This window comes from Waltera acetigignens (assembly GCF_025567015.1).
Lineage (GTDB): Bacteria > Bacillota > Clostridia > Lachnospirales > Lachnospiraceae > Acetatifactor > Acetatifactor acetigignens.
Genome location: NZ_JAOQJO010000001.1, coordinates 257,224 through 372,566 on the forward strand (window position 1 = coordinate 257,224; position 115,343 = coordinate 372,566).

General features: G+C 47.8%; 98 protein-coding genes (2 of these 98 only partly in view). 79 read left to right on the plus strand and 19 right to left on the minus strand.

Annotated elements, in window-relative coordinates:
• The 5 genes in view from yidC to OCV96_RS01255 are tightly spaced (at most 41 nt apart) and all read left to right on the plus strand, a layout consistent with a single transcriptional unit that may run on beyond the window.
• Positions 1-1,244 carry the 3' portion of a membrane protein insertase YidC gene (gene yidC, locus OCV96_RS01235; protein WP_227063295.1) on the plus strand. The gene continues 853 nt to the left of window position 1, outside the view, so only the last 1,244 of its 2,097 coding nucleotides appear in the window; its start codon lies off the left edge, out of view; its stop codon occupies positions 1,242-1,244.
• Between the two features lie 41 nt (positions 1,245-1,285).
• A complete protein-coding gene (locus OCV96_RS01240; RefSeq protein WP_022313335.1) occupies positions 1,286-1,567 on the plus strand; it encodes a hypothetical protein in 282 nt (93 codons plus the stop codon).
• Positions 1,568-1,573: 6 nt separating this feature from the next.
• Complete coding sequence (locus OCV96_RS01245; protein WP_262593280.1) at positions 1,574-3,241, plus strand: LTA synthase family protein; 1,668 nt, start codon at positions 1,574-1,576, stop codon at positions 3,239-3,241.
• Positions 3,242-3,275: 34 nt separating this feature from the next.
• On the plus strand, positions 3,276-4,958 hold the full coding sequence (locus OCV96_RS01250; protein ID WP_262593281.1) for an alkaline phosphatase family protein: 1,683 nt from the start codon (positions 3,276-3,278) through the stop codon (positions 4,956-4,958).
• Complete coding sequence (locus OCV96_RS01255) at positions 4,955-6,619, plus strand: sulfatase-like hydrolase/transferase (RefSeq protein ID WP_262593282.1); 1,665 nt, start codon at positions 4,955-4,957, stop codon at positions 6,617-6,619. The genes OCV96_RS01250 and OCV96_RS01255 overlap by 4 nt, the downstream gene beginning before the upstream one ends.
• Here OCV96_RS01255 and lepB read toward each other — a convergent pair.
• Positions 6,594-7,091 carry a signal peptidase I gene (gene lepB / locus OCV96_RS01260; RefSeq protein ID WP_262593283.1) on the minus strand — a complete coding sequence of 166 codons (498 nt, stop codon included), beginning with the start codon at positions 7,089-7,091 and terminating at the stop codon, positions 6,594-6,596. The genes OCV96_RS01255 and lepB overlap by 26 nt on opposite strands.
• A gap of 122 nt (positions 7,092-7,213) precedes the next feature.
• Here lepB and OCV96_RS01265 point away from each other — a divergent pair, with 122 nt between their 5' ends.
• The 14 genes from OCV96_RS01265 (at position 7,214) to OCV96_RS01330 (ending at position 21,196) form a co-directional block, all read left to right on the plus strand.
• Positions 7,214-7,834: a flavodoxin family protein gene (locus OCV96_RS01265; protein WP_022313339.1), complete on the plus strand. Its 621-nt coding sequence runs from the start codon at positions 7,214-7,216 to the stop codon at positions 7,832-7,834.
• 15 nt (positions 7,835-7,849) lie between these two features.
• Positions 7,850-8,395 carry an RNase H family protein gene (locus tag OCV96_RS01270; RefSeq protein WP_022313340.1) on the plus strand — a complete coding sequence of 182 codons (546 nt, stop codon included), beginning with the start codon at positions 7,850-7,852 and terminating at the stop codon, positions 8,393-8,395.
• A gap of 69 nt (positions 8,396-8,464) precedes the next feature.
• Positions 8,465-9,178 (plus strand): pseudouridine synthase, encoded by a 714-nt coding sequence (locus OCV96_RS01275; RefSeq protein ID WP_262593284.1) that lies wholly within the window; start codon positions 8,465-8,467, stop codon positions 9,176-9,178.
• 23 nt (positions 9,179-9,201) lie between these two features.
• Positions 9,202-11,175 (plus strand): NAD-dependent DNA ligase LigA, encoded by a 1,974-nt coding sequence (ligA, locus tag OCV96_RS01280; protein ID WP_022313342.1) that lies wholly within the window; start codon positions 9,202-9,204, stop codon positions 11,173-11,175.
• Between the two features lie 26 nt (positions 11,176-11,201).
• Positions 11,202-12,119, plus strand: coding sequence for a homoserine O-acetyltransferase MetA (gene metA / locus OCV96_RS01285; protein ID WP_262593285.1), 918 nt, complete (start codon positions 11,202-11,204; stop codon positions 12,117-12,119).
• A 57-nt stretch (positions 12,120-12,176) separates the two neighbouring features.
• On the plus strand, positions 12,177-13,073 hold the full coding sequence (locus tag OCV96_RS01290; protein WP_262593286.1) for a sugar phosphate nucleotidyltransferase: 897 nt from the start codon (positions 12,177-12,179) through the stop codon (positions 13,071-13,073).
• 202 nt (positions 13,074-13,275) lie between these two features.
• Positions 13,276-14,427: a 2-aminoethylphosphonate aminotransferase gene (locus tag OCV96_RS01295; protein ID WP_262593287.1), complete on the plus strand. Its 1,152-nt coding sequence runs from the start codon at positions 13,276-13,278 to the stop codon at positions 14,425-14,427.
• A 6-nt stretch (positions 14,428-14,433) separates the two neighbouring features.
• Positions 14,434-15,729 carry a phosphoenolpyruvate mutase gene (gene aepX, locus OCV96_RS01300; protein WP_022313346.1) on the plus strand — a complete coding sequence of 432 codons (1,296 nt, stop codon included), beginning with the start codon at positions 14,434-14,436 and terminating at the stop codon, positions 15,727-15,729.
• Between the two features lie 28 nt (positions 15,730-15,757).
• The gene (gene aepY, locus OCV96_RS01305; RefSeq protein WP_262593288.1) at positions 15,758-16,882 is read left to right on the plus strand and encodes a phosphonopyruvate decarboxylase; all 1,125 of its coding nucleotides are present in this window, start codon (positions 15,758-15,760) and stop codon (positions 16,880-16,882) included.
• Between the two features lie 169 nt (positions 16,883-17,051).
• Positions 17,052-17,597, plus strand: coding sequence for a GNAT family N-acetyltransferase (locus OCV96_RS01310; protein WP_227733050.1), 546 nt, complete (start codon positions 17,052-17,054; stop codon positions 17,595-17,597).
• A gap of 12 nt (positions 17,598-17,609) precedes the next feature.
• On the plus strand, positions 17,610-17,990 hold the full coding sequence (locus OCV96_RS01315; RefSeq protein ID WP_022313349.1) for a hypothetical protein: 381 nt from the start codon (positions 17,610-17,612) through the stop codon (positions 17,988-17,990).
• An 8-nt stretch (positions 17,991-17,998) separates the two neighbouring features.
• Positions 17,999-18,391 (plus strand): protein-export chaperone SecB, encoded by a 393-nt coding sequence (locus OCV96_RS01320; protein WP_022313350.1) that lies wholly within the window; start codon positions 17,999-18,001, stop codon positions 18,389-18,391.
• Positions 18,392-18,537: 146 nt separating this feature from the next.
• Positions 18,538-20,127 (plus strand): flotillin family protein, encoded by a 1,590-nt coding sequence (locus OCV96_RS01325; RefSeq protein ID WP_262593289.1) that lies wholly within the window; start codon positions 18,538-18,540, stop codon positions 20,125-20,127.
• Positions 20,128-20,221: 94 nt separating this feature from the next.
• A complete protein-coding gene (locus OCV96_RS01330; RefSeq protein ID WP_262593290.1) occupies positions 20,222-21,196 on the plus strand; it encodes a glycoside hydrolase family 26 protein in 975 nt (324 codons plus the stop codon).
• Between the two features lie 5 nt (positions 21,197-21,201).
• Here OCV96_RS01330 and OCV96_RS01335 read toward each other — a convergent pair whose 3' ends face one another.
• The gene (locus OCV96_RS01335; protein ID WP_022313353.1) at positions 21,202-21,606 is read right to left on the minus strand and encodes a type II toxin-antitoxin system HicB family antitoxin; all 405 of its coding nucleotides are present in this window, start codon (positions 21,604-21,606) and stop codon (positions 21,202-21,204) included.
• Between the two features lie 465 nt (positions 21,607-22,071).
• On the opposite strand from OCV96_RS01335, the gene OCV96_RS01340 reads away from it, so the two are divergent.
• The 15 genes from OCV96_RS01340 (at position 22,072) to OCV96_RS01410 (ending at position 45,420) form a co-directional block, all read left to right on the plus strand.
• The gene (locus OCV96_RS01340) at positions 22,072-23,763 is read left to right on the plus strand and encodes a GspE/PulE family protein (RefSeq protein WP_227063317.1); all 1,692 of its coding nucleotides are present in this window, start codon (positions 22,072-22,074) and stop codon (positions 23,761-23,763) included.
• Between the two features lie 142 nt (positions 23,764-23,905).
• Positions 23,906-25,120, plus strand: coding sequence for a type II secretion system F family protein (locus OCV96_RS01345; RefSeq protein ID WP_262593291.1), 1,215 nt, complete (start codon positions 23,906-23,908; stop codon positions 25,118-25,120).
• 103 nt (positions 25,121-25,223) lie between these two features.
• Positions 25,224-25,646: a type II secretion system protein gene (locus tag OCV96_RS01350; protein ID WP_243102619.1), complete on the plus strand. Its 423-nt coding sequence runs from the start codon at positions 25,224-25,226 to the stop codon at positions 25,644-25,646.
• A gap of 17 nt (positions 25,647-25,663) precedes the next feature.
• Positions 25,664-26,419 (plus strand): prepilin peptidase, encoded by a 756-nt coding sequence (locus tag OCV96_RS01355; protein WP_262593292.1) that lies wholly within the window; start codon positions 25,664-25,666, stop codon positions 26,417-26,419.
• A gap of 106 nt (positions 26,420-26,525) precedes the next feature.
• The gene (gene pilM / locus OCV96_RS01360; protein ID WP_262593293.1) at positions 26,526-28,223 is read left to right on the plus strand and encodes a pilus assembly protein PilM; all 1,698 of its coding nucleotides are present in this window, start codon (positions 26,526-26,528) and stop codon (positions 28,221-28,223) included.
• Between the two features lie 13 nt (positions 28,224-28,236).
• Complete coding sequence (locus OCV96_RS01365) at positions 28,237-28,998, plus strand: hypothetical protein (protein WP_227063327.1); 762 nt, start codon at positions 28,237-28,239, stop codon at positions 28,996-28,998.
• Between the two features lie 175 nt (positions 28,999-29,173).
• Complete coding sequence (locus OCV96_RS01370; protein WP_262593294.1) at positions 29,174-30,529, plus strand: prepilin-type N-terminal cleavage/methylation domain-containing protein; 1,356 nt, start codon at positions 29,174-29,176, stop codon at positions 30,527-30,529.
• A gap of 47 nt (positions 30,530-30,576) precedes the next feature.
• A complete protein-coding gene (locus OCV96_RS01375; RefSeq protein WP_262593295.1) occupies positions 30,577-33,090 on the plus strand; it encodes a hypothetical protein in 2,514 nt (837 codons plus the stop codon).
• Positions 33,068-33,637, plus strand: a complete 570-nt coding sequence (locus OCV96_RS01380; RefSeq protein ID WP_262593296.1) for a pilus assembly FimT family protein — start codon at positions 33,068-33,070, stop codon at positions 33,635-33,637. Before OCV96_RS01375 ends, OCV96_RS01380 begins: the two co-directional genes overlap by 23 nt.
• Positions 33,638-33,648: 11 nt before the next feature.
• A complete protein-coding gene (locus tag OCV96_RS01385; protein WP_262593297.1) occupies positions 33,649-35,940 on the plus strand; it encodes a PulJ/GspJ family protein in 2,292 nt (763 codons plus the stop codon).
• Positions 35,937-41,141: a DUF5057 domain-containing protein gene (locus OCV96_RS01390; RefSeq protein ID WP_118730464.1), complete on the plus strand. Its 5,205-nt coding sequence runs from the start codon at positions 35,937-35,939 to the stop codon at positions 41,139-41,141. The genes OCV96_RS01385 and OCV96_RS01390 overlap by 4 nt, the downstream gene beginning before the upstream one ends.
• A 260-nt stretch (positions 41,142-41,401) precedes the next feature.
• Positions 41,402-42,295 (plus strand): Rpn family recombination-promoting nuclease/putative transposase, encoded by an 894-nt coding sequence (locus OCV96_RS01395; RefSeq protein WP_118668329.1) that lies wholly within the window; start codon positions 41,402-41,404, stop codon positions 42,293-42,295.
• Between the two features lie 119 nt (positions 42,296-42,414).
• Positions 42,415-43,554, plus strand: a complete 1,140-nt coding sequence (locus OCV96_RS01400) for a trans-sulfuration enzyme family protein (RefSeq protein ID WP_118668330.1) — start codon at positions 42,415-42,417, stop codon at positions 43,552-43,554.
• A 193-nt stretch (positions 43,555-43,747) separates the two neighbouring features.
• A complete protein-coding gene (locus OCV96_RS01405; RefSeq protein WP_118668331.1) occupies positions 43,748-44,947 on the plus strand; it encodes a MalY/PatB family protein in 1,200 nt (399 codons plus the stop codon).
• Positions 44,948-45,180: 233 nt separating this feature from the next.
• On the plus strand, positions 45,181-45,420 hold the full coding sequence (locus OCV96_RS01410) for a hypothetical protein (RefSeq protein ID WP_022313368.1): 240 nt from the start codon (positions 45,181-45,183) through the stop codon (positions 45,418-45,420).
• A 242-nt stretch (positions 45,421-45,662) separates the two neighbouring features.
• On the opposite strand, the gene OCV96_RS01415 is transcribed toward OCV96_RS01410, so the two are convergent.
• Both OCV96_RS01415 and OCV96_RS01420 read right to left on the minus strand, forming a co-directional pair.
• Entirely contained in the window at positions 45,663-46,268 is a 606-nt protein-coding gene (locus OCV96_RS01415) for an ATPase (protein WP_118537212.1), read from the minus strand.
• Positions 46,269-46,858: 590 nt separating this feature from the next.
• Positions 46,859-51,115: a 2-hydroxyacyl-CoA dehydratase gene (locus OCV96_RS01420; RefSeq protein WP_262593299.1), complete on the minus strand. Its 4,257-nt coding sequence runs from the start codon at positions 51,113-51,115 to the stop codon at positions 46,859-46,861.
• Between the two features lie 264 nt (positions 51,116-51,379).
• Here OCV96_RS01420 and OCV96_RS01425 point away from each other — a divergent pair, with 264 nt between their 5' ends.
• The 33 genes from OCV96_RS01425 (at position 51,380) to OCV96_RS01585 (ending at position 89,502) form a co-directional block, all read left to right on the plus strand.
• Entirely contained in the window at positions 51,380-52,240 is an 861-nt protein-coding gene (locus OCV96_RS01425) for a hypothetical protein (protein WP_117568658.1), read from the plus strand.
• Positions 52,241-52,380: 140 nt separating this feature from the next.
• A complete protein-coding gene (locus OCV96_RS01430; protein WP_118503317.1) occupies positions 52,381-53,133 on the plus strand; it encodes an RNA polymerase sigma factor RpoD in 753 nt (250 codons plus the stop codon).
• Positions 53,114-53,539: a hypothetical protein gene (locus tag OCV96_RS01435; RefSeq protein ID WP_022313373.1), complete on the plus strand. Its 426-nt coding sequence runs from the start codon at positions 53,114-53,116 to the stop codon at positions 53,537-53,539. Before OCV96_RS01430 ends, OCV96_RS01435 begins: the two co-directional genes overlap by 20 nt.
• A 184-nt stretch (positions 53,540-53,723) precedes the next feature.
• Positions 53,724-56,642: an insulinase family protein gene (locus tag OCV96_RS01440; protein ID WP_118503319.1), complete on the plus strand. Its 2,919-nt coding sequence runs from the start codon at positions 53,724-53,726 to the stop codon at positions 56,640-56,642.
• Between the two features lie 171 nt (positions 56,643-56,813).
• Positions 56,814-57,893, plus strand: a complete 1,080-nt coding sequence (locus OCV96_RS01445) for a DUF4349 domain-containing protein (protein WP_118503321.1) — start codon at positions 56,814-56,816, stop codon at positions 57,891-57,893.
• 79 nt (positions 57,894-57,972) lie between these two features.
• Positions 57,973-58,890, plus strand: coding sequence for a GTPase Era (era, locus tag OCV96_RS01450; RefSeq protein ID WP_022313376.1), 918 nt, complete (start codon positions 57,973-57,975; stop codon positions 58,888-58,890).
• Positions 58,891-58,958: 68 nt separating this feature from the next.
• On the plus strand, positions 58,959-59,156 hold the full coding sequence (locus OCV96_RS01455; RefSeq protein ID WP_262593300.1) for a hypothetical protein: 198 nt from the start codon (positions 58,959-58,961) through the stop codon (positions 59,154-59,156).
• Positions 59,135-59,785, plus strand: a complete 651-nt coding sequence (gene recO / locus OCV96_RS01460; RefSeq protein ID WP_022313378.1) for a DNA repair protein RecO — start codon at positions 59,135-59,137, stop codon at positions 59,783-59,785. Before OCV96_RS01455 ends, recO begins: the two co-directional genes overlap by 22 nt.
• A 38-nt stretch (positions 59,786-59,823) precedes the next feature.
• Positions 59,824-60,456 (plus strand): hypothetical protein, encoded by a 633-nt coding sequence (locus OCV96_RS01465; RefSeq protein ID WP_262593301.1) that lies wholly within the window; start codon positions 59,824-59,826, stop codon positions 60,454-60,456.
• A 46-nt stretch (positions 60,457-60,502) separates the two neighbouring features.
• Positions 60,503-61,891 (plus strand): glycine--tRNA ligase, encoded by a 1,389-nt coding sequence (locus OCV96_RS01470; RefSeq protein WP_117464948.1) that lies wholly within the window; start codon positions 60,503-60,505, stop codon positions 61,889-61,891.
• 95 nt (positions 61,892-61,986) lie between these two features.
• Entirely contained in the window at positions 61,987-65,076 is a 3,090-nt protein-coding gene (locus OCV96_RS01475) for a tetratricopeptide repeat protein (RefSeq protein ID WP_262593303.1), read from the plus strand.
• A 29-nt stretch (positions 65,077-65,105) separates the two neighbouring features.
• A complete protein-coding gene (locus OCV96_RS01480; protein WP_262593304.1) occupies positions 65,106-66,791 on the plus strand; it encodes an Hsp70 family protein in 1,686 nt (561 codons plus the stop codon).
• Positions 66,792-66,888: 97 nt separating this feature from the next.
• Complete coding sequence (alaS, locus tag OCV96_RS01485; RefSeq protein ID WP_262593306.1) at positions 66,889-69,543, plus strand: alanine--tRNA ligase; 2,655 nt, start codon at positions 66,889-66,891, stop codon at positions 69,541-69,543.
• The gene (locus tag OCV96_RS01490; RefSeq protein ID WP_262593307.1) at positions 69,543-70,913 is read left to right on the plus strand and encodes a sodium-dependent transporter; all 1,371 of its coding nucleotides are present in this window, start codon (positions 69,543-69,545) and stop codon (positions 70,911-70,913) included. Before alaS ends, OCV96_RS01490 begins: the two co-directional genes overlap by 1 nt.
• 345 nt (positions 70,914-71,258) lie before the next feature.
• Positions 71,259-71,435, plus strand: coding sequence for a 30S ribosomal protein S21 (gene rpsU, locus OCV96_RS01495; protein WP_016290398.1), 177 nt, complete (start codon positions 71,259-71,261; stop codon positions 71,433-71,435).
• Between the two features lie 59 nt (positions 71,436-71,494).
• Positions 71,495-72,085, plus strand: a complete 591-nt coding sequence (locus tag OCV96_RS01500; protein ID WP_262593309.1) for a putative ABC transporter permease — start codon at positions 71,495-71,497, stop codon at positions 72,083-72,085.
• Between the two features lie 85 nt (positions 72,086-72,170).
• On the plus strand, positions 72,171-73,349 hold the full coding sequence (locus OCV96_RS01505; RefSeq protein WP_227733070.1) for a D-alanyl-D-alanine carboxypeptidase family protein: 1,179 nt from the start codon (positions 72,171-72,173) through the stop codon (positions 73,347-73,349).
• Positions 73,350-73,404: 55 nt separating this feature from the next.
• A complete protein-coding gene (locus tag OCV96_RS01510) occupies positions 73,405-74,307 on the plus strand; it encodes a metallophosphoesterase (RefSeq protein ID WP_022313387.1) in 903 nt (300 codons plus the stop codon).
• A 12-nt stretch (positions 74,308-74,319) separates the two neighbouring features.
• Positions 74,320-75,063 (plus strand): segregation and condensation protein A, encoded by a 744-nt coding sequence (locus OCV96_RS01515; RefSeq protein WP_022313388.1) that lies wholly within the window; start codon positions 74,320-74,322, stop codon positions 75,061-75,063.
• Between the two features lie 19 nt (positions 75,064-75,082).
• Complete coding sequence (gene scpB / locus OCV96_RS01520) at positions 75,083-75,652, plus strand: SMC-Scp complex subunit ScpB (protein ID WP_022313389.1); 570 nt, start codon at positions 75,083-75,085, stop codon at positions 75,650-75,652.
• A 68-nt stretch (positions 75,653-75,720) separates the two neighbouring features.
• The gene (locus OCV96_RS01525) at positions 75,721-77,091 is read left to right on the plus strand and encodes a D-alanyl-D-alanine carboxypeptidase family protein (protein ID WP_262593314.1); all 1,371 of its coding nucleotides are present in this window, start codon (positions 75,721-75,723) and stop codon (positions 77,089-77,091) included.
• Positions 77,092-77,305: 214 nt separating this feature from the next.
• Positions 77,306-78,739, plus strand: coding sequence for an acyl-CoA carboxylase subunit beta (locus OCV96_RS01530; protein ID WP_117464956.1), 1,434 nt, complete (start codon positions 77,306-77,308; stop codon positions 78,737-78,739).
• 17 nt (positions 78,740-78,756) lie between these two features.
• Entirely contained in the window at positions 78,757-79,542 is a 786-nt protein-coding gene (locus tag OCV96_RS01535; protein WP_118537225.1) for an OadG family protein, read from the plus strand.
• Between the two features lie 27 nt (positions 79,543-79,569).
• On the plus strand, positions 79,570-79,941 hold the full coding sequence (locus OCV96_RS01540) for a biotin/lipoyl-containing protein (protein WP_022312114.1): 372 nt from the start codon (positions 79,570-79,572) through the stop codon (positions 79,939-79,941).
• A 40-nt stretch (positions 79,942-79,981) separates the two neighbouring features.
• Entirely contained in the window at positions 79,982-81,133 is a 1,152-nt protein-coding gene (locus tag OCV96_RS01545; protein ID WP_117464958.1) for a sodium ion-translocating decarboxylase subunit beta, read from the plus strand.
• 90 nt (positions 81,134-81,223) lie between these two features.
• Positions 81,224-82,651: an oxaloacetate decarboxylase subunit alpha gene (locus OCV96_RS01550; RefSeq protein WP_117464959.1), complete on the plus strand. Its 1,428-nt coding sequence runs from the start codon at positions 81,224-81,226 to the stop codon at positions 82,649-82,651.
• Between the two features lie 478 nt (positions 82,652-83,129).
• A complete protein-coding gene (locus OCV96_RS01555) occupies positions 83,130-83,705 on the plus strand; it encodes a TetR/AcrR family transcriptional regulator (protein WP_022312392.1) in 576 nt (191 codons plus the stop codon).
• Between the two features lie 5 nt (positions 83,706-83,710).
• Positions 83,711-84,631: a MurR/RpiR family transcriptional regulator gene (locus OCV96_RS01560; protein ID WP_262593322.1), complete on the plus strand. Its 921-nt coding sequence runs from the start codon at positions 83,711-83,713 to the stop codon at positions 84,629-84,631.
• Positions 84,632-84,662: 31 nt separating this feature from the next.
• Positions 84,663-85,916 carry a BaiN/RdsA family NAD(P)/FAD-dependent oxidoreductase gene (locus OCV96_RS01565; RefSeq protein ID WP_117464961.1) on the plus strand — a complete coding sequence of 418 codons (1,254 nt, stop codon included), beginning with the start codon at positions 84,663-84,665 and terminating at the stop codon, positions 85,914-85,916.
• A gap of 121 nt (positions 85,917-86,037) precedes the next feature.
• On the plus strand, positions 86,038-86,694 hold the full coding sequence (cmk, locus tag OCV96_RS01570; RefSeq protein WP_118503347.1) for a (d)CMP kinase: 657 nt from the start codon (positions 86,038-86,040) through the stop codon (positions 86,692-86,694).
• 14 nt (positions 86,695-86,708) lie between these two features.
• The gene (gene ispH, locus OCV96_RS01575; protein WP_227733076.1) at positions 86,709-87,569 is read left to right on the plus strand and encodes a 4-hydroxy-3-methylbut-2-enyl diphosphate reductase; all 861 of its coding nucleotides are present in this window, start codon (positions 86,709-86,711) and stop codon (positions 87,567-87,569) included.
• Positions 87,550-88,698: a 30S ribosomal protein S1 gene (rpsA, locus tag OCV96_RS01580; RefSeq protein WP_262593327.1), complete on the plus strand. Its 1,149-nt coding sequence runs from the start codon at positions 87,550-87,552 to the stop codon at positions 88,696-88,698. The genes ispH and rpsA overlap by 20 nt, the downstream gene beginning before the upstream one ends.
• Positions 88,699-88,722: 24 nt before the next feature.
• Positions 88,723-89,502, plus strand: coding sequence for a CheR family methyltransferase (locus OCV96_RS01585; RefSeq protein ID WP_117464965.1), 780 nt, complete (start codon positions 88,723-88,725; stop codon positions 89,500-89,502).
• 110 nt (positions 89,503-89,612) lie between these two features.
• Here the strand turns inward: OCV96_RS01585 and OCV96_RS01590 are convergent, their stop codons facing one another.
• Positions 89,613-90,719 (minus strand): ribonuclease H-like domain-containing protein, encoded by a 1,107-nt coding sequence (locus tag OCV96_RS01590; RefSeq protein ID WP_022311886.1) that lies wholly within the window; start codon positions 90,717-90,719, stop codon positions 89,613-89,615.
• A 301-nt stretch (positions 90,720-91,020) separates the two neighbouring features.
• Here OCV96_RS01590 and rsxC point away from each other — a divergent pair, with 301 nt between their 5' ends.
• Genes rsxC through OCV96_RS01625 form a run of 7 tightly spaced genes read left to right on the plus strand, consistent with a single transcriptional unit; the run spans position 91,021 to position 97,244 of the window.
• Positions 91,021-92,340 (plus strand): electron transport complex subunit RsxC, encoded by a 1,320-nt coding sequence (gene rsxC / locus OCV96_RS01595; protein ID WP_117568667.1) that lies wholly within the window; start codon positions 91,021-91,023, stop codon positions 92,338-92,340.
• Between the two features lie 12 nt (positions 92,341-92,352).
• Complete coding sequence (locus OCV96_RS01600; protein ID WP_117464967.1) at positions 92,353-93,294, plus strand: RnfABCDGE type electron transport complex subunit D; 942 nt, start codon at positions 92,353-92,355, stop codon at positions 93,292-93,294.
• Between the two features lie 7 nt (positions 93,295-93,301).
• Positions 93,302-93,910, plus strand: a complete 609-nt coding sequence (locus OCV96_RS01605) for an RnfABCDGE type electron transport complex subunit G (protein WP_413087286.1) — start codon at positions 93,302-93,304, stop codon at positions 93,908-93,910.
• Positions 93,903-94,700 (plus strand): electron transport complex subunit RsxE, encoded by a 798-nt coding sequence (gene rsxE, locus OCV96_RS01610; protein WP_262593331.1) that lies wholly within the window; start codon positions 93,903-93,905, stop codon positions 94,698-94,700. The genes OCV96_RS01605 and rsxE overlap by 8 nt, the downstream gene beginning before the upstream one ends.
• Positions 94,701-95,285 carry an electron transport complex protein RnfA gene (locus OCV96_RS01615; RefSeq protein WP_262593332.1) on the plus strand — a complete coding sequence of 195 codons (585 nt, stop codon included), beginning with the start codon at positions 94,701-94,703 and terminating at the stop codon, positions 95,283-95,285.
• Between the two features lie 15 nt (positions 95,286-95,300).
• Positions 95,301-96,098 (plus strand): RnfABCDGE type electron transport complex subunit B, encoded by a 798-nt coding sequence (locus tag OCV96_RS01620; protein WP_262593334.1) that lies wholly within the window; start codon positions 95,301-95,303, stop codon positions 96,096-96,098.
• Between the two features lie 24 nt (positions 96,099-96,122).
• On the plus strand, positions 96,123-97,244 hold the full coding sequence (locus OCV96_RS01625; protein WP_262593336.1) for a glycoside hydrolase family 25 protein: 1,122 nt from the start codon (positions 96,123-96,125) through the stop codon (positions 97,242-97,244).
• On the opposite strand, the gene OCV96_RS01630 is transcribed toward OCV96_RS01625, so the two are convergent.
• Positions 97,222-98,058, minus strand: a complete 837-nt coding sequence (locus tag OCV96_RS01630; RefSeq protein WP_227064058.1) for a hypothetical protein — start codon at positions 98,056-98,058, stop codon at positions 97,222-97,224. The two genes, OCV96_RS01625 and OCV96_RS01630, sit on opposite strands and share 23 nt — an antisense overlap.
• A 110-nt stretch (positions 98,059-98,168) precedes the next feature.
• Between OCV96_RS01630 and OCV96_RS01635 the strand changes: the two genes are divergently transcribed.
• The 5 genes from OCV96_RS01635 to pckA all read left to right on the plus strand — a co-directional run bounded on the left by OCV96_RS01635 (position 98,169) and on the right by pckA (position 104,805).
• Positions 98,169-98,810, plus strand: coding sequence for a cell wall hydrolase (locus OCV96_RS01635; protein ID WP_022311877.1), 642 nt, complete (start codon positions 98,169-98,171; stop codon positions 98,808-98,810).
• A 108-nt stretch (positions 98,811-98,918) separates the two neighbouring features.
• Entirely contained in the window at positions 98,919-100,406 is a 1,488-nt protein-coding gene (thrC, locus tag OCV96_RS01640; protein ID WP_262593342.1) for a threonine synthase, read from the plus strand.
• A gap of 172 nt (positions 100,407-100,578) precedes the next feature.
• A complete protein-coding gene (gene deoC, locus OCV96_RS01645) occupies positions 100,579-101,244 on the plus strand; it encodes a deoxyribose-phosphate aldolase (protein WP_117464972.1) in 666 nt (221 codons plus the stop codon).
• 27 nt (positions 101,245-101,271) lie between these two features.
• Complete coding sequence (locus OCV96_RS01650; RefSeq protein WP_262593343.1) at positions 101,272-103,071, plus strand: aminopeptidase P family protein; 1,800 nt, start codon at positions 101,272-101,274, stop codon at positions 103,069-103,071.
• A gap of 129 nt (positions 103,072-103,200) precedes the next feature.
• Entirely contained in the window at positions 103,201-104,805 is a 1,605-nt protein-coding gene (gene pckA / locus OCV96_RS01655) for a phosphoenolpyruvate carboxykinase (ATP) (protein ID WP_262593344.1), read from the plus strand.
• Between the two features lie 79 nt (positions 104,806-104,884).
• Here the strand turns inward: pckA and OCV96_RS01660 are convergent, their stop codons facing one another.
• The 13 genes from OCV96_RS01660 to OCV96_RS01720 form a co-directional block, all read right to left on the minus strand.
• The gene (locus OCV96_RS01660) at positions 104,885-106,348 is read right to left on the minus strand and encodes an IS1182 family transposase (protein ID WP_262593345.1); all 1,464 of its coding nucleotides are present in this window, start codon (positions 106,346-106,348) and stop codon (positions 104,885-104,887) included.
• 209 nt (positions 106,349-106,557) lie between these two features.
• Positions 106,558-107,658, minus strand: a complete 1,101-nt coding sequence (gene tsf / locus OCV96_RS01665) for a translation elongation factor Ts (protein WP_262593347.1) — start codon at positions 107,656-107,658, stop codon at positions 106,558-106,560.
• Between the two features lie 102 nt (positions 107,659-107,760).
• A complete protein-coding gene (rpsB, locus tag OCV96_RS01670) occupies positions 107,761-108,516 on the minus strand; it encodes a 30S ribosomal protein S2 (protein WP_022153930.1) in 756 nt (251 codons plus the stop codon).
• Between the two features lie 183 nt (positions 108,517-108,699).
• Positions 108,700-109,317 (minus strand): hypothetical protein, encoded by a 618-nt coding sequence (locus tag OCV96_RS01675; protein WP_262593349.1) that lies wholly within the window; start codon positions 109,315-109,317, stop codon positions 108,700-108,702.
• Positions 109,318-109,350: 33 nt separating this feature from the next.
• Positions 109,351-110,019 (minus strand): DUF6115 domain-containing protein, encoded by a 669-nt coding sequence (locus tag OCV96_RS01680; RefSeq protein ID WP_227064336.1) that lies wholly within the window; start codon positions 110,017-110,019, stop codon positions 109,351-109,353.
• Positions 110,020-110,039: 20 nt separating this feature from the next.
• Positions 110,040-110,297, minus strand: a complete 258-nt coding sequence (locus OCV96_RS01685) for a hypothetical protein (protein WP_117467239.1) — start codon at positions 110,295-110,297, stop codon at positions 110,040-110,042.
• Between the two features lie 109 nt (positions 110,298-110,406).
• Complete coding sequence (locus OCV96_RS01690) at positions 110,407-111,996, minus strand: flagellar assembly protein A (RefSeq protein ID WP_022313057.1); 1,590 nt, start codon at positions 111,994-111,996, stop codon at positions 110,407-110,409.
• Between the two features lie 53 nt (positions 111,997-112,049).
• Entirely contained in the window at positions 112,050-112,814 is a 765-nt protein-coding gene (locus OCV96_RS01695; RefSeq protein WP_022313058.1) for a FliA/WhiG family RNA polymerase sigma factor, read from the minus strand.
• A complete protein-coding gene (locus tag OCV96_RS01700) occupies positions 112,807-113,103 on the minus strand; it encodes a hypothetical protein (RefSeq protein ID WP_022313059.1) in 297 nt (98 codons plus the stop codon). Before OCV96_RS01700 ends, OCV96_RS01695 begins: the two co-directional genes overlap by 8 nt.
• 25 nt (positions 113,104-113,128) lie before the next feature.
• Positions 113,129-113,617, minus strand: coding sequence for a chemotaxis protein CheD (locus tag OCV96_RS01705; RefSeq protein ID WP_022313060.1), 489 nt, complete (start codon positions 113,615-113,617; stop codon positions 113,129-113,131).
• 29 nt (positions 113,618-113,646) lie between these two features.
• Positions 113,647-114,267, minus strand: coding sequence for a chemotaxis protein CheC (locus OCV96_RS01710; RefSeq protein WP_022313061.1), 621 nt, complete (start codon positions 114,265-114,267; stop codon positions 113,647-113,649).
• 13 nt (positions 114,268-114,280) lie between these two features.
• Complete coding sequence (locus tag OCV96_RS01715; RefSeq protein WP_022313062.1) at positions 114,281-114,772, minus strand: chemotaxis protein CheW; 492 nt, start codon at positions 114,770-114,772, stop codon at positions 114,281-114,283.
• A gap of 17 nt (positions 114,773-114,789) precedes the next feature.
• Positions 114,790-115,343, minus strand: partial view of a chemotaxis protein CheA gene (locus OCV96_RS01720; protein WP_118537277.1) — the 3' portion only. It continues 1,555 nt past the right edge of the window; only the last 554 of its 2,109 coding nucleotides appear in the window; its start codon lies beyond the right edge, outside the window; the stop codon is at positions 114,790-114,792.

Sequence of the window (115,343 nt, forward strand, 5' to 3'; positions counted from 1 at the left end):
TGGATTATGAGGAACTGGAGGCCAGCAAACAGGAACTGGAGGAATTGCAGTCCATTGGTGGCAAGAAGAAACTCTTCGAGAAAAATCCCTATGCCAAGAGAGAGAAGAAAGATTTCAAACGTTTCTTCTCTGTAGTGAACAAGCATCTGGTATTTTATTCCGAGAGCAGTGGCTTCTATAAATATTATCAGGGCATTATCGAATGGCTCCTGGCACATACCAATCTGACTATCCACTATATCACCAGTGATCCGGAAGATCAGATCTTTGCACTGGCGGAAAAAGAAGACAAGATCCGGGCATATTATATCGGAGAAAAACGTCTGATCACACTGATGATGAAGATGGATGCAGACGTAGTGGTCATGACTATGCCGGATATTGAGAACTTCCATATTAAGCGCAGCTATATAAGGAAGGATATTGAATATATCTATATTCCTCACTGTATGGACAGTCTGAATATGACCATGCGTACCGGTTCCATGGATCACTACGATACCGTATACTGCGTCGGTAAGCATCATACTGAGGAAATCCGCAAGACAGAGGAAGCTTACGGTCTGCCTCCCAAGAAGCTGATCGACTGGGGCTACTGCCTGCTGGATCGTATGATCGAAGATTACAGGAAAGCGGATAAGACGCCTCATGAGAAAAAGCATATTCTGATCGCTCCTTCCTGGCAGAAGGACAATATCGTGGACAGCTGTCTGGAAGGCATGCTGGATGATCTGGCAGGTAAGGGCTATGAAGTGGTAGTACGCCCTCATCCTCAACAGGTGCGTCTGCAGCAGGATAAGATGGATCGCCTGAAAGAGCGTTATGCCAAGAACCCGGATATTGACATTCAGACAGACTTCTCATCCAACAGCACGGTATTCGAGGCGGATCTGCTGGTGACTGACTGGTCCGGTATCGCTTATGAATATGCCTTTACGACCAAGAAGCCGGTTCTGTTCGTGGATACTCCCATGAAGGTCATGAATCCGGAATACCAGAAGATCGACACCGTACCTATCAATATCTGGATGAGGGATGTCATCGGAGACCGTCTGGATCCTGCAAAGACAGAGGAGACCGAAAGCAAGGTCAGAAATCTGCTGGAGCAGAAGGATGCTTACCATGACAGAATTGAAAAGTTCGTGGAAGAATATGTATACAATCTGGGCAACAGTGCCGAAGTAGGTGCAAAGTACATTGTACAGGCAGTCCAGGAACAGATCAAAAAAGCAAAAGAACAATAAAAATCTGAAATACAAAAAGAGTAAAAGAAAGAGGTAAAAACATGAAAAAATTAAGCAAGATCGCACAGGTAACATTTTTTGCAGCAGCATTCGCAGTACTGTTTTCCGGAACTGCAGATGCATATATTGACCCTTCTGTTATGAACTATGCTATTCAGGCAGTAGCCGGTGTAGTCATCGCCGTAGGCGCTGCAGCCGGTATCTACTGGAGAAAGGCCAAGAAGAAGATCGACAAGAGTCTGGGAATCGATGAGAACAGAAACAAAGAAGTAGAATCCGATGACATTATGCTGGATCAGGCAGAGGACAAGCAGGAGAAGTAATCTGACATGAAAAAGCGGGATAAAAAGCAACTGCTGCCGGGAATCGTGGTGGCGGCTGCCATCAGTTTCCTGGTGTTTTTATATGCACCGGTAGATTTGTATTGCAGTAATATATCCGAGTTCTGGTTTGATTTCGGAATTCTGATCAGGGCATCACTGGGCCTGTTTTTGATCAGCACCGTTGTGCTGCTTCTGATCTATATTGTCTTGTGGCTGATCCATCCGGTGCTGTACCGTATCGGACTGGCAGGTGGATTCTTAGGGCTGATCTGTACCTATATTCAGGGAAATTTTCTGATCAGGAATCTGCCGCCCCTGGATGGAACGACGATTCGATGGGAAGAATATACAACATTTCTGAGGACAGAGGATTTTATTCTCTGGGGCATCGGCTTTGTTGTTGTAGTGCTCATGTATATTTTCCTGAAAAGAGATCTTTTGTCCAAAACGGTAATGTATTTAAGCGGTGGACTGACATTGATGCTGCTGATCACAGCAGTCAGTGTTGTGTTTACCAGTGGGGCACTGCAGGAAAAAGTACATTATCAATATGGTGCGGACGAACAGTTTGTGATGTCCGAAGACCAGAATTTCGTGATCCTTCTGCTGGATACGGTGGATTCCAGAACGATCACGGAGCTGTTGGACGAGCATCCGGAATACAGTGAGGTATTTCGTGATTTCACCTATTTTGAAAATACGGTAGGAGCATACTCCTGCACAGAGAGATCCGTTCCCTATATTCTGTCCGGAGACTGGTATGAAAATGATGAACCCTTTGATGATTACGGCAAGAGGGTGTACCAGGAGTCCCCACTGTTTCAGACATTGCAGGAACGTGGCTACAATATGGAACTCTGTGATTCTGAATTGTATATGGATACCGAACTGATGCATATGTTCAGCAACATTCACGTAGTGGATTTCGAACTGAGTTCTTATACGAAATTTGCGAAACCACTGTTGAAGCTGATCGGTTTCCGGTATGCGCCTTTTGAACTGAAGAAAATGTGTACATTTAAAAAGGCTGCATTCGCAGAACTGCTCCAGGTAGAGAATACACCTGAGGAAACCAGCTGCAGTGAATCGGATCATGTATTTAAGAGTCAGCTGGATCTGCAGGGAATTACCGTGGAAGATTCCTCCAAAAAATTCAAATTTATTCATCTGAACGGAGCACATGTTCCTTATATCTATGATAAGGACATGAATATCATCAATGAACTGGACGGCACCTATGAACAGAGCGCACAGGCCACGATGGTCGGTGCAATGGATTATGTCGAACATCTGCGCAACAGTGAAGCCTACGACAATACAGTCCTCATTGTGATGTCGGATCATGGCTATAACGGAAGCCTGGGACAAAGTGGAGAGGCTACCTGGATGCGTCAGTGTGCATTACTTCTGATCAAGGGAAGAAATGAGCATCATGATACCATGCAGATCTCACAGGCACCCATAAGCTTTGAGGATCTCCAGGAGGCATATGTGCGTCTGCTGGACGGCAGGCGGAGTGATGAGGTCTTTGACTGGAAGGAAGGCGATGCAAGAGAACGCCGGTTCTTACGGTATTCTTTCCTGGATGACGATCATATGCAGGAGTATATACAGACGGGGTATGCTTCTGATATGGATACCATGATTCCTACCGGAAGAGAGTATAATCGTTAGAAAGAAATGCAACAATGTGACAGGGAGAATAAGTGTGAGTAAAAATACTGTGAGAAAAAAGATAACAGGCAGACAGCTGATGCCGGGGATTTTCATATCCCTGGCTATCAGCTTTTTGTTGTTTTTATATGCACCTGTCGATCTGTATTGCGCGAATGTTTCGGAATTCTGGTTTGATTTTTCCACGTTATTGATCACTGCACTGGGGATGTTCGCTGCCTGTTTTGCTGTACTGATGGTGTTATATCTGATTGCCATGCTGATTCATCCGTATGTGTACCGGATCGCACTGGCTGGAGGGCTGACACTTTTTATCTGTACCTATATCCAGGGGAATTTTATGATCGACAAGCTGCCTCCGCTGGATGGCACGTCCATCTGGTGGGAGAAATACGACATCCTTCGGAAAGACACCCTGATATTATGGGGAATTGTTCTGGCGGTGGTTGTTTTGGCTGCGATTTTTCTTAGAAAAGAACGATTTGAAAATGTTGCCATGTTTATCAGCGGATGTATGACTCTGATGCTTCTGGTCACAGCCTGCAGTACTGCATTGACGAATGGGGCACTGATTCCCAAAGTGCATCTGTACATCAGCGAGGAAAACGAGTTTAATATGTCCAGTGACGAGAATTTTGTGATCTTTGTGCTGGATACGGCAGATTCCAGAGAGTTTACTTCCCTGTTGGAGGATCATCCGGAGTACCGTGATATTTTTGCAGATTTTACTTATTATGAAAATATGATGGGGAATTATTCCTGTACCATGAATGCGGTGGCCTATATTTTATCCGGAGAATGGTTCGAGAATCAGGAACCGCTTGCAGATTATCTGAATGATGTATATCTGAATTCCCCCTTGTGGGAGGAACTGTGGAGCAGAGGATATCAGATCGACCTCTATGAGGATGATATTCGTGCTCAGGATGACAGTGTGGCAGACAATTTCGGCAATGTTTATCACACAACAGTCAGACCAAACTCTTATCTGGAACTTGCAAAGGAAGAATTGAAGTTAGTCGGCTTCCGTTATGCACCGTATGATCTGAAGCGCTACTGCGAGACCAGAGAGATTTATTTCGATGCGTTACAGGTTTCAGAGCCGGATGGCACAACGGCTGGAATCTTTACAGAGGACAATATGGCCTTCAAAGAAGCACTGTTAGAGAACGGTGTTGTCATGGATCAGGAGCAGAAGAACTTTAAATTCATTCATCTGGAAGGAGCCCATGCACCTTTTATCTATGGTGGAGATATGGAATATGTCCCGGGAGGGGATTACCGCCAGAATATGGAAGCGTCCATTGCACTTACTGCAAAATATATTGATGCCATTAAGGAAAGCGGAACTTATGATAATACGGCAATCATTGTGATGGCTGACCATGGCTATAACGGACAGGGGGATGAAACAGACAGGGATGTCTGGATGAGACCTGCGCCGATGTTTCTGGTCAAGGGAATGAGAGAGCAGCATGATACCATGCAGATTTCCGAGGCTCCGGTCAGTTACGTGGATCTCTGGGATGCCTATATGCGCCTGATGGATGGGAAACAGAGTGATGCGATATTTGACTGGAAAGAAGGAGATACAAGAGAGCGGCGCTATCTGCGCTATTCTTTCTCCGAGACCGACCATCTGGTGGAATATATCCAAAAAGGACATGCACAGGATCTGGACGGAATGGAACTGACCGGAAGGGAGTTTAACAGGTGAAAAAAAGGAATCTTAAAAATTGGATACCGGGTCTGCAGGTGTCAGCGGCCATCAGTTTCCTGCTGTTTCTGTATGCTCCGATCGATCTGTACTGTGCGAATACAGCGGAATTCTGGTTTGATTTTTCCACGTTATTGATCACTGCACTGGGGATGTTTGCAGCCTGTTTCGCCGTACTGGCGGTGTTGTATCTGATTGCCATGCTGATTCATCCATATGTGTACCGGATCACACTGGCCGGAGGGCTGACACTTTTTATCTGCACCTATATCCAGGGGAATTTTATGATCGACAGACTGCCGCCATTGGACGGAACTTCAATCTGGTGGGGCAAATACGATATTCTCCGGAAAGATACATTGCTTCTTTGGGTAGTAGTGCTGATCGTTGTAATTGCGGCAATGATCGTGCTGCGAAAGCAGAAATTTGTCCATGTGGTAATGTTCATCAGCGGATGCATGACCCTGATGCTTCTGGTTACCGCATGCAGCACCGTGATTACCAGCGGGGCGCTGCATTCCAAACTGCATCTGCATGTCAGCGTGGAAGAAGAATTCGAGATGTCTGCGGACAACAATTTTGTGATCCTTGTGCTGGATACGGCAGATTCCAGAGAGTTTACCTCACTATTAGAGGAACATCCGGAGTACCGGGAGATCTTTGGAGATTTTACTTATTTTGAGAATACCACGGGAGCTTACACCAGCACATTGAATGCTATTCCTTTTATTTTATCCGGTGAATGGTATGAGAATGATGGATCTTTTCAGGACTATCTGGACAGAGTCTACAGAGAGGCACCGTTGTGGAAGGAACTGAAGAGCAGAAATTATCAGATCGATCTCTATGAGGATGATATCCGTGCACAGGATGCTTCCATCGTGGACAATTTTGACAATGTCTATTTTACTAAGGTCACCCCCGTTTCTTATCTGGAACTGGCAAAGCAGGAGCTGAAGCTCATTGGATTCCGGTATGCACCGTATGATCTGAAAAGATACTGCGTGATCAAAGAAGTCTATTTTAATGAATTACGGGAATCTCATCCGGAAGGTTCGGATTCCAAGGCGTTTACTGCGGATAATACGGCTTTCAAGGAGGATCTGGCAGCCCAGGGTGTGGTGATGGATGAGACGGGAAACCGTTTCAAGTTCATCCATCTGAACGGGGCCCATGCACCTTTTATCTATGACAAGGACGCCAATGTTATCGGTGTGGAACATGGATCTTACCGTCAGAGCATGGAAGCTTCCATTACATTGGCAGCAAATTATATTCAGGCATTGAAAGACAGTGGTGCCTATGACAACACCGCTCTGATCGTAATGGCGGATCACGGATACAACGGCATGGGAGAAAAGGAAGAGGACTTTCTGCGGCAGGCAGCGCTGCTTCTGATCAAAGGAAGAAATGAACAGCACGATACCATGCAGATTTCAGAAGCACCCATCAGCTACGAAGACCTGCAGGAGGCGTATGTCCGACTGCTGGATGGCGCGCAGAGCGACGCGGTGTTTGACTGGAAAGAGGGAGATACCAGACAGAGACGTTTTCTGGAATATGCTCCCGGCAGCGAGAAACACATGGTAGAATATCTCCAGAAAGGCCATGCACAGGATCTGACAACTATGGTGCCTACCGGAAGGGTGTTCGACCGGTAATAACTTTTCCTGCGATATAAGCGGCGGGGATGATCCCGACTTCCGCAAAGCGGCTGTCAATGCTGTGGTTGCGGTTGTCACCCAGAACAAAATATTCTCCGGGTGCAAGCGTCAGGGGAGCGGCGGCATTGCCGGCATCCTCCATGGGAGAAAAGCCATCGGGGGTCGGTTGGGGAACCCCATTGACATAGAGGATTCCCTCTGTGATCTGTACCGTATCTCCCGGCAGGGCCACGATCCGTTTGACGATATCGCGTCCCAGCGTCTCGTGGCGGATGACAACGACGTCGTTATAGTCCAGACAGTCTGGCAGACCGAATTTCTGAAGGAGGACCGGCTGCCCGGAGGTGTAGGTCGGCTCCATGGAAGAACCGTTTACAAAATACAGCTGTACCACGAAATGGGACACCAGATAACAGATACAGCCGATAAGCAATACAAAAAGCAGATAAGAACGGGTGCGATGATTCATAAGGGATCCTTTCCGGTTTGTTAAAATGCTGATAAAGATATCAAAATCTATCAGATAGCATACCACATTTCGGGTGGCAATAACAGAGAAGAGAAACAATAAGAGAAAAAGAGGTAAAAGCAATGAAAGTATTACTGGTAAACGGAAGCGGACATGCGAAGGGCTGTACCTACACAGCTCTGGAGGAAGTAGCGGGAGCACTGGAGAAAAACGGTATTGAGACGGAGATCATCCAGGTGGGTACACAGCCCATCGCCGGATGTATCGGCTGCAATGCCTGTCTGAAGAACGGAAAGTGTTTCCGGGAGGATGGCGTGAATGAATTTGTGGAAAAAGCGAAGACTGCAGACGGATTTGTCTTCGGATCTCCGGTGCATTATGCATCTGCTTCCGGTATGATCACTTCCTTCCTGGACAGAGCATTTTACGGCAAGAGCGCCCTGTTCCAGGGCAAGCCCGGTGCCTGCATCGTCAGCTGCAGACGCGGTGGGGCTTCCGCAGCCTTTGACCAGTTGAACAAATATTTTACCATCAACTGTATGCCGGTGGTATCCAGCCAGTATTGGAATCAGGTACACGGCAATACTCCCGAAGAGGTAAAACAGGATCTGGAAGGCATGCAGACCATGCGTACCCTGGGTAACAATATGGCATGGCTGCTCAAATGCATTGCCGCAGGAAAAGCTGCGGGCGTGGATTTCCCGGAGAGAGAACCGGCGCAGAAGACCAACTTTATTCGATAAGGAGACAGATGAATTATGGCAGAGTGGAATGGATTGGGAAGATATCCGGAGGATGCGGATGTGAATGATCGTCCGGAAGAGGGTACCTTGCTGGCCTATGTGGACGGAAGCTATCAGGATGCACTGAAAAAATACGGTTTCGGCTGTATTTTTATTCTTCCCGACGGACGCATCTATACAGAATACGGTAATGGTGACAATCCGGACTCTCTGAAACAGCGGAATGTCTCCGGAGAGATGCTGGGAGCCATGTATGCGGTACGGTTTGCCTTAAACAGCGGCTTTACAGTCATCGAGATCCGCTACGACTATGAAGGAATCGAGAAATGGGTCACCGGTGCCTGGAAAAGTAAGAATGATCTGACGAAAAAATATGCACAGACCATGCTGGGCTGGGGACAGAAGATTCAGATCCGCTTTACCAAAGTACCGGCTCATTCGAAGGTAAAATACAACGAGCTGGCAGATGAGACCGCAAAGCTGGGTGTGGCAAACGGAAACGGTATTCCCAAAGTCAAAAGTCTCAGTGACTTCGAAGCGGCAGACGGTGTGGAAGCGTGAAAACATATACTTGCGGCCGTGTGTCTGTAGCCCGGAAGTTAAGGGCTTCGGAAAGGAATGAGGAATAGAATGCGTCTGAATAAATATCTGGCACAGTGCGGTGTATGTTCCCGAAGAGATGCGGATAAGCTGATCGAACAGGGAAAAGTACTGGTCAACGGTCAGGTGGCCGGAATGGGACAGCAGGTGGAAGAAACGGACACCGTGCAGGTGGGTAAGAAGATTCTGCAGGGAAAACAGACACAGAAGGTACTGGCATTTTACAAGCCGGTGGGAGTGACCTGCACGGAGAGAGATCCTCATGCAGAGAAAAAGATCATGGATATGATCCGCTATCCGGAACGGCTGACCTATGCGGGACGTCTGGACAAAGATTCCGAAGGCCTGATCCTGCTCACCAATGATGGAGATCTGATCAATGCCATGATGCGGGGCGCCAACCGTCATGAAAAAGAATATATCGTAAAGACAGATAGGGAAATAACACCCGATTTTTTGGAAAAAATGGCGAAAGGTATTTATCTGAAAGATCTGGACATCACTACCAGAGAATGTGAGATTGAACAGATCGGAAAATTTACCTTACGTATCGTTTTGACTCAAGGAGTCAACAGACAGATCCGGCGGATGTGTGAAGCCTGTGGATACCGGGTAAAAGCGCTGAAAAGAATCCGGATCATGAACATTCTGCTGGGGGATCTGAAGCCGGGAAAGTGGCGCGAGGTCACCGGAGAAGAGCTGGAACAGCTTCAAAGAGACACCGGAATGTTAAATCGCAATTAAATATATAAAGGCAGGAATACAAGATGCAGTCTTCCAAAATAGACCGGATCAAAGATCTGGTAGAACAACTGAATGCAGCTTCCGAAAGCTATTACGCCAAGGATCAGGAGATCATGAGCAATTACGAATACGACAAGCTCTATGATGAACTGGTGGAACTGGAAAAAGAGACAGGCGTTACCCTGGCCAACAGTCCTACGGTAAACGTAGGCTACGAAGCGGTGGATGAGCTTCCCAAGGAACGCCATGAGAGTCCTATGCTGTCTCTTGGCAAGACGAAAAGCCGGGAAGAACTGCGGGACTGGCTGCAAGGCAATCCTGCAATTCTTAGCTGGAAACTGGACGGGCTGACCATTGTATTGACGTATCGTGAAGGAAAACTTGCAAAAGCGGTTACCCGTGGCAACGGCGAGATCGGTGAGGTCATTACAAATAACGCCCGTACTTTTAAGAATCTTCCGCTGAATATTTCCTATACCGGAGAACTGATCCTGCGGGGAGAAGCGGTGATCACCTACAGTGATTTTGAGAAGATCAACGGGGAGATCGCAGATGCAGAGGCAAAATACAAGAATCCCCGAAATCTGTGCAGCGGCTCTGTGAGGCAGCTCAACAATGAGATCACGGCCAGACGGAATGTCCGCTTTTTTGCTTTTACGCTGGTAAAGGCGGATGGTGTGGATTTTCATGATTCCAAGGAAGCCCAGTTTGCTTTTTTGCAGGAGCAGGGCTTTGCAGTGGTGGAACATGTGGCAGTAACGGAAGAGAACATTTTATCTGCCATTGAAGATTTTGAACACAAGATTGAGCACTACGATATTCCTTCCGACGGTCTGGTACTTACTTATGAAAGTATCAGCTACGGACAGTCCTTGGGCAGAACCGCGAAGTTCCCCAGAGATTCCATTGCTTTCAAATGGGCGGATGAACTGCGGGAGACTACATTAAAAGAGGTCGAGTGGAGCGCCAGCCGTACCGGTCTGATCAATCCGGTAGCTATTTTTGAGCCGGTGGAACTGGAAGGCACAACGGTGAGCCGCGCTTCCGTGCATAATATCAGTATCATGAGATCCCTCAGACTGGGAATCGGAGACCATATCACGGTTTATAAGGCCAACATGATCATTCCCCAGATCGCTGAGAATCTGACAGGCAGTGATAATGTGGAGATTCCAAAGGTGTGTCCGGTGTGCGGACAGCCCACGGAGATCCGACAGATGAATGAGGTGCAGTCTCTGTACTGCACCAATGAGAAATGCCCGGCCAAGGAGATCAAATCCTACACTCTGTTCGTCAGCAGAGATGCGCTGAATATTGACGGACTCTCCGAGGCGACATTGGAGAAGCTGATCGATCAGGGCTTTATCCATGAATATGCGGATCTGTTCCGGCTGGACCGTTACAAGGAGGTCATTACCGGAATGGAAGGATTCGGAGAAAAATCCTATCAGAATATGATGGACAGTATCGAGACTGCAAGACATACCACGCTGCCCCGGTTGATCTATGGACTGGGGATCGCAGGAATCGGCGTGGCCAATGCCAAGGTGCTGTGCCGGTATTTTGATTACGATCTGGAACGAATGCAGGCAGCGGACGAAGAAACACTGAGTGCCATTCCCGGTGTGGGAGAGGTGCTGGCATCTACATTTACGGATTATATGCGGGATGCGGAAAATCTGGAGAAAATAGCTCATCTGAAGGAAATCCTGACGATAGAGACACCACAGATCGATGAGAGTGCACAGACACTGGCAGGAATGTCCTTCGTGGTGACGGGAAGCCTGAACCATTATGCCAGCCGGAATGATCTGAAAGAGGTCATTGAGGAAAAAGGCGGCAAGGTGACCGGAAGTGTCACCGGCAAGACCACCTGCCTGATCAACAATGATATTACCTCTACATCATCGAAAAATAAAAAAGCAAAAGAATTACAGGTTCCCATTCTGACAGAAGAGGAATTTCTGAGAACCTATAATATTCCTTACGAGGAATAAGCAAGAAAGACCCGGAGGAAAATAAAATGCCTATCAAAACACAAAATGATCTGCCTGCCAAAGAGATACTGGAAAATGAAAATATATTCGTCATGGACGAATTTCGTGCGGTACATCAGGACATGCGTCCCCTGCAGGTACTGATCCTGAACAATATGCCGGTAAAGCAGGATACGGAGCTGCAGCTGCTGCGGGCGTTGTCCAATACACCGCTGCAGGTGGATGTCACTTTCATGAACACCAAGACCCATGTGTCACTGAATACTCCGGCCAGCCATCTGAACAAGTTTTACACTACCTTTGATGAGATCAGGGATCGTAGATTCGATGGACTGATCGTTACCGGAGCACCGGTGGAGGATATTACCTTCGAGGAAGTGGATTACTGGGAGGAGACCTGCCAGATCCTGGACTGGGCGGAGACCCATGTGACCTCCACCTTACATATCTGCTGGGCGGCACAGGCCGGATTTTATCATTATTACGGAATCAACAAGAGACAATTGTCCCAGAAGCTGTTCGGTGTCTATGCGCATAAGGTATCCAACCGGAAAGTTCCGTTGGTCCGGGGATTTGATGATATTTTCATGGCTCCGCACAGCCGTCATACCGAGACACCATCGGAGGCCATTCATGCCTGTAAGGATCTGACGATCCTGGCAGAATCGGAGAAGGCCGGCGTATTCCTGGCAATGGCGGAAGAGGGCAAAAAGATTTTTGTAGCGGGCCATCCGGAATATGACCGTTATACACTGAACAACGAATATCATAGAGATCTGGACAAAGGACTGCCCATTCAGATCCCCTATAATTATTACCCGGACGATGACCCGGAGCAGAGACCTCTGTTACAGTGGAGATCTCATTGTAACAACCTTTACAGCAACTGGCTCAATTATTATGTATACCAGACAACACCATATGACTTAACGGAAATTCGATAATTTCGATAGAAACAGGACGATGGTCATGGAGAATGGAAAAAAGAAAGGAAGCAGAAGATGAATCAGACACTGACAAGAAAACAATTTGATATTTTATCGATACTGGCAGAGGAAAAAGGTACTTTATCCCAGAGACAGCTGGGAGAAAAGAGCGGACACTCTCTGGGAACGGTCAACCGTGTCATGCAGGAACTGACCGAATTACAGTATGTGACAGAGGGAGAGATCACAGGTGCCGGAATCTCCGCACTGGAGCCTTACCGTGCAAAGCGCGCCATCTTTATTGCAGCTGGATTCGGCAGCCGGCTGGTGCCCATTACCTTTAACACCCCGAAACCACTGGTGCGTGTGCATGGACAGCGTATTATTGACGGACTGATCGATGCCTGTCTGGATGTCGGGATTAATGAAATCTATATTGTCCGGGGGTATCTGGCAGAGCAGTTTGATCAGCTGCTGTACAAATATCCCATGATCAGATTCCTGGAAAATCCGGTTTACAATGAAGCTAACAATATTTCCTCCGCCATGGTGGCAAGATATATGCTTTCCAATGCCTATGTATTTGAGGCGGATCTGCTGATCTCCAATCCGCAGATCATTAAAAAATATCATTATACCTCCGATTTTCTGGCAATAAAAAAGGACAGAACCGATGACTGGTGCTTCACGGTAAAAGACGGAGTCATTGTAGAAGAGAAAGTCGGCGGCCTGGATTGCTGGCAGATGGTGGGCATCTCTTACTGGAACGAAGAAGACGGACATAAGCTGTCAGATGATATCAAGATGACCTACGAACAGCCCGGCGGCAAGGAGCGTTACTGGGAACAGGTACCCCTGGTATTCTGCCAGAAGCATTATAAGGTAGAAGTACGTGAATGCCGGGAAAATGACATTATCGAGATCGATACTTTCCGGGAGCTGAAAGCCATCGACAAGACGTATGATGTTTAAAGAAAAATAAGTATTGCTATTTTGTGCGAATGGTATTATTATATGTTCATATTTAACACAAAGTGTCTGCGAATGGAACGCAGACATTTTGTGTACTTATTTTAGCCGAAAACCTATGAAAACCGTTCAAAGAATTAAAAAATATCATACATAAATGAACGATTGGAAAAAGAACGCGAACAAAAAAAGGAGGAATCCCATAATGGAGCAGTTGATACAAAAACCCGTCAAAAGAAATATTTTATTGAATCCCGGACCGTCTACCACCACAGATACCGTAAAATATGCACAGGTCGTGCCGGACATCTGTCCCAGAGAAAAAGAATTCGGCGGACTGATGAAGGGACTCAGAGAAGACCTGGTGAAAATCGTGCATGGGGATTTGGAAAAGTATACCAGTGTCCTGTTCTGTGGATCCGGCACCATCAATATTGATGCCTGCATCAGTTCTCTGCTGCCGGAGGGCGGAAAAGTACTGGTGGTGGATAACGGAGCCTACAGCACCAGAGCTGTGGAAGTATGCCAGTATTACGGACTTCCCTATATTGATCTGAAATTCCCGGTGGATGAACTGCCCGACTTAGAAAAAGTGGAGCAGACCCTGAGGGAGAACCCTGACATTGCCCTGGTACATACCACTCATAATGAGACCGGTACCGGAATCCTGAATCCCATCCGCGAGATCGGAGCCCTTGCTCATAAATATCATGCTACCTTTACCGTGGATACCACATCCACCTACGCTATGCGTCCCATTAACATCGAGCAGGATAACATCGACTTCTGCATGGCATCCGCACAGAAGGGTCTCATGGCCATGACGGGACTATCCTTTGTGGTAGGCAGCCGGGCAATTCTGGAGGCTTCGAAGGAATATCCGAAACGTTCCTATTACTGCAACCTGTATCAACAGTATGATTTCTTCCAGAGGACCGGAGAAATGCATTTTACCCCGCCGGTACAGACCATTTACGCCACGATCCAGGCATTGAAGGAATACTGGGCGGAGGGCGAGGAAGCCAAGTGGGCGAGACATACGAGAGTCTTTGAGGCCATTCATGAAGGACTGGATGCACTGGGATTCCACGATGTGATCCGCAGAGAATGGCAGTCGGGACTGGTTGTGTCTGTGAAGTATCCCGATGATCCAAACTGGAATTTTGAAAAAGTACATGATTATTGCTATGAGCGGGGATTTACCATTTACCCCGGCAAAATCTCTACTACCAATACCTTCCGCCTGTGTGCACTGGGTGCGATTGACAGACCGGATATCGAAGCCTTTTTCAAAGTGTTCAGAGAAGCACTGGAAGTCAATAAAATTCAGATTCCGGCAAAATATAAGGAGGCATAGGATCAAATGAAGCGAGTATATACCTGTTTCTGTACGGATGTCATTCATGAGGGGCACCGCAATATCATCAGAGAAGCCGGAAAATACGGCGAGCTGACCATCGGCGTCTTAAGTGATGCGGCAATGATCCGTTTTAACCGTTTTCCCACCATCAGCTTCGAGGAGCGTATGCAGCTGGTAAAAGATATCCCGGAAGTCAGCAATGTGGTCGTGCAGGATGATGTAATGTATGATAAGGTCATTGAAGAATTGCGCCCTGACTACGTGATCCATGGGGATAACTGGCAGGAGGGTGCTTTGAAGGCTATCCGTGACAACGTGGAAGGACTGCTGAAGACATACGGCGGCGAGATCATAGATGTCCCTTATACATATAATGAAGAAGTAAAAAGAATTGATACGAGGATCAAGGAAAAGCTGGCCATGCCGGAATACCGCAGAAAGCGCCTGCGCCAGCTCATTGAGATCCGTCCCATTGTCAAAGCACTGGAGGTTCACAGCGGCCTGACCGGACTGATCGCAGAGAAGACCATCGTGGAGCATGATGGTGAGCTGGACCAGTTCGACGCCATGTGGATCAGCTCTCTGTGCGATTCCACGGCGAAGGGCAAGCCGGATATCGAGCTGGTGGACATGACTTCCCGTTTCCGTACCATTGATGACGTGACGGAAGTGACCACGAAGCCCATTATTTTTGACGGAGATACCGGCGGACTGACGGAGCATTTCGTATACACAGTGAGAACACTGGAAAAAATGGGTGTTTCCGCCATCATTATTGAGGACAAGACCGGACTTAAGAAAAATTCCCTCTTCGGAAACGATGTGGTGCAGACTCAGGACAGCATCGAGAACTTCAGTGCCAAGATCGCAGCCGGCAAAAAGGCACAGCTGACAGATGATTTCATGATCATTGCCAGAATCGAAAGCCTGATCTTAGAGCGAGGCATGGAAGATGCACTGAACCGTGCCAGAGCTTTCGTAGCAGCGGGAGCGGATGGCATCATGATCCACAGCCGTAAGAAATCCCCGGATGAGATTCTGGAATTCTGTGATAAATTCCGGGCAGAGGATTCGAAGACACCTATCGTGGTGGTGCCGTCTTCCTTTAACAGCATTACGGAAAACGAACTGGCCGCCCACGGCGTCAATATCGTGATCTATGCGAACCAGCTGACCAGAAGTGCCTTCCCCGCCATGCAGCAGACCGCCGAGGACATCCTGCGGTATCACAGGGCACAGGAAGTGGACAGCAGACTGATGCCGATCAAAGATATTATAACTTTAATAGACGAAATTTAACTGACAGGGGCAGGAAAGGAATACTTACATGAAAGCAGAAAACTTTGCGAAAATTTTAAATGCGGACTTTTATACCGGGGTACCGGATTCCCAGCTGAAAGCCCTCTGCAATTACCTGATGCACACCTATGGGATCGATCCGAAGCATCATGTGATCGCGGCCAACGAGGGAAACTGCACGGCACTGGCCGCCGGCTATCATCTGGCTACCGGCAAAGTCCCGGTAGTATACATGCAGAACAGCGGAGAAGGCAATATCATCAACCCCGTGGCATCCCTGCTGAACGATAAAGTCTATGCCATCCCCATGATCTTCGTCATCGGCTGGCGCGGTGAGCCGGGGATCCACGACGAACCCCAGCATATCTACCAGGGTGAAGTGACCCTGAAATTGCTGGAGGATATGGGAATCCGCTATTTTGTCATCGGAAAAGACACAACGGAAGAGGAAGTAAGTGCTGCCATGCAGGAGTTCCGCAAGGAGCTGGATCGTGGTGAGGATGTAGCGTTCGTGATCCGGAAGGGTGCCCTCAGTTATGAGGAAAAGGTGGAGTACCGCAACGACAATCCCATGATCCGGGAAGAGATCATCCGCCACATCGTGCAGGCTTCCGGCGAGGATCCCATTGTCAGCACCACGGGCAAAGCCAGCAGAGAACTGTTCGAGATCAGAGAACATAACGGACAGAGCCACAAGTATGATTTCCTGACCGTAGGTTCCATGGGACACAGCAGCAGTATCGCCCTGGGGGTGGCAGTACAGAAGCCCGGGACGAAGGTATGGTGCGTGGACGGTGACGGCGCAGTGCTGATGCACATGGGTTCCATGGCGGTACTGGGCAGTACGGCACCTGAAAATATGGTACACATCGTCATCAATAACGGTGCCCATGAGACCGTAGGCGGCATGCCCACCGTGGCAGCAAATATCGATCTAGTCTCCATTGCAAAAGCCTGTGGCTATCCCCATGCAGTATCCGTTACCACCTATGAGGAACTGGACCGGGAACTGACCGCTGCAAAAGAGAGAGAGACCCTGACCTTTATCGAAGTAAAATGTGGCATCGGCGCAAGGGAAGATCTCGGAAGACCCACCACCACGGCACTGGAGAACAAGCAGAACTTTATGGAGTATCTGAAAAATCTGGGTTAAATTTTGTTGACAGTAGTAAAAAAGAAATGTAATATAACAGATATAGAAAAGTCATGTCAAATAATGCTCTAGGATGTAAGTTTCTCAGAAGATGAGTAGAACAAATTCCTGGGGCATTTTTTACTAGTGAAAGTCAGATTGTGTACTGGCACGATTAAAAGGGGCAAAAATGGGAAACTTACAATATCGGAAGGTCACGAGAGAAGTGGAAAATACTTCTTTTACATGTGGTGTTCCATCCATAGATGAATATGTGAAAAATTCATATTATCCTACCATAGTACAGCAGGCATATGGTTATAGCATTAGTGGCAGGGGGATTGTTCTTGGATATTATATGATAATGTTTCGGGAGATAGAATTAGACGATTTTCCTCCGGAGATAGCAGACTATGATCCGGAAATTAAGGACCGGAAAGTATCGGCTGTTCATATTCGTTATATAGCAATAGACGAAAAATATCAACATAACAGGATTGGTACGGCTACGATTCAGGCAATAATAAAAAATGTGGAATTATTGGCTGCCAACTGGCCGGTCAGGGTAATTACGATAGATGCCAGAGAAAATCTGGTTATGTGGTATGAAAAACTCGGCTTTCGCAAAATGGTATATAATACACCGGGGCAGGATGGTGTTACTGTTTCAATGTTTTTAGATTGCATGCAGAAAAAAGATGAATTTACGGAATACATAGACAGTATATATGAATAGGAGGGAAAATATATGAATGAGGAAAGAGTTGGAGACATTGTACTCCATGGCAACGATGCTATTCGACTTGCGTATATGCTTTATCGCCCAACGGAAGAGGAATTACTATATAACAGGAGCGTTCTGGAACGGATTGATAACAATATTACACTCACGGAAAGAGATAATGGGTATGATGCGGAAATTAAGGATCTGGACTTAAGCTTTTTAGAAGAAAAGCCGCAATGCAGTCTGGGTAATATAGAGGTTACATGGACGGTCAATATTCAAAAAGAAGAATTTTTCTACTCAAACAGTAGTAATGAAAATCGGGCGCAAATGGTGGTGGATACACAGAAAACATCGGTATATGAAAACACAACAAGTGATGGAATGATCTTAGTGGCAGCATAGGAGGAAACATGGAAAGTGCATTTCAGTTTAGTAATCCCTCGCTGACAAAAATGGAATTTTGCATTAATGAAGATTTTGAAAACGGACGGGATAAAGAAGTAAAGATGGCGGTGAACATGGGAATCCAGATTGACAGAAGCAAGGTTGATAACAGCGCAAAAGTCAGCCTTACTTTGGAAATTGGGAAAAAGGGGGCATCAGATCCGTTCTATGTGTGTGCAACAGAAATGGCGGAATTCAGATGGCCGGATAGTCTGAATATGGGAATGATAGAAAAATTATTGAATCAAAATGCCCCGTCATTGTTGCTGGGATATTTGAGACCCATTATTTCACAGATTACGGCAGCATCGCCGTATAATGCCTATAATTTACCGTTTATAGATTTTTCAGAGAAATAAGATGATGTATCGTGCACTTTTTGCACAGTTATTTTTCATAAAAGAATGAAAATTTATCTATATAAAAGGCTGCCTGTATGGTAAAATACATACCATACAAGCAGCTTTTCATATATTACAAAAGCAGAAAGAATGAGGGAGTACATATGGAAATCAACATTGGTATTATCGCAATTATTGTATTGGCCATTGCCATCCTGGCCATCCTGGCATCCGGTTATGTGAAGGCATCACCGAACAAAGCCTACATCATTTCCGGTATCAAGAGAGAGCCCAAGGTCCTGATCGGACGTGCCGGCATCAAGATTCCTTTTCTGGAGAAGAAGGATGAGCTGATCCTGAAGCAGATCAGTATCGACATCAAGACCAACGGTTATATACCTACCAAGGATTTCATCGGTGTGGATATCGACGCCGTGGCAAAGGTCAGAGTCCTGACCCAGAGAGATGTCACCGTAAATGCGAAGGGTGAAGTCGTGGCAGGCTCAGATCCGAACAAGAGAATCACCACCGAGATGGCTAACGCAGCCATGAAGAACTTCCTGAACATGAACGAAGATCAGATCCGCGATGCACTGACCGATTCCTTACAGGGTAACATGCGTGAGATCATCGGTACCCAGTGCCTGAAGGAACTGTGTAATGACCGTAAGACTTTCGGTGATGAGGTACAGGCAAAGGCGCAGAAGGATATGAACGCTTTAGGTATCTGGATCGAGTCCTGTAACATCCAGAAGATCGAGGATGAGAACAACCTGATCACTGCTTTGGGACAGGATAACATGTCCCAGATCCAGAAGGATGCTTCCGTTGCAAAGGCACAGGCTGACAGAGATGTGGCCATCGCCAGAGCACAGGCCCAGAAGGATGCCAACGATGCACAGGTCATCGCAGAGACCGAGATCGCACAGAAGCAGACCGAACTGGCCATCAAGAAGGCAGAACTGAAGAAAGAGTCCGATATCAAGAAGGCAGAAGCTGACGCAGCATATAAGATCCAGGAAGAGGAACAGCGTAAGACCGTGGAGATCACCACAGCGAATGCGAACCTGGCCCGTCAGGAGAAGGAACTGGAATTAAAGGAGAGAGAAGTATCCATCAAGGAGAAAGCTCTGGAAGCTGAGGTCAAGAAGACCGCAGAAGCAAACAAATACGCAGCACAGCAGAAGGCAGATGCCGAGCAGTATGAGAGACAGAAGAGAGCGGAGGCCGAACTCTTCGAGATCCAGAGACAGGCAGAGGCAGAAAAGGCAAAATCCGAGGCAGAAAGATTCGCCAAGGAGCAGGCGGCAGAGGCAGTCAAGGCAGCAGGCCTGGCAGAGGCAGCAGCCGTAGCAGCCAAAGGTAAAGCAGAAGCAGAAGCTATCCAGGCGAAGGCAGAGGCAGAGGCAGCCGGTATCCTGAAAAAGGCAGAAGCTATGAAGCAGTACGGCGACGCTGCAAGACAGCAGATGGAGTTAGATACTCTGAAGGTATACTTCGAGCAGCTGCCCAAGATCGCCGAGGCTGTGGCTAAGGGCTACATGAACGTAGATTCCATCAAGATGTTCGGTGGCGATTCCAGCAAGCTGGCAGGGGACATCATGACCACTGTAACCCAGGTTACCGATGGTATCAAGGAGTCTACCGGACTGGACATCAATGAGATGCTGGCTAAGGGCTTTGCAAAAGAAACAAAGTCTGAAGAGACTGGTTCTACAGCAAATGCCGATTATCACGAGGTAAAGCCGGAATAATACTTGCGATAAGTGACAGAATGTCATAAACTGAGGGTACAGAGACAAAATAAAAGTCTTTGTACCCTCTTGCTTTTGCGGGCGGGGTATGAAGATGAAAATGGAAAAGGAAGAAAAGATGACAACAGCAGATCCGAAGGCGACAAAAGAAACAGTAGAATTATGGCATTACCTACATGCCGTAGCAGGTAAACAGATCATCACCGGTCAGCACACCCAGACCATCCCCTGTGAGGAGATTGCTTATATCCGGCAGACCACCGGAAAAGAGCCAAAGCTGCGTGGCTTTGAACTACTGGGGTATTCTCCGAATATCAATTATGCAGACGCTTCCCCGGAATGTCTGACGGAAATAGAAGAAAATAAAGGCACCGCAGAGATGGCACTGCAGTGGGCGATAGAACAACGCAAAAATGGTAACGGTGGCATTCTGACCTTCACCTTCCACTGGTTCTCGCCTCTGGAAGGCAGAGACAAGAGCTTCTATACCGAACACACGGATTTTGATGCAAGGGAAGTATTGAAAGAGGGAACCCCAGAGAGAGCGGCATTCTATCATGACATGGATGTGATTGCGGAGATCCTGCGGCGCTTTCAGGAAGAGCGGATTCCCATTCTCTGGCGCCCGTTCCATGAATCCTACGGTACCTGGTTCTGGTGGGGAGCGCAGGGCCCGGAAGTGGCGAGAAACCTGTATCACCTGATGTTCGATTACTACACAGGTGAGAAAGACCTGCACAACCTTCTCTGGGTATGGAACAGCGATATACCAAAAGCCTACCCCGGAGATGAATACGTGGATGTAGTATCCATGGATGTCTACCTCCCGGAGTATCAGGCCACAGACTATGCGGATGCCTACGAGAAGCTGGTGGCAGCCACCTCCCGTGGCAAAGTGGCTGCCCTGGCAGAAGTGGGATACCTTCCAGATGTGGATCTTCTGCAAAAAAGCAGAATCCCCTGGGCTTACTACATGACCTGGTCCAAGGAATTCTGCATCGGCGAAAAATATAACAGCGTAGAAAATCTGAAGAAAATGTACGACAGTGAATACGCGGTGACTTTGTGATACGGTCACATTTGCACTTGTTGCAGTTTGGCAATGAGAGCGTCCTTTAGAACTTTGGAATAATTGATACCGCAATTATCACAGGCAGTGTTTAACCACGCCGGAATAGTCAGTGTCTTCTTAACAGCCCTGTCATCATAAGCACGGGCATAATTATCCAAATTCACACAGATTAGATTTATTAATGCAGTGGGATCATCTGATTTCACTGCATTAATTGCAGTAGGGGCGGGAAGAGCATCGCCGTCTCTCAGAGAAGTAAACAGATATTGTGCACATGCTTCCTGTGCCATGGCAAAGGCATCTGCAAGACTGTCACCATAGGTGGCGAGATCATTAAGATCGGGAAAAATGACAGAGTATTTCCCATTCGCTTCCGGGTAAAAAATAGCCGGATATATATAATTCATAAGATCACTCCTTTCAAAGGCTGTTCCATATTATTTTAGTCCAGCCTGTTTAAAAATAGAATTAACAACTCGCAAAGGAATATCGCCTCTGATATCAGACAAAACCCAGCCATCGTCAAGGATGATTCGCTCTAATTCGCGAAAATGCATGGATTATCTCTCCTTTCTTAAGGTAACACGTATAATACGTGAAGTCAATAAATGTTGGGAAAATTCGCCGAAGAATTGGCGTATTTAGAAGTTTTTAAAATAAGATGAAATAATTGTACCGTGTAACATGAGAGAAAGCAACAAAAATGTTTTTCTCAGAAATTGAAACAAAAGTACTAAAAACAATTTACATAAATCTAAAATATGCTATAATATTTCCGTATTGAGACAAAATATTTGTGAGTTGTAGCCAAAAAATACTACAATTTCACACATATTTCCAATTATCGACAAAAGCAATGGGTGAGAGAGTTTATGGAAACAGGCAGAAAAAAAGTCCGTTTAGGTGAATTATTGGTAAACAGTGGGGTGATCACGGCAGAGCAGTTGCAGCAGGCACTGGACAACCCCAATCGTCAGGGCAAGAAGCTGGGAGAATTCCTGGTAGATGAAGGCATCGTATCAGAGGATGATCTGGCGAAGGCACTGAGCCGCCAGCTGGATCTGGATATGATCGATCTCCAGAGCGTCAATGTGGACAAGGAAGTACTGAATCTGGTACCGGTCAACGTCCTGAAGAAGAACAAGATATTCCCCTTCGCCTACAAAGAAAATAACTTCAACGTTCTCATGGTCGCCATGGCGGATCCCCTGGATTACAACGCCATCGATGACATCAACATCATCACCAACTTCCAGGTAGAGCCCGTAGTAGCCACCACCCGCAGCATCATGCTGGCCATCGATAAATATTTCGGTCAGGAGGAAGTGACCGAGGCACTGGCAGCCTACGCCAAAGAGAAAAAGCTGGATGTGGTGGAAGACATCGCCACGGAGGAGAACATCAACAGCTCCCCCATCGTAATGCTGGTCAAGGACATGATCGAAAAAGCAGTCCGCCAGCGTGCATCCGATATCCATATCGAACCTATGGAAAACATCATCCGTGTCCGTTACCGTATCGACGGTGCATTGTATGAGAGAGCGAGATACGGTGTCAATGTATTGTCTGCCATTATCGCCCGTATCAAGATCATCGGCGGCATGGATATTTCCGAGAAGAGAAAGCCGCAGGACGGCCGTATCACCCAGGTGGTAGACCGTGTGGAATACGATATCCGTGTATCCATCCTGCCTACCGTATACGGGGAAAAAGTCGTAATGCGTCTTGCCGCGAAGAGTGCACTGAACCGCGACAAGAGCCAGTTAGGCTTCAAACCCTACGAATTAAAACAGTTTGACTACATTCTGAAAAATCCTCACGGTATCATCCTGGTAACCGGACCTACCGGAAGTGGTAAGTCCACCACCCTGTATACCGCACTGAGCGAACTGAATAAAGAAGACGTGAACATCATCACCGTCGAGGATCCTGTCGAGGCCAATATTGACGGTATCAACCAGGTACAGGTCAACACCAAGGCAGACCTGACCTTCGCATCGGCACTGCGTTCCATCCTGCGACAGGACCCGGATATCATCATGATCGGTGAGATCCGAGACCAGGAGACCGCCAGCATTGCCGTACAGGCGTCCATCACCGGACACCTGGTGGTAAGTACCCTGCATACCAATTCCTCCGCCAGCACCATCACCCGTCTGGAGGATATGGGCATCGAGTCTTACCTGATCGCAGATTCCGTCATCGGCGTTATCGCCCAGCGGCTGGTACGCAGACTCTGTCCTTTCTGTAAAAAGCCGAAGCAGGCCACCAAGGATGAAAAAGAGTTCATGGGCATGAGAGAAGAGGAAGATGTGACCATCTACGAGCCCTGCGGCTGCAGCAAATGCGACAATACCGGCTTCAAGGGCCGTATCGGTGTCTACGAGATCATGCAGATCACTCCGAAGCTGAAAACTATTATCAGCAAGCGGGAGGGTGCCGATATCTTAAAAGAAGAAGCATTAAAAGAAGGAATGCATACCCTGCGTATGAGTGCCACGGACTACGTACTGGACGGCACCACCTCCTTCTCCGAGATGGTAAAGGTATCATTTGACGTATAATTCTATAAAAACCGCAATATTTTATAGAAATTTATCAAAATTTATAAAAATTTTTCAAAAACCTGGACCTTTTCAGGACCGGGGTCCGTCTTACATGGTTGGGGAGAAAGTTAAAGATAGAGACGCATTGGAGGGAAGGCACATGGCGACCTATGGCTACAAAGCCATCACAAAGGCTGGAAAAGAAGTAAAGGGAAGTTTGGAAGCGGATAACAAAGATCTGGCAATGGCAGAACTGAGAAGGCAGGAGCTGACCGTTATCGATCTGGGAGAACAGAGCTTCCTGACGAAAGACATCGACATCCAGATCGGCGGATGGCCCAAGGCCAGGGATCTAAGCGTCATGTGCCGCCAGTTCGTCAGCATGACCAAAGCGGGCGTCAGCATCCTCGAATCCCTGAAAATGCTCTGCGAACAGACAGAGAACAAGAGATTACAGGATGCACTGAAAGAAGTCCGCATCAGTGTGGAAAAGGGTGAGACTCTTGCAGATTCCATGGCAGAACACCCGAAAGTGTTCCCGGCGATCATGGTGAACATGGTGGCTGCGGGTGAAGCATCCGGTAGTCTGGAAACGGCACTCGATCGAGTGGCGGTGCAGCTGGAAAAAAACAGCAAGACACAGGCAATGCTGAAAAAGGCAATGATTTATCCGATTGTGGTATGTATTGTGGCTGTCATTGTAACGATTGTAATGTTAGTAAAGGTTATTCCATCCTACGAGGATATGTTTGCTGATTTAGGAACGGATTTGCCGTGGATCACAAAATTTTATGTGGCAATGAGCCATGGCATACAAAATTATTGGTTTATTATTATTCCGGTTATTATTGCGGCGGCAATTGGAATTAAATATTTTGCAGGTACGAATCCCGGAAAACATGTATTTGGCAAGATTGCTTTGAAACTGCCGATTTTTAAAAAACTTACCGTGAAGTCGGCAGCCGCTATGATGGCAAGAACTTTGAGTACACTGATGGGTGCAGGTGTTCCGTTGATTGAGGCTGTGGATATCGTATCCGGAGTTATGAACAATATCTACTTTAAAGAAGCCTTACAGGATGCAAGAGAAGAAATTACCATTGGTATGCCCTTATCCAGACCATTACAGGAGAGTGGATTGTTTCCTCCTATGGTATACCAGATGATCCGTATCGGGGAAGAAGCCGGTAGTACGGAAGAAATGTTGGACAAGATTGCAGACTATTATGACGAAGAAGTGGAAATGGAAATTCAGGCTTTCATGGCAGCGTTAGAACCAATGATCATTATTGTATTAGCAATCGTAGTAGGCGGATTGATTGCAGCATGTATGGCACCTATGGTATCTATGTATGCAGCATTGGACAATTTGTAATTTTGGATTATCCGTTCTGTGTAGGGACAGAACGATAATTAATAAATGGGGCGGAAACTTACTACCCTGAAATTAAAAAACACATAAAAAGGAGAATGTAATTATGAATAAGAAACAGAAGAGCTTAACAAACAAAGGTTTTTCCCTTGTGGAATTGATCATCGTTATTGCTATCATGGCCGTTCTGATTGGTGTGTTAGCACCTCAGTATCTGAAATATGTTAAGAATTCTAAGATTTCCACAGATATTCAGAATGCAGAGGAAATAGCAACAGCTGTAAATGTGGCAATTGCAGATGGACAGCTTAAGCCGACCGGCGATACAACGTTAACAGGCCCTGGAGCTGTTACAGGAATTGACAATTTAACATCTATTCCTTCTTCTAAGGTTGATAGCACTTATTCTTGGACGGTAACCTACAATAAAGATGGCGTTAAGAATATCACATTAGGTGCGAGCGGAGCTGAAAAGGAAATTTATCCTGATGCTACATCTAGTGGACATTATCAGGATGCAAATAAATAAAGAGAAAGGCACCTGACATGCTCCCTACAATTTTACTCTACATAGTGATTTTCCTTTATGGAATAGTGATTGGTAGCTTCCTCAATGTGTTGATCTACCGTATCCCGAAAAAAGAGAATATTGTAACGACCAGGTCTCACTGCATGAACTGCGGTTATCAGCTGCGGTGGTACGACCTCGTACCACTGTTCAGCTACCTGGCGCTGGGAGGCAGATGTCGGAAATGCAAGGCACATATCTCCGTTCAGTACCCCATCATTGAGGCACTGAACGGAGTGCTGTACCTGCTCGTATTCTGGAAATTTGGGATGAGCGTGGATTCCCTAGTCTACTGCTTGTTGTTTAGTGCACTTCTTGCTTTAAGTGTGATTGATTTCAGAACATATGAGATCCCTGTGGGATTTAACGTTTTTTTACTGACACTGGGGCTGATCCATGGAGCCTTCCACTATACACAGTGGTTGGATTTCCTGATCGGCTTCCTGTGTGTCAGTGTATTTTTACTTATTCTGTATTACGCTACCGGTGGCAGAGCCATTGGCGGCGGTGATGTGAAGCTGATGGCGGTCTGCGGACTGTTGCTCGGCTGGAAATTGATCATTTTTGCATTTTTACTGGGATGTATCATTGGTTCCGTGATCCATCTGATCCGTATGAAAGTAAGCGGCGAAGGACATGTCCTCGCCATGGGACCGTATCTTTCTGCAGGGGTGGCAATCGCCGTCCTCTGGGGAAATGAATTCTTACAGTGGTATCTGCATTTTTACTTATAAAAGATATCCGCATTTCGAACATGATTTCAGAAAGTTCTTCAAAGATTCCGCGATGGCGGAAGGCTTTTGAAATACAATAAATACCGGGAAGAGGAAGGGTAGAAATATGGCAATGAACAATCGCGTATTGAGTATTGAGATCGGCAACTCTTTTACGAAGATCTGCGAGATGGACTATAAGGTGAAGAAGCCGAAGGTCTACAAGGTATTGACGGTGGAGACACCGGAAGGCATTGTGGTAGATGGTATGTTGCAGCCCACACAGGAGTACGCAGACCATCTGGTGAATGCACTGGGAACGAACGGCATCCGTACGAAGAAAGTGCTGTTTACCATTTCTTCTACCAGAGTGGCAAGCCGTGAGGTACAGATTCCCAATGTCAAGGCGAACAAGATCGAGGCACTGGTGAAGACCAATGCCAGTGACTATTTCCCGGTGGATCTGACCCAATATGAGATCGGACATTATCTGGCAGGCGGTCTGGCAGAGAATGGCAAGCTTCGTGTCATGGCTCTGGCCGTACCCAAGGCTCTTTTAAACAGCTATTATCAGCTGGCGCAGATGTGCGGCTGGGAGGTGGAGTGCTTCGACTACAGCAGCAACAGCTTATACCAGATTCTCCGCGATGAGAAGTCCGAAAAAGTTACTATGGTCATCAAAATCGATGAGAACAGCACCATTGTGACCGTGCTTTCCGCCGGTAAGGTGTTATTACAGAGAACGGTGGCTTACGGTGTGCAGGATGCTATTGATACTATGATCGCTTCCGGAGCCTATGCCGTGAACGATCCCATGAGTGCGGTAGAACGTTTCCAGAAGAAAACATGTCTGAATAGAGTGCTCCATCCGGGAGACAAAGTCTGGGAAGAAAATGCCGGACGCTGGGAAGATGAGGATGCCGGTAATGTGGAGGTCACAGCAGCAAGACAGAAGATCACCGCTTCCCTGGAGCCTCTGATCGTGGGTGTGAGCCGTGTCATTGACTTCTATGATTCCAGGAACAGTGAAAATCCCATTGAAAAGTCCTATGTTACCGGTCTGGGCGGCAGCTTCAGCGGCATGAGCAAGCTGTTCACCAACTGTCTGGAGCGCAAGGTACATACCCTGTCCGAGATGGATGACAAGATCGGCATGAGCAAGGCCATCCGTTCCACCAGACCCGCAGCCTATATTTCCTGTCTGGGTGCGGTGCTCGCCCCTGTGGGACTGATCGACAAGAGCACCCAGAAGTCCAAGGGACTGACCGTGGTCAGCGGCACGAATTATACCTTCGTCAGTGTGGCGGTACTGGTGTTGGGAGTGATCCTGTCCATCGCCATGGCAGCCACCTCTGTGACCAGATATCTGGGAAATGTGGCGCAGAATGTGTATTTGCAGAACCGGGTACAGGAGCTGCAGCCGGCACAGGCAGTATACAACGATTATCTGGCGGCAGAAGCCCAGTATGATAAATACACATATTTATATGCTTATACCCAGACTCCCAATGAGAATCTGGTGGAGTTCATCAATGAACTGGAACAGATCCTGCCGGACAGCTTCTATACCAACAGCTTCAGTTCCGACCAGACCGGCATCAGCATGTCAGTGACGGTGGAAGGGAAAGCAGCGGCAGCCCGTACGATTCTGAATATCCGCAACATGCAGAGCATTGATGATGTAGAGATCAGCAATATTACGGACAGCAAGGATGAGACCGGCACGTCCATAGTGACTTTTTCCATTACCGGAAGCTATAAGGAGCTGACGGATGAGACCGAAGAGAGCGGTGAGGCACAGGCCGACACCCAGACAGCACAGTAGGAGGCAGCGGAAGATGAAGGTTAAAAAGAGTGAAATTCAGCTTTTGATCGCAGTGATCGGTGTTCTTATTGCTGTGTGTACTTATTTTCTGGTATATTCCAGTTTTAATGAAAAATCAGATGCCCTTGAGGCACAGAATGTAACGTTATCATCCCAGGTGGCAACGCTGGAAGCCTTAGACCAGCGCAAGGCGGACTACATTGAGGCTACCGGGAAGATGCAGTCCTATATCACGAATTTTGAGAACCGTTTCCCGGCAGATATCTTACCGGAAGACAGCATTATGATGGTAAAGACATTGGAAGATTATACTCGTACCGAGGTGGCAAATATTGCATTCGGTTCCGAAGCAGAGGTGGTGTATACTCCTGCAGCGGATGCGGCAACGACGACTGCGGATGCAACAGCTGCCACGGATGTAGCAGCAGCCGATGTTGCGGCAGATACCACAGCAGCTGCCGCAACGACGGCAGCAAGTCCGGTATCTACGGACGGTACTGCTTATGCAGATACCCATATGTATGAGGTACCCCTGAGCATCAGCATTTCCTGCACCTATGACGATTTCAAGGGACTGGTAAGATACATCTACAATCAGCAGGAACGTGAGAGCATCCAGGGCGTCAGCATCAGCTACAACGAGACCGACGGAATGCTCACCGGCAACATGACCATGAACACCTATTATCTGCTGGGAACCGATAAGGTATACAGTTCACCTTACATCCCGGATATGCAGATGGGCGTAGACACTATTTTCGGAAACGTGGAATAATAGATTTGCAATCATAGCAGTATACGACTGCTTGCAGGCAGGATACTGCTATGATTAGCAAATCAAACAACCATGAGCAGGGAGGACGATAGTCCGGAGTGCGAATGGTTGTCCGGTTTCGGGAGCACGGAGTGCGGAGAAAACGGTATTAGTCAGAGCAGGGAGGATGCCTCACATGCAGAAGCGCACGGAGAGAAGACAACTGAATAACGAAGGCTTTTCTCTGATCGAGCTGCTGATCGCCATCGTGATCCTGTCGATCATCGTTGTGCCGCTTTTGCACAGCTTTGTGACTTCTGCCAGAACCAATGCCAAGTCCCGCAACACCATGCATGCCACGGCCATCGCAGAGGATGTCATGGAGCAGTTCGAAGCACATACACTGGAGGAGATGGCAGACACCTATGAGGCGGCAACCCCTACCGGCTTTACTAACAGCGTGCAGAAGGATGCTTCTCTGGATGTGGACGGAGACGGCGCAGCAGAAGATGGCATCTGGCAATATACCTTCCGGGATGAGAAGACGACTTCGGGCACCTATGATGTGGTAGTAACGCTGGATCCTAACGGTTACACGGCACTGAATGAGAAGGATATTGTAAATATCCAGAACCTGGCAGGCAATCTGAATGCGGTATACTCCGAATCCGAAGATGCAGCACAGGAGGCTTACGGTTATTTTGAAGCGTATTCCGGCGGCAGAGACGTTATGGAGATTGCCAGGAATACTACCAAGACCATCGAAATATCCATAGACAGCAGCCGTATTTTGCTGGATCTGGGAGACGGAGAGAACGTAGAGACAGATGTGTATCTGGTGACGGCCTCCACAGTCTATCATTGCAATTCCGCCATCCTTACAGGCATCAGCGGAGACTACCCCCAGAACGGTACGGATTATGTGATCTTTTCCAACGAAGAGGCGGTAAGAGCCAAAGCGGCGGAACTTAAGAAACAGAAGGAGAGTGGGAACCCGGTGGACAGTGAGGAGATCATTTCCCAGCTGGCCAATATTATTGTGTGCCTGCAGCCCAGAGTGGAGGCTACCCAGAGCATAGTGACTTCTGCAGTCGATAAAGTGATCGTGAACAACCCGAAGAATGTACAGACGAATCTGTTCCTGGTGGAGCAGACTCCGTCAGCGGAGAGAATAGACAGTTTTGCGGATGAGAGTACCGGCTTTAACCCGTATTCCTCCTGGGACAACAATTACAAAGCGGCATTTGAACTGCGGGAGACCTGGCCGGGCTGGATGTCCTCTGCGGGAGCCAGCATTGATTCCGCCTGTAGACTGCGGACGAATCTGGTGAAGCGAAGCAATACGGAATACATTTTCAATGATCTCAGCGTGTCCGGTGCGGCAGGAAATGCTACCGGAGACGTGGCGAAGGATATTATGGGTGCGGACGGCGGTCTGACACCGACGGAGCGACGCAACCGTATCTATGACATGCGGGTACAGGTGTACAGCAGGGATACGATCGGTGTACAGTCCCCTGTGCTTACCATGACGGGAACCGTGATCGAGTGATCCGTCAGGCACAGGACAGAGAAGATACCGGAAGGAAGACGAGAAAAATGAAGATATGCGGAAGAAATCCCAAAATATTTTCAAGGGTAAGACAATTCCACAGACGAACGGACAATAAGGGCTCAGCAATGGTCGTTGTGATCATTGCCATGGCCTTTATTGGCATTTTAGCCAGTGTTTTGATGTATATGTCACTGCTGAACTATCAGATGAAGGTGAACAATCTCAAGGCGAAGGACAACTTTTACTCCGCAGAGACTGTGCTGGATGAGATCCGGACGGCTATGGGAGAGCGGGTGTCCGCTTCTGTCGGAAGTGCCTATGAACTGGTCCTGAAAAATTATGAGGCAACCTCCGCAGAGGAGAAGCAGAACAAACTGAGATATTATTTCCTGAAGGATATGCAGGATTATTATGCAGTGACAGGAAGTATGAATATCAACAACTATGATCTGACCAAGCTGTTCAACAGCCTGTCTTCGGAGATAAAGCGGGGGACGGTGCTAGAGACATTGAATGACTCCGGGGAAGTAGTGTACCGGATGGCTCTGGACAGCAGCGGCAGTCTGAAGGTATATGTAATGACAACGGATCCGGTGACGGGCAACAAGGAGAGAGTGGAGACCACGGATATTCCTACCGGACGTTTTCAGTTGTACACCGATGGACTTTCCTTCTGCGGTCTGAAAGTGACTTATACGGATACCGATGGCTATGTGTCCGTGATCCAGACCGATATCCGGGTGAAGATGCCGGATATGGATTTTGCACAGGCAGTGACACTTCCCTCCATTACGGGGATCTCCATGGTGGCGCAGGAGAATATTCAGGCACTTCCTTCTGATTCCACGCTGATCAGTAAAAATGTCATTGGCGGCAGCTTTTATGCGGAACGTTTTATCGTGGGCAGCGAAGAGTCCGGCAAGGGTAACGGTGTGACGGTGGAATGGAAAGAGACCACCGGCAATGAAAACGAAGACAAGCGTATGGTGATGGCTTCCGACTTATATCTGGGAGAAGGAGCCACACTTACCACAGATCAGTACGGTGAAGTATGGGCCGGTTCCATTGCCATGAACGGAGGGATTCCGGGCAATACGGGAAGCAACGGAACGTTGAGCTTTCAGGGAAACAACGTATATGTGGCCGGAGACCTCAGGATGACCGGGGAACGGAATGTATTTACCGCCGGAGCACAGATCGACGGAGAATATGCCGGACAGTATATCGGCTTCGGTAATGGAAAGGGCGTGGACAGCAGCGCCATTCTGGTCAACGGCACGGATACGGAGATCTATCTGAATGAATTGAAGAATCTTACGCTGGCGGGAAATTCTTACATTTCTCTGACGAAAGCCAAGGATGGAATTACCAGTGAGGATGGTGTGAGCAACACCGGAGTACAGGATGTGATGATGGGACAGTCTATCGCTGTGAAGAGTGACCAGCTGGCTTACCTCGTTCCGGCGCAGTGTATCGGCGTGGATGCTTCCGGCAAGACCGTGTTAAACGGTGCCAGCAACCCGATCACGTTGGAGCAGTATAAGGACAAGATCAGGGACCAGGCGGATGTTACGGAAGTGGCATTGAATATTCCGTCCGCTACCCTGAATGGTCATACGCTGGCCGAGTACGGACTGACCCAGAACAATATCCAGAAGATTTTCAAGCGGATCAACAGCAAGATCACGCTGGTGTATTATTATGTAAGCTTTGACAGCACCTCTGATACCGCGAGAGCTAATGCCAACCGGTATTTTCAGGATTATTACGGTGCCAACCAGCAGACCATGGAAGCCTATACCGGTCTGTATACCAAAGCCATTCAGGTGCGTGGACAGCAGAACGGAGCGTACATCATGCATCTGGCAGGCAATGTGGCCATGTATGACAGCAGTGCGGCTGCGGGAAGTCAGGAGAAGCTGTTGGATGCCACACTGACCAGTGATGGTGCCAATGCAGGATATCAGGCACTTTTGGCATCGGATCAGTTGAAATTCCAGGCATTGTCCAAGAAGATGATCGATGTCTATGAGCAGCTGCTTCCTTCGGAGAAGACGGATGCAGCCAATGCTTATACCAATCTGGTAAATGAAGGGGAGATAACGACCTTCCATGCTGTATTAAACGGCAGTACCGGAAATAAGGTGGAGTCAAAATATTTCGGCAATACCACAGGAAGCCTTGCGGAGCAGGGATATAAGGCAGTTATTGTAAAGGGTGATTATACCTATCCGGAAGCCGGATTCGGCGAGTTCAGTGGACTGATCATTGCTACCGGAGATGTCAAAGTGACAAAGGAATTCCAGGGAACGATCCTGTCCGGCGGAACGATCACGCTGGATCAGAATGTCAATGTGGAACCTGACCGGGATGCGGTGCTTCATGCCCTGACCTATTCCAGAACGATCGTAGATGCTGCCGGTAAGACACAGGAATATCATGTGGTAGATTTTTTAAATGGCGGAGACGGTTACCTGAGCAGTAACGGTAAGTCCTATAAGAACAGTGATATAAATCTGGGAGATTTGATAGTTTATGAAAACTGGCAGAAAGAATAACAACAGTGGTTTTTCCCTGGTGGAGCTGATCATTGTCATTGCGATCATGGCGGTGCTGGTGGGTGTGATGGCCACATCCATTACATCCCTGACCGGCAGGAAAGTCCGGAAATGTGCGGACGAAATTGTGACAACACTGGAGCGGACCAGAGTGCTGACCCTCGGAAAAGAACAGAATCAGGTGGAGTGCGTTATCAGCTATAATGATACGACCAAGGAATATACGGCACAGATCCGGCAGGGAGATGTGGAGGTATCCAACAGGGTACTGGGAAAAGAGCCTATTGATATCAAAGTATATTTTGAGGGGGATTCCACGGGATATTCCCTGACGGAACTGAAAGGATCCGACAGCCTGTTACCTTATGTTTCATCTTCAAATGGGCTGCATCTGGTGTTTAACCGTGCATCCGGGGCCTTTGAGAAGGATACCTGTACGGCAAACAATGTGTTGAAGGAATATTGTCAGAAAATCGTCGTAAGCAACGGAACGAGAAACATAGAAATCACAACGGTCGGCAAGACTGGTAAGATCCTGACGAAGTAAGGAGGTTGACCATGGGTATTGGAAAGAAAGGATTTACTCTGGTAGAGATCATCGTATCTCTTGCCATCATGACCATAGTAGCTGGTGCGGTGGGAGCATTCGTGGTCGCCGGCAACAATTCCTATATGCGGGGGAACAAGGAACTGACCCTGCAGGAAGAAGCCCAGCTGACCGCCAACCAGATGATCGATCTGATCATTGATGTGGAGAAGGGTATCAGCTTTTCCAATCTGACAGATCAGGAAGCGGTTGATGTTGATGGCAATGTGGCAAAAGACGTTAACGGCATGGAAGTAACCAATGCCAGTGTCAGCGAGCTGCGTCTGATCAATAATGACAACAGCTATATGATCCGCTGGCAGGGGGGTGCCGGAGCGGATTATGCCGATGCCAATCAGGTATATCTTTACGAGGTAACAAATACTAAGGACGGCGAAGGCAAAGTTGTGGTAGGAGATTTTGACGCGGCTAAGCCCGCACTGATGGCAGAGCATGTCAGCAGTTTCAGCGTGGACCTCAGTGAACTGGATAAGCGGAAAGTCGTTCTGAATATGACCTTTACCTATCAGGACAAATCCTATGATATTTCCGAGACCATCAAGTTAAGAAATGATCTGAGCTCCGAACCGTCCAGCATCTATTCCTGGATCAGCGGCATCCGTATCATTCCCGAGCACGCAGATCTGAAACAGGGACAGGCTTTCGTCTTCGATTACGAGATCACCGGAGACGAGGAAGCCATTGCTCAGGGCGTGACCTGGGCCGTAAGTTATCAGGATGGCAGCGCATGTAAGAGTACCATCAGCGGTAACGGTAAACTGAGTGTGGCAGCGGATGAGACCATAGCAGAGAATATTCTGACAGTAACCTGTACCGCCGTAGCGGATCCTACCATAGCGGCAACGGCTACCGTAACGGTACAAAAGCATATGGTGGATTCTCTGGATATAGAACCGAAAGATGCTTCTGTGATTCAGGGGGACAGCCTGCAGTACTCTTATACTATGGAAGGAACAGAAGAGGCTAAAAATGCCGGGGTGACCTGGAGCGTGGCAAGAGTGGACGCAACTGGACTTAAGGCAGGAACCACGATAAATGGGAGCGGTCTTTTGACGGCTGACAGATATGAGCCGACCGGAACACTTGTGCTACAGGTAACCTGTACTTCCGTGGCGGATCCCGGAATGTCTGCATCCACAAAGGTATCGGTATTACCCTATACCAACATTGACGGAAAATATGATGCAACACTGATTGCCAAGAATCTGACCACATATGATTTTACCGAAGGAAGTACGGAAAAGATCGGTTATAAGGCATTGATTGAATGTCTGCCGTCCTGGGCGGATTACAGAAATGGTTATCCACAGATTGAGTGGAGTGTGGTAGATGATTATGCCAATAATTACAAAATAACCGGTTTGACAGATTCTGATGGTCGACAGTTCCAGGCAGAACTGGAATGTGGAAATATGACGGATACGGTAGTACGTGTACGTGCGGTGATAGCTTTATCAGTAGATATTAAGATTACCAGAGAAATCGATATTACAATCCCTCCCCTGAAGACGGTTGTAAACGCGAAGGAACCGTATATTTACTCCAGTCAGTTTGTATTAAACCGTAATGGAAAAATTAATTGCGAGATTCGAAATTATAAAGGGGAAGTAAATTGGAGATTTGCAGATATTCCCAGTGAGCTGAATAATGATTTCAAGGTATGGAACGGAATACAAAAATCATATCAGGTCGGTTTTGAAGTCTATGACGGAGCATATGATAATGTTCATCAGGAAGCCTATCTGACAACAGAAAATACGGGAGAATCTACAGAGGTAAGAGCACTTAGCTATATTTCCTGGGATACCGAATATCGTCTGAAGCTTCAGGCATGGAGCCTGGATGATTCCACATTAGTGGCCGAAACGGTAATACTGGTGCCGGTAGTGGATATCTTATTTGCCAATGATCAGCATGTGATTACGGTGCTGAGACCTACCTGGACGAATCGTTATGATCTGCATGCGTATGGTTTTGAGTCTGGAAGAGAGAAAGGACATAGAGCAGCAAAACTGGCAGGATATTTCCAGGGAGAACTGCCGTTGGATTCCAACACGAAATTTGCAGAAATTGATAATATGCATCTTCCTTTTTCGCAGGTACAGTTTGATATTGGCGCACATGAAGAAAATGATTATTTAATTATGACCATTTATGATGAACGATATCCGGATCATAAGAGAAATCTTTTACTGGAAGTAGAGAAGAATCCGGAGTGGTGGGAATGGAAGGATAATAAATGACCATGAATTGGAAACGCAATTCAAAAAAGTACATAGCAGGAATCCTCACCATAGCTTTGGCCGTCGGAGCCGGTCAGAGCTATGGCTCTATGGAGGTCAGTGCGCAGGAAAGAACCCTTCCGGGTATTGAAAAACTGGTACAGGATACGGTAGCTTCTTCTGACGGTACTTTCCATATTCTGGAGATCGTTCCGTCGAAGGAAAATGCCACGATCGGCTATCTGGCAGGCGGCGAGGAGCCGGTATCTGAGGGCAGAAAGCTTTCCGAGATGCCGTCAGCCACAGAGCGCCAGACAGCTATGGACAGTCTGGATGCTGCAAAGTTTCCGACGACAGGTCCGGTTACTTTTTCTGCCTACAGCGAAAGCACCGGAGCTTCCAGAACCGAGGACGTAAGAGGACGCTTTGTATTCCGACAGGACGGATCCGGCAGATACAATTACCAACAGATCGATGCGGTCTATCGTGAGATTGCCAATGGGGAGACGGTGGCAGCAGGAGAACGTTATAACCGATACAGTGCATTGGAGGCCGCCGGAGACAGTAACCGGGATGCCAAAAGCGTGACCCCGGTATTTTCCCATAGATCTACCGGAGGAAGCAACGGACTGGAGACTACGATTATCAATGGTTCAGACAGCACCAGGGGATATGCGCAGGGCTTATATGCAATTTCGGAGACGGATCTGGCCGCTATTGATAAAACGAGTTTTCAGGCAAAAGATTATGTGGGCAGGACAATCTATCAGAAGATAGGTACGGGTGAGACTGCAGTTTATACCTATCTTGGACAGATTGTATACGGTACCGATGCGGCACTGCCGGATGGATTAAAGACTACGTCCAGAGGGGTATCCGGAAATGATGCAGGTACTGCTGTGCAGGCACGCACGACATCCGGAGGAGATGCGATAGCAGCCTATTCTGCCGGAGATATTACCCAGAATCTCTACATCCTGGATCATGCACAGCCGGATAGCGCACAGCTTTGGGCAAAATGGGATGATGTTTCGAAGGCATATACATTTGAGACCATAGCCAGTGCCTATCTTGTGGATTTCACAGCAAATGATAACGGCGACTATTATGTATCTGCAATGACAGTAAGTGACAAAAACGGTGATTACCGTCTGATCGATACCTATCGTAAGGATGAGGCCGGCAGCTACACTATGGTGACACCGGGTTCCCTTCAGGTTACTTACAAGGGGGAAGCGGGCTTTGACACCGCCAACAGCTATGATTTTGTAGGGGATGACAGAGAGGATGCTACGGAGACTATTGCCTATAACGGCGGTTTCTACAACAAAGAATGGTTCAAGAAAAATGTCCTGAATCTGTCCGGTACCAGTCGTTATGAGAGTGGTACAGCCACCGGAGACGATATCGATACACTGAAGATCGAAGTGACAACACTTACCCTGCAGGAACTGGCTGATCTGGCAGATGCTTCCATTACAGCGGAGGATTCTTATTGTGGAATTGATCTGGCAGATGTGGATCTGTTCTATTTTTCCGGTCAGGGAAATTACGGGGCAGAGCCGTCCAATATGGTCTCTGCGGCAACCGTGATCGCAAAGCTGGCATTTGGCGTGGACGGCAGCGGGATCAGAACCGCTGCAGCCAGAGTGCCGGTGATCATGGATTATAATTTTTATGCCAAGAACAGCACCCAGAGCAATGAAGTGTTGACGAAACTGGCATTGACTCTGCTGCAGGTGTCGGATGACAATGTGGCAACCGCAATCGCAGGTCAGGGAGATTCCTATTGGGAAAATGTAAGTGTCGATACGCTGAAAAGCGCGGCAGAGGGAAATATCAGATCCTATGCGTCTGCAATGCAGGCGGCAAATGCGGATACCCTGACGTTGGATACCTTGAAGGAATACCTGAACGAAAATGTATACCTGAACAACGACAGTTCCAAAGCTTATGCGGCAGAGGATTATCTGACGGATCTGAAGTCAGATACGACAAGAGCATGGATCTACACGGATGTCCTGAAAGAGATCCGCTACGAGAATTTTCTGATCACACAGGAAAATGCCACGGCGGTCACTTTGAATGAAGAGATCAGCAAAGCTTCCATCACCAGATATATTATGAACTGGTATCTGCACAGAAGCCAGGTAAAGGACAGCCTTGCGATATTGGATCTGGAGCCCTGTTATGATTTCGGAACTGGAGCTTTATCTGCAGATTCCGTGAAAGGATTTCTGGGGCAGAGCAGTTACGGTGGAAGGATTTCCATTACCCAGATGGCTTCCGCAGAGTTCATTGGCAAGATAGAGGATCTCAACGATCGATATGATATGATCTATGTGGGTGCCCGCACCGGAACCATGAATGTGAAAAACAATCAGACCGTTTACAATGACAGTTCCATGAATGGGCTGATCTATACGCATATCGGGGATCTGTATGATTATAAGGATGAATCGGATGATAACAAGAACCGTCTGAAGGATGATTCCCTGAGTCACACTTCCAATCAGTACCGTGGCCCGGGAAACGATATGAACTCCACCAGAGAAAAGGAGTTCGAGCAGTATATTTCCGCCGGGTATCCGGTAGTATTTGCGAATGCACTTCTGACGGGAATTGACGGTAAGGTGAGTGCCAATACGGCAACAGTGGACGAAAGTTCCTATTTTTACCAGTTGATACAGTTTGCCTTGTCCACGGATGAAAGCGGCAATTACAAATACTGGCAGGAGAATGTATTTGCGGAGAGTCAGCTAGTACCCGGAGCAGCAGAAAAGGCGGCGGATGACAGCAAAGAGGCGCTGGCTGCCGCAAAGGCGGCAAAGGAAGCAAGAGAAGAGAGACAGAGAAACTTTGGCAACCATCTGAATCTTTCCAAACTGCAGATCGAATGGGTGAAAAATCTTGGGGAAGATTATATTCCTACAGAGCTGCATTACAACGGGGACGGTATCAACGATGCGTTCCTGAAGATGACGGACGGTAAGTTCTATCTGCAGTATATTTTTGCTCTGTCCAATGATGCGGCTGCCTCCCAGGTGAGCACGACGTATGATTGCAAGCTGTATATTGATAAGAACTCCGACGGTCGCTTTTCCGGTTCCGATGTGATCGGGCAGACACTTTCCTCCACAGAGGAGCTTGCCGGACTGAATCTGTATGTCAGATCCGGGCAGGAATGGAAGGAAGTGGCGAAGAATGACGGTGGCCATTACGAGCTGCGCACCGGATATACCTATAAGGTAGTCAGAGTGCTGCCGGATGATTATCAGGGAGTATTGCCCTGGAAGATGATCTTCTTTGATAATTCTGATGCACTGGTGAGAACCGCAGTGTCCGGTTATACGGCAGTGGACAGAGGTTCCAGAGTGGATATTCAGGTATTGCAGCTGATGTCCGACAGAAAAGCATCTAATGACAAGACACTGTGGAATCTGGAAAGTGACAGTGATGTAAAGTCACTGTTAAGCGGTATCCGGGAATTTAATGTATCTATTGATTCCGTGAAGACTTCAACTTTTATCAACGGATTGATTTCAGACGATCAGTTGAAAAAGCTTAAGACCGATGAACAGAAGTCTGAGGCTTATTACAATGCGGCATACAATACTTTCCAGCAGTACGATATGCTGATCCTGGGATTCGGAGACAACTATCAGTTCGGAAGCAAGGATCAGAGCCTGAAGAACATGGCAGTATCCGAAGCCATCCGTGATTATATCGAAGATGGTAAGAGTGTCCTGTTTACCCATGACAGCAGTTCTTATATCAACAGTAAGGCCGGTAGCGGTAAAGGCTGGTACTGGGGCTACGAGTTCAACAAGACCATGCGTGCGGCGGTAGGGCTGGATCGTTATGGTGCGTTGCTGGAATATTATGATGACCAGAGGAACAATTCCAGTTTATCCGATGCCCAGAGAAAGCGTTATGATGCTTATTACAATATTCTGGACACGCAGTACAATTACGATACGGCATGGAAGCCGGGAACGGACCGGAGCAGTGATCAGACGGTCGGAAATATCGAGGGTACGACCAAATATACGACAGTCCGTTATGTGCAGAATCGGATCAATGCGATCCTGCGGAAAGGAACGTCTTATACGAGCTTCTGTTTCCCGATTCGCAATTCTCTGTTTTATCAGGGTATGGATAAGACAACGAACTCTCAGGGGCAGATCACGGTGCTGGGAGATTACAAGGAATTCGGAGACGGTGCCGGTCCTGATATGATCGTTTCGCAGGTAAATCAAGGACAGATCACTAATTATCCTTATCAGATCACTACAGAAGAACAGCAGACTCTGACAGTGGCGGCAACACATTATCAGTGGCTGCAGCCGAACATGGAGCTGGATAAGGACGGAGACGGCAAGAATGATATTGTGGTATGGTATTGTCTGTCCGACCTGTCCGACAATGCCAAGACCAGAAAGTCGCAGACCGAGTGGAACAACGGATGGGGCAACGACAATGGCGTGAATCTGTATAATGTCAGCCCTAAAGATGTGGTAAATAATTATTATATTTACAGCATGGGTAATGTCACGTATTCCGGTGCGGGACATACGGAGCCCACGGGAATGGCGGAGAAGAAGCTGTTTGTGAACACCATGGTAGCGGCTTACAATGCAGGAACCAAGGCACCTTCCGTATTTTTCCGGGATGACAACGGCAACACCATTGACTCCGTATATATGATGTATGATGCTGCCAACAAGATGATCCTGGATCGAAGCAATAAGATTCAGGTGGATTTCAAGGCTACCGATTACAACATCCTGTCTTCAGCAACGGAGATCCGGGTAGAGTTCTTCAAGGAATCCACGGATGCGGATGCCATAGAGATCGCATATGGCAAGGACAAGCTGAAGGTGAAGCCTCTGACCGGGCTTACGGTAATGAATTCCGCAGGAACAGCAGTGGATGCACATGTGATCACCGGTGGAGACAATCACTTTACGGAAGGTGGAAAGGACTATTATGTCACAGGTACGTCGTATTATTCTGTGACCAGTGACGGTGTATACACGCTGGCATTCCCTGCATCGGAGATGGGCCTGTTCTCCGGCAGCGGCAAGATGACGCTTAACGATCAGGATGCCGCCACCATCTACATCCGGGCGACAACCGTTTACGACAACGGAGCCAAGCGGACCGAAGGCGCTGTTAAGAGCCTGACGGTCAGCGCAGCGGAGCTGTTTGAGCTGGATTAAAGGATTTGCGGGCGACGCAGAAAAGACAAATTGCACAAAGAGCAGGGCTGTGGAAAAGTACCAATTTCCACAGCTCTGTTTTTGTATGGTTTTTTACCTGCAATTTTCTTGCAGAATCGATATGCATGTGCTATAGTAATCACATCTTAAGAAAGTCTATATAGGCAATATTCTGAAAATGCTTTAATGCGTAGGTGCAGTCGATGGCGGATCGCCGCAAATTCATGGATTGACAGAACAATCGGACAGGGAGAAAACTATTGGAAACAAACGATATTGTGACGAAAAATTTTGAAAGCTATGCGGATGTGGCGGCGGACATTATTAATGTTCTGTTACATGAAGGGAGAAGAAGGGTTAAAGATTATGAAATGTTGTCGGCGGCTACTGAGAGTCTTTACTTGGATAAAGAAAATGGATTGCGAAATCAATTGGAAGATGTAGCAAAGTACCATGTGGTAAATGGGGTGCCTAAGGTATTGTATTTATTTGCCAATCAGACAAAGGTGGATAAGGGCATGGTATTGCGCAAGGCCGGGTATGCAGGTGGAGAATACCGCAGACAATATGAAAAACAAAATCCGAGCCTATATCCTGTGATAGAAATTGTGTTATACTGGGGAAAGAGCAGGTGGAAAGGGGGATGCAGTTTGCACCGGTTATTTGATGAAGAAGGGGCGACTGCAGATATTATATGGAAGTATGTAGATGATGTACAACTTCATGTTTGGGAAATGCGTCATTTACCCAGAGAAATACGAGAGCTTTTTCAAAGTGATATGAGAATCATCGTGGATTATCTTGCAGAGGGAGATAGCTATCGGTCGGACCGAAAAGTGATTCATAAAGAAGCAACAGTTAAGATGCTACGGGTATTATCCGGAGATACAAATGTTGATGATACCGGAGATGCATTAAAAGAAATGGGAATCAAAGAGGAGGATGAGATCAGGGTGTGTGAATTATTTGATCAGTATACAAGAAAAGGGATTGCACAGGGAATTTCGCAGGGGATTTCTCAGGGAGTTGCGCAAGGGATTATTATAATGTGCAAGGATTTTAATACCAGTTATGAAGAAACTTTACAAAAGGTGAGACTGAAACTGAATATCTCAGAGCAGGAAGCTGAGAAAGAAATGAAACTTTATTGGTAAATATGGAATAGAAACTTGACTTTTTCTATGTACTATGATAAATATATACTATACCTACTGGAACAGTAGGAAATATAAAGGGAATAATATAGTATACATAGACATAGGAGGAGAAAAAGATGGCATTTGCAGCAGAGACCATATGTGTCCAGGGAAGTAATGAGAGAAAGGATCCGTTCGGCGCCATCAGCATGCCCATTTATCAGAATGCGGCGTATGCGCATCCGGGACTGGGGAAGAGTACGGGATATGATTATTCCCGCTGCAGCAACCCCACCAGAGACGAAGTGCAGAAGACGGTTGCTCTGTTGGAACAGGGAACAGAGGCACTGGCATTTTCTACGGGAATGGCGGCAATCACTGCAATGATGGAAATCTTTTCTCCCGGAGATCATCTGATCGCTACCGATGATCTGTACGGCGGTACGTTGAGACTGTGGAACATGATCAGTCACAAGAATGGTATTTCCGTGGATTGTGTAGATACTTCCAACGTGGATACGGTGAAGGCAGCGTTGCGCCCGGAGACAAAAGCTATCTATCTGGAGACACCGTCCAATCCGATGATGAAAGTAGCGGATATTCAGGCAATTGCAGATCTTGCGCATGAGAATGGATGCCTGTTGATCGTGGATAACACATTTCTGTCTCCTTATTTCCAGAAGCCGTTGACATTAGGAGCTGATATCGTGGTACACAGTGGAACCAAATATCTGGAAGGACATAATGATACTTTGTCCGGTTTTCTGGTGGTGAAGGATAATGCTCTGTATGACCAGCTCTATAATATCTACAAGACTACAGGAGCCTGTCTGTCTGCGATTGACAGCTGGTTGTTACTCCGCGGTATCAAGACACTGGCAGTCCGCATGGAACAGCACCAGAAGAATGCTCTGGCCATCGCACACTGGCTGGAACAGAGACCGGAAGTGGAAGAAGTCTATTATATCGGACTGGATTCCAGACCGGATAAGGAGCTGATTGACAGACAGTGCAGCGGCTATGGCGGAATGATTTCTTTCCGATTGAATTCTGCGGAGAAAGCTGTTAAAATTTTGGAGAGCGTAAAGCTGATCCGTTTTGCAGAAAGCCTGGGAGGCGTGGAAAGTCTTCTGACCTATCCCATGAAGCAGACCCATGCAGATGTACCTGTAGAGGTCAGGGAAACTCTGGGTGTGGATGAAAAGCTTTTGAGAATGTCTGTTGGTATTGAGAATATTGATGACCTGCTGGCAGACTTGGAGCAGGCCTTTGCCTGAGTGGGGTTGACTGGTATACATAGTAATTTAGCCAGTTCCGCGGAAAGTTTCACGGAAGTCCCACAACAGACGCAACGAGTCAGGACGTGCAGAAGGTCCTGGTAGAATAGGTACGATTGACAGAAAAATTTAACCTGCAACTTGGGGCCACAGGCAGAAAGCTTGCAGGTTGTCGAAAGGTAAGAGGATTCGTATGGCTACATACAACTTTGATAAAATTATAAATCGTAAGGGAACGAACTGCCTGAAGTACGACTATGCCGTGGAGAGAGGCAAGCCTGCGGATGTGCTGCCACTGTGGGTCGCAGACATGGACTTTACAGTATCGGAGGAGATTACGAAAAGCCTTCACGCGGCGGTAGATCATGGAATCTACGGATACACCCAGCCTAAGGATGCTTATTATAATGCCATAACCAATTGGATGGAAAAAAACCATAATTGGAAGACGAAGAGAGAGTGGATCATGAAGACCCCCGGTGTGGTATTTGCACTGGGTGCAGCGGTAAAAGCTTTCACAAAGCCGGGAGATGCGGTCTTGATCCAAAATCCGGTGTATTATCCCTTTACCAATATCATTAGGGACAATGACCGTAGGGTGATTGATAATACATTGGTATACGAAAAAAGGGTAACTGAAGGAAAGTCGCAGTACAGCATAGATTATGAAGACTTCGAGCGCAAGATTGTGCAGGAGAATATAAAACTGTTTATCCTGTGCAATCCTCACAATCCGGTGGGAAGAGTATGGAACAGAGAGGAACTGCAGTATTTGGGAGAGATCTGCCTGCGCCATCATGTGATCGTAGTCAGTGATGAAATTCACAATGATTTTGTATATCCCGGATTTGAGCATACGGTGTTTGCCAATGTGGATCCCCGTTTTGCGGAGTTCACCGTGACCTGCACCGCACCCAGTAAGACCTTCAATCTGGCAGGCTTACAGATTTCCAATATTTTTATCTCAAATGAGACATTGCGGGAAGCATTCCAGAAGGAAATCGACAAGACCGGATACGATGAGCCGAATGCGTTGGGAGCGGTAGCCTGCGAGGCTGCATATCGTGGCGGACAGGAGTGGCTGGATCAGTTGAGAGCTTATCTGCTTGAGAATCTGAACTTCCTGCGAGCATATCTGCAGGAGAAAATTCCACAGATTCATCTGGTAGAGCCGGAAGGTACTTATCTGGTATGGCTGGATTGCAGTGAACTTGGGATTTCCGGCAAGGAACTGGATCAGTTTATCGTAGAGAAAGCGGGACTCTGGCTGGATGGCGGAGCAATGTTCGGACCCAGTGGAGCAGACTTCCAGCGAGTGAATATTGCCTGCCCCAGAGCAACTCTAGAGCTTGCACTGGACAAGCTGAAGGCGGCAGTAGACAACCTGGGCTAGGTCCGACAGATTTGATGTGAGCAAAGAAAAATATCTGTGGACGCTTGTTCCGATAGGACAAAAATTATAGCGGTATAATATTAACAGACATATGGTATATTTTTACAATGTTGTCCATATACTGTAACATATCAGGCCATTCATGACTGATCACGGCAGCTTATGCTACGCTTGTGATCCCTGATGAATGGCCTTTTCGATAGTATTGCCATAAGGAAAGGAGCACACAGTATATGCCAAGAGGACAGAGAAAATCCCTGGAGGAAAAGATCCAGGCAAAACAGGAGTTGATCAATGCGCTGAATATCCGCATTGAATCCGAGGAACGGGAACTGGAAGAATTATATGAGCAGAAGAGGCGCAAAGAACTGGAGGCAGTAAGTGACCTGATCGAGGATGCCGGCCTGGCACCGGAGGAAGTCACCGAAGTCTTGCAACAATACATTGAGAACCGCAGCGCAAATGCATCGTGAGATTGCAGGTGAAAGAGAGCTTGCTCACCTTAAAGAACCGGAGCTGTACCGCCCAAAAGTTAGAAACAGAATCAATCTAATGACTGGAGGCCGATACACGCCCGGTCTTTTTTTGTGCCCGTTTGGTTATCGCCAATCATGCAAGCATGTTGGCTCTCTTGCGCTCATTATATCGTGAGCACAGCTCACTCAATGCATTTCGCAAAATCACACTTGCAAGCAAGTGATTTTGCTTCATCATATCATAAAAAGTACTGCGTGATAATCTGCTGTACCTGTTCTGAACGAATGGGAACCTTGCCGGTCTCGTAAGTGGTGATCAGCTGCATGGACGGAAAGATTCCGTTGTAGCAGTAAGACTTGAGTTTGTTGCAGGCAGCATCACAATAATTGTTCTTGTCCATCATCCCGAAGTGTTCCCAGTAGAAGAACTGCTGCGTGGTGGGATGCAGGATCGTGAAATCAGGATAGACTGTCAACTCATTTAAGGCCAGAGCTGCCTCGTAACGATATGGAATATGATTTGTGTACAGAAGATTGGCGATGATAACCTCGGATTTGGAACGGACTTTATGTCCCGCCAGTGTAGTATGAATTAGATTTTCCGGGTGAGAACTGTTTGTTTCATAGCTTTCCGCACACCATTTCTGCATCGATACCGGAAGCTTGTCCTTCGCAAAATGACTTTGCAGCAATTCATAATATGGTGAAGATTCCTCTAGAAGGTCAGAGGAGGATAATTTCCTGGAGCGGCTTTGTGAGGATGAAATTTTCTTATAGGAACTTAGCAGAGAAAATTCTTCTTCGGCTTCCAGTAGCAGAAGAGAGTAGTATTTTTTCAAGGCCATAATCTCTGCAAGAGAACGATTTGATTTAGGACAATATACAGATTGTTCCTCTTTTCTGATAATCCAGCGTTGGTAAGATCCATTTTTTTGAATGGATAATTCTCCTTCTGGAAAGGCGGAAATTTTGCGGCGTAGGTAGTCACATTGTGTCTGTAATTTATTAAGGCGAGTGTCTAAATTCTGAATCATAAAAAACTCCTTTCAAAATGGTTTGGTGTAAATAGGATAAAATACCAGAAAAAAATACAAAAAAGTCTAATTTTCAAGTGGAAAAAGGGATGATTGTATCAAAATAAAGAAAAAGGGTAAAATAGATACAAAAAAAGAAAAAATATGAGAAATTTTGTACTAAAATAGCCAGAAAACAGCTTTTAGCGAAAATGGAGATAAATGAACATTGTGGGACATGCAGATAAGCAATAGAGCGGGCACTTTTGAAGGCACAAGCATATCTGAGTGCATTATAACATGACAGGGGATATTCTGAAAAGATGTTTGTTTGGGAAAAGAGATCTGAATACAAAACACCCACGGCATGGAATTCCAATGGAATCCCTTGCCGCGGGCAGTGGTTTCAGACTATAAATGTTTTATTCCGCGCTTCCTTCGCCCTTCTTCAGATTCTTCTGGGCGGTGGAGAGCATGAGTTTGATTCGGTTGAGCTGGTTGACTTCGCTGGCACCGGGATCGTAGTCGATGGCTACGATGTTGGAGGAAGGATATGCCTTCCGCAGAGCCTTGATAACGCCCTTACCTACCACGTGGTTCGGCAGGCAGCCGAAGGGCTGGGTACATACGATGTTCGGTACGCCTTCCTTGATCAGTTCCACCATCTCACCGGTCAGGAACCATCCCTCACCGGTCTGGTTGCCGATGGATACGATCGGTTCCGCATAGGAGACGATCTTGTAAATGCTGGTAGGCGGATCAAAATGCTTACTTTCTTCAAAAGCCTTCACGGCAGAGCCGCGGAGGATATGTTCGATGGCCCAGATACCCAGCGCGGAAATCTTTGAAGTCTTCTTGCTGGTACCTAAGTGTTCTGCTTTGTAGATCTGGTTGTAGAAGCAGTACAGCATGAAGTCGATCAGGTCGGGTACTACAGCCTCCGCACCTTCGCTCTCCAGCAGCTCTACCAGATGATTGTTGCCTGCAGGAGAGAATTTCACCAGAATCTCACCGACCACGCCGACACGGGGCTTCTTGATATCCAGTACCGGAACCGCATCGAAATCCCGGATAATCTCGGTACACATCCTGCGGAACTTCGGAATGCTGATATGCTTCGCGGAGACAAATTTCTGTACCTTCGCAAGCCATTCTTTGTGCAGAGCATCCACGGAACCCGGAGTTGCTTCATAAGGACGCATCCGATATACACAACGCATGAAGATGTCACCAAATTCCGCACCCACAGCGGCACGTAACAGCAGATCCGCATTCAGATGGAAGCCGGGATTGCTCTCGATACCTGCCAGGTTCAGGGAGATAACGGGAATCTGCTCCATGTCTGCTTTCTTCAAGGCACGACGGATGAAGCCGATATAGTTCGTTGCACGGCATCCGCCACCGGTCTGGCTCATGATGATGGCTGTCTTGTTCAGGTCATATTTACCGGACAGCAGAGCCTCCATGATCTGACCTACTACCAGCAGGGAAGGATAGCAGGCATCATTGTTAACATATTTCAGACCCACATCCACAGAGTGCTTGTTATCGTTGTCCAATACCACGAAATTGTAACCGCAGGCATTGAACGCAGGCTGCAAGATCTCAAAGTGGATCGGGGACATCTGCGGACAGATGATGGTATAGTCCTTACGCATCTCTTCGGTAAACGGTACCTTCTCGATAGCGGAAGAACGGATGTTGCGGTGCTTGCCCATCTTTTCACGGACACGGATTGCAGACAACAGGGAACGGATACGGATACGGGCCGCACCCAGGTTGTTGACTTCATCGATCTTCAGGCAGGTGTAGATCTTGTCGGAGCCGGAGAGGATATCGTTCACCTGATCGGTGGTAACGGCATCCAGACCGCAGCCGAAGGAATTCAACTGGATCAGATCCAGATTCTCCACCGTCTTTACATAGCTTGCGGCAGCGTAAAGTCTGGAATGGTACATCCACTGGTCGGATACAATCAAAGGACGTTCCGGTTTTGCCAGATGGGAGATGGAATCCTCTGTCAGTACGGCCATATCGTAGGAGGTGATCAGCTCGGGAATACCGTGGTTGATCTCCGGGTCTACATGATAGGGACGGCCTGCCAGCACGATACCGCGCTTGCCGGTCTTGCGTAAGTATTCCAGAGTCTCTTCGCCCTTTTTCTCCATATCGTGACGGGCATTTGCCAGTTCCTTCCAACCCTTTTCGCAGGCTGCGGCGATCTCTGCGGCGGGAATCTCGGTGAATTCCTTCGTCAGTGCATCCGTCACGGTACCAAGATCTCTAAAGGACATGAACGGATTGCGGAAAGTGATCTCACCGCCGGCGATTTCCTCTACGTTATTCTTGATATTCTCAGAATAAGAAGTAACGATAGGGCAGTTGTAATGGTTGTTGGCATCCTCGAACTCGTTGCGCTCATAGAATAGCGCAGGGTAGAAGATGAACTTGATTCCCTGACGAATCAGCCAGGTCACATGGCCGTGAGCCAGTTTCGCCGGATAACACTCGGATTCACTGGGGATGGATTCAATGCCAAGCTCGTAGATCTTACGGTTGGAGCTGGGAGAGAGCACAACACGGTAGCCCAGTTCGGTGAAGAAGGTGAACCAGAACGGATAGTCCTCGTACATATTCAGCACTCTGGGGATACCAACTACACCTCTGGGAGCCTTGTCAGCGTCCAGAGATTCATAAGAGAACAGTCTATGTAATTTGTATTCGTATAAATTCGGTACATTGTGGGCATTCTTCTGACCACCGATACCACGTTCACAGCGGTTGCCGGAGATGAACTGACGGCCGCCGGAGAATTTGTTGATGGTCAGACGACAGTTGTTGGTACAACCCTTACATTTCGCCATGCTGGTCTCGAACTGGAGATCGCAGATCTTCTGATAATCCAGCATTGTGGTCACATAACTGTCTTCGTAATGTTCTCTGGCGATCAGAGCCGCACCGAAAGCACCCATGATACCGGCGATGTCGGGACGGATCGCCTGGCAGTTTGCAATTTTCTCAAAGCTGCGCAGAACAGCGTCATTGTAGAAAGTACCGCCCTGTACCACAATATTTTTACCAAGCTCTGAAGCATCGGAGACTTTGATTACCTTAAATAAAGCATTCTTGATAACGGAGTAAGCAAGTCCTGCGGAGATATCTGCTACGGAAGCGCCTTCCTTCTGCGCCTGTTTTACTTTGGAGTTCATGAATACGGTACAACGGGTACCCAGATCGATAGGATGCTCTGCAAACAGGGCAGCCTGAGCGAAATCCTGCACGGTATAGTTCAGGGATTTGGCAAAGGTCTCAATAAAGGAGCCACAGCCGGAGGAACATGCTTCGTTCAGCTGTACGCTGTCTACGGTCTGGTTTTTAATCTTGATGCACTTCATATCCTGACCGCCGATGTCTAAGATACAGTCTACGCTGGGGTCAAAGAAAGCAGCGGCATAGTAATGGGCCACGGTCTCTACCTCGCCGTCATCCAGCAGAAAAGCAGCTTTCATCAACGCTTCGCCGTAACCAGTGGAGCAGGAGCGTACGATCTCCACGCCTTCGGGCAGGAGAGAGTAGATCTCCTTCAGGGAACGGATCGCTGTCTTCAAGGGGCTTCCGTCGTTACTGGAATAGAAAGAGTACAGCAGGGATCCATCTTCACCTACCAGAGCGATCTTCGTGGTGGTGGAACCGGCATCGATACCCAGGAAAGCCTTGCCCTGATAGGACTGTAAGTCTCCGGTGGTCACGTGATGCTTGCTGTGACGCTCCACGAATTCCTGATAAGCAGCCTTGTCCGCAAACAGAGGCTCCATACGTTCTACTTCGAACTCCATCTTGATGTCGGAGGACAGCTTTTTCACCATGTCAGACAGACTGATGCAGACTTCCTCCTTCGCATTTAGTGCGGAACCGATGGCTGCGAACAGATGGGAGTTGTCCACGTCAATGATGTGCTCGTCATCCAGATTTAAGGTACGGATAAAGGCAGCTTTCAGTTCAGACAGGAAATGTAAAGGCCCGCCCAGAAAAGCTACGTGACCGCGGATCGGCTTACCACAGGCCAGACCGGAAATTGTCTGGTTCACCACTGCCTGGAAAATAGAAGCAGACAGGTCTTCCTTGGTAGCACCTTCGTTGATCAGAGGCTGGATATCGGTTTTGGCAAATACACCACAGCGGGCAGCAATGGTGTAGAGGGATTTATAATTTTTCGCATATTCGTTTAAGCCCGAAGCGTCCGTCTGAATCAGACTGGCCATCTGGTCGATGAAGGAACCGGTACCGCCGGCGCAGATGCCGTTCATACGCTGCTCCACGTTACCGCCTTCGAAATAGATGATCTTCGCATCCTCACCGCCTAATTCAATGGCTACATCGGTCTTGGGTGCCAGCTCCTGCAGGGAAGTAGCCACGGCTACGACCTCCTGAGTAAAGGGAACGCCGAGGTGGTTGGCCAGTGTCAGACCGCCGGAACCGGTGATCATGGGGTGCAGCTGCAATTCTCCCAGCTGGTCATAAGCTTTCTTAAGGAGCTCAGACAGAGTTTCCCGGATATTGGCGAAGTGACGCTCATAATCGGAAAATAAAATATTGTGTTCTTCGTCCAAAATAGCAATCTTGACAGTGGTGGAACCGATATCTATGCCGAGAGTTGCGTATTTTTCCTGTGAATTCATGTGATACATCCTTCCTGAAATAAAAATAAATCTACTTATTTAATGCATTTTTTTCATCAACAAAACATTCTAATTATACGACAAAAAACACCACAATGCAACGAATAATGGGGGAGTTTAGTTGTTAAAGTTTTGTAAAATGTAACTTAAATTTTTCGGGAAAACTCTGAAAAAAGAGAACGTGCAGTTTACTTATTCTCTTCCGGATGTTACAATCTCGATAGAGAAAAATCAAAATATAACTATTTATGGAGACATTGTTTTATGAGCAAATTCGAAAAAAAGTTTGGAAAATATGCGATCCATAACCTGACCATGGTATTGATCATGTGTTATGTGGCGGGATATGTGATCGAACTGATGGGAAAAGCAGCCGGCAATAATCTGCTGGGATTTCTGACACTGGACCCTTACCGGATCCTGCACGGACAAGTCTGGAGACTGGTGACCTGGGTGATCGTTCCTCCGGAAAGTCTGGATATCTTCACAATCATTATGCTGTTTTTCTATTATAGTCTGGGTACGGCGCTGGAGCGTACCTGGGGAACTTATCGCTATAATGTGTATATCTTTTCCGGCATGCTGTTTACGATTATCGGAAGCTTCCTGTGCATGGGTGTGGCATATCTGATCACCGGCGGCATGAGTACGGAAGCGGCTTCCCTGGTATTTTACAGCGGTTCTTATGCGTTCAGCACGTATTATATCAACCTGTCGATCTTCCTTGCCTTTGCTGCTACGTATCCGGATATGCAGGTGTTGCTGATGTTCGTGATACCGGTGAAAGTAAAATGGATGGGAATCTTGGATGCGGTACTGATGATCTATACCGTGATCGCAGGAAACTTATTTACTAAATTCGCGGTAGTGGCATCTTTGCTGAACTTTGTGTTATACTTTTACAGACTGCATCGCAGCCGTATCTCGCCGAAACAGATGCACCGCAAGGCGCAGTTCGAACGAAAATCCAATGCTGGACGGGCGAAAGTCACAAGACACAAATGTGCCGTCTGCGGACGGACAGAAGAGGACGATCCGAATCTGGAGTTCCGTTTCTGCTCCAAATGTAACGGCAACTACGAATATTGCCAGTATCATTTGTTTACCCATGAGCACATAAAATAGTCCGGATTGCGAATGTCTGTACACTTTCGGGAGTGCGAAGCACGGAGAAAGTGTATTATTGCAAGAGGCATATGGCATGACTGCTTGCAGGCAATGCGCGAAGCGCGGAGAAAGTGATGTTATTATAAAGGAGACCCTATATGAACAAAGAAGTATTATTTGCCCAGACCTTAGAGCAGGTCCGCAAGACCGCCAAGGAGCAGGGCAACTGCATCAGCGAAGAACAGGTAAAGGAAGCATTCGCCGAGCTGGATCTGAGCAATGAACAGCTGCAGATGGTATTTGACTATCTGTTAAAACATAAAATCGGTATTGGACAGCCTATGGATCCCGATGAATTCCTGACGGAGGAAGAAAAGGATTACTTACAGGAATATCTGGATGAAGTAGCAGCATTACCGACCTACAGTGACGGTGAAAAACTGGCATTTTCCATCGCAGCCATGGCGGGAGAGACGGATGCGCAGCAGCGCCTGATCGAATTGCATCTGGCGGATGTGGCAGAGATCGCAAAACTCTATGCCGGACAGGGTGTCCTGCTGGAAGATCTGGTGGGAGAAGGCAATCTGGCGCTTTCCTTCGGTGTGACCATGCTGGGCAGTCTGGAGAAACCGGACGAAGTCGAGGGAATGCTCGGCAAAATGATCATGGATGCCATGGAAGAATACATTGCCGAACATGCAGAAAATTCCAAGATCGACAAGCGAGTGGAAGATAAGGTCAACAAGGTAGCGGATAAGGCCAGAGAACTGGCGGAAGAACTGCACCGCAAGGTGACCACGGAGGAACTGATGGAAGAGACCGGTATGTCCCGCAAGATGATCGAGGATGCCATAAGAATGAGCGGTTTCAAGATTGAGGATATCGACAACAATGCAAAAGACAGTTTATGAGAATTATAAATACAGCCTGCAGGATACGGCAAAGGTCTACATAGGCGCAAAATATACCTTTGCAGAGCTGCTGGATCAGGACGAGGTGGCGTTTAAATTCCGCCTGATCGTGGAACGCTATATTTTAGCGGAAAAAGAGGTGGATCCTCAGGATACGCTGGAGACTCATCTGTATTATCTGAAGCCGGACAGTTTTCTTGTGAAGATCTACGACCGGATCAAGGCTCGGGTGAAGATCAATATCATCGAGGAGAAAAAAAGGATTTTCGGCAGAGGCAAAAAGCGTTATGTCACGAAGGAATTGAACATCCGGGAATTAGTTGCCATGACACCGGAGGAGAAAGAGGCGAAGGGTGTCGTGATTCAGGAAATCTCCATGAGCAAGCTGGCACTGGCCGCGTTTTGACAGATGAAGCTCACCCATAGAAAGCATGAGCGACTGCTTGCAGGCGGCGAAGGCTTTCTATGAGGGGAGCAAACGAACATGAGCAAGAAGGACGATAGTCCGGATTGCGAATGGTCGTTACGATTTCGAGAGTGCGTAGCACGGAGAAATCGATTAAGATAGAATAAAAGAGGACACATCAGAAATGAGAGTAGAAGATTTATCCACATATGAGATTATAGAGAAACGGCAGATCCCGGACATTAACAGCGTGACCTATCTGTGCCGTCACAAGAAGACCGGAGCAAGGGTGGCACTTGTATCCAATGATGACGAGAACAAGGTATTCTATATCGGTTTCCGCACCACACCCAAGGATTCCACCGGTGTAGCCCATATTCTGGAACATTCCGTATTATGCGGATCGAAGGAATTCCCGGTGAAGGATCCTTTTGTGGAACTGGTAAAGGGGTCTCTGAACACTTTCTTAAATGCCATGACCTATCCGGACAAGACTGTATACCCCGTGGCCAGCTGCAATGACAAAGATTTCCAGAACCTGATGCATGTCTATCTGGATGCGGTTTTTTACCCGAATATTTACAAAAACGAATCTATTTTCCGACAGGAAGGCTGGCATTATGAGCTGGAAGGTGACAACGAGGAGCTGAAAGTCAACGGTGTGGTCTATAACGAGATGAAGGGTGCTTTTTCCTCTCCGGATGATGTGCTGGAGCGGGAGATCATGAATTCCCTGTATCCTCACACCACCTACGGCTGCGAATCCGGAGGTGATCCGGAAGCGATCCCCGAGCTGACCTACGAAGAATTCCTGAATTTCCACCGGAAATTCTATCATCCCTCCAACAGCTATATCTATCTCTATGGCAATATGGATATGGCGGAGAAACTGACCTTTATCGATGAGCATTATCTGTCTGTCTACGATGCCCTTGAGGTGGATTCCGAAGTGACGGAAGAGGCGGCATTTACCACGCCGAATCGTATTGTCAGGGAATGTCCCATCGGCGAGGGAGAGGACGAGGAGGAGAATACCTACCTGTCCCAGAACTTCTGCGTGGGCAATAGTCTGGATCCGAAGCTTTACATTGCGTTCCAGATCCTGGACTATGCCCTGTGTTCCGCTCCAGGAGCACCCTTAAAACAGGCCCTGGTGGACTGTGGTGTGGGTAAGGATGTCTACAGCATCTATGAGAATGGTATCCGCCAGCCCTATTTCAGTGTGGTGGCGAAGGACACTTCCGTAGAGAAAGAACAGGAATTTTTACAGGTAACGGAAGAAGTGCTGAAAAAGCTGGTAAAGGACGGCTTCGACGAAAAGGCATTGCTTGCCGGCATCAATTATTATGAATTCAAATACAGAGAGGCGGATTTCGGTTCCTACCCCAAGGGACTTATGTACGGTTTACAGGTGTTGGACAGCTGGCTGTACGATGACAGACTGCCGTTCATTCACATCGAGGCCAACGAGACTTTCGCTGAACTTCGAGGGAAAGTGAAGACCGGATATTTTGAGGGTCTGGTACAGAAATATCTGCTGGACAATACCCATCGCAGCGTGGTGATCTTGCAGCCGAAGCTGGGACTTCTGGAAGAGCAGGAGCAGAAACAGCGGGAAAAGATGGCACAGGTGAAAGCTGCCATGAGTCCGGAAGAGATCGAGAACGTGAAGGAGACCTTCCAGAAGCTGACCGAATTCCAGGAGAGCGAAGACGCAAAGGAAGATCTGGAGAAAATCCCTCTGTTAAAACGGGAAGATATGAAGAAAGAGGCAAATCTGCCGGTGAACGAAGTGCGGAGCATTGGAGATACCACACTTTTGTATCATGATCTGTTTACAAACGGCATCGGCTATTTACGTCTGATCTTCAAATTGGATCAGATCCCCGGTAAATATTTCCCGTATATCGGCATTTTGAAGGGCTGCCTGGGACTGTTAAATACGGAGCATTATGCTTATGGAGATCTGTTTAACGAGATGAATCTGGTCACCGGCGGCATGGCTGCGGTAAATAATGTCTATGGCAAGCTGCAGGATATGGATCAGTTTATACTGACTCTGGAACTGAAGACGAAGGTATTTTATGACCGCCTTGCGGAAGCAATCGATCTGATGCGTGAGATCGTAATGACCAGTGATTTTACGGATGCCAAGAGACTGTATGAGATTCTGGCGGAGGGCAAGTCCCGGATGCAGGCACAGATGACCTCCGGAGGACACAGTGTGGCGGCCGGAAGAGCCTTATCCTACGGCAGTATTCCCGGAGCTGTGAGCGAAGAGATTTCCGGTATCCCGTTCTATCGTCTGATCACGGATCTGGAAGCTCATTTTGACGAGAAAAAAGAAGAATTGGTGGAAATCTTACAGACCTTAGTGAAAATGATCTTCCGTCCGGAAAACCTCATGGTGGATTTCGTAGGTGAGGAAAAGGCCGTGGCTCTTTTAGATGCTCCGGTGGAAGCTTTCAAAGCAGCACTTTATATGGAAAACGTGGAAAAAGAACATTACATTCCGGAAATCTCCCGGAAAAACGAAGGTTTCTTAACCTCCGGTCAGGTCAATTACGTATGCCGTGCCGGTAATTTCCGCAAGAGTGGACTGCAATATACGGGAGCATTAAGAGTACTCAAAGTCATGATGGGGTATGAATATCTGTGGGTTAATGTCCGTGTCAAGGGTGGTGCCTACGGCTGCATGTGCAGCTTCGGCAGATCCGGTGACAGCTACTTTGTCTCCTACAGAGATCCGAATCTGGGCAAGACCATTGAAACTTACGAGAAAGCTGCAGATGCCATTGCAGAGTTCACAGCAGATGAACGTACCATGACCCAGTATATCATCGGTGCGGTCAGTGATCTGGACGTACCCATGAATCCGGCGGCAAAGGGACTGTATTCCCTGAGTGCCTATATGACAGGACTGGATAATGCCACTTTACAGAGAGAACGCGACGAACTGCTGGCGGCTACCGAAGAGGATATCCGTGCATTGTCCGCACATATCCGTGCATTTATGCAGGAGGATCTGCTCTGTGTGGTAGGTACGGCTTCCAAGGTAAAGGAAGAGCAGGAGAGATTCCTGAAAGTGGAAAATCTTTTTTAAAACGGCAAAAGGAAAGCTGCGATTTTGCAAAAGTGGTTCTGAATCGTAAAAAGATCAAATAAATAAAGAACTTTTGTGATATTATTTCGTTTATAGAGGTGAACAATAAAAAGTCAACAGCAGGCGGATCCGACAGGCTGTCAGGATGCCGTCCGCAGAACGGAGAGGGTTATGAAAAAACGAAATTTTGAAACAAAGATCATTACAGGGGTGCTCACTGCCGGCATGATATTATCGCTGACCGCCTGCGGCAGCTCATCGAACGGCAGTTACGGAATCAGTGATCTCATGGATGCGGATTATGCTGTTGCTTCCAAGGAGGCAGCTGCACCGGAGGCGTCCGCTTATGAAGATGGATTTGGCATGACAGAAGGGTACGATTCCGCAGGAAATGCTCAGGACACAAGTACTACAGTGCCTGAGGAGACTGCAGCCATAGCAGACCGGAAACTGATCAAGACCGTGAATATGGATGTCGAGACCAGGGAGTATGATAAGCTGTTAAGCGCGGTAGAGAATAAAGTAACAGAGCTCGGCGGCTATATCGAAAGTCTGGATGCCTATAACGGCAGTACATATTATAGTTATCGTTCTACAAGGAATGCCAATCTGACCATCCGCATCCCGAAGGACAGACTGGAGGAGTTCCAAAATACGGTCTCAGAGCTGGGCAATGTGACCAGTCGTTCGGAGAATGTACAGGATGTGACACTGACCTATGTGGATCTGCAAAGTCACAGGGATGCCCTGCAGACGGAACAGGAGAGACTGTTGCAGCTGCTGGAACAGGCGGAGAGCATCGAAGACATCATTACCATCGAACAGCGCCTGTCCGATGTGAGATACCAGCTGGAAAGTATGGAATCCCAGTTGAGAAGTTATGATAATCAGGTTGACTACAGCACTGTATACCTCTATATTGATGAAGTAGAGGTCTATACTCCGGTAGAGGAAGAGACCACATGGGAACGTATTTCTGCAGGATTTATGGACAGCTTAAAGAGTATCGGCGAGGGTATTAAGGAAGCAGCCATCTGGTTCGTGATCCATATCCCCTATCTGGTGATCTGGGCCATCGTGATCGTGATCATTGTACTGATCCTGAAAAAGATCAAGAAGCGCACGAAGCGGATCCGGGCGGAGGAACAGAAAAAATTCGCCGAAGAGGAAGCAAGAATGCAGAAGACTTTGCAGAACACGGCAGAGAATACAGCAGAGAATACGGTAGCCACACAAAACAGCAATGAGTGAGAATCTATAAGATAAGCCGGACGGACCGGCGGCTGACAGAAAAGTGTCAGGGAAAAAGACAAGAACAGGAGAAATAATAATGAACGAAAATCCGGCATACAAATCCGGCTTTGCCACACTGATCGGACGTCCCAACGTAGGAAAGTCCACACTGATGAACCGACTGATCGGACAGAAGATTGCCATTACATCCAACAAACCCCAGACCACCCGTAACCGTATCCAGACGGTGCTGACACTGGACGAGGGACAGATCGTATTTCTGGACACTCCCGGTATCCATAAGGCGAAAAACAAGCTGGGCGATTACATGGTCAATGTTGCGGAGCATACATTGAACGACGTGGATGTGATCCTGTGGCTGGTGGAGCCCACAAACTTTATCGGTGCCGGAGAACGTCATATTATTGAGCAGCTGAAGAAGACCAAGACTCCCGTGATTCTGGTGATCAACAAGACGGATACCGTGAAAAAGGAAGAGATCCTGGCGTTCATCGATACCTATCGCAAAGAACTGGATTTCCAGGAGATCGTTCCGGTGTCCGCACTGAAGGGAGACAACACGGATGTGCTGATCCAGTGTATTTTAAAATATCTGCCTTACGGCCCGGCATTTTATGATGAAGATACCATCACCGACCAGCCCATGCGTCAGATCGTGGCGGAGCTGATCCGTGAAAAGGCTCTGAGACTTTTGTCCGAAGAAATTCCTCATGGTATTGCCGTGACGGTGGAAAGCATGAAGGAGAGAGGCCGGATCTGTGACATCGAGGCCACGATCATCTGTGAGAGAGATTCCCACAAGGGTATCATTATCGGCAAAGGCGGACAAATGCTGAAAAAGATCGGCTCCCAGGCCCGCCCGGAGATCGAGGATATGCTGGAAATGAAGGTCAATCTGCAGCTTTGGGTGAAGGTGAAGAAGGACTGGAGAGACAGCGACATCTTATTGAAAAACTTCGGATATAATCCGAAAGACATTGAGATGGGCGAATAGAAAAACGAAATTTGCAGACCCTATTTTTACAGAGGATAATACACTGATAGAAGAGGGGGATGCGTAAGATGCAATTCACGAATTACTGGCAGCAATTTGAACATACCGGCAGAGTGGAGGATTACCTGAAATACCTGCAGAGCGCGGGAAAGGAGGAACTTTTGGCTGGTGCGGAATGTAAAAGCCCCCTGGTGGATTGCAGAGCGGAGGGGCGTACAGACCTGTCCGCAGGGGAGGATGGATCATGCAGGAATCCCTGTATGTAACGGGAATTGTATTAAAACAGACACCTTTCGGTGAATATGACAGGCGTGTATGCCTGCTTACCAGAGAAAAAGGGAAGATCACTGCTTTTGCCAGAGGGGCCAGAAAGCCCGGTAACCGGCTGGCTGCAGCGACCAACCCTTTTGCTTTTGGCTCTTTTCGCCTGTATGAAGGACGGAACTCTTATACGATATCGGAAGCAGAGATCCGAAACTATTTTCCGGAACTGATGACGGACTACGTGGGGGCATGCTACGGTATGTATTTCGCGGAAGTGGCGGATTTTTACTGCCGGGAGAACAACGATGAGAAAGAAATGATGAAACTGGTCTACCAGTCGCTGCGGGCTTTGTGTGCACCGGCACTTCCCAATGAACTGGTGCGCAGTATTTTTGAACTGAAGGCCATCGTTGTCAACGGAGAATATCCGGGAGTACCGGAGGAGCGCAAACTGGAAGAATCCACACGGTATGCACTGAATTACATAGCGGAGAGTTCTGTGGAAAAGTTATATACCTTTACCGTATCGGACAAGGTTCTTGCAGAACTTTCACAGATCGCGTCGGAATATCGGAAGCGTTTCATGGACAGGTCATTCAAAAGTCTTGAAATACTGAAAACTCTATGTTAAAATCGGTTATGGCTGATGCCAAAAAAGGAGACTCATTTATGAGGCAGAATAGAATAAAAAAGTTTCTTACGGCAGGATTGTCGGGGCTTTTGATACTGTCCCTCACAGGCTGCGGTCAGGCGGCAAAGCTTCCCGAGACTGTAGAGAATACCTCTCTGGTGGTGGAGAAGGACGGCAAAGTGACCTCTTATCTGGTGAATACTTTTGACAAAGACTTCTACAATCTGGACGGCCTTACACAGATGGTGGAGGAAGAGGCTGAGGAATTCAATGCCACACATGCAGAGGCTACAGAGAATCCCATGAATGTGAAAACGGTGCAGGCTTTGGGAGACGGAGCCATGGTGCAGGTGGTACAGGAGTTCGCCGATACAGACAGTTATGCCGAGTACAACGAACAGGACCTGTTCTACGGGACCAGAGTGGAAGCGCTGGCACAGGGGCTCACGGTGAATCGGGAACTTGTAAACGCAGCGGACGGCACTCCGGCGGATTCTGAGAAGCTGGACAAGGCGTTGGAAAAGAATCATCTGATCATTACAAATGCAAGCGCATATATATACTGTCCTTATCCGGTGCTATATATCAGCGAGGGTGTGGTCATGGGAGAGGATGGGTATGTGGATGCCTCCCAATCCGATGGTGTCGTTACGATACTGATGAAAAAATAGGCTTTACAGTAATACAAATATAGAGCAAGAAAGGTTTGGTACTGACATGGAAAAGACAATGGAGAAAATCGTAGCCCTGGCAAAAGCAAGAGGTTTTGTATATCCCGGTTCCGAGATCTACGGAGGACTGGCAAATACCTGGGATTACGGTAATCTTGGTGTAGAACTGAAGAATAATGTGAAAAAGGCATGGTGGCAGAAGTTCGTGCAGGAGAGCCCTTACAATGTAGGTGTGGACTGTGCGATCCTGATGAATCCCCAGACCTGGGTGGCCAGTGGACATCTGGGTGGTTTCTCCGATCCTCTGATGGACTGTAAGGAGTGTCATGAGCGTTTCCGTGCAGACAAACTGATTGAGGATTTCTGTGAGGAGAACGGCATTGCCATTGAAGGCAGTGTGGACGCATGGAGCCAGGAAGAAATGAAGAATTTCATCGAGGAGCACAATGTTCCCTGTCCTACCTGCGGCAAGCACAACTTCACCGACATCCGTCAGTTCAACCTGATGTTCAAGACCTTTCAGGGGGTTACCGAGGATGCCAAGAACACGGTTTATTTAAGACCCGAGACCGCACAGGGTATTTTTGTTAACTTCAAAAATGTACAGAGAACTTCCCGCAAGAAGATTCCCTTCGGTATCGGACAGATCGGTAAGTCCTTCCGTAACGAGATCACACCCGGCAATTTCACTTTCCGTACCAGAGAGTTTGAACAGATGGAGCTGGAGTTCTTCTGCGAGCCCGGCACCGATATGGAGTGGTTCCAGTACTGGAGAGGCTTCTGCCGTGACTGGCTGCTGTCTCTTGGCATCAAGGAAGACGAGATGAGACTTCGTGATCACTCTCCTGAGGAACTGTGCTTCTACAGTAAGGGAACCACCGATATTGAGTTCCTGTTCCCCTTCGGATGGGGCGAACTGTGGGGTATTGCGGACAGAACCGATTATGATCTGACCCAGCATGCCAATACCTCCGGCGAGGATATGACTTACTTCGATGATGAGAAGAAGGAAAAATACATCCCTTACGTTATTGAGCCTTCTCTTGGTGCAGACAGAGTGGTTCTGGCATTCCTGTGTGCAGCTTACGACGAGGAAGAGTTAGAGGGCGGCGATGTTCGTACTGTGCTTCATTTCCATCCCGCACTGGCACCGGTAAAGATTGGTGTGCTGCCTCTGTCCAAGAAACTGAACGAGGGTGCGGAGAAGATCTACGCAGAGCTTTCCAAGAAATACAACTGTGAATTTGATGACAGAGGAAACATTGGTAAGAGATATCGTCGTCAGGACGAGATCGGAACTCCTTTCTGCGTAACTTACGATTTTGATTCCGAGACAGATGGCTGCGTTACCGTACGTTTCCGTGATTCCATGGAGCAGGAGCGTGTTGCTATCAAAGATCTGGATGCTTACTTTGCAGATAAGTTTACATTCTAAGATCACTATTCAGGAGCAGAAAGATTTTTCTGCTCCTTTTCAATATCTTTTTCTATTGGTACGAAAACTTTGATACTTACAGTGGAGGGGACAGCGTGGAACCGATCGAAGTGTTTCAGATTCTGGGAATCGAACAGACAAAAGACGAAAGGGCACTGAAGAATGCCTATCGTGACAAGCTGACGGTAACGAATCCGGAGGATGATCCGGAAGGCTTCAAGCGACTGCGGATGGCTTATGAGGAGGCCTGCCGCTATGCCGGAACGCCGGATGCAGAAGAGAACGAGGAGGCGGAACCGACGCTGGAGGACGATACTCCGGCTGGACAGTGGGTACGTGGTGTTCGGAAGGTCTATGAGAATATTACGGACCGCTGTGATGTGGAAAAATGGAAAGCGCTTTTTGAGGCGGATGACTTTCTTTCTCTGGAGGAAGAGGAAAACTGCACCACTTATCTGCTTCGTTTTCTGATGGAACATTATAAGCTGCCGACCGCAATCTGGAAGCTTCTGGATGAGAAAATCCACATTGTACAGAATGCGGGGGCCTTCAGAGAGCGTTTTCCGGCACAGTTTGTAAGCTATATGGTACATAAGTGCGAATCCGGGGAAGAAGTGGATTTTTCCGAGTTCCGTGGTGCGGAAGATGCGGATTACGATCAGTTTCTGCAATATTATGACAGAGCTTATCAGGCGCTGCAGGAGAAAAAATTACAGGAAGCGGAGCAGATGATCGGATGTGGGGATGCTCTGGGGATTACCCACCCTGTTATGGAGATCTGCCGTGCGTCCCTCTATGAAGGAAAGGGACAGACCGCAGAAGCCATTACTTTGTTAAAGAAACTGTCTGCAAAATATCCGGAGGATGATCTGATCGCTTACAATACGGCGGAAATACTGTGGAGAAATGAAGGGCGCGTAGAAGCGTCTGCTATTTATGAGAGTCTTCGGGAGAAGCTGCCGAAACACTATATGGCGAACCTGCGTCTGACGGACTGGTATTATGAGCAGGGGAACTATAAAGAGGCAAAAAAATGTGCGGAAGAGATTCTTTCCGTAGGCGGAGACGACACATTTCTGGAGACACTGCAGAAGATCAACACCGAACTGGAACGGGAAATGAAACGGGAATATGCGCAGAACCATGATCCCGGTCTGGGACTGGATCTGGGCTGGTGTTATCTGCAGGATGGCAGGACCGATCTGGGAATCCGCACGGTCAGGGAGCTGGAAGCAAAAGTTTCTGCGGACAGGCGTGAGGAATATCTGGGACTTATGACAAAACTGCTGGCAGAAGCGGCAGAATATGAGAAGGCAATTTCCACGGCAGCCCAATGGGAAGAAAGCCTGGAGAAAAAGATCCTCCGGGATACGGATGCCGAAGAGGAGGAAAAAGACAGAGACCGGATCCGACAGTCACATATGATCCGGATGCAGTGCTATCGGGCTTATGGCTATGTACAGCCGGAAAAATTCGCCGAAGCCATTGCGGAAGCGGAAAAAGCCGAGACCGGAACACCGAAGGATATCGGTATGCTGATCGAAAAGGCACAGATCTATGTGGAGATGGAAGAGTATGAACGCTGTGCGGAGATATCCCAGAAACTGATCGGGGATTATCAGGTTTACGCTGCATATGCCAACGAACTGGAAGCGGCGAAGAGGCAGTGGAATGCAGCAGGGGTGATCCAGAACGGCAGAGCCTGTCTAAATTTTTTTCCAACCTATGTCAAGGCCTATGAAATGATGGCAAAGGTGTACATGGATCTGACACATCCGGAGGAACTGAAGGAATTGTTACAACAGGCGAAGGATAATAATGTCAAAAGTGTGATCCTGGATGCCTATGAATGGCAGCTGACCAATACGGGGCTTCCCCAGGAACAGATGAACGACGCCATAGATAAATTCCGGAAGGAATATCTGAGCAAACTGGAAGCGGGCAAGACCATATTTTACCGGAGAGGACTTCCGATCATTACGGAATATCTGTATGCCTACCCTTGTGAATTTTTACTGGTGGAGCGGGGAGATTTTCATAATGCGGCAGGCTGTCTGGAGGCGGCAAAAGCGGATTATGAAAAGGCGCTTTCCACGAACCCGGCCAATCCTTTTGCCTGGAAGGGACTGGCACGGATCCACAGATGCCGCGGCAAATACGATGAAGCCATGATCTGCCTGAGAAAATGTGTATTTTTCTATGAAAAGAGCGGAACACAGAATCATGCCTGGCCGGAACTGATTGCGGAACAGGCAGAAATTTATTTTTTGCTGGGTAATACGGAAATGGCGGAACAGTTTTACCGGAGATACCGTGAGATGACGGGAAGTGCCGGAGACCGGGACCGGAACCGTATGAGGGATTTCGCCAGATGTCTGGCCTGCAATGACAAGACTACGGAGGGATTAAAAGTTCTGGAGAAGGCATTCGTCAATGTACTGGATGCGGCAGGAGAAAAGCTGGATCTGTGTGTCTGGTGCGGGGAAAAGACGATCGCCGGAAATATTCTGACATCGTGGCCGGAGAAGATCGAACTGCTTGGGAAAAATACCGGGAATACCCAGGAGTATTTCGAAGATTACTTTTTCCATCTGGGATGGTATGGGCTGATCTGTGGTTCCGGAAAGGTGGCCATCGAGAATATGGATAAGGCACTGATCTTCAATAAGGAGGATCTCAGCAAAAAGGATGACATTGCGGACCTGATCCTGGCATGCATCCTGTACGGAGATAAGAAGAAAGGTGCTGACTATGCACAGGCGCTGAAAGCCTGCATGGAAAGAGAAGATAAAAGCGGCAAGGATGTGTATCTGAAATATCCGAAGCTTCGGATCGTACACGAATATCTGGCGGGATATTATACGGCCACCGATGAGGAACAGGATACGCTCCTGCAACTGGACAAAGACTGTTCCTTCTGCCATGGCTGTGTACATCCCGCCTGCGAGGAACTGGAGATGGTACGGATACTGCAGATGCTGAAAAAGGGCCGGGAGAAAGAAGCACTGGAGCGGCTGAAAGAGCAGATGCAGGAACATCCCGGAATGGGATTGCAGGCCATCTGGCACCGGTATCATTCGGAACAGGTGACGAAGGATACGGATCCTGCCGTAGCCGCTTTTCACAAGGAAAAGCCGCAGCCGGAGAAACGGGGATTCTGGCAGAGGCTGTTCGGGAAGAAGTAAAAAATTAAAATGAAGAGAGAAGAAAACATATGATAGTCGGAATCGATTTGGGAACCACCAACAGTCTGGTGGCAGTATTTACGGAGGAAGGACCTGTGATCATCCCCAACCGTCTGGGAAAACATCTGACCCCCTCTGTGGTCAGCGTGGATGAGAACGGCAATGTCTATGTGGGGGAGACGGCACAGGAACGCAGAAACCTCTATCCCGACAGTGTGGCGCAGGCATTTAAGCGCAGCATGGGAACGGATCGCACTTATGACCTGTCCGGCAAAAAGTTCCGCCCAGAAGAATTGTCCAGCATGATCCTGCGTTATCTGAAAGAAGATGCGGAAGCCTATCTGGGGGAAGAAGTCACAGAGGCCGTGATCAGTGTACCGGCCTATTTTGACGACAAGAGAAGAAAAGCCACCAAGCGGGCCGGAGAACTGGCCGGGCTGAAGGTGGAGCGTATGATCTCGGAGCCTACTGCAGCGGCGGTGGCCTACGGCCTGTACGAAAAAGAAAAAGACACCAGATTTCTGGTATTTGACCTGGGCGGCGGAACTTTTGATGTCTCCATTCTGGAGCTGTATCACAATATTCTGGAGGTGCGGGCGGTAGCCGGAGACAATTATCTTGGCGGTGAAGATTTCACGGAAGTGATGTCGAAGCTTTTTCTGCAAAAGACAGGACTGCATTATAAGGATCTGTCGGAGAAAGAACAGGTGCGTCTCTATAAAAAGGCAGAAGAAGCCAAGCGGGAAATCAGTGATCAGACTGCGGTGACCATGGAACTTATGCTGGGTGAAGAGAACAAAACGGCAGAGATCACCTTAAAAGAATATGAGGAAGAGTGCGAAGAACTGCTAATGAAGATCAGGGAACCGGTGAAGAAGAGTCTGGCGGATGCAGGACTGAAGCTGTCGGACATCGATGAGGTATTGCTGATCGGCGGAGCCACCAGACTGTCGGTGGTCAGGGATTTCCTGATCAGGCTGTTCCGCAAATTCCCGGATACAAGACTGAACCCGGACGAAGCCGTGGCACTGGGCGCGGCGATCCAGGCGGCCATGAAGGAACGCCGGGCGGAGGTAAAGGAAGTCATTCTGACGGATGTATGCTCCTTTACATTGGGAACGGAAGTCGTGGTGGAATACGAGGAAGGCAAATTTGAAGACGGCCGTTTCTGTCCCATCATTGAGCGCAACACCGTGATCCCCGCCAGTCATACGGAGCGGTTGTACACTGTCAGAGACAATCAGGACAAGGTGCGCGTCCGGGTACTGCAGGGAGAGAGCCGTTTCGCCAGAAATAATCTGTTTCTGGGAGAACTGAACATTGATGTTCCCAAGGGGCCCAGAGGCAGTGAAGCCGTGGATGTGACTTACACCTATGACATCAATTCCCTGCTGGAAGTGGAAGTCAAGGTGGTATCCACCGGACTGACCCAGAAAATGATCATCAAGGGACAGGACAACCAGATGACGGATGATGAGATCCAGAAGCGAATGGAAGAATTGTCCTACCTGAAGATCCAGCCCAGAGACCTGGAGGAGAACCGTCTGGTGCTTCTCAGAGCGGAGCGGATGTATGAGGAAGCACTGGGAGACCGGAGAAAAGAACTGGATCGTTATATCACTGTTTTCGAGGCTGCATTGAAAAAGGGCAAAAAAGAGGAGATCGAGGAGGCCAGAGAGGCATTGAACGAGATCCTGGAAGACGAGGATGAGTGATGTTTTATCCTTGACGCGGCGAAATGATAACATTATAATGTAGAAATGTAGGTTTATTTTCCGAAAGGTGTAATTTTTAGACAAGGAGACCGAGAGAATGAGACAATTCACTTCTGATGAGCTGAGAAAAGCTTGGAAACAATTTTATATAGACCGTGGCCATGTGGATGTGGGAGCAGTATCCCTGGTATCTGACGGATCCACCGGTGTTATGTTCAACGTAGCGGGCATGCAGCCTCTGATGCCTTATCTGCTGGGACAGAAGCACCCTCTGGGTACCAGACTCTGCAATGTGCAGGGCTGCGTTCGTACCAACGATATCGATTCCGTAGGTGACAAGAGCCATGTGACTTTCTTCGAGATGATGGGAAGCTGGAGCCTGGGAGATTATTTCAAGAAAGAGCGTTGCCAGTGGAGTTTCGAACTACTGACACAGGTATTCGGATTTGATGCCGACCATCTGGCTGCTACTGTATTTGCCGGTGACGAGAATGCACCCAGAGATGAGGAAGGCGCACACTACCGTATCGCTTCCGGTTTCAAGAAGGAGAATGTATATTATCTGCCTGCCGATGACAACTGGTGGGGACTGGAATACGGCCCCTGCGGTCCCGACAGTGAGATGTTCTATATTGCAGACAGACCGGACTGCGGACCGAACTGCGGACCCGGCTGTGACTGCGGTAAATACACGGAGCTGGGTAATGATGTATTTATGCAGTATGAGAAGCATCATGACGGTCATCTGACCCCCTTAAAGCAGAAGAACGTGGATACCGGTTGGGGTCTGGAGCGTATTCTGGCCTTTTTAAACGGTACCAGAGATGTATACCAGACAGACCTGTTTGCCCCGGTGATCGCTTACATTGAAGAGGCTTCCGGTGTGAAATACAATGCGGATGAAAAGCTGACCAGATCCATGCGTATTCTGGCAGACCATCTGCGTACCAGTGTAATGCTGATCGGTGACGAAGCAAAGCTGCTTCCTTCCAATACCGGTGCCGGTTATATTCTCCGTCGTCTGATCCGTCGTTCGGTAAGACACGGACGTACCCTGAATATGACTACAGAGCAGCTGCTGCACATTGCTGCCATGTACATTGATGAGATCTATGCAGAAAGTTATCCTCTGATGAAAAAGAACAGAGAGTTCATTCTGAGCGAACTGCAGAAGGAGATCGCACGTTTCGAGAGCACTCTGGAGAACGGCATGAAGGAGTTGCAGAAGATTCTGGAGCAGAAGAGAAGTGAAGGTAAAAAGGAGATCGACGGCAAGTCCGCATTCTACTTATATGATACCTTCGGATTCCCTCTGGAGCTGACTGTAGAGCTGGCACAGGAAGAGAATCTGACCGTAGATGAGGAAGGCTTTGCCGCTGCCATGGAAGAGCAGAAGCAGAAGGCAAGAGAAGGACAGAACTTCTCCCAGAAGCTTACCACTGCAGCAGGTGTATTCGATGGACTGGATGACAAGATCACCAGCAAATTTGTAGGTTATGATGCGCTGACCGCAGAAGGTAAAGTAGTAGGACTGGCATCCGAGACCGAACTGGTGAATATCTTAAATGAGGGAGAGACCGGTACCCTGATCACAGATGTTACCCCGTTCTATGCTACCATGGGCGGACAGAAGGGTGACTTTGGTGTGATCCGCACCGAAAACGGTACTTTTGAAGTGACCGAGACCGTGAAGATCGCAGACGGCCGCATCGGACATGTGGGTAAGGTCGTATCCGGAACAGTTACTGTGGGAGACAAGGCAGAGCTGGCAGTGGATACCGACAACAGAAAGAGCGTATGTAAGAACCATTCCGCAACCCATCTGTTACAGAAGGCACTGCAGATCGTACTGGGTGATCATGTAGAACAGCAGGGTTCTTACCAGGACGGCGCAAGAACCCGTTTTGACTTCAGCCACGGACAGGCTATGACTGCAGAAGAGATCGCTAAAGTAGAGGCTCTGGTCAACGAGAAGATCGCAGAGGATATTGCAGTTGTTACCGATATCATGAGCATCGAGGATGCGAAGAAGAGCGGAGCTATGGCTCTGTTCGGAGAAAAATACGGCGATACTGTCCGCGTGGTATCCATGGGAGACTTCTCGAAGGAACTGTGTGGTGGTACTCATGTAAAGCATACCGGTGAGATCGGTTACTTCAAGATCCTGTCCGAGAGCGGTGTCGCTGCCGGCGTCAGAAGAATCGAAGCACTGACCGGTGCCAACGTGATGGCATACTATCAGGCTATGGAAGAGAACTTCAATAAGGCAGCCGCAGCCGCAAAGGCAGCTCCGGCAGCTCTGACCGAGAAGATCCAGCATATGCAGGCAGAACTGAAGGCTCTGAATGCTGAGAACGAATCCCTGAAAGCCAAGATGGCACAGTCCGCACTGGGCAATGTCATGGATCAGGCAGTGGAAGTCAAGGGAACAAAGCTTCTGGCAACCAGCGTAGACGGTGTGGATATGAATGGCTTGCGAGACCTGGGCGACCAGCTCAAGGATAAGCTTGGCGAAGGCGTTGTCGTACTGCTCTCTGCACAGGATGGCAAGGTCAATATGATCGCCATGGCAACAGACGGTGCTGTAAAGGCCGGTGCCCATGCAGGCAACCTGATCAAGGGAATTGCCGCACTGGTTGGCGGTGGCGGCGGCGGACGTCCGAACATGGCGCAGGCTGGCGGTAAGAATCCCGCAGGTATTCCCGCAGCGATTGCGGAAGCGTCCAAAGTACTGGAGGGTCAGCTCGCATAATGGAACGAGAGAATCTGAAATCCCGTTTAGGCTTTATACTGCTGTCTGCCGGCTGTGCCATTGGTATCGGCAATGTATGGAAGTTCCCGTACATGGCCGGTCAGGGCGGCGGTGGCGCATTTGTATTGTTTTATCTGATCTTTCTGGTGCTCCTTGGTCTGCCGATTATGACCATGGAGTTCGCTGTGGGAAGAGCAAGTAAGAAAAGTCCCGTAAAGGCTTACCAGGCACTGGAGAAGCCGGGACAGAAGTGGCATATCCACGGGTATTTCACGCTGGCAGGCTGTTATCTGTTAATGATGTTCTATACTACCGTAGCAGGCTGGATGTTACACTATTTTTATATGACGGCTACCGGTAAACTTTCCGGTCTTTCCGCAGATGCGGTAGCGGATCAGTTTACCCGGATGCTGGCAGATCCAGGGGTCATGATGTTCTGGATGGTACTGGTGGTAGTCATCGGTGTCGTCATATGTGCCGGTGGCCTGCAGAACGGTCTGGAGCGTGTGACGAAAGTCATGATGATCGCACTGCTTGCCATCATGGTAGTACTTGCCATCAACAGCTTCTTCATGGCGGGAGCAAAGGAAGGTCTGAAGTTCTATCTGGTACCTGATTTTGGACGTATGCAGGAGGTTAGTGTGGTATCTACACTGGTAGGTGCCATGAATCAGGCATTCTTTACCTTAAGTCTTGGCATTGGTGCCATGGCGATCTTCGGAAGCTACATCGGCAAGGATCATTCCCTGATGGGTGAGTCCGTCAGAGTTGTGGTACTGGATACTTTCGTGGCAATTACCGCAGGACTGATCATTTTCCCCGCCTGCTTTACCTATGGGGTGGATCAGACTTCCGGGCCCAGCCTGATCTTTATTACTTTGCCGAATATTTTCGCAAATATGCCTTACGGCCGCCTGTGGGGAAGCCTGTTCTTCCTGTTCATGGCGTTCGCAGCTCTGTCTACAGTACTGGCGGTATTTGAAAATATCATCTGCTGTGGTATGGAACTGACCGGTGCCAGCCGTAAGAAATCTTCCATGGTGAACCTGTTCCTGATCATCGTACTGTCCGTACCTTGCGTACTGGGCTACAATGTATGGAGCTGGGACGGCTTCTCCATCTTCGGCGGAGCAGTACTGGATTTCGAAGATTTCCTGGTAAGTAATCTGTTCCTGCCGTTAGGATCTCTGGTATATCTGTTGTTCTGTGTGACCAGATACGGCTGGGGATGGGAGAACTATAAGGCAGAAGTAAATACCGGCAAAGGCTTAAAAGTCCACGACTGGATGCGCGGTTATCTGACCTATGGACTGCCCCTGATCGTGATCTTTATTTTCCTGTTTGGAATTTATGATAAGTTTTTTAAATAAGACTATAATATGATGTCGGAATCACCCCCCCCCGACTTTGATGCCTACGGATTGTTCCGTGCTACGCACTCCCACAATCCTACCCTCTATTCGCATATCGTGGGATTATCATCCCACTTTTATGCTCATATCGGGGCGGGTCATAAGGTCTTTCACCCACTTATGAGCAAGCTCATATGGGCTTAGACCTTTGACCCTGGCATCATAATATAATAAAAAATTAAAAAAGTAGTTGACGAATGTATTTTTTATGCTATAATATCAAATGTGTGTAGAACAACTGCGCATTAGAATAACCCAGTCAGTCATGTTACTTGAAGGGACTGAAGGGAGGTCGGGTGTAAGATGTCAAACGTAATCGTAAAAGAGAACGAGACTTTAGATAGCGCTTTACGTCGTTTCAAGAGAAGCTGCGCTAAGGCTGGTATCCAGCAGGAGATTCGTAAGAGAGAGCATTACGAGAAGCCTAGCGTAAAACGTAAGAAGAAGTCTGAAGCAGCAAGAAAACGTAAATATAACTAATGCAAAACAACAGTCCTCGGCGTAATCACCGGGGACTTTGTACTTATGAGGGAAACAAAATGTGGAATTATGAAATACTGGGAACAGATATCTATCATCTGTTAGCAGCGTTTGTATTGTACAGTATTCTTGGCTGGGCATTGGAATCTACCTATATGTCTTTCTGCAATCACAAGCTGACCAACCGTGGCTTTGGCAAAGGCCCCTTTTGCCCGATCTACGGTTTCGGCGGAGTGCTGGGATATCTGATTTTAAGTCCCCTGCGCGGGAAACTGGTAAAGCTGTATTTTCTTGGAGCCATTCTGGCCACCACTTTTGAATATCTGGTGGGAATCGGTATGATCCGTTTCCTCGGAGAGCTCTGGTGGGATTATAATAACAAGCCCTTCAATTACCGTGGTATCATCTGCCTGGAAAGTACTGTTGCCTGGGGCTTTTATGCAATAGGAATCGTACAGTTCGTTCACGATGCCATGTATCACATTATTGACAGAGTACAGATCCAGGTGGGCATCCGTTTGATTCAGGTAATTCTGGCGATTGTAGCTGTGGATTATGTGGTCCAGCTGATCAAAGTATTTCACATCGATGTGCGTGGCAAGGGGGAAGCCCTGAAGGAACGCTGTCAGGCACTGATCACCAGACTGTAGTGTTCCGGACGGTTGGATTACAGGTATATACAAGGCCATACGACCATATCTTTTAGAAGAAAGGATAAGGGAGTGTGGCTTTTTTATGCAAAAAAACAGGAAAAGGATTTTCACATGGATCTTACTTTTTACGGTCAGCATACAGGTATTCTGGTGGGACGGGATCAGTGTATCTGCGGAGCCGGCGGCAATCGAAGCTCCCAGTGCCGTGCTTCTGGAGAGCTCTACCGGGAAAGTGATCTTTGAACAGAATGCCAGAGAGCGCAGAAGTCCCGCCAGTATTACCAAGATCATGACATTGCTATTGACATTCGAGGCATTGGATCAGGGGAAGATAAAACTGGAGGATCCGGTGACCGTCAGTGCTTACGCCAGTTCCATGGGAGGCTCCCAGGTATTCCTGGCAGAGAACGAGGTACAGACCTTGGAGACCATGATCAAATGTATTGCTGTAGCTTCTGGCAACGATGCCAGTGTGGCGGTGGCAGAATACATAGCGGGGAGTGAAGAGGCTTTCGTGGATCAGATGAATCAAAAGGCGGCAGAACTGGGAATGGTGGATACACATTTCGAGGATTGTTGCGGACTGACGGATTCCGACGGACACTATACGACAGCCATGGATGTGGCCATTATGTCCAGAGAGCTTACGGTGAAATATCCCCAGGTCTTTGAGTATACCGGTATCTGGATGGAAGACATCACCCATGAGACCAGACAGGGCAGCTCTACATTTACCCTGAACAGTACCAACAAGCTGTTGAAACAGTACCAGTGGGCTACGGGACTGAAGACCGGATCCACCTCCAAGGCTAAATTCTGCCTGTCAGCCACTGCCACGAAGGATGGTATTGACCTGATTGCCGTGGTCATGGGAGCCCCGGACTACAAGGCACGTTTTAAGGATGCTCAGACACTGTTAAGCTACGGTTTCAATGTCAGTGACCTGTATCTGGATGAGAATACGGATGCATTGGAGGACCTTCGGATAGAAGGTGGCGTGGAAGATACTGTACCTGTCAGATACCAGAGCGAATTCCGGTATCTGGATACGGAAGGCAATTCGCTGGACGGAGTGAAGAAAACCATAGAGTTACCGGAGGAGGCACAGGCACCTGTCGCAAAGGGGGCAGAGGCAGGCAGAGCGGTCTATCTGTTGAACGGAGTGGAGATCGGAAGCGTTCCGATCCTGTATGAAAATGATGTGGCGAAAGCGGTATACAAGGACTACCTCTTTAAAATAATGGAATTTTATCTTTTGTAAGCCCGAAAAATATGTTATACTATAGAACATATTGGCAATTAACTGGAAATAGACCATGGGGGCAAAGAATTTGGATGTGGTGATTACCGTGATCGCAGTGATCCTGGTGGTTCTTGTATGGATAATGCTGTACGACAGCAATCGTTTTGTGGTACGGCATTATTTCCTGCGGGATCAGAGAATCAAAAAGCCTGTTAAGGCAGTGGTTCTGGCGGATCTGCACAATAAGAGATACGGAAAAGAAAATGAGCGCCTGCTGCAGGCCATTGATGAGATAAGGCCGGACATGATCCTGATCGCCGGAGATATTCTGACGGCAAAGCCGAAGGCAAGTCTGGAGACGGCGGTGGACCTGCTTACGAAGCTTGCCGGGAAATATCCGATCTACTATGGCAACGGCAATCATGAACACCGTTTGAAACTGTACCCGGAGAACTACGGAGATATGGCGGAGCGGTACGAGGAGGCCCTGCAGAAGATCGGAATCCGGAGGCTGGTGAATGAACATACCGTTCTGGAAGAATCCGGGATCTGCATTTACGGATCGGAGATCGACAAGCTGTATTACAAGCGCTTCGGGATCCAACCCATGGATCCGGAGTATCTGAAAAGTCTGTTGGGACAACCTTCCGCAGAAAAGTATACGATCCTGATCGCCCACAATCCGGATTATTTTCCGAAATACGCGGACTGGGGAGCAGATCTGGTGCTGGCCGGCCATGTCCACGGCGGTATGGTGAGAGTCCCCATCTGGGGAAAAGGCGTGGTGTCTCCCAATGTGAGACTTTTTCCAAAATATGATGGCGGAGAGTTCACACTGGGGAAAACCAGAATGCTGCTCAGCAGAGGACTGGGAATGCATACGATTCCAATCCGGCTGTTCAATCCTGGAGAGGTCCTGGAAGTGGATCTGCTGCCGGGGGGAGAAGAGGCCGGTGGGAGTGATGAGGGGAAATAGGAGTTTTATTACATGGCAATATCTGTAAAACTGGAAGCATTTGAAGGTCCTCTGGATCTGTTGCTTCATTTGATCGAGAAAAACAAAATAGACATCTATGATATTCCTATTGTGGAGATCACGGCCCAGTATCTGGATTACATCAGGCAGATGCAACGGGAAGATATGAACGTCATGAGTGAATTCCTGGTAATGGCGGCAACACTGATCGATATCAAGTGCAAAATGCTGCTGCCCAAGGAAGTGAACGAGGACGGCGAGGAAGAGGATCCCAGAGCGGAGCTGGTACAGAAGCTGTTGGAATACAAGATGTACAAATATATGTCCTTCGAACTCAGAGACCGGCAGGTGGATGCTGCCAGAAATATGTACAGAGAACAGAGACTTCCGAAGGAAGTGGAAGCCTACAGACAGCCCATCGATTACGAAGAGCTGATCGGCGATATGAACTTGAACAAGCTTCATGAAATATTCAAATCTATTGTGAAGAAACAGGAGGACAAGATCGACCCTGTCCGCAGCCAGTATGGCAATATCGAAAAGGACGAGGTGGATATGGACATCAAGATGCTGTATGTGGAAGCTTATGCCAGAGAACATAAGACCTTCAGTTTCCGAAAGCTTCTGGAGAAGCAGAACAGCAAAATGGAGGTCATCGTTACTTTCCTGATCATTCTGGAGCTGATGAAGACCGGCAAGATCAACATCAGTCAGGAAAATATATTCGATGATATTATGATTACATCTAACGTTTAAGATACAGTGAGGTCGGAACATGGAACGCAGTAAAGCAGAAGCAGTAATAGAAGCCATCCTTTTTACCATGGGGGATTCCGTGGAGATCAGCAGACTTGCGGAAGTGATCGAAGAGGATGTGAAGACCACAAAATCCATTTTAAAAGATATGGCGGCGAGGTATGAGGAAGAGAACCGTGGCATCGGACTGACACAGTTTGACAATTCGGTACAGCTGTGTACCAAGTCGGATATGTATGAATACCTGATCAAGATCGCCAAGACTCCCCGAAAGATGACATTGACGGATACGGTTCTGGAGACCCTGTCCATCATTGCCTATAAGCAGCCGGTAACAAGACTGGAGATCGAGAGAGTCAGAGGGGTCAGCTGCGATCATGCCATCAATAAGCTGTTGGAATACGATCTGATCACGGAGTTAGGGCGGCTGGATGCTCCCGGAAGACCTCTGCTGTTCGGCACAACGGAACAGTTCCTTCGCTGCTTTGGTGTGAAGAGCCTGGAGGAACTGCCGGAACTGAACCCGGTGCAGGTGGAGGAATTCAAACAGCAGGCGGAGCAGGAAGTACAGCTCACATTAAACATATAATAGAATAGGACAAAGAATCAGCCTCATAATAATCATAGTAATAAGGGACTCTTTTGGGAGTGATGATTATGCGAGGCTTTTTTTGTGCCCTTTTCGCCGGAATTCTGTGTCTGGAAAGTATAGGCGGATTCTGTCGGCAGGGGTATGTCAGCGAGGGAATCCGGGAACAGGCTACGCACCTTTTTAATGAAACAGCGGAAAAGGAAGCCGGGCAGCTGCAGGAGGATTTACACCTGTATGCACAGGCTGCGGTGCTTCTGGATGCCGACTCCGGGCGGGTACTATATGGAAAAAATGAAGAGACTCCCATGGCAATGGCCAGCACCACCAAGATCATGACCTGCATTCTGGTGCTGGAAAATGCAAAGGTGGAGGAAGAGGTCAGTATTTCCGCCTATGCAGCCACTATGCCCAAGGTAAAGCTCTATGTGAAAAAGGGGGAGCATTATACGGTAAGAGAACTGCTGTTTTCCCTGATGCTGGAAAGCCATAATGATGCTGCTGCGGCACTGGCGGAAGATATCGGCGGAAAGCTTCTGGGTGAGACGAAAGAGGCTTCGGAGCATACTACAGAAGAGAGTAAGGCAGCATTACATAGATTTGCACAGGCGATGAATGAAAAGGCGGTGGAGATCGGCTGCGAGGATACCTGGTTTATCACTCCCAACGGGTTGGATGCCACAGAGACATTGACATTACCTGACGGGAGTATTCTGGAAAAGGAGCACCATACCACAGCAAAGGATCTGGCCTGTATTTTACGGTACTGTATCAGAGAGTCTTCCCAGAGAGATCTGTTCCGGGAGATCACCCGGACACAGGAGTATTGTTTCACGGAAAACGGACGCTCCTTTCAGTGCCACAACCACAATGCCTTTTTGCAGATGATGGACGGAGCTTTTACCGGCAAGACCGGATTTACGAACAAGGCGGGGTACTGCTATGTGGGAGCACTGGAACGGGATGGAAAATGTATGATTGTGGCACTTCTGGCCTGTGGGTGGCCGAATCATAAGACCTATAAATGGAGTGACAGCAGAGAGTTGTTTGGATATGGACTGGAAAATTTTGTTTACCGGAAGTTCGGAGAGGAAGAATTTTCCGGACGGGAACAGTACCTTATGCCGATCCCGGTGACGGAGGCACAGGATGAGGAATTGACAGGAGAAGTGCAGCTGGCGGTGGAACTGGATCCGGAGGCGGAAGGAGCGGAAGGCCTGCTTATGCGCGCAGACGAGAAAGTGGAGATTCTCTACCGGAAAGAGAAAGAACTGAAGGCACCGGTAAAGGAAGGAACGACGGTGGGAGAAATCTGTTATCTGGTGGATGGCGAAATCTGGCGCAGGGAGCGGCTGTATGCTGCTTGGACAGTGGAGGCCGTGAATCTTTCCTGGTGCGGCAGACAGATCCTGAAACGTTTTCTTGTAGCATTCCCGTAGGGATTGCAGAAAAATGGAATGGAAAAAATGACGGGGAAATTGTTCAAAATGAGGTACAATATATAAAAAATGTAAAAATCTGCAATTCGTTCTTTGCGAGTTGCAGATTTTATGTTATACTACAAACTGTTAATCATGGGGGCATTTGTGCTTCTATATTAATAAACGTTTTCTATTATATTTTATTATATTATCAACGGAGGGCTGAAAACATATGAGTACTACTTCAAAAGCGAGTCAAAGAATAGCAGCTTTACTCGATGACAACAGTTTCGTTGAAATCGGCGGACTTGTAACCGCAAGAGCTACGGATTTCAATCTGAAACCCAATGAAACTCCTTCTGACGGTTGTATTACCGGCTACGGAGTGATCAATGGTAATCTTGTATATGTATATAGCCAGGACGCTTCCGTACTGAACGGAACCATCGGCGAGATGCATGCAAAGAAGATCACCAATCTCTACGATCTGGCTATGAAGACCGGAGCACCTGTGATCGGACTGATCGAATCTGCAGGTTTAAGACTGCAGGAAGCAACCGATGCACTGGCTGCATTTGGTGAGATCTATTTAAAGCAGACCATGGCTTCCGGCGTGATCCCTCAGATCACTGCTGTATTCGGAACCTGTGGCGGTGGCTTAGGACTGTTCCCTACCATGACCGATTTCACTTTCATGGAAGAGAAGAATGCCAAGCTGTTCGTAAATGCTCCTAACGCTCTGGACGGTAATGTGATCACCAAGTGTGATTCTTCTTCCGCTAAATTCCAGGCAGAAGAGAGCGGTATTGTTGACGTAGTAGCTGACGAAGCAACCATTCTGGAGAAGGTAAGAGAGCTGGTAAGCTTCCTGCCTGCCAACAACGAGGATGATGCAAGCTTCTTAGAGGATTGCACTGATGATCTGAACCGTGTAAATCCTGAGATCGCAGGTTGCGTCGGCGACACATCCGTTGCTCTGTCTATTCTGGCAGATGACAACAACTTCTTCGAGGTGAAGGCCGGATATGCTAAGAACATGGTAACCGGTTTCTTACGTCTGGATGGCGTTACCGTTGGTGCGGTAGCTAACCGTTCCGAGATCTGCGACGAAGAAGGCAAGGTAGCAGAGAAGCTGGATGCAGTTCTGACTGCAGAGGGCTGTGAGAAGGCTGCTGAGTTCGTAAATTTCTGTGATGCTTTCGGCATTCCTGTACTGACCCTGACCAATGTAAAGGGTTACGAAGCAACTCTGGCTTCCGAGAAGGCTATCGCAAAGGCTGCTGCAAAGCTGACCTACGCATTTGCCAACGCTACCGTTCCCAAGGTGAACGTTGTGATCGGCAAGGCTCTGGGAACCGCTTATGTGGTAATGAACTCCAAGGCAATCGGTGCAGATATCACCATGGCATGGCCGGATGCACAGATTGGTGCTATGGACGGCAAACTGGCTGCCAAGATCATGTATGATGGCCAGGGTGCTGATGTGATTAATGAAAAGGCTGCTGAGTACGAAGCACTTACTCTGAATGTAACCAGCGCAGCCAAGAGAGGATATGTGGACCAGATCGTAAATGCTGCTGATACCAGAAAATATGTGATCGGCGCATTCGAGATGCTATTCACCAAGAGTGAAGACCGTCCTGCCAAGAAACACGGAACTGTATAAGAAAGGGTGATTGTAAAATGAAGAAATTTTTAAGCTTAGTATGTATGATTACCTGCATCTTTGGTTTGACCGCGTGCGGCAGTGAGGAGACCTATACGGATTATGAGCAGCGCAAGATGGACACTGCAATCCAGATAGCTACCCAGTATGTGATTCCTTCTCTGGAGAATTTTGAAGACGAAGCTGCACTGGAGAGCTTCTCTGAGTATACCGCTGATGAAGTGGCATATATGGTACAGGAAAATGTAGGTATCACCGTTGATGGTTATGCATACAAAACTGCTATCGAGTCCTTCAACTCCGCTAAAAAGTCCATTGGCGGCATTACCGCAGTCGGTGATGCAGAAGCTGCCATCGATGATGATCAGATCATTGTACATGTAGATGTGACCGGTGCCAAACAGAATGCACAGGCAGAAGTGATCTTCACCAACGATATGTTCCTGAGCATGGAGTCTGCAGCGCTGAACCCCGTGGAGTCCATGGGTGGCCTGATGACCAAAGCTGCACTGAACACTCTGATCGGTATGGGAACTGTATTCGTAATGCTGATCATGATCTCACTGATCATTTCCCTGTTCAACTTCATTCCGAAGATCCAGGCTGCATTCAGCAAGAAGGATAAGGAGGAAGAAGCAAAGAACGCAGGTATTGATAAGGCTGTAACTCAGATCGTTGCACAGGAAGAGCCCGAGGCAGATGACACTGAGCTGGTCGCTGTTATTGCAGCTGCGATCGCAGCAAGCGAAGGTGCGGCAAGCACTGACGGATTTGTAGTTCGTTCTATCCGCAAAGTAAGATAATCGTAAAAACGTTAGGAGGATATTAAAATGAAAAATTATACCATTACCGTAAATGGCAACGTATATGATGTAGTAGTAGAAGAGGGCGCATCTACCGGAGCACCCGTAGCAGCAAAGGCTCCCGCAGCTCCCAAGGCAGCACCCAAGGCTCCCGCAGCAGCTCCCAAGGCAAGCGGCGCAGCAGGCAGCATCAAGGTTGAGGCCGGTGCAGCTGGTAAAATCTTCAAGTTAGAGGCAAGTGTTGGACAGGCTGTTAAGAAGGGTGATGCTGTCATCATTCTGGAAGCTATGAAGATGGAGATCCCTGTAGTAGCTCCCGAAGACGGCACTGTAGCAAGCATTGACGTTGCAGTTGGTGATACTGTTGAGGCTGGTGCAGTTCTGGCAACTCTGAACTAGGCATTTTACATCAGCTCTATAAACAACAGGAGGTCATCAAATGGAATATATAGCTAGTACGCTTAACAACCTGATTCATCAGACAGCGTTTTTTAACCTGACCTGGGGAAACTATGTCATGATTCTGGTTGCATGCTTTTTCCTTTATTTAGCTATCCGTCATGAGTTCGAGCCTTTGCTCTTACTCCCGATAGCGTTCGGTATGCTGTTGGTAAACATTTATCCCGATATCATGCTGCACCCTGAAAATGCAGCAAACGGTGCCGGCGGCTTACTGTATTATTTCTACAAGCTGGATGAACTGGCAATCCTGCCTTCCCTGATCTTCATGGGTGTAGGTGCCATGACAGACTTTGGTCCTCTGATTGCGAACCCCAAGAGCTTCCTTCTGGGAGCTGCTGCGCAGTTTGGTATCTTCGCAGCATACTTCGGAGCAATCTGGCTGGGATTCAACGACAAGGCAGCTGCAGCAATCTCCATCATCGGTGGTGCTGACGGCCCTACCTCCATCTTCCTTGCTGGTAAGCTGGGACAGACGGCGATCCTGGGACCTATCGCAGTGGCAGCATATTCCTATATGTCACTGGTTCCCATTATCCAGCCCCCTATTATGAAGCTTCTCACTACTGAGAAAGAGAGAAAGATCAAGATGGGTCAGCTTCGTCCCGTATCCAAGCTGGAGAAGATCCTGTTCCCCATCGTTGTTACCATCGTTGTATGTCTGATCCTTCCCACCACAGCTCCTCTGGTAGGTATGCTGATGCTGGGTAACCTGTTCCGTGAGTCCGGTGTTGTTCGTCAGCTGACTGAGACAGCATCCAATGCTCTGATGTACATCGTAGTTATTCTGCTGGGTACTTCCGTAGGTGCTACCACCAGCGCAGAAGCATTCCTGAATGCAGATACCTTGAAGATCGTAGCTCTGGGTCTGATCGCATTCATGTTCGGTACCGCCGCAGGTGTTCTGTTTGGTAAACTGATGTGTGTATTTTCCGGTGGCAAGATCAATCCTTTGATCGGTTCCGCAGGTGTATCCGCAGTTCCTATGGCAGCACGTGTATCCCAGAAGGTTGGTGCAGAATCCGATCCTACCAACTTCCTGCTCATGCATGCTATGGGTCCTAACGTAGCAGGCGTTATCGGTACTGCCGTAGCAGCCGGTACATTCATGGCTATCTTCGGTGTATTTTAAAGCGATGCACGATGAAATAAGTCCGAAGGACTTATGAATGGCATCGCGTCATACTAACTATAGAAAATATTATTATGGAGGATATTCGTAATGTCAGAAATTGAAAAGAAACCGATTAAGATTACGGAAACTGTTTTACGTGATGCACATCAGTCTCTGATCGCTACCAGAATGCCGACCGAATTCATGCTTCCCATCGTTGACAAGATGGATAAAGTTGGTTATCATTCCGTAGAGTGCTGGGGAGGTGCTACCTTTGATGCATCCCTTCGTTTCCTGAAGGAAGATCCCTGGGACAGACTGAGAAAGCTGCGTGACGGCTTCAAAAACACCAAGTTACAGATGCTGTTCCGTGGACAGAATATTCTGGGTTACAGACCTTATGCAGATGACGTGGTAGATTACTTCGTACAGAAGTCCATCTCCAACGGTATTGATATCATTCGTATTTTCGACTGTCTGAACGACCTGCGCAACTTACAGGAAGCGGTAAATGCTACCAACAAGTTCAAGGCACAGGAAGGCAGAGGTGAAGCACAGGTTGCTCTGGCTTACACTCTGGGTGATGCTTACACTCTGGAGTACTGGACCAGCATGGCCAAGAAGATCGAAGAGATGGGTGCAGATTCCATCTGTATCAAGGATATGGCCGGTCTGTTAGTACCTTACAAGGCTGCTGAACTGATCAAGGCGATGAAGGAAGTTACCAAGCTTCCCATCCAGTTGCATACTCACTATACTTCCGGTGTTGCAAGCATGACCTACCTGAAGGCAGTAGAGGCCGGTGTTGATGTGATCGATACCGCTATGAGCCCCTTCGCTATGGGTACTTCACAGCCTGCTACCGAGGTTATGGTTGAGACCTTCAAGGGAACCCCTTACGATACCGGTCTGGATCAGAACCTGTTAGCTGAGATCGCTGACTACTTCAGACCTTACAGAGATGAGTGCCTGGCTAACGGCCTGCTGAATCCCAAGGTTATGGGTGTTGATATCAAGACTCTGCTGTATCAGGTACCCGGCGGTATGCTTTCCAACATGGTTAGCCAGCTGAAGGAGCAGAATGCAGAAGACAGATACTACGATGTGCTGAAGGAGATCCCCAAGGTTCGTAAGGATCTGGGTGAGCCCCCTCTGGTTACCCCTTCTTCTCAGATCGTTGGTACTCAGGCAGTCTTCAACGTACTGCTTGGTGAGCGTTACAAGATGGCTACCAAGGAGACCAAGGCAGTTCTTCGTGGTGAGTACGGTCAGACCGTTAAGCCCATGAGCCAGGAAGTTATCGACAAGGTTATCCCCGGTGAGGAGAGAATTACCTGCCGTTACGCTGATCTGCTCGACAATGAGATGGATAAGCTGGAAGGCGAAATGAAGGAATGGAAACAGCAGGATGAGGACGTTCTGAGCTACGCTCTGTTCCCTCAGGTTGCTACCGACTTCTTCAAGTATCGTCAGGCACAGCAGGAAAAGGTTGATATGACCCAGGCTGACACCAAGAACGGTGCATACCCTGTCTAAATAATTCGTCAATAAAAAGGTCGCACGACTGCTCGCAGTCAGTGCGGCTTTTTTATTAGACGAACAAAACCACATGAGCAAGTAGGGCGATAGCCCGGATTGCGAATGTGGTTGCGGCTTCGAGAGCGCGAGGCGCGGAGAAGCCGTTATTTAGACATGTCCCCGGTCGAACCGGGGCGATAGCCCGGATTGCGAATGTGGTTGCGGCTTCGAGAGCGCGAAGCGCGGAGAAGCCGTTATTTAGACATGTCCCCGGTCGAACCGGGGCAATAGCCCGGATTGCGAATGTGGTTGCGGCTTCGAGAGTTCGAAGCGCGTAGAAGCCGTTATTTAGACATGCCCTTGGTCAGCCCCCAGTCAGCCCGATATGCGAATGAGTTTATTTACATATTGACAAATCACCTCTTCACCCACTAAAATAACAAGTGTTATAGAAGAACACATTGTTTGCTGTAAATACAGCGGAATGAGAGGGATTATGGCTCGTAAAGAGATGATCACAATTGATAAAATCCTGGATACGGCATTTGCCATGACAAGGGAAGAGGGATTTGCCAATGTGACAGCCAGAAGGGTAGCGGCGAAAGCAGGGTGCTCTACACAGCCTATTTTCAGAGTATATAAGAATATGGAAGAACTGTGGGATGCGGTCTATGAGAGAGCTGCAGCTTATTTTCTGGATTATTACAGCTTGTATCCCCGTACCGGCAAGACACCTTTCGCCAATCTGGGCATGGCTTACATAGCTTTTGCTAGAGAAGAGAGACACCTGTTCGAGCTTCTGTTTGTATCGGATAACCAGGATGGCAAACATAAGAAAAAGAGTATGTATGAGATCCTGAATGGTGATGCCGGAAACGTGGTCTACGAGATCAACCTGGCCAGAGTGGCGGGCTGCCCGGATCCCGGTGATCTGTTCATGAAAATGTGGATTTTCATTCATGGAGCTGCCTGCATGTCTCTGACCGGAGATTATGATCTGACAGACTTACAGACAATGCAGCTATTAGAGCATTCCTATTACGCTTTTTACAATGAGACAACGCGAGGTTAAGAACCGTGGCAGAATATGATGTTTTTACCCGAATCAACGAACATTATGCAAAAATGAGCAAAGGCCACAAAGCCATTGCGGATTACATATCGGAACATTACGATCAGGCAGTATTTATGACCGCAGCAAAGCTGGGTGAGACATTGGGAATCAGTGAATCTACCGTAGTGCGTTTTGCAGCGGGAATCGGTTATGACGGTTATCCGAAATTCCAGAAGGCACTGGAAAGCTGCGTGCAGGGAAAGCTCAACGGCATTCAGAAAATGGATGCCAAATACGGCAGAAGCTCCCAGTCGGAGATCCTGACCTCCGTACTCAGCGCAGATATCGAAAAGATCCAGGATACCATAGACAATCTGGATCCGGCGGCCTTTGAATCCGCCGTTGCCACGATTCTGGAGGCAGAGACCATTTATATCATGGGACTTCGCAGCAATGAGCCGCTGGCAGCGTTTCTGCATTTTTACCTGAATATGATCCGTGGCAAAGTCTTTTTGCTGAATACCACCAGTGTCAGTGAGACTTTTGAACAGATGATCCATATTGGCCCGAAGGACTGCTTCATCGGTATCAGTTTTCCCAGATACTCCATGCGGACGTTAAAGGCCATGGAGTTTGCCAATGACCGGAATGCCAAGGTGATCGCCATTACCGACAGCATCCATTCCCCCATGAATCTGTATTCTTCCTGCAATCTGTTGGCCAGAAGCGACATGGTGTCGGTGGTGGATTCTCTGGTGGCACCTTTAAGCGTGATCAATGCGCTGGTAGTGGCATTGTGCCTGAAATGTCCGGAGCAGGTGCGTAAAAATCTGGAGACACTGGAAGAGACCTGGAATAATTATCAGGTATATCTGAATGATGAGATCGACTTTATAGATGATGAACCGATGCTGGACTATTCCCTGCGGTGCAAGGAAAAATGATGGACGGACAGATCGGCAAAAGAGGATAGAAATGAGTAAGGTGATTGTGATCGGTGGCGGTGCTGCCGGCATGATGGCTGCCATTGCGGCAGCGCAAAAAGGGCATAAGGTAATACTTCTGGAAAAGAACGAAAAGCTGGGGAAAAAACTGTTCATCACTGGAAAAGGCCGTTGCAATGTGACAAACGCGGCGGACATGGATGTCCTATTTCAGAATATTTGTACCAATGAAAAGTTTCTGTACAGTGCTTTTTACGGCTTTGACAATACACAGGTATGCGATCTGCTGGAGCAGGCAGGCTGCCCGCTGAAAACGGAGCGGGGAGACCGGGTATTTCCGGTATCCGATCATTCTTCGGACGTGATCGCCGCCCTCCAGAGAGAACTTCGCAAATATCAGGTGGATGTTCATCTGCATACCGAGGTGAAAAAGATCCTAACGAAGGAAACGGATGGCAATCCTGTTTTCTGTGGCGTGGAATGTGCAGACCATAAGAAAATCGCGGCGGATGACTGCATTGTCTGTACTGGAGGCTGTTCCTATGCCAGCACCGGATCCACGGGGGACGGGTATCGTTTCGCGGAAGAGACAGGGCATAAGGTGACGGAGAGGAAACCGGCATTGGTGCCTTTGGAGATCCGGGAAAACTGGTGCAGGGAACTGATGGGCCTTTCCTTAAAAAATGTGGAGATCCGGATGCAGTGTGGGAAAAAGACCTGGTATGAAGGGTTCGGCGAGATGCTGTTTACCCATTTTGGCGTCAGCGGCCCCCTGATCCTGTCAGCCAGCAGCTTTTATTCGAAAAATCTTTCGAAACGTAAAGGCGGCGATGAGGTAAAACTTTTCCTGGATCTGAAACCGGCGTTGACACCGGAACAGCTGGACAAACGTTTGCTTCGGGATTTTGAGGAAGCAAAGAACAAACAATTTAAAAATGCGCTGGACCACCTGTTCCCTGCAAAGCTGATTCCTGTTATGATAGAGTTGTCCGACATTTCCCCGGAGAAGAAAGTGAACGAGATCAGCCGGGAAGAGAGAAAAGCTTTCGGCTCATTGATCAAGGAACTACCCATGACGGTGACGGGGACGAGATCTTTTGCGGAAGCAATCATCACTCAGGGGGGAATCTCGGTAAAGGATATCAATCCTTCCACCATGGAATCCAAACGTGTACGGCATCTGTATTTTGCAGGGGAAGTATTGGATCTGGATGCCATGACCGGGGGCTTTAATTTGCAGATCGCCTGGTCTACGGGACATCTGGCGGGCGACAGCATACAATAAATTCGCGCACAAAAAAGTCCGGAGAGAGATTTTACGAATGAAAACCGGAAGATTTGTGAAAAAATAATAATTAATAGAAATCAATTATAATTAATAGAAATAAAGAAAAGAGGACTAGACTATGAGTTTTAACGTAGCAATCGACGGCCCGGCAGGTGCCGGAAAAAGTACCATTGCAAGAGCTGTGGCAAAGAAAAAAGGATTTATCTATGTGGACACCGGAGCAATGTATCGTGCCATGGCACTGTTTATGTTAAGAGAGGGCGTGGAACCCACGGATGCAGCGGTCATCGCCGATAAATGCAAGGAGGCGGATATCACCATTCAGTATGTGGACGGTGAGCAGGTCGTTTTATTAAACGGAGAGAACGTCAATGCTTATCTGCGTACCGAAGAAGTCGGCAATATGGCATCCAATACCAGTGCACAACCCGCAGTACGCACCAAACTGGTAGAACTTCAGCAGGCACTTGCAGCTAAAAGCGACGTGATCATGGACGGCCGTGACATCGGTACAGTGGTTCTTCCGAATGCTCAGGTGAAGATCTATCTGACCGCCAGCAGTATGGTGAGAGCCAGAAGAAGATATGATGAACTGACCGCCAAGGGAGAGACCTGTGATCTGGAGAAGATCCGTCAGGATATCGAAGACAGAGACTATAGAGATATGCACAGAGAGACCTCTCCGTTAAAACAGGCTGAGGATGCGGTACTGGTGGATACCTCCGATATGACGATCGAGCAGGTCATCGACCGGATCGTGGAACTGATCGGTTAAACAGGAGATCTGATATGGAAGTAAGACTGGCAGACTGCGCAGGCTTTTGCTTCGGCGTAAAGCGCGCCGTAGATACTGTGTATGAACAATTAAAAAACGGGAAGACTATCTATACCTATGGCCCCATCGTGCATAATGAGGAAGTGGTCCGGGAACTGGCGGAAAAAGGAGTAAGAGTTCTGGAAAGCAAAGAAGAACTAAAAAACCTGAAAGCCGGGGAGACCATTCCCACTGTGATCATCCGTGCCCATGGAGTGGCAAAAGAAATCTATGATATCATGGAAGCGAATGGTCTGGAGTGCATTGATGCCACCTGCCCCTTTGTGAAAAAGATCCATCGTATCGTGGAACAAAAGAGCACAGAAGGGTACCATGTGATCGTCGTGGGGGACCCGAAACATCCGGAAGTAGAGGGTATCGTCGGCTGGTGTCAGGGCCCGGTAACCGTTCTGGAAACTCCCGAACAGGCAGAAAATTTTGTGAAAACAGAAGGTGAAAAGCTCTGTATTGTGTCTCAGACGACATATAACTACAATAAATTTCAATATATAGTTGAAATTTTTGAAAAAAAAGGTTACAATGATAGTGTTGTGAACACTATCTGTAATGCTACAGAAGAGCGACAGCGATCGGCAAAGGCCATTGCAGCGGAAGCTGACGTTATGATTGTAATAGGAGGGAAGCACAGTTCTAATAGCAGAAAGCTTTACGAAATCTGCCAAAGGGAATGTGTGCACACCTATTTTATACAGACACTGGATGACTTGCATTTAGATCTACCTAAAGCTGTTCGACTAGTGGGTATTACCGCGGGGGCTTCCACCCCAAATAAATTAATTGAGGAGGTTCAAAATTATGTCAGAATTAACTTTTGAACAAATGCTGGAAGAATCATTAAAGACAATACATGCAGGAGAGGTAGTCGAAGGTACAGTCATCGATGTGAAACCGGAAGAGATCATTCTGAACATCGGATACAAATCTGACGGTATTCTTACCAAGAACGAATACACCAACGACTCCAGCGTGGATCTTACCACGGTTGCCAAGGTTGGTGACACCATGGAAGTCAAGGTTCTGAAAGTAAATGACGGTGAGGGTCAGGTTCTCCTTACCTACAAGCGTCTTGCTGCAGACAGAGGCAACAAGAGAATTGAAGAAGCATTTAACAATCACGAGGTACTTAAGGCAACCGTATCCCAGGTACTGGACGGTGGTTTAAGTGTGATCGTGGACGAAGTAAGAATCTTCATCCCCGCAAGCCTGGTATCCGATACTTATGAGAAGGATCTGACCAAGTATGCAGGACAGGAGATTGAATTCGTGATCAGCGAGTACAATCCCAAGAGAAGAAGATACATTGGTGACCGCAAACAGCTGATCGTAGCCAAGAAGGCTGAGCTGCAGAAGGAACTCTTTGAGAAGATCAAAGAAGGTGATATCGTAGAAGGTGTTGTTAAGAACGTAACTGATTTCGGCGCATTTATCGATCTTGGCGGCGCAGACGGACTGCTTCACATCTCCGAGATGTCTTGGGGCAGAGTCGAGCATCCCAAGAAGGTATTCAAGGTTGGCGATAAGCTGAAAGTCCTGATCAAAGAGATCAACGGCAATAAGATTGCACTGTCCCTGAAATTCGACGATGCTAACCCCTGGAAGAATGCAGCAGAGAAGTATGCTGTAGGCAATGTTGTAACCGGTAAGGTTGCAAGAATGACCGACTTTGGTGCTTTCGTAGAATTAGAGCCCGGTGTAGATGCTCTGCTTCATGTATCCCAGATCGCAAAGGAGCACATTGAGAAACCTTCCGATGTACTGAGCGTTGGCGATGAAGTTACAGCTAAGGTTGTAGATTTCAATGAGGCTGATCACAAGATTTCCCTGAGCGTTAAAGCTCTGACAGCTCCAGAAACCGTTGAGGCAGAGGAAGAGTCCGATGCAGATGTTGTATCTGTAGATATTGACGCTGTTATCGCTGCAGAGGCTGAGAACTCTGAGAAATAATCAACCGTTAGGTGGTAGATATTCATGATATATGATTATGAGTATTTTAAAAAGGAGATTTATTCTCTGACTACGATCGATCTGAATGCTTACAAAGAGAAGCAGATGAAACGGCGTATCGATACTCTGATCGCCAAGCATAAGATCGTAGGTTATGACAAGTATGTACAGGCACTGAAGACGGATAAAGTACTTTTTGAGGAATTTGTAGGATACATTACTATCAATGTTTCAGAATTCTACCGTAATCCTGAACAGTGGAAATATCTGGAAGAGACCGTGATCCCGGAACTGATTCAACGCTTCGGCAAGAACCTGAAGGTTTGGAGTGCGGCATGTTCCACGGGAGATGAGCCTTACTCTCTGGTAATGGCTCTGTCACGGCACATTCCGTTACAGCAGATTCGTATCTATGCTACAGATCTGGACAAACAGGTTATCGCAAAGGCAAAGACCGGCCTGTATGGAGAGAAGAGCATAGAAGGTGTGCCGGAGGATCTGAAGAAGAAATACTTCACGAAGATCGGTCCTTCTTACAAGATCGCAGATGAGATCAAGGCAAGAGTGGATTTTCACCAGCACAATTTACTGAAGGATACTTATCCTACCGACTGTAATCTGATCGTGTGCAGAAATGTATTGATTTACTTTACAGAAGAAGCAAAGGATGAAGTATTCCGTAAGTATTACCAGTCACTGGCCAAGGGTGGTATGCTGTTTATCGGAAGTACCGAACAGATTATGAATTATCGCGAAATCGGATTTGACAGAAAGAGTTCTTTCTATTATGTGAAACCGATGTAGTGAGTACAGAAAATGACAAAATAAGAAAGAGGAAAGCAGTTTTGCTTTCCTCTTTTTGTGCTTTCTGTGCTATAAGTACATCTAAGGGACGATGCCTCATTTCGTTCCGGTTAGTAAGTAGATGCGATCATGGACAAAACATGATTGGCATACTGTGTAAATCCTTCTCTGTTTTTCTTCATTTCATCCGTCAACTCGAAGAATAATTCCTTGCTCTTATAATCTCTCTTGAAGAATGGCGTGAACAGAATCTCCCATTGGGGAAGATAGCAGGAGAATTTCCGGGTGTAACAGTTCGCTGCGGAGGCCTGGAGCCTGTGCTCTTTGTCCACGAAACCGGCTACAGATTTGTGCAATGCCACATCTTCCGTAGGAAGATAGTAATAGTCCTTGTAGTTGGAATAGAAATATTTTAATTCTTCTTCGTAAATGGGAACCTTTAAAGTAGCCGATTCTCCTTCTCCACGGAAATAGCAGTTGGCCGCAGAAGCGGTTACCAGTCTGGGCAGGGAAGTGGGAATCTGCAGGGTGATCAACAGTTCCTTGCGTTGTGCGCCACTGACATCTTTGTAATAGTTGGCCTGTACTTTTCTGGCTTTCACACAATTCTCGTTGAACAGATCATAGTAGGCCAGAATCGGAAGAACTTCCAACATTCCCTTCAGGTCGTCCGCATTATGCAAAAACAATGCTTTTTCTGTGAATTCCGAAGGATTTTTTACATAATCATGGTATAGACCAATGAGTTCTCCGCCGGAGAAAACATCGGTCCGGGCAATTCCGAGATACTGCTCCAAAGTTTTCTGCTTACAGTTCGGCAGCTTTAGGAAGAATTTATAAGGGGAGATCCGGCGGTAAATGTCGATACCCTGAAATCCGTCAAAGGAGAACGGAAGCTTTAACTGCGCACATTTCTGGGTGATAAAGGGAAGGTCAAAATTATTGCCATTGAAATGTACCAGATAGCGATAGTCTCTTGCAAAATCAAAGAAAGCAGTGAGAATATCCCCTTCCTGGGAATAGTCATCCGCCATCCACTGGATGGTCCGCCATTTGCCGGCCTGATAGTAGGCACAGCCAATCATATATAAATAAGAAGTACGGGAAGTGAATCCCGTGGTCTCAATATCGAGAAAAAGGATTTGTTCCAGAGGCGCCAGCTTATCCAAGGGATAGGAGATCGCGAAATCCTCCAGAGTCTCTTCTGATTTTTTCATGTATGACCTCTTTCTGCCGTGTGGGCAAGTTAATAAACGCTTTCTTCGTTCTTCGAACTCTCGAAAGCGTAACAAACATGCGTAATCCGGGCTATCACCCTACTTACTTATGTTTGTTTATTCACCTCATAGAAAATCTGTGCTGCCTGCAAGCAGTCACACAGACTTTCTATGGGTGAATTTATTTTACCATAATTTTAGAATTTGCAGTAGCATTTTGTTGATAAAAGTTGATAAAAATAGTACAATTATCATAATGTGATTTGCAATACAAGTAACTATTTAGAAAGGATGTTAGGAAATGGCAAAGTTGACATTTGTAGGCGGAATACATCCCTATGATGGAAAAGATCTGTCCAAGGACAAACCGATCCAGGATGTCCTGCCCAAAGGGGAAATGGTCTATCCGTTGTCCCAGCACATCGGCGCTCCGGCGAAGCCCATCGTGGCAAAAGGAGACCGGGTACTGGCGGGACAAAAGATAGCGGAAAGTGGTGGCTTCGTGTCGGCACCCATCTATGCATCTGTGTCGGGTACGGTAAAAACCATTGAGACGAGACGTGTGGTAACAGGAGATCTGATACAGAGTATCGTGATCGACAATGACGGCCTGTATGAGAGCGAAGAATTTCATCCTTATGCACCGGTGGACAAACTGCAGAAGGAAGAGATCATCGACATTGTGAAGGAAGCCGGTATCGTAGGTATGGGTGGTGCCGGATTTCCTACGCATGTCAAGCTGTCTCCCAAGGATCCTGACAAAATTGAATATGTAATTGCTAACTGTGCGGAATGTGAGCCTTATCTGACTTCCGATTACCGCAGAATGATGGAAGAGCCGGACAAGCTGATCGGTGGTCTGAAGATCATGCTGAAGCTGTTTGACAATGCCCACGGTATTCTGGCCGTGGAGGACAATAAGCCGGATTGTATCTCTCTGTTAAAACAGATGACTAAGAACGATCCTCAGATCACGGTGAAGGCACTGAAGACCAAGTATCCTCAGGGCGCGGAGCGTCAGCTGATCTATGCCACAACGGGACGGAAGATCAATTCCTCCATGCTGCCTGCGGACGTAGGTTGTATTGTAGATAACGTAGATACCGTGGTTGCCATTTACAGAGCGGTGACGGAAGGACGCCCTCTGATGGAACGTATCATCACTGTTACCGGAGATGCTGTGGCCAATCCCCGGAATTTTCGTGTACCTATCGGTATGAGTTATCAGGAACTGTTGGATATAGCCGGTGGATTTAAGCAGGAGCCGGAGAAGATCATCTGCGGAGGTCCCATGATGGGATTCGGTATGTTCCAGCTGGATGTACCCACCACAAAGACCTCTACCGCATTACTGGCACTGACCCAGGACGATGTATCCGCTATGGAGCCCAGTCCCTGCATCAACTGCGGACGTTGCGTGGAAGCATGTCCCGGCCGTATTGTTCCCAGCCTTTTGGCAACCTATGCGGAGCATTTTGATGAAGAGGCTTTCGTGGAACATAACGGTATGGAATGCTGTGAATGCGGCTGCTGTAGTTTTGTATGCCCGGCAAAACGTCCTCTGACGCAGGAGATCAAATCCATGCGTAAGATCCAGCTTGCCAAGAAGAAAAAGAAGTAGGAGGGAAGAACAGTGAGCGGACTTTTAAAAGTATCTTCAAATCCTCATATCCGGTCAAAAGTAACGACCAGCAGCATTATGACAGCCGTGGTGATCGCACTGCTGCCGGCTGCCGGTTTCGGAATCTATAACTTTGGCCCCAGAGCACTGGCAGTCATGGCTGTGACCATTGCCAGTACAGTATTGACGGAGTTATTATTCGGCTGGCTCTGGAAGAAAAAAATCACGATTTCCGATATGTCAGCAGTGGTAACGGGACTGCTGCTGGCGCTGAATCTGCCGGTGAGCATTCCGCTGTGGATGGCGGCATTGGGCGGTGTGTTTGCCATCCTTGTGGTAAAATTGTTGTTCGGTGGTCTGGGTCAGAACTTTATGAACCCGGCACTGGCAGCCAGATGCTTTCTGCTGATCTCTTTCCCGTCCCAGATGACGAATTTTGCCTGTGATGCCTATACCGGGGCTACACCGCTGGCAGCACTGAAGGCAGGAGAGAGTGTCAATGTCATGAACATGATCGTAGGTAAGACCGCCGGTACCATCGGCGAGACTTCCGTGATCGCACTGCTGATCGGTGCCTGTTTCCTGATCCTGATCGGTGTGATCGACCTTCGGATCCCCGGTACATATATTGTGACCGTGATCCTGTTTGCGGGAATCTTCGGCGGGCACGGCTTTGATCCTGCCTATCTGTCTGCACAGTTAGCAGGCGGCGGCCTGATCCTGGGGGCCTTTTTCATGGCAACGGATTATGTCACCAGACCGATTACCATCAAGGGACAGTATGTATACGGTGCGGTACTGGGACTTCTTACCGGAATCTTCCGTATCTTCGGACCGGGAGCAGAGGGAGTGTCCTATGCCATCATTTTAGGTAACCTTCTGGTACCTCTGATTGAAAAATTCACCATGCCGGTGGCTTTTGGCAGAAAGGCAGGTGCGAAACGTGAAAAATAAGAATGATATTCAGGCAATGTTAAAAGAAGCGGGCATTTTGTTCGCAATTACTCTGATTGCCGGACTTTTGCTTGGCTTTGTCTATGAACTGACCAAGGAGCCCATCCGTCAGCAGGAGGAAAAAGCGGTGCAGGAAGCCTGTCAGACGGTCTTTGCGGATGCGGAGCATTTTGAAGAACTGGATGCTTATACACCTTCTGCGGATACGGCGCAGAAGCTGGCAGATACCGGAATCACCATCGGTACCGTCTATGAAGCGCAGGATGCCTCCGGAACGCAGTTGGGCTATGTGATCCAGACCACGACCTCCGAAGGCTATGGCGGAAATATTGTGCTGTATGTGGGAATCCGTCTGGATGGTACGGTCAATGATATTTCTATTTTAAGTATTTCCGAGACTCCCGGACTGGGCATGAAAGCGGGAGATGTACTGGTGCCGCAGTTCCACAACAAGAACGTGAAGAGCTTTGCCTACACCAAGACCGGATCCACTTCTGACAGTGAGATCGATGCCATCAGCGGTGCGACCATCACCACGAAAGCAGTGACCAACGCTGTCAACGGAAGCCTTCTGGCATTTAATGATTATGTACAGGGAGGTGCTGGCAATGAATAAAGCAGGTGAAAGACTTTATAACGGTATCATCAAGGAAAATCCTACATTTGTACTGATGCTGGGAATGTGTCCGACTCTGGCGGTGACCACATCGGCCATGAACGGACTGGGCATGGGCCTGACCACGGCAGTGGTACTTACCATGAGTAACCTGATCATTTCGCTGCTTAGGAAAGTGATCCCCAGCCGGGTGAGAATCCCTGCATTTATCGTGATCATTGCATCCTTCGTAACTGCGGTACAGTTGCTGTTGCAGGCGTATCTGCCGTCACTGAACGATGCTCTGGGTGTGTATATTCCTCTGATTGTTGTAAACTGTATCATTCTGGGAAGAGCAGAGAGCTATGCGTATTCCCATCCGCCCATTCCTTCCCTGTTCGATGGACTTGGCATGGGACTTGGTTTCTCTCTGGCACTGACTTGTATCGGTGCAGTACGTGAGATCCTGGCGGCCGGATCCATCTTCGGATTTCGGATCATGCCGGATTCCTATGTGACGATCAATATTTTCGGACTGGCTCCCGGTGCGTTCTTCGTACTGGCTGCACTGACCGCTTTGCAGAACTATATCAAGAATAAGAGAAAGCTGGCTGGCAAGGATTACGAGAAGATCCAGTCCGGCTGCGGACATGACTGTCTGCACTGTGGCGAGAGCGGCTGCTCGGAGCGGTTTTATGACAATACCAATACCACGGAAGAGGCTGTGAAGGATGCGGTAAAAGCGGCAGCAAAACCTCAGACGGCAGAGGATGATCTGGAGACCATCGATTTAGATAAGGAGGACAAATAAATGGATAGTGTAAAAGATATGCTTCTGTTACTGATCAGTTCCTCCATCGTCAGCAATATCGTATTAAGCCAGTTCATGGGACTGTGCCCCTTCTTAGGCGTGTCCCGCAAGATCAAGACGGCGGGCGGCATGGGAACGGCGGTTATCTTCGTTATTACGCTGGCCAGTGCGGTAGCGGGTGTGATCTACAAATTTATCTTACAGCCGTTACACATTGAGTATCTGGAGACGATAGTGTTCATTCTCGTCATTGCTGCACTGGTACAGTTCGTGGAAATGTTCCTGAAAAAGGCAATGCCTTCCCTGTATCAGGCACTGGGCGTCTATCTGCCTCTGATTACCACCAACTGCGCGGTGCTGGGTGTAGCCATTACCAACGTGCAGAAGGAATACGGTATTCTGACCGGTATCGTAAATGGCTTTGCCACAGCGTTTGGCTTTACCATTGCCATCGTGATCCTGGCAGGACTGCGTGAGAAGATGGAATACAATGAAGTGCCGGAATCTTTCAAGGGAATGCCCATGGTACTGCTGACAGCAGGACTGATGGCCATTGCTTTCTGCGGATTCTCCGGTCTGATCTAGGAAGGAGTAACATAGATGAGTATAACAGGAATTCTGATTGCTGCGGCTTGTGTCGGAATCGTCGGCATCTTTGTGGGACTGTTCCTTGGCGTGGCCGGCATTAAATTCAAAGTAGAAGTAGATGAGAAGGAAGAGGCGGTGTTAGCTGCCCTTCCCGGAAATAACTGTGGTGGCTGCGGCTTCGCCGGATGTTCCGGTCTGGCAGCTGCCATTGCAAAGGGAGAGGCTGCGGTGAACACCTGTCCCGTAGGCGGAGAGGAAGTCGGCAAAAAAATCGCCGCCATCATGGGTGTAGAAGCAGAGGCTTCCGAGCGCATGGTAGCCTATGTGCATTGTCAGGGTGACTGCGAGCGGACCACAACGGATTATGATTATTATGGCATCAAGGACTGTCGTATGATGAGCTTTGTGCCCGGAGGCGGACCGAAATCCTGCAACAGTGGCTGCCTGGGATTCGGAACCTGTGAACAGGCCTGTCCCTTTGATGCCATTCATGTAGAGAACGGTGTGGCTGTAGTAGATAAGGAAAAATGTAAGGCCTGCGGAAAGTGCGTGGAGGTCTGCCCCAAGCATCTGATCAGCTTACGGCCTTATTCCAATACGGTACAGGTAGCCTGCAGTTCTACGGACAAGGGCCCCGTTACCATGAAGGCCTGCAAGACCGGCTGTGTGGGCTGCGGTATCTGCGTAAAGAATTGCCAGCACGATGCTGTGAAGGTCGAGAATTTCCATGCAATCATTGATCCGGAGAAATGTGTGGGCTGTGGTGCCTGCATGGAGAAATGCCCGAAGAAATGTATTGTAAAAGCATAAAGAAAGTACAAGAGGAGAAAAGATATGCGTCTTCCGGACGATTATGAAGATCACGGAGGAGGGCTGACACCTACGGTGATCAGTGCCATCGTTGCTGTTACAATTTTCGTGGCAGTGATCCTTACGGTGGTGCTGATCATGAACAGACAGCCCACTTCCCACCAACAGAACAATACGGCTGCACAGACGGAGAATGTACAACAGGCAGGAAATAATCAGACAGACAAATATCCGGACACGCAGGACCTGATCACCGGAAGCACATTGACTCCTTCGGATCTGGATTTCTGGGACATGTACCCGGAGACTACGGCAACACCATTGCCGTCTGCGGATCCTTCCCAAAAGGATAACAAAAAGGAAACAGCGGAAGCGGATCCCTCCACCGATGGAAAACATACCCTGGTGACCAACCGGGACGGCAAGGAAGAATGGGTGCTGATCAGCCCGTACCTTCCCAAGCACGAATACGATTTCACCAAACTGGTGTGCCAGTCCGACCTGATGAAATATTATCAGGACGGCAAACTGACTTCCTATGTCGGGGTGGATATTTCCAAATATCAGGATTATGTGGATTTTTTGAAACTGAAAAAAGCCGGAGTGGATTTTGTGATGTTGCGGGTAGGTGCCAGAGGCTATGGCAGCGGACAGATCGTATTGGATGATTATTTCGTAGACAATATCAAGAGAGCCACAGATGCTGGATTACAGATCGGGGTGTATTTTACCTCACAGGCCATCACGGAAGAAGAGGCGGTGGAGGAATCCAATATCGTTCTGGAGAATATCAAAGACTACAAGATCACCTATCCGGTGGCTTTTGATATGAGTTTTGTGGACAATGATACGACGAGAATCGAGACTGTCAGTCGTGCGGACAAGACGAAGATCACCAAGGCTTTCCTGGATACCATAGAGGCAGCCGGATATAAGCCCCTGATTTACGGAGACAAGGAGTGGCTGATCAAAGAGATTGACCTGTCAAAATTATCGGCATATGACGTATGGCTTTCCCAGATGGAAGACGTGCCGGATTATCCTTATCGTTTTACCATGTGGCAATATGCCAATGATGTCACCATCGACGGCATTGCAGGCTATGCCAATATGAATATCAGTTTTATTGATTATTCGGAGAAATAGGCTCATAATTCAGGATTCCCGGTGCAATGTCGAGCGTAGAATAGATCTCGGCATAACGGCGGGGAGTGATGGCTTCCACATAGTTGGGGGTAAAATTACTGGTGACTCCTTTGCTATGCAAAATATCGATGGCCTTGTTATAGGCAATGGCTGCTTCGATATCAGTAGCGTAGCGCCCCACAATATAATTACCACGGATATGAATGCGGACAGTATAAACGTACTGTCCGTTTTTTGCTGCCGTTTTCCGGACACCGTGATAGATGTTGTGGATCTGCAGATTTTCCCTGCGGAAGTCCGTAGGATCTCCGTTGACAAAACAATAATCCACGCCGGTAACTCCGTAGCTTTTGATGCCATAGCGTGAGGTCAGCGTCTGCTGCATTCCGTAGTCGGCCACAAAATAATGATTTCCCCGGCACATGATCTTATGGGAAGAATAATAGAACAGGTCTTCCATGTCGAATTTTAAGACATGGTGGGGGGACAAATAATAATAGAAGAGCTGCTGTCCCAGATAGATCGGATTGCCGATGTATAGTCCGTTGTCCCGCAGATTGATCAGACTGACCCATTTTTCGAAGGACAAAGGGGACACCTTCTCGTAGGACTGCAGTGTCAGGGAAGGATCGGACAGCAGGAGAAGCCCCTGTTCATAGGCCCGATGGGCCTGTAAGGCATCGGGGAAACTGCCAAGACTGATATGCTTGCCGTTTTTGGTCAGAGAAGCACGGTAATAGACAGTTCCGTCTTTTTTTTCGGCCCGGAAGACTCCTTTATATAATTGTTCTTTTTCAATGTTTTGCTCACTCATATTTCTATAGTAACATTTTTCTCCGGAGAACAACAGATATATTTTTCGGACGAGCTGCATAAAATGAAGTTAGAGCCAAAATGAGAATTGGGGAAAGGAACAAAGCCTGTATGTATAAAAGAGCATTAAGCGGACTACTTGCAATAAATCTGATATTTCTGATCGGTGTTTTAAGTCTCTGCCGCATGGAAGAAATCTGTAGGAAATTGCAGCAGACGGTGTCGGAGGTACATATGGAAGAAAGCCTGCTGGCGGACAAGGAAAGCATCATGATGGGGATTGCTTCCCGGACTTCTTCCGGACAGAGAGTAGTGGATTGCAGTGAATTACAGCGGGAGAGTAAGTACCAGCTGGAACAGGCGGATCTGGAAGTGCTGCTTCGGATCGTGGAAGCGGAAGCCGGGTGCGAAGACGAGGATGGGAAGCTGTTGGTGGCCAATGTGATCCTGAACCGTCTGAATTCCGAAAAATTTCCGGACAGCATTACGGAGATCGTATTCCAGCGGGAAAACGGGGTGTCACAGTTTTCTCCCATTGCCGACGGCAGTTATTACAAAGTAAGTGTCAGTGAAGAGACGGTAGAAGCTGTCGGACGGGCTCTGGCGGGCGAGGACATTTCCAGGGGAGCATTGTATTTTGCCGCCAGAAAATATGCCGACAGTGAAAGTATGCGCTGGTTCGATGAAAAATTGACGCTATTATTCCGACATGGCGGACATGAATTTTTTTCGGATGAAAAAACGCTTCAATGATTCACCTTGCAACAGTGTTTAAAGTATGCTATACTTTTCGAAAATATAGATGGAGATGCTAGGGAGATATTCCAGCATACATTCATACATAGACACGGAGGAGAGGAAATGGAAGTAATTTATCGCAGCACACGCAGCAACAGCGAACCGGTAACCGCATCCCAGGCAATTCTGAAGGGATTATCCGATGACGGAGGACTGTTTGTACCGGATCATATTCCTGCATTGGACAAGAGTCTTTCAGAACTGGCCGGAATGAGTTATCAGCAGGTAGCTTATGAAGTTATGAAATTATTCCTGACAGACTTTACTGAGGAAGAATTGAAAAATTGTATCAACAACGCTTATGATTCCAAGTTTGATACGGAGAAGATCGCTCCTCTGGTACAGGCGGATGATGCTTATTATCTGGAATTGTTCCATGGTTCCACCATTGCGTTCAAGGATATGGCACTTTCCATTTTACCTCACCTGATGATCACTTCCGCCCGTAAGAATAATATCAAGAATGAGATCGTGATCCTGACTGCTACTTCCGGTGATACCGGTAAGGCAGCTCTGGCAGGCTTTGCCGATGTCAAGGGTACCCGGATCATCGTATTTTACCCGAAGAACGGTGTCAGCCCGATTCAGGAGAAGCAGATGGTGACCCAGAAGGGTGCCAATACTTTTGTGGTAGGCATTCACGGTAATTTCGATGATGCCCAGACCGGTGTGAAGAAGATTTTCTCCGACAAGGAACTGGCAAAAGAAATGGATGAGAAGGGCTTCCAGTTTTCCTCTGCGAACTCCATTAACATCGGACGTCTGGTACCTCAGATTTGTTATTATGTTTATGCGTATGCACAATTATTAAAAGATGGTAAGATCACAGAGGGTGAGAAGATCAATGTTGTGGTTCCCACCGGCAACTTCGGTAATATTCTGGCTGCATTTTATGCTAAGAATATGGGACTGCCCATCGATAAGCTGATCTGTGCTTCCAATGACAATAAGGTATTGTATGATTTCTTCCGCACCGGCACCTATGACCGCAACAGAGAATTCGTACTGACCACTTCACCGTCCATGGATATTCTGATCTCCAGCAATCTGGAGCGTCTGATCTACCGTATTGCAGGCAATGATGCAGACAAGAACCGTGAGCTGATGAGCGCTCTGTCCGGCAACGGCAAATACGAGATTACCGAAGAGATGAAGGCACAGCTGGCTGACTTCTACGGCAACTTTGCAAGCGAAGCGGAGACCGCCGCAGAGATCCGCCGTCTGTATGAAAAATGCGGTTATGTCATCGATACCCATACCGCAGTAGCTTCCGCAGTGTACGGCAAGTATGTGGCTGAGACCGGAGATCACAAGACCACCGTGATCGCTTCCACCGCAAGCCCCTTCAAGTTCACCAGAAGCGTTATGGATGCCATTGACATCAAGTATGATGCCATGGGTGACTTTGAACTGGTGGATGAACTGTCTAAGATCGCCAAGGTGAAAGTACCCAATGCCATCGAAGAAATCCGTACCGCACCGGTGCTGCACGATACCCAGTGTGACGTGGACAAGATGAAAGACACGGTGAAGAGTTTTCTTGGAATGTAGTTAAGAATTAAAAATTAGTGAGATACCGCCCAAGTCACGTCAACGGCTTTCTGGGCGGTATTGTTTTTGTGTAAAAACTTTATCCTTTATCTTGCGGGGGTTCTTTGCTATAATAGGTAAGGTTAGCAGACTGTAACAATAATATGAAAATAGATACCGGAAGGAGAACAACATGACTGCAAAAGAAATGCTTGGAAAAGTGGATCATACCCAGTTGAAAGCCTTTGCTACCTGGGAGGACATCCAGAAATTATGCGATGAGGCGATTCAGTATCATACCGCCAGCGTATGTGTGCCCCCTTGCTATATCAAGAGAATCCATGACACTTACGGAGACAAAATCAATATCTGCACCGTAGTAGGATTCCCCTTAGGATACAGTGTGACGGAAGCCAAGGTGGCCGAGGTGCGCAAGGCACTGGAGGATGGTTGCAACGAGATCGATATGGTAGTGAATATCAGCGATGTGAAGAACGGGTTGCTTGACAAGGTGGAGGAAGAAATCCGTACACTGAAGAAAGAGTGCGGACATCATATCCTCAAGGTGATCATTGAGACCTGTTATCTGACCGAGGAAGAGAAGATTGCCATGTGTAAGGCAGTGACCAATGCCGGAGCGGACTTTATCAAGACTTCCACCGGCTTCGGAACCGGCGGCGCCACGAAGGAGGATGTGGAACTGTTCAAGAAATACATTGGCCCTAACGTAAAGATCAAAGCGGCAGGCGGCGTATCCAGCATGGAAGATCTGGAAATGTTCTTAGGACTTGGCTGTGAAAGAATTGGTACTTCCAGAGCTGTAGGACTCTGCAAGGGTGAACTTACGGAAGGGTATTGATTAACTGATATATAGAATGGAGATAACATGGAAAACAAAGTGATTCAGGACAGACTTGCACTTCTTCGGAAGAAGATGCAGGAAGAGGGCATTGATTTCTATATGATGCCCACAGCGGATTTTCATAATTCCGAATATGTAAACGATTATTTTAAAGTAAGAGAATATTTCTGCAATTTTACCGGTTCCAACGGCACACTGGTAGTCTGGAAAGACGGCGCGGGACTGTGGACTGACGGCAGATATTTCATCCAGGCAGAAGCAGAATTGGAAGGAACGACCGTAGAACTGTTCCGTATGTTACAGGAGGGAGTTCCTACCATCGAGGAATTCCTGGAGCAGAACATGCAGCAGGGACAGACTTTAGGATTTGATGGCAGAGTTATCGCCGCCATGGACGGCAAAAAATACGAAAAGGTACTAGAAAAGAAGCAGATCCGCATCGCTTATGAGAAGGATCTGGCAGAGAGCATCTGGACAGACAGACCGGATTTTCCTGCCGGAAAAGTAACCGTACTGGATGAGAAAATCGCCGGTAAGAGCGTAGAGGAAAAACTGACAGAGACCAGAGAAAAGATGGCGAAGGACGGTGCCAATGCACTGCTTCTGACCAAACTGGATGATCTGATGTGGCTCTTCAATATCCGCGGTTGTGATGTGGAATGCAATCCGGTAGCAATGTCCTATGCCTATATTACAGAAGAGTCCGCAACCCTGTTTATCCAGCAGAAAGCACTGGATGCACAGGTGACGGAATACCTGGCAGCTCATCGTATCGAGGTAAAGGAATACGACACCGTCGTAGATTTCCTGAAGGCACTCCCTGCGGGCAATGCGATCCTCGTGGACAACAGATATTGCAGCTATACTTTATACAAGACATTGCAGAAGAATCAGAAGTTAGTAGAGGGCAAGAACCCCACCGAACTGTTAAAGGCCATTAAGAATCCGGTAGAGCTTGCGAGAATGCAGGAGATCTTTTTAAAGGACAGCGTGGCCGTAACGAAATTTATCTACTGGCTGAAGACCCATGTGGGCAAAGAGAAGATCACTGAGGTGACCGCAGCGGACTATCTGGAACAGAAGAGAAGGGAGATCCCGGAATTCTTAGATCTGTCCTTCCCGACCATCGCAGGTTACAAGTCCAATGCAGCCATGATGCATTACGAAGCAACCCCGGACAACTGTGCGACTCTGGAGCCGGAAGGAATGCTTCTGGTAGATTCCGGCGGACAGTATCTGGGAGGTACCACCGATGTGACCAGAACCATCGTTTTAGGTCCCATTTCCGAAGAGATCAAAAAGCATTACACCATGGTAGCAGCGGCAGTGATGCAGCTGACCCATGCCCACTGGCTCTACGGCTGTACCGGACGGAATCTGGACATTCTGGCAAGACAGCCTATCTGGGATATGGACATTGATTACCAGTGCGGTACCGGACACGGCGTAGGTTATATTCTGAATGTGCACGAAGGTCCCCAGAACATGCGCTGGAGATTCACCGGAGGTATGGTGGAGGCAGTGTTTGAGGATGGTATGGATATCACCAATGAGCCCGGCATCTATATTCAGGGCAGCCACGGTATCCGCATCGAGAATGTTATGGTGGCGAAAAATGATGTGAAGAACGAGTATGGTCAGTTCATGCATTTCGAGACCCTGACATGGGTACCCATCGACAGAGAAGCCATTGATGAAAAGTATCTGAACGATACCCAGAAAAAGTATCTGCACGAGTATCAGAAGACTGTATACGAGAAGATTTCTCCCTATCTGAATGAGGAAGAAAAAGAATGGCTGGCGGCAGAAACCGGAGTGAAGTAAAGAAAATATAAAATCGGTATAAAATTTTTAACGGTTTCTTGACTTTTTTACTGGGGTTTGAGATAATACACACGATGTGGCAGAAGATAAAGACACATATAAAGAATAAAGGAAAGAGGTTAATGTAAGATGGCAGAGATCAATTTAAGCAAGTACGGCATCACTGGAACCACAGAAATCGTTTACAATCCTTCTTATGAAGAATTATTCAAAGAAGAGATGAAGCCTGAACTGAAAGGCTACGAGAAAGGTCAGGAGACCGAACTCGGTGCGGTAAATGTTATGACCGGTATATATACAGGACGTTCTCCCAAAGATAAGTTCATCGTTGAAGATGAGAACTCCAAGAACACTGTATGGTGGACTTCCGATGAGTACAAGAACGACAACCATCGTATGTCTCAGGAAACATGGGCTGCTGTAAAGGATATCGCTAAGAAGGAGCTGTCCAACAAGAGACTGTTCGTTGTAGATGCATTCTGCGGTGCTAATAAGGACACCCGCATGGCTATCCGTTTCATCGTTGAGGTAGCTTGGCAGGCTCATTTCGTAACCAACATGTTCATCAAACCCACTGAGGAAGAGCTGAAGAACTTCGAGCCTGATTTCGTAGTTTACAACGCATCCAAGGCTAAGGTTGAGAATTACAAGGAACTTGGTCTGAACTCCGAGACTTGTGTAGCATTTAATATCACCAGCCGCGAGCAGGTTATTGTTAACACATGGTACGGCGGAGAGATGAAGAAGGGTATGTTCTCCATGATGAACTACTACCTGCCTCTGAAGGGCATTGCTTCCATGCACTGCTCCGCAAACACCGATATGAACGGTGAGAACACCGCAATCTTCTTCGGTCTGTCCGGAACCGGTAAGACCACTCTGTCTACCGATCCTAAGCGTCTGCTGATCGGTGATGACGAGCACGGCTGGGATGACAACGGCGTATTCAACTTCGAAGGTGGATGCTACGCTAAGGTTATCAACCTGGACAAGGATTCCGAGCCCGACATCTACAACGCAATCAAGAGAGATGCTCTGCTTGAGAACGTAACCGTTGATGCTGACGGCAAGATTGATTTCAACGATAAGAGCGTTACCGAGAATACTCGTGTATCTTATCCTATCAACCATATTAAGAATATCGTACGTCCTATTTCTTCCGCACCCGCAGCTAAGAACGTAATCTTCCTGTCTGCTGATGCATTCGGTGTACTGCCTCCTGTATCTATTCTGACTCCGGAGCAGACCCAGTACTACTTCCTGTCCGGTTTCACAGCTAAGTTAGCTGGTACCGAGCGTGGTATTACCGAGCCTACCCCTACCTTCTCTGCTTGCTTCGGTCAGGCATTCCTGGAGCTGCATCCTACCAAGTATGCAGAAGAGCTGGTTAAGAAGATGGAGAAGAACGGTGCTAAGGCATACCTGGTTAACACCGGATGGAACGGAACCGGCAAGCGTATCTCCATTAAGGATACCCGTGGTATCATCGATGCTATTCTGGATGGCGCTATCAAGACCGCTCCTACCAAGAAGATCCCTTACTTCGATTTCGAAGTTCCTACCGAGCTGACTGGTGTTGACACCGGTATTCTGGATCCCAGAGATACCTACGCTGATCCTTCCCAGTGGGAAGAGAAGGCAAAGGATCTGGCTCAGAGATTCATCAAGAACTTCGCTAAATACGAAGGAAATGATGCTGGTAAGGCTCTGGTTGCTGCTGGTCCTCAGCTGTAATCTTACTTTACAGACAAATGCAAATATGGAAGGCTGTCTCTTCGGAGACAGCCTCAGACTGTAGACAAAACGCTTTTGGTCAGCACTCCAGAAGCGTTTTTCTTGTTTTGGGTTCAAAAAGTGTGTACTTGATCAATAATAAACACTTTTGGGTTCCCCTTTTTCCCTTCCTGGCTATCATCTTTGCCAGTTTTTTCAGATTCATGCAGGCAAACGTAAGCCCGACTTTCATTTCCATCCGGGCTTTTCCTATCATCTGTGTATAGCGTAATCCGTGGTTTTCTTTTGCTGTTCCGAAGAGGCGCTCTACGGTCTCTTTCCGTTGCGCATACACTTCCTTCATCCCAATCGTATGCCGGATATCCTCACACTTTTCCATGTACGGCCCCCAGATATGCCGGGTCACTACCTTCACATGATCCCTGCTTTCTGTGCACTGCTTCAGATATGGACATCCTTCACAGACGATTCCGCAGCTCTTGTATTCCCGGTATCCGGAACGGTTCGTCGTATGATAAGCCAACACCTGATCGTTCGGGCATACATAGCAGTCAAAATATTCATCATACACATACTCGGTTTTTTTGAAAAAACCATCTTTGGTCATGGGGCGTTTATACGGCAGAAGCGGTGTGATACCATCATCCAGAAGTAACTTTGCTATCGCTGGTGTTTTGTATCCTGCATCGGCTACCAGTGTCTGAATGCCAATGTCTTTTATCTTATCATACAGGGATTTAAATGTCCGGCTGTCATGCTGGTTGCCGGGATTTACACTATAACCCAGAATCCATCCGTTTTTGTCACAGGCTGTCTGCACGGAATACGCAAAAACATTTTTATGTTCACCCTTTCGGAACCATCCGCTTTCCGGATCCGTTGTACTTTCCTTGACCGTTTTTTCTTCTTTTCCATCAGAGCTGCCACCACAGGAGGGGGGATCTTTGGGATCTTCCTTCTTTTCTTTCAGAGGCTTTTTCCCATGCGCTTCCCGGTCTTCATTGATTTCCTTCTTTAACTGCTCTTCGAAGAACAGTGCTTCCTCATCTGCAATCCGTTTCCGCATCTTTTTGCTGTTTGCCCGTGCTTTTACATGGGTGGCATCCACGAAGACCTCGGAAGGATCAATCAGTCTGTATTTATAGCATTCCTGCAGGATACGGGAAAAGATCTGTTCAAAAAGATCAGTATCCTTAAAGCGTCTGGTATAATTCTTTCCAAACGTAGAGAAATGGGGAACCTTGTCCATCATTTCCAGACCGAGGAACCATCGGTATGCGACATTGACTTCGATTTCTTTTACTGTCTGGCGCATGCTTCGGATGCCGTACAGATACTGGATGAATGGAATTTTAATGAGCATGACCGGATCCATGCTGGGACGGCCATTGTCTGCACTGTATTTATCGATCACAAGTTCATAGATAAAACTCCAGTCGATTGCCTGGTCAATCAGGCGCAGCAGATGATCCTGCGGAACAAGGTCATCCATGCAGAACATCTGAATCTGTTCTCTTTTCTTATCTGCATTCTGTGTCATCATAGGAAACACCGCCTTTATTTTGATACTTTCATTATACCAAAAAAGTAGTGAAAAGTCCCGTAAATACGGCATTTTCACTACTTCTTATATGCTTGTAAGTACATAATTTTTGCAGTCATGACACAAGAAAAGCTCCCTCACAGGAAGGAGCTTTGTCTACAGTCTGAGGCATACTCGCGTATGCCTTTTTCTATCGTATCATCCTATAATTAACCTTTCATCTGAGCGGCAACTTCTGCTGCGAAGTCTTCGTTCTTCTTTTCCATGCCTTCGCCAACTTCGAAACGAACAACCTTAGCGATGGTCAGAGCCTTGTTAACGCTCTCCAGATACTTAGCTACGGTCTGCTTGCCATCCTCAGCCTTAACGTAGGTCTGATCTAACAGGCAGATCTCCTTCAGCTGCTTGGATACACGACCGTCTGCCAGACCCTTGAAGATCTTGTCAGATACGATAGCGTCCTTGTCAGCCATAGCCAGCTCAGCCAGAGCAGCTGCAGCTTCTTTGGACAGAAAGTTGAACAGGTAGTTCATGTTGCTCTTCTTCTCTTCGTAGATAGCCTTGTCCTCATCGCTCCATGCAGAACTGTTCATAGCCTTGTCGATCAGCTTGTTCAGAATGGGCTTAGGCAGGGATGCAGGATCGTTCAAAGCTGCGTCAACAGTGATCTCCTGTAACTTAGCCAGCTCTTCTGCGGAAATATCATTTCTGCTGATGTAGGTAGGATTCATAGCTGCTACCTGCATAGCGATGTTGGTCAGTGCTTCTCTTGCTGCGTCATCAGATGCGCCGTTAGCTGCAACGATAACACCGATACGTCCGCCACCATGGATGTAGGATACTGCTACATCTCCGGCTACCTTCTCGAAACGGCGAATGGACAGCTTCTCACCGATGGTAGCAGTCTTCTCTACCAGAACATCCTTAACGGTTGCGCCTTCGAAAGGAACTGCTAACAGTGCTTCGATATCTTCGCCATCCTTGCCACCCTGTAAATCGGAAGCAAGTGCTGCTGCATTAACAGCCTCTACGAAAGAAGTAAAGGTCTCGTTCTTTGCAACGAAGTCGGTCTCGGAGTTTACTTCGATTACGCAAGCGGTCTTGCCGTCTGCAGAGATAGCTGCACGAGCAACACCTTCTGCTGCGATACGGCTTGCTTTCTTCTCAGCCTTAGCCTGTCCGTTCTTTCTCAGGAACTCAACAGCTGCGTCCATATCTCCATTGGTCTCGTTCAGAGCCTTCTTACAATCCATCATACCAGCGCCGGTCATTTCACGGAGCTCTTTTACCATAGATGCGGTAATTGCCATTTTTTTATCCTCTCTTCTTAATTAATATATTATCCTCAAGAACCCAGACCGTAATGACAGGCATCGCAATCTGGGTTCCTATGCTTTTCTTATGGAATCGGATTATTCAGCGTCAGCTGCAACCTCTTCGATATCCTCAGCCTCGGTAGCAACGTCAGCGTCACTGTATACAGCTTCGCCCTGCTTTGCTTCGATCACAGCATCAGCCATCTTGGAAACGATCAGCTTAACGGCTCTGATAGCGTCATCATTACCGGGGATGATGTAATCCAGCTCTTCAGGATCACAGTTGGTATCACCGATACCAATCAGAGTGATGCCCAGTGCATGAGCTTCCTGTACGCAGATTCTCTCCTTCTTGGGATCTACAACGAAGATAGCGTCGGGAACTCTGGTCATGTTCTTGATACCGCCCAGGTTCTTCTCCAGCTTCTCCCATTCTTTCTTTAACTGAATAACTTCCTTCTTAGGCAGTACATCGAAAGTACCGTCCTGAGACATGGTCTCGATTGCATGCAGTCTTGCGATACGGGACTGGATGGTTCTGAAGTTGGTCAGCATACCACCCAACCATCTCTCGTTTACATAGTACATACCACAACGCTCAGCCTCAACCTTTACAGCGTCCTGTGCCTGCTTCTTGGTACCAACGAACAGAATAGTGCCACCCTGTGCGGCGATCTCGGATACTGCCTTGTAAGCCTCGTCAACCTTTACAACGGACTTCTGCAGGTCGATGATGTGGATACCGTTTCTCTCGGTGAAGATGTAAGGAGCCATCTTAGGGTTCCATCTTCTGGTCTGATGTCCAAAATGAACACCTGCTTCAAGTAACTGCTTCATAGAAATAACGCTCATGTCTTTACCTCCATTTGGTTAAAATCTTCCGCATTTCTTTTCTGCCGGGACGCGTTAAGAACCCGGTTAGCTCTGGCGAAGACCTCTGCATTTTGGCAGGAGCACCATCGTCAAATCGAAAGGCGTGTTTTTTGTCACAACAGTGCGATTATAACATAGGAAAACCCCTATGACAAGGGGTTTTTAATGTTTTCCTGTGATTATTTTAGCAATTTCCTCTTCGGAAGTCCCGGGAGCGATCTCATATGTGCCGGGATTGATACTGCGGCTGTAGCCGTTGTTGCATAAATAATTGTCAAATGCCTTTGCATTCTCCACCAGTCCGGCCTCATAGAGCCGTCTGCTGGCACTGCCGGAATCATCGCCTCTCTGGATTGTTATGCTGGCGGTCTGTGTCCGCTGTGGTGCTTCGGTTACTTCCGGCTCTGCGGTTGTCTCCGGTCCCGCCGTCTTCTCAGGCTCTGTTGTAGCTTCCGATTCCTGAGTTGTCTCCGGTTCCACCGTAGCCTGTGTCTCTGCGGGAACCGTGGTCTCCGGTTCCGCTTCTATATTGTTCTGTTCCTGTGTCTGTGTGGTTTCCTCCGGTGTGCCTTCCGTCGGCTGTTTTGCACTGTTTTGCAGTGCCGCCAGCGTCAATTCACTGCTGTCCACCATTCCAAGTTCTGCCGCACGCTCTCTGATCTGGTCATCCGTCATGATCTGGGATGTCTGATCCTGCCGGTTGGAAAAACTGATTCCCAGGATCAATGCCGTCACGATCATACCGATTCCGAGACCTCGCAGATAATATTTTAATTTCATCGATATCTCCGTCCTTAATTCACACGATTACTGTCAGGCCTTATACAGGTCGATCACAAGCTTTACTTCACCGACACCCAGCCCCAGTTCCTTGGCAATCGCCACTGTGGATTTGCCCTGTCTGTGCATTTCCAGAATCTTCTCGTTATTGTTCTGACCTTCTTCTGCAGTCTCCCCCATGAATCCGATCTCCGGGGAGCCGGACGGCTCTATCGTCTCTGCCGGTTCCTGTACTTCTATCAGCTGTTCTTCCGTCACATTCTCCTTCTGTGTCTTCACGTTCTCTTCCGCTTTGACCTTAGCCTTGTCTTCTGCCGCCTTCACTGCCTTATCCATTTTGGATACGGTATCTTTGATATTGGCATGCTTATTGTTCAGCATATCGTATAAAAACATGGCTTCCTCATGGTTCTTGTGAATCTCCTGCAATACCGTATCGGAATATTCACTCACTGCCATGATCTTTTCATTGGTCAGACGTTCCAGGGAACGTTCCGCCTTCTCCAGCGCATCTTCCGAGGTCTCGACCATTTTATCCTGCATCTGACTGCGAACTGTCTGCATTTCTTCTTCCATAAGACCTTTGATCTCTTCTTTTGCTGCTTCTTTATTGATTCCGCTTTCTTTTCCGGAAGGCAATAAAAAACTTCCTATAAATATTACGATTCCTGCAATCAGCAGAACCACTTCTAATATACCCATACTGCTTTTCCTTTGTATTCTCAGATCTTAATGTCAAATCCCTGATGCTGTTTCGTCACCACCACACCATCTTTTTCGGAATTTTCTTTTTTCCGGTGTTTACCACCGTTACCGGCATACTCATTCTTTCCTTTTTCCTTGGCATCATACTGCCCCGTATACCAGTCTGCATTATCACTGCTGTGCACTTCTCTGGTCCGCTGTTCACTCTGTTTCTGTGCATGCTCTCCCAGCGTCATCTGTTGAAATGCACCCTTATTGTCTTCATTCTGCTTCATCGTCGTGTAATCCTGCGTTCGCGGGATCGACGCAACCTCCAAAGATCCAAACGACATAAGACATTCCTCTTTTCTGCCATTTTCTGTTCCTGCAACAATCTGCTGCCGGTTACAGTGGTGTGGACTTCACATCTCCGTCAATGCGCTCGAACCGGCAATAATGATAGGTACTCTTCACCTGCATGGAAGAATCTCCGATGATGATCGTAGTACCCGGGTACACTTCTCCCCGTACCTGCACCATGGCCCGCTCCTGCGGATTGAACTCCAGCTGCAGTTCCTGCATACGCCGGTTCTTTTCCTCCAGACTCTTATTGAGTGTCTCCATGGAAGCTGCAGTGTTTCTGAGATAGTTGATCTGATCCGGTGTAAAACGGACTCCCTTGCTCTTTTTTTCTGCAAAATTCGCAAGGATCGGCTGCAGACTGCGGATATTCTTCACAATCTCGGAGACTTCCTTCTGCATCTTCATATATTCTGCCTTTTTCTCCGGATCCACACCAACTTCCACTACCGTCGGCGCTCCCAGCATTGCCCCCAGCGTCTTAACCTCTATCTTCTGTCCGGCACGTACATGACCGCCGGTGATAAATCCTCGCTTGCCGGTTACCTGGATCTCTGTTGCCGCTATCACATTGCTGTGCAGGATCGACTCCGTGCTGACATAGCCTCCGGCACTGGCTGTAGCATTCTCCAGGAATTTTGCCACAATATTGCCCCCAGCTTTCAGCGTACCCTTTGCCATACCATTCATTCCGCGGGCAATGATGATATTGCCCCCAGCCTCAATGTAGGCACCTTCCACGACACCGCTTATGATCACATTGCCGCCTGCCCGGATGACGAAATTGGAGGAAACATTGCCATTTACCTGTACGCTTCCCTCAAAATCAATATTTCCGGTAGATAAATCCACGTTTTCCACTTCGTAAACATCCGATACAAACACCTTTCCCTCTACCAGGGAAACATGTCCGTCTACCAGGGAAGTGAGTCTTCTCCGGTCTTCGGAAATCTCTATATTATGACCGAACTCCAGATGGGCTTTTTTCACCTGTCTGGGCCGGATCTTGGCACCCTGTACGGTAGTTCCGTACTCTCCCTCGTCCTCCGGAATGACCTCTGCCAGCAGCTGTCCCTTTTTACAGGGGTTGATCATGTTCAGATGGAAATAATCCACCGTTCCGTCATCTTTTAACGTCGGCTGTGCATGGACATCCGTATTAAAATAATATTTGATATAGGCGTCTGTGCCATGTCTGGGTTCTTTTCCCCGGGCCACTACCAGATCGGTGCAATAAATTCCGTCAGACATAAAATGATCCTGCAGAACACTCATCTGGATTCCATAGACAATATTCCGGAACCGGAGATCTTTGATCACACTGTCCATTGTTGCCCGTTTCCCGGTCTGTGAAGCCGGATAGAACCGTACGATTGCCTGCAAATTGTCCTCACTGACTTCTATACGACAGGATTCCTCGATTTCCGGACAATCCTTTCGTTCCAGAAAGCAGACCGCGTCTTCTTCTGCGAGTATCGCCTTTTTAATGGACATGGAATCATAAGGTATGGATTGTCTGTCCAGATAATCCATTACCTCCTGCAGTCTTACGTCCTCTCCTCCATCCTTGGGTTGGAAGATCTGTAATCCATAACCTCCCGGTGTTCTCACCACTTGAAAATAGCCATTCTGCATACGCCTTTTCCTCTGCCTTCCCATCCCGCATTCCATTACGGGTCAACGAGGTTCTACAAAAGTCCCATGTAGTCTCCCATTTTTGTCTTCATTTTCTGTAAAGCACGGGTATGTAGCTGGGATACCCTGGACTCCGACACCTCCAGAATGTTACTGATTTCCTTCAATGTCAGATCCTCATAATAATATAGCGTAACTACTTTCTTTTCCTTTTCCGTCAGAAGTTCCAGTGCTTCTCCCAGAACCTTGGTCAGTTCTTCTTTTTCCACACTTTCTTCCGGACCATCAAAACGTGCTGTCATATGTCTGCTATAATCCTGTGAGACATCACTTCCCTGATCCATATACTCGTTCAGGGATATCAGGCCGGTGATCTTCATCTGGGACTGCCAGTCCAGATATTCCTCTGAAGAAATTCCCAGTCCCGCTGCAATGTCTTCATCCGTTGCACTGCGTCCCGTGGTCTGTTCCACTTCCTTGATGACCGCGTCGATCTTCTTCTGCCGTTGTCTTATCGTTCGGGGAATCCAGTCCATTTTACGGATCTGGTCCAGAATGGCTCCCCGGATCCTCAGACTGGCATAAGTCTCAAACTTTACCTCTTTGAGGCAGTCGAACTTGTCAATGGCATCAATCAGTCCAAAAATCCCGTAACTGACCAGGTCTTCGTAATCCACATTATAGCCCAGATACATACTCAGCCGTCCCGCTACTGCCTTGACTAGCGGAGCATACTCCAGTATCAACTGTTCTCTGGTCTCCGGTCGTTTATTAGCAGCATATTCTTCTAATAACCTTTTCTTACCGGCTTCATCCATTCGAATCGCTTACACCCTTCTGCGCTGTGTCCTCCTGTGACCCAGCAGCTTCTTCCTCTTGTAAAGCCTTCTCTTTTTCTTCCTGCTCCTGTTTTGCCTTCTCTTCATTCTGTCTGTCGAACCGGTCCAGCAACAGCCGGATCACACTTCCCAGACAATAAAACAGCAGCATAACAGTAAAAAGTGCCACAAGACTTGCCAGTAACGAATAACTTCTCACCAGCGTTACGATCCAGGTACACGCACCTGCGATCAGCATCAAAAGCAATGGCATATTCTTTCTGTTCATAATTTACCCATCCGGTCATCCATCCTTAAATGATGGACTCACTCTTTCCTACCGCACGAATATGGAACTCTCCGGTCTCCGGATAAAAAGTTACGGTTCTTCCGTAATTCTTACCTGTATCCTGTGCCAAAATAGGAATACTGATCTCTTTCAGTTTCTTCTTCACAGCCTCCACGTTACGGTCCCCCACCTGCATCATGTCGTTTTTCCCCTGAAACGTGAACATAGTAGCTCCGCCAGCAATCTTGGCAACCATTCTCGCTTTTTTGGCTCCCAGCTTCTCCATCTGTCGTACCAGTTCATCGATTCCGGTATCTGCAAATTTTGCAATGTTCTGACTGCTGTTACGGATCGTAGTGCTGTCCGGCAGCATAATATGTGCCAGACCGCCTATTTTTGTCACCGGGTCGCGGATTGCGATTCCCACGCAGGAGCCCAGTCCCAGAGTTGTCACTCCATCTGGGCTTACACAGGTCTTCAGGTCCGCCATCCCTACTTTAATAATCTCGCTCATTCTGCTCCCCTTCTTCTGCGCTTCTGAATCTATGCTATAGGTATTCCCAAAGATGTCAGAATCTTCGGGTAGGATTCAATATCGGGAACCAGAATAAAATATCCGTCGATCTCAACTTCGTCATAAAACTGAGATTGTATCAGCAGAATCTTGTCTCCCAATGTTCCGAATTCAATGGCTGGAACACTGAGAATAGCTCCTGCCATATCCAGTGTCAGAGACGGTGGGGTAGGAATAATGGTCAGATTCGTCATCATGGACAGGGAATTCAGGTAAGCTCCCGTAATAATGTTGCCGATCTCCTGCATGGCAGAAAATTCGATCTCGGAGAACCCTTCCTGCTGTACCATGTCTCCCATGATCTTATGGAGAAGATGCTTGGCGCTGCCCTGTTCTACCAGAAACATCATGCTGCCGGTGATATCTCCTTCCACTCCCAGGAAGACACCGACCATTACCTGCTCTTCTCCTCCCATCAATGCTCCTACTTCGTTGAAATCCAAAAGCTTTACCTGCGGTACCTTCATATCTACCTTACAGTTCAGCATCTGGGAGAGTGCTGTCATAGCGTTGCCCGCTCCAATGTTGCCAATTTCTTTTAAAACGTCCAGATATGTTTCCGAAACTTTCTCTAAACTCAGATCTCCCATGGATCAGTCTCCTTTATGCATTTTCCTCCAATGTGATGGAATTCAGATCCAACAGAGAGATCAGTTCCCCATTGTGTTTGCCTACACCTGTAATAAAGCTCTTTTTGCTCTCAGCGGTATTCTGTGATAATTTCTCAATCTCACTGCTTCCCAGAGTCACTACTTCTCTTACTTCATCCACAATGATTCCTACACTGCCCTGCTGTTCCTGCTTCAGAATGATGATTCTGGTAGCACGGGTCAGTTCGTCTGCCTCCAGTCCCATCTTCACGCGAAGACTCATGACCGGCAGAACCTCACCACGCAGATTGATGACACCTTTTAAATATGCGGGTACCTTGGGCACTCTGGTGATATGCTGCATTCTTACAATATTGTCAATGTATCGGATATCGATGCCGTACTGCTCATCTCCGAGGCGGATCACAATATACTGGAAAAAATCCTCCTCAACTTTACGCTCGTCTCCGGCCTTTAAAGTTTCTTTCATGCTAAGTTCTTCCATAACTGTCATCTCCCTCCTTACAGTAATGCGTTGGCATCCAGGATCAGTGCTACTTCGCCGTCACCAAGGATCGTTGCACCACTGATGAATTTGCACTGCTTGATGTATTTGCCAAGAGACTTTATAACGATCTCCTGCTGTCCGATCAGTTCGTCGATAACCAGACCTGCCATCTTATCGCCCTTCTTGACAATGACAACGATCAGGTTGTCCTCAGGGGATCTGGTACTCTCTACATCCAGTACCTCGGTCAGACGGATCAGAGGAATCACGGTTCCTCTCAAGTTGATCACTTCTTTGTTCTCTACCAGTTTGATATCGTTGGGAGAGATATCTTCGATCGTCTGGATGGATCCCAGAGAGATCGCATATTTTTCTCCTCCTACGACTACCATCAGTGCCTGGATAATTGCAAGGGTCAGAGGCAGTCGAATGGTCCAGGTACTTCCCTCTCCCCACTTGGATTTCACTTCCACTTCACCGCTTAAGGATTCGATCTTGGACTTAACAACATCCAGACCTACACCTCTGCCGGAAACGTCGGTCACCTTCTCAGAAGTAGAGAATCCAG

What these genes read in the sequence shown, in the direction of transcription:
- OCV96_RS01550 (WP_117464959.1), top strand. Translation starts at nt 81,224, where the DNA reads ATGTCAGAAATTGAAAAGAAACCGATTAAGATTACGGAAACTGTTTTA.
- OCV96_RS01590 (WP_022311886.1), bottom strand. Translation starts at nt 90,719, where the DNA reads ATGAAAAAATCAGAAGAGACTCTGGAGGATTTCGCGATCTCCTATCCC.
- OCV96_RS01615 (WP_262593332.1), top strand. Translation starts at nt 94,701, where the DNA reads ATGGATAGTGTAAAAGATATGCTTCTGTTACTGATCAGTTCCTCCATC.
- OCV96_RS01660 (WP_262593345.1), bottom strand. Translation starts at nt 106,348, where the DNA reads ATGATGACACAGAATGCAGATAAGAAAAGAGAACAGATTCAGATGTTC.
- rpsA (WP_262593327.1), top strand. Translation starts at nt 87,550, where the DNA reads ATGTCAGAATTAACTTTTGAACAAATGCTGGAAGAATCATTAAAGACA.
- OCV96_RS01320 (WP_022313350.1), top strand. Translation starts at nt 17,999, where the DNA reads ATGGAAAGTGCATTTCAGTTTAGTAATCCCTCGCTGACAAAAATGGAA.
- OCV96_RS01715 (WP_022313062.1), bottom strand. Translation starts at nt 114,772, where the DNA reads ATGGAAGAACTTAGCATGAAAGAAACTTTAAAGGCCGGAGACGAGCGT.
- OCV96_RS01245 (WP_262593280.1), top strand. Translation starts at nt 1,574, where the DNA reads ATGAAAAAGCGGGATAAAAAGCAACTGCTGCCGGGAATCGTGGTGGCG.
- OCV96_RS01585 (WP_117464965.1), top strand. Translation starts at nt 88,723, where the DNA reads ATGATATATGATTATGAGTATTTTAAAAAGGAGATTTATTCTCTGACT.
- OCV96_RS01470 (WP_117464948.1), top strand. Translation starts at nt 60,503, where the DNA reads ATGGAAAAGACAATGGAGAAAATCGTAGCCCTGGCAAAAGCAAGAGGT.
- aepY (WP_262593288.1), top strand. Translation starts at nt 15,758, where the DNA reads ATGAAAGCAGAAAACTTTGCGAAAATTTTAAATGCGGACTTTTATACC.
- tsf (WP_262593347.1), bottom strand. Translation starts at nt 107,658, where the DNA reads ATGGCAATTACCGCATCTATGGTAAAAGAGCTCCGTGAAATGACCGGC.
- OCV96_RS01690 (WP_022313057.1), bottom strand. Translation starts at nt 111,996, where the DNA reads ATGCAGAATGGCTATTTTCAAGTGGTGAGAACACCGGGAGGTTATGGA.
- OCV96_RS01340 (WP_227063317.1), top strand. Translation starts at nt 22,072, where the DNA reads ATGGAAACAGGCAGAAAAAAAGTCCGTTTAGGTGAATTATTGGTAAAC.
- OCV96_RS01335 (WP_022313353.1), bottom strand. Translation starts at nt 21,606, where the DNA reads ATGAATTATATATATCCGGCTATTTTTTACCCGGAAGCGAATGGGAAA.
- OCV96_RS01535 (WP_118537225.1), top strand. Translation starts at nt 78,757, where the DNA reads ATGAAGAAATTTTTAAGCTTAGTATGTATGATTACCTGCATCTTTGGT.
- recO (WP_022313378.1), top strand. Translation starts at nt 59,135, where the DNA reads ATGCAGGAATCCCTGTATGTAACGGGAATTGTATTAAAACAGACACCT.
- OCV96_RS01310 (WP_227733050.1), top strand. Translation starts at nt 17,052, where the DNA reads ATGGGAAACTTACAATATCGGAAGGTCACGAGAGAAGTGGAAAATACT.
- OCV96_RS01345 (WP_262593291.1), top strand. Translation starts at nt 23,906, where the DNA reads ATGGCGACCTATGGCTACAAAGCCATCACAAAGGCTGGAAAAGAAGTA.
- OCV96_RS01500 (WP_262593309.1), top strand. Translation starts at nt 71,495, where the DNA reads ATGTGGAATTATGAAATACTGGGAACAGATATCTATCATCTGTTAGCA.
- OCV96_RS01385 (WP_262593297.1), top strand. Translation starts at nt 33,649, where the DNA reads ATGGGTATTGGAAAGAAAGGATTTACTCTGGTAGAGATCATCGTATCT.
- rpsB (WP_022153930.1), bottom strand. Translation starts at nt 108,516, where the DNA reads ATGAGCGTTATTTCTATGAAGCAGTTACTTGAAGCAGGTGTTCATTTT.
- OCV96_RS01540 (WP_022312114.1), top strand. Translation starts at nt 79,570, where the DNA reads ATGAAAAATTATACCATTACCGTAAATGGCAACGTATATGATGTAGTA.
- ligA (WP_022313342.1), top strand. Translation starts at nt 9,202, where the DNA reads ATGCAGTCTTCCAAAATAGACCGGATCAAAGATCTGGTAGAACAACTG.
- metA (WP_262593285.1), top strand. Translation starts at nt 11,202, where the DNA reads ATGCCTATCAAAACACAAAATGATCTGCCTGCCAAAGAGATACTGGAA.
- pilM (WP_262593293.1), top strand. Translation starts at nt 26,526, where the DNA reads ATGGCAATGAACAATCGCGTATTGAGTATTGAGATCGGCAACTCTTTT.
- OCV96_RS01525 (WP_262593314.1), top strand. Translation starts at nt 75,721, where the DNA reads ATGCGAGGCTTTTTTTGTGCCCTTTTCGCCGGAATTCTGTGTCTGGAA.
- scpB (WP_022313389.1), top strand. Translation starts at nt 75,083, where the DNA reads ATGGAACGCAGTAAAGCAGAAGCAGTAATAGAAGCCATCCTTTTTACC.
- OCV96_RS01295 (WP_262593287.1), top strand. Translation starts at nt 13,276, where the DNA reads ATGGAGCAGTTGATACAAAAACCCGTCAAAAGAAATATTTTATTGAAT.
- OCV96_RS01265 (WP_022313339.1), top strand. Translation starts at nt 7,214, where the DNA reads ATGAAAGTATTACTGGTAAACGGAAGCGGACATGCGAAGGGCTGTACC.
- thrC (WP_262593342.1), top strand. Translation starts at nt 98,919, where the DNA reads ATGGAAGTAATTTATCGCAGCACACGCAGCAACAGCGAACCGGTAACC.
- OCV96_RS01705 (WP_022313060.1), bottom strand. Translation starts at nt 113,617, where the DNA reads ATGAGCGAGATTATTAAAGTAGGGATGGCGGACCTGAAGACCTGTGTA.
- alaS (WP_262593306.1), top strand. Translation starts at nt 66,889, where the DNA reads ATGAGACAATTCACTTCTGATGAGCTGAGAAAAGCTTGGAAACAATTT.
- OCV96_RS01275 (WP_262593284.1), top strand. Translation starts at nt 8,465, where the DNA reads ATGCGTCTGAATAAATATCTGGCACAGTGCGGTGTATGTTCCCGAAGA.
- OCV96_RS01505 (WP_227733070.1), top strand. Translation starts at nt 72,171, where the DNA reads ATGCAAAAAAACAGGAAAAGGATTTTCACATGGATCTTACTTTTTACG.
- OCV96_RS01330 (WP_262593290.1), top strand. Translation starts at nt 20,222, where the DNA reads ATGAAAATGGAAAAGGAAGAAAAGATGACAACAGCAGATCCGAAGGCG.
- OCV96_RS01530 (WP_117464956.1), top strand. Translation starts at nt 77,306, where the DNA reads ATGAGTACTACTTCAAAAGCGAGTCAAAGAATAGCAGCTTTACTCGAT.
- OCV96_RS01565 (WP_117464961.1), top strand. Translation starts at nt 84,663, where the DNA reads ATGAGTAAGGTGATTGTGATCGGTGGCGGTGCTGCCGGCATGATGGCT.
- OCV96_RS01325 (WP_262593289.1), top strand. Translation starts at nt 18,538, where the DNA reads ATGGAAATCAACATTGGTATTATCGCAATTATTGTATTGGCCATTGCC.
- lepB (WP_262593283.1), bottom strand. Translation starts at nt 7,091, where the DNA reads ATGAATCATCGCACCCGTTCTTATCTGCTTTTTGTATTGCTTATCGGC.
- OCV96_RS01240 (WP_022313335.1), top strand. Translation starts at nt 1,286, where the DNA reads ATGAAAAAATTAAGCAAGATCGCACAGGTAACATTTTTTGCAGCAGCA.
- OCV96_RS01675 (WP_262593349.1), bottom strand. Translation starts at nt 109,317, where the DNA reads ATGAAATTAAAATATTATCTGCGAGGTCTCGGAATCGGTATGATCGTG.
- OCV96_RS01400 (WP_118668330.1), top strand. Translation starts at nt 42,415, where the DNA reads ATGGCATTTGCAGCAGAGACCATATGTGTCCAGGGAAGTAATGAGAGA.
- OCV96_RS01635 (WP_022311877.1), top strand. Translation starts at nt 98,169, where the DNA reads ATGTATAAAAGAGCATTAAGCGGACTACTTGCAATAAATCTGATATTT.
- ispH (WP_227733076.1), top strand. Translation starts at nt 86,709, where the DNA reads ATGGAAGTAAGACTGGCAGACTGCGCAGGCTTTTGCTTCGGCGTAAAG.
- OCV96_RS01420 (WP_262593299.1), bottom strand. Translation starts at nt 51,115, where the DNA reads ATGAATTCACAGGAAAAATACGCAACTCTCGGCATAGATATCGGTTCC.
- OCV96_RS01680 (WP_227064336.1), bottom strand. Translation starts at nt 110,019, where the DNA reads ATGGGTATATTAGAAGTGGTTCTGCTGATTGCAGGAATCGTAATATTT.
- OCV96_RS01620 (WP_262593334.1), top strand. Translation starts at nt 95,301, where the DNA reads ATGAGTATAACAGGAATTCTGATTGCTGCGGCTTGTGTCGGAATCGTC.
- rpsU (WP_016290398.1), top strand. Translation starts at nt 71,259, where the DNA reads ATGTCAAACGTAATCGTAAAAGAGAACGAGACTTTAGATAGCGCTTTA.
- aepX (WP_022313346.1), top strand. Translation starts at nt 14,434, where the DNA reads ATGAAGCGAGTATATACCTGTTTCTGTACGGATGTCATTCATGAGGGG.
- OCV96_RS01625 (WP_262593336.1), top strand. Translation starts at nt 96,123, where the DNA reads ATGCGTCTTCCGGACGATTATGAAGATCACGGAGGAGGGCTGACACCT.
- OCV96_RS01405 (WP_118668331.1), top strand. Translation starts at nt 43,748, where the DNA reads ATGGCTACATACAACTTTGATAAAATTATAAATCGTAAGGGAACGAAC.
- OCV96_RS01440 (WP_118503319.1), top strand. Translation starts at nt 53,724, where the DNA reads ATGAGAGTAGAAGATTTATCCACATATGAGATTATAGAGAAACGGCAG.
- OCV96_RS01455 (WP_262593300.1), top strand. Translation starts at nt 58,959, where the DNA reads ATGCAATTCACGAATTACTGGCAGCAATTTGAACATACCGGCAGAGTG.
- OCV96_RS01430 (WP_118503317.1), top strand. Translation starts at nt 52,381, where the DNA reads ATGAACAAAGAAGTATTATTTGCCCAGACCTTAGAGCAGGTCCGCAAG.
- OCV96_RS01370 (WP_262593294.1), top strand. Translation starts at nt 29,174, where the DNA reads ATGCAGAAGCGCACGGAGAGAAGACAACTGAATAACGAAGGCTTTTCT.
- pckA (WP_262593344.1), top strand. Translation starts at nt 103,201, where the DNA reads ATGGCAGAGATCAATTTAAGCAAGTACGGCATCACTGGAACCACAGAA.
- OCV96_RS01695 (WP_022313058.1), bottom strand. Translation starts at nt 112,814, where the DNA reads ATGGATGAAGCCGGTAAGAAAAGGTTATTAGAAGAATATGCTGCTAAT.
- OCV96_RS01315 (WP_022313349.1), top strand. Translation starts at nt 17,610, where the DNA reads ATGAATGAGGAAAGAGTTGGAGACATTGTACTCCATGGCAACGATGCT.
- OCV96_RS01685 (WP_117467239.1), bottom strand. Translation starts at nt 110,297, where the DNA reads ATGAAGCAGAATGAAGACAATAAGGGTGCATTTCAACAGATGACGCTG.
- rsxC (WP_117568667.1), top strand. Translation starts at nt 91,021, where the DNA reads ATGGCAAAGTTGACATTTGTAGGCGGAATACATCCCTATGATGGAAAA.
- OCV96_RS01425 (WP_117568658.1), top strand. Translation starts at nt 51,380, where the DNA reads ATGAGCAAATTCGAAAAAAAGTTTGGAAAATATGCGATCCATAACCTG.
- OCV96_RS01375 (WP_262593295.1), top strand. Translation starts at nt 30,577, where the DNA reads ATGAAGATATGCGGAAGAAATCCCAAAATATTTTCAAGGGTAAGACAA.
- OCV96_RS01630 (WP_227064058.1), bottom strand. Translation starts at nt 98,058, where the DNA reads ATGAGTGAGCAAAACATTGAAAAAGAACAATTATATAAAGGAGTCTTC.
- OCV96_RS01415 (WP_118537212.1), bottom strand. Translation starts at nt 46,268, where the DNA reads ATGGCCTTGAAAAAATACTACTCTCTTCTGCTACTGGAAGCCGAAGAA.
- OCV96_RS01410 (WP_022313368.1), top strand. Translation starts at nt 45,181, where the DNA reads ATGCCAAGAGGACAGAGAAAATCCCTGGAGGAAAAGATCCAGGCAAAA.
- OCV96_RS01650 (WP_262593343.1), top strand. Translation starts at nt 101,272, where the DNA reads ATGGAAAACAAAGTGATTCAGGACAGACTTGCACTTCTTCGGAAGAAG.
- OCV96_RS01380 (WP_262593296.1), top strand. Translation starts at nt 33,068, where the DNA reads ATGAAAACTGGCAGAAAGAATAACAACAGTGGTTTTTCCCTGGTGGAG.
- OCV96_RS01515 (WP_022313388.1), top strand. Translation starts at nt 74,320, where the DNA reads ATGGCAATATCTGTAAAACTGGAAGCATTTGAAGGTCCTCTGGATCTG.
- rsxE (WP_262593331.1), top strand. Translation starts at nt 93,903, where the DNA reads ATGAATAAAGCAGGTGAAAGACTTTATAACGGTATCATCAAGGAAAAT.
- OCV96_RS01350 (WP_243102619.1), top strand. Translation starts at nt 25,224, where the DNA reads ATGAATAAGAAACAGAAGAGCTTAACAAACAAAGGTTTTTCCCTTGTG.
- OCV96_RS01490 (WP_262593307.1), top strand. Translation starts at nt 69,543, where the DNA reads ATGGAACGAGAGAATCTGAAATCCCGTTTAGGCTTTATACTGCTGTCT.
- OCV96_RS01290 (WP_262593286.1), top strand. Translation starts at nt 12,177, where the DNA reads ATGAATCAGACACTGACAAGAAAACAATTTGATATTTTATCGATACTG.
- OCV96_RS01465 (WP_262593301.1), top strand. Translation starts at nt 59,824, where the DNA reads ATGAGGCAGAATAGAATAAAAAAGTTTCTTACGGCAGGATTGTCGGGG.
- era (WP_022313376.1), top strand. Translation starts at nt 57,973, where the DNA reads ATGAACGAAAATCCGGCATACAAATCCGGCTTTGCCACACTGATCGGA.
- OCV96_RS01365 (WP_227063327.1), top strand. Translation starts at nt 28,237, where the DNA reads ATGAAGGTTAAAAAGAGTGAAATTCAGCTTTTGATCGCAGTGATCGGT.
- OCV96_RS01700 (WP_022313059.1), bottom strand. Translation starts at nt 113,103, where the DNA reads ATGAACAGAAAGAATATGCCATTGCTTTTGATGCTGATCGCAGGTGCG.
- OCV96_RS01355 (WP_262593292.1), top strand. Translation starts at nt 25,664, where the DNA reads ATGCTCCCTACAATTTTACTCTACATAGTGATTTTCCTTTATGGAATA.
- OCV96_RS01435 (WP_022313373.1), top strand. Translation starts at nt 53,114, where the DNA reads ATGCAAAAGACAGTTTATGAGAATTATAAATACAGCCTGCAGGATACG.
- deoC (WP_117464972.1), top strand. Translation starts at nt 100,579, where the DNA reads ATGACTGCAAAAGAAATGCTTGGAAAAGTGGATCATACCCAGTTGAAA.
- OCV96_RS01555 (WP_022312392.1), top strand. Translation starts at nt 83,130, where the DNA reads ATGGCTCGTAAAGAGATGATCACAATTGATAAAATCCTGGATACGGCA.
- OCV96_RS01390 (WP_118730464.1), top strand. Translation starts at nt 35,937, where the DNA reads ATGACCATGAATTGGAAACGCAATTCAAAAAAGTACATAGCAGGAATC.
- cmk (WP_118503347.1), top strand. Translation starts at nt 86,038, where the DNA reads ATGAGTTTTAACGTAGCAATCGACGGCCCGGCAGGTGCCGGAAAAAGT.
- OCV96_RS01445 (WP_118503321.1), top strand. Translation starts at nt 56,814, where the DNA reads ATGAAAAAACGAAATTTTGAAACAAAGATCATTACAGGGGTGCTCACT.
- OCV96_RS01270 (WP_022313340.1), top strand. Translation starts at nt 7,850, where the DNA reads ATGGCAGAGTGGAATGGATTGGGAAGATATCCGGAGGATGCGGATGTG.
- OCV96_RS01545 (WP_117464958.1), top strand. Translation starts at nt 79,982, where the DNA reads ATGGAATATATAGCTAGTACGCTTAACAACCTGATTCATCAGACAGCG.
- OCV96_RS01480 (WP_262593304.1), top strand. Translation starts at nt 65,106, where the DNA reads ATGATAGTCGGAATCGATTTGGGAACCACCAACAGTCTGGTGGCAGTA.
- OCV96_RS01510 (WP_022313387.1), top strand. Translation starts at nt 73,405, where the DNA reads ATGGGGGCAAAGAATTTGGATGTGGTGATTACCGTGATCGCAGTGATC.
- OCV96_RS01710 (WP_022313061.1), bottom strand. Translation starts at nt 114,267, where the DNA reads ATGGGAGATCTGAGTTTAGAGAAAGTTTCGGAAACATATCTGGACGTT.